The sequence below is a fragment of the Exiguobacterium sp. Leaf196 genome (assembly GCF_001423965.1).
In the GTDB taxonomy this organism is placed as follows: Bacteria; Bacillota; Bacilli; order Exiguobacteriales; family Exiguobacteriaceae; genus Exiguobacterium_A.
This window is the reverse complement of the sequence record NZ_LMPV01000001.1, coordinates 304125-418895: the sequence shown is the minus strand read 5'-3', so window position 1 is coordinate 418895 and position 114771 is coordinate 304125. Positions and strand designations below refer to the sequence as shown.

Genomic DNA, 114771 nt, shown 5'->3' with positions numbered 1-114771 from the left:
CGAATTTGAATTCCATTCGCGAGTGTCGTGACAGGATCCGTATGTCCGAAGTCCGCATCAAGAACGATTGGGAAATCATACCCCCGCGTTGCGCGCAAAATGATATCTTTGAGTGGAAAATCGGGATCAAAATCGACTTTGCGCGGGAAGCGTCCGACGACGAGCGCCGCAATCTTGTCATACGCACCCATGTGTCGCAATTGAGTAAAATAGCGGTCGATCGTTTCCGGCGTCTCACTTTCGTCATCCTCAAGCATCAAGACGACACCGTCAAATGATGGCAAGTATGGTGTCCCAGCAAGCAGCAAAAGTGTTCCCGTGTTCCCCGTCAGAATCGGACCTTCTGCGACACCGGTCTTAACGATCGTATATCCCGCGTTCACTTGATGCTCTCGTCTTCGGTCATCTGCGACGTCCCAGCGTAAAATCTCGTCCGTCCACTCCTCCGACGCTTCGATCCGACCGATCGGTTCCGTCTGCATGAACGTACGAGTGAATGACTCTTCCGTATATGGATCAAGACCATCGAATTGACCGAACTGCGTCAGCAGTGCGGGTCCGACGAACGTCGTCAATCCTGTCTGCTGATAGATGCCAGCAAACAGTGCCGTGATATCACTGTATCCGACGAAAATTTTCGGATTGTTTCGGATCAACTCATAATCGAGTTCATCGAGCAACTGGTGCGAGTTAAACCCACCGATTGTCGAGATAATCGCCTTAATCGACGGATCAGCGAACGCCATATGTAAGTCTTGCAGACGTTCGCCGATCGTTCCTGCTGTATGACTATGAACAGCTGTTGCATTCGGCATTAAGACAACCTCGAATCCCATTTGTTCAAGTGTTGCAATACCGCGTGCAAGTCGACGTGGCACGTATGCCGCAATTGCAGACGCCGGTGAGACGATGGCAATCTTATCTCCTTTTTGTAAGCGTGGTGGTTTCATGAAAATTCCCCCTTTTTCATTACAAGTATTTCCAGTATAACAAATCGCATGAGAATCGCGCACTCTCGTTTTTTCAATCTACTTTATAACGTCACGAAGAGTGAATTTCCGTTTTCCAGTAGTTCACCCTTTTCTGAAACATAATCGACCTTGACCGTCATGTGCCGAAGAATCCCTTGCTCACGTAACGACTTTGCCCACTCTTTAATCTGTGCTCTATCCTGTTCATGTCGTTTGCGAGGCACGTCCACCAAAAGCGTCGGAGCGATTTCCGCACGTAAATAAGCATTTGAATCAAAACGGACCCTACCAAGTCGCTGAATTTTATCGTTGTCATAAAGTACGGTCACGCTCAATTGATCCTTCAGTTTTTTGAGAGTCGGCGACGGAATCCGTCGCTCTAACCGATCTTCCCAAAGTGCCGCATGATACGTATCGACGAACTTTCCGGACTTCTTCTGTTGATAGACGAAAAACTCGGTATTCGTTTTTTCATCGACTGCTCGCGCTGCATACTCAAACGAAAAATTTCCCATATTGTCGTAAATACTACCGGTCACCTTTGCTTCCGGAAGATGCTTCTCTAAGTATGTCTTTGCTTTTTGTTGTATTTCAGCCTCTTTCGTTCCATCTGACTCCATGTCCTGTGTAAAAGCGGACGTCATCATCAATGCGCCGCCGCCAATAACTCCAACTAAACTGGCAATTACTATGAACCAACGTTTCATGCGATCGCTCCTCTGCGTATATCCATATTTTTACACTTTTAATTTTATCACAAAAAAAGAGTAGCGGACGAAGTCCACTACTCAGATATTGCTTATCGGATGGATTATTGAATGACAGCGTGAACGAGCGGACGTGCTTCCGGTTTCGTTTCACTAATGTGATACGCGTGATCCATTTTTTCGATTGCTTGGTCGAGCGTTTCTTTGTTTGAACGAAGCGTTGCGATGACATCGCCGACTTCGACACGATCGCCGACTTTTTTATGCAGCGTGACGCTTGCTGCGTGATCGATCTCATCTGCTTTCGTCGCGCGTCCTGCTCCGAGGATCATTGCTGCAACACCGACTTCGTCAGCGATGATTTCAGAGACATAACCGGCTTTTGAAGCAACGAATGTTTTTTCGTATTTCGTTTCAAGTGCTTTTGTCATGTCGTCAACGAGTGACGCGTCGCCGCCTTGCGCTGCGATAAACTTTTTGAAGACGTCAAGTGCTGCCCCGTTACCAAGACGTGTTTCGAGATCCGCATACGCTTCATCGAACGTCGGGTAGAACTCACCGAGGACTGCCATGTGTGATGCAATCGTCAATGCGATGACTTTCAAGTCACGGACATCTTTTCCTTGAAGGACTTCAATCGCTTCCTTGACTTCGTTTGCGTTACCGATTTCAAAGCCGAGCGGCTGATCCATGTCTGTAATGACAGCAACTGTCTTACGATTGACGCTCTTACCGATCGAAACCATCTCTGTCGCGAGTGCTTTAGCATCTTCGAACGATTTCATAAAGGCACCTGAACCTGTCTTCACGTCAAGTACGATGCTGTCTGCTCCCGCTGCGATTTTTTTCGACATGATTGAACTTGCGATCAATGGGATCGAGTTAACCGTCGCCGTGACGTCACGTAATGCGTAGAGTTTTTTGTCTGCAGGTGTCAAGTTACCTGTTTGACCGATGATAGCCATCTTGATGTCGTTGACTTGTGAGACGAATGCTTCTTCTGAAAGTTCAACGTCAAAACCAGGGAACGCTTCGAGTTTGTCGATTGTTCCACCTGTGTGACCGAGGCCGCGACCACTCATCTTCGCAACCGGGATACCGATTGACGCAACGAGTGGTGCAACAATCAGACTGATCTTGTCACCGACACCGCCAGTCGAGTGTTTGTCGACTTTTTTCCCGTGGATACGTGAAAGGTCGATCACGTCACCCGAGTTGACCATCGCCATCGTCAAATCAGCGATTTCACGATCTGACATTCCTTGATAGAAAATCGCCATCGACATCGCTGACATTTGATAATCTGGAATTTCACCATTCGTGAATCCTTCTACCATTGCTTGAATATCAGCTGTTGCGAGTTCGCCACCGTCTCGTTTTGTTGCAATCAAATCTACCATACGCATAATCTAGTTCCTCCTCAGGAGTGGTTTGTGAGTGTTAAAACTGTCGTTACATTTTTTTGATCGAACCGCGAACGAGTGATAGGAAGTGTGCCCGGACACGTTCTGTCGTTTCGATGACTTCATCATGATGTAACGGTTGATCGAGAATGCCTGCTGCCATGTTCGAGACACACGAAATCCCAAGAACACGCATATCTGAATGACGGGCAACGATGACTTCAGGGACCGTCGACATACCGACGACATCTCCTCCAAGCATCCGTGCCATCTTGACTTCTGCAGGTGTCTCATACGTTGGACCTGTGTTTCCGAAGTAGACACCTTGGCGAACACGAATCCCGAGTTCATCCGCTGTTTCTTGTGCGAGTCGAAGTAATTCCGCATCGTACGGCTTCGACATGTCCGGGAAACGCGGTCCCATCTCGTCGACGTTCTTACCGATCAACGGATTCGTACCGAAGAAGTTGATGTGATCCGTGATCAACATCAAATCACCTGGTTCGAATGCTTCGTTACATGCACCGGCTGCATTCGTAACGATTAATGTCTCAACGCCGATTGCTTTCATGACGCGGACAGGGAACGTCACCATATCCATTGAGTATCCTTCATAGAAATGGAATCGTCCTTGCATCGCAACGACTTGTTTCCCTTCAAGTGTTCCGAAGACGAGTTGCCCAGCGTGTCCTTCGACCGTTGAAACCGGGAAGTTCGGGATTTCATGGTATGGAATCGCGATCGGGTTTTCGATCTCATCTGCGAGGACACCAAGTCCTGAACCGAGAATCAATCCGATTTCCGGTTTCGCCTGCATCTTGCTTTCTAAAAACGAACGTGTTTCATTCCAGTTGACTGTCATCTGAATCGCTCCCTCGAATTATAGTTCTGTTAAAAAGCTTGTTCCGTGTGCCGGCATTTTGACACCGAAGTTTTCAGCAACCGTTGCCCCAAGATCAGCGAACGTCTCACGGATACCGAGCGGTTTTGCGACACTGTTTTTGTAATAAGCAAGCAACGGTACGTATTCCCGCGTGTGGTCTGTCCCAGCATGAACCGGGTCGTTTCCATGGTCAGCCGTGATGATCAAGAGATCATCTTCTTTCAAGCGATCAAACACTTCCGGAAGACGGGCATCGAACTCTTCGAGTGCTTGTCCGTAACCTTGCGGATCGCGACGGTGTCCGAACAACGCATCGAAATCGACGAGGTTCAAGAAGCAGAGTCCGTTGAAGTCTCGATCGAGTTGCTTCACGAGTTGATCCATGCCGTCCATGTTCGACTTCGTACGGATCGCATCGGTCACTCCTTCGCCGTCATAGATATCAGCAATCTTACCGAGTGAGATGACATCAAGTCCAGCTGTCTCAAGTTCGTTCATGACTGTCCGGTCGAATGGTTTAAGTGCATAGTCGTGACGGTTCGCTGTCCGAACCCACGCCCCTGCCTCACCAAGGAATGGACGTGCGATGATACGACCGAGCATGTACGGGTCATCCCGCGTAATATCGCGTGCATATTCACAAATCCGGTACAGTTCCTCTAATGGAACGATTTCTTCATGAGCTGCGATTTGAAGGACAGAGTCTGCCGACGTATAGACGATCAAGGCGCCTGTTTCAACATGTTCTTGTCCGAGTTCGTCTAAGATTTCCGTACCAGAAGCCGGTTTATTCCCGATGATCTTCCGCCCTGAGAACTCTTCTAAGCGATGAATCAAATCATCTGGGAATTTTTCGAAGACACGGAATGGTGTATCAATCCGCAGTCCCATGATCTCCCAGTGCCCCGTCATCGTATCTTTCCCTGCAGATACTTCCTGCATTTTCCCGTATGCCGCAAGCGGTGCTTCTGCAGCCGAGACACCTTCGACCGGCTCGATATGTGAAAGTCCGAGCTTTGCCATGTTCGGCATGTTTAATCCGCTACGTTCACGCGCGATGTGACCAAGCGTATGTGAACCAAGATCTCCGAATTGTTCAGCATCCGGTGCTTCTCCGATTCCTACGGAGTCCATGACGATCAAAAATACACGTTTAAATGATTGAGCCATTTGCTATTCCTCCTATTACGAGCTGTAGTTGTGCGATTCCCGTTACGAATTTTCCCGTAAAGGAACTAGACAAAACGCATTAATTGTCTGAAGTCAGACCTTTAAAAGATAGAACCATCATGCCCGTGGATGATGTTTCTTATACACGTCATGGAGTCGTGCTTTATTGACGTGTGTATACATTTGTGTCGTCGACAAATCAGCGTGCCCTAGCATCTCTTGCACGACGCGTAGATCAGCACCATTTTCAAGAAGATGGGTCGCGAACGAATGACGCAAGACATGCGGCGTGATTTCTTTTTCGATACCGGCTTCCTTTGCTCGTCGTTTGATCATCTTCCAAAAACCTTGTCGTGATAAACGATCACCGCGACTGTTCAAGAAGACATCGTCCGTCTGTTGACCACCGAGACTATTACGCGCGAGGTCAAGATATGTCCTGACGCTTTCAATCGATGTCGAACTCATCGGGATGATACGGGACTTGTTCCCTTTCCCGATACACGACAGATACCCTAGTTCGAGTTGCAAATCGTTCAACTTCAGTTGTAGCAGTTCGCTGACGCGCATCCCTGTTCCATAGAGAAGCTCAAGCATTGCTGCATCTCGTCGTGTAAGCGGATCGACACCGACGACCGAATCAAGTAAACGTTCGACGTCGGTTTGACTCCAGACGACGGGAAGCTTCTTCTCCGGTTTCGGTAAATCAAGATGACGGGACGGATCATGCGTCGTTAGTTTCTCTTCGACCAGATATTGATGGAACGAACGGATTGAGCTCGTCGCCCGGCGGACCGTCGATCGTGACTTGCGTGCTTCAAGCAATCGTTCAATGTGGTCGACGATATGATGTCGGTGAACCTGTTCAAACGAAGAAACTTCCGCTGTTTCGAGCGTCTGTAAGTATTGATTCAAATCATTTCGATACGCAGCTGCCGTATTCGCGGACATTTGCCGTTCAATCACTAAATAGTTGATAAATGCTTCCAGTTGTTCACGCACTGAACTCATCCTCTTCGTTTACGAAATCGCTTACTTTCCCATCATATCAAAGGTGTAAACCGTTGTGAAGAGGTCTGACCTATAAAAATCGAAAAAGAAAAACCATCCGAAATTTCCTCGGACGGTCAGACTGTTTGTGTTTGCGATTGTTCCAACGCTTCCCGAGCGTGACGCTCTTGGCAGACACGGCAGACGCCATGGAATGTCAGGCGGTGATCCTTGATTTTGAAATGGAATCGGGACACGATTTCTTTCTCTACTTCTTCAAGCATATCGTCTAAAATCTCTTCGACGGATCCACATTCGATACAGACGAGATGGTGATGCGAATGACTCGCACCTTCTTGTCGTAAATCAAACCGGGATACGCCATCTCCGAAGTTGACCTTATCGACGACTTCGAGCTCCGTCAATAATTCGAGCGTCCGGTAAACCGTCGCAAGTCCGATGTCGGAGTTCTTTTCTTTTACAAGGAGAAAGACATTTTCGGCACTGAGGTGATCCGACTCATGTTCGAGCAGGACACGCACAGTCGCTTCACGTTGGGGAGTCAGCTTATATCCTTTACCGCTTAGCTGTTTTTTGATGCGTTCTACACGACTTTCCATCATAGCGCCCCCTTTGTTCGAACTGATGCTATTATCATAGCTGAAACTCAGTCTTTTTTCAAATTAAAATGATTATCAACTGAAAATCATTTAAATGAGAATCATTTTAAAGTACGGATCTGCCAATGCTGGATCGCCATGATCGTCTTCGCGTCGACAATCGTTCCGTTTGCTATGAGTTCGAGCGCTTGTTCAAGCTTCAATGTTTTGTTCTCAAGGAACTCATCTTCATCGAGCTGACGATCACCTGCAGTAAGACCAATCGCTTCATAAATATGTACACGTTCGCTACAGAAACCAGGCGCACCGTAGAAATCAAAGACATGTCGTAACTCTTTCGCGACGTAACCTGTTTCTTCCTTTAATTCACGTCCGGCACAATCGAGTGGATCTTCACCTTTCTCGAGTTTGCCCGCTGGTATCTCGATCGATAGACTCTCGAACGCCTTCCGATATTGTTCAACGACAATCAGATCCCCTTGTTCATCAAAAGCGATGATGGCGACGGCACCATTATGATAGACCAGTTCACGAACCGAGGTATTACCGTTCGGTAACGTGACGACATGTTTCTCGACATCAAAAACTTTTCCTTCATAGATCACTTCACGTTCAATCGTTTTTTCTTCCATCGGTAGTGTTCCCCTCTTCTATCCTAGTTTACGTTCTCTGTCATGATTAGTATGCCGTTTCCGACGTATTGCCGCAAGACTTCAAGCCGTCTTTTTCATAAGATATGATACACTAGAATGCAGAAGTTCCAAACTTACAGTTCATTTAAGAAAAGAGGGAATTGAACATGTCATTAGGATTAGGTACGATGACGATCTTAAAACGCGGACAGGAAGAAGCGGCAGCAATCCTGCGGACGGCACTCGACGCGGGTATCACCCATTTCGACACAGCGGATGTCTATGCAAACGGAGCCGTCGAATCGATTATCGGTCAAACCTTCGCGCAAGAGGATCGTAGTCGATTGTTTCTTGCCTCAAAAGGTGGCAATCGAATGAATGCGACCGGAACCGGTTGGACATGGGATCCGAGTTATGACTATTTGAAGCAAGCCTGTCTTGAAAGTTTAAATCGACTCGAAACACCTTACCTCGACCTATATTACGTCCATGGTGGCACGATGGACGACGATATCGACGCATCGATTCGCGCGATGGAAGACTTAAAAGCAGAGGGGAAAATCAAGGAATATGGTCTCTCGTCATTGCGACCGAACGTCATCGAATATTGGCTTGAGCATAGTAATTTCTCTTACTTGATGACGCCTTATTCATTGCTCGATCGTCGCATCGAAGAGTTGTTACCACGCTTAAAAGAGAAAAACATCCAAGTCGTTGCCCGCGGTCCACTGGCAAAAGGACTGTTGACACACGAAAGTGCCTCACGCCTGCAGTCGGTTGATCGTTTCGAACAGTTCGATAAAGAGACGCTTGAAGCCAGTCTACAACAATTACAAAACTTCCCGCTTCCAGCGCTTGCATTGCAAGCAATCGATCAACAGGTCGATATCGTCCTTCCAGGTGCGTCAAGCGTGTCGCAACTTCAAGCAAACGTCCAAGCGATGAGAGAGCCGGTTTCGCAAGCTCAGATCGACCAGGCGCTTGCTACACTGCCAGTTCATCACTATACCGAACACCGGTAAGGTTTAACACTCCACTTCTCCGGGAATCTCCTTCTTTGTAACGTTCATACAGAGGAGGAGTTTTATTATGGCACGTATTTTAATCGTATCAACAAGCGCAGATGACATGAATGGTCACAAAACAGGATTATGGTTCGAGGAGTTCGCAGCACCCTACAACCTGTTCAAAGATGCAGGACATGACGTGACGGTCACGTCCATCAAAGGCGGAGATGTTCCGATCGATAAAGCATCGATCGTCAAAGAAATCTTACCGAAATTCCAAGATGCTCGCCGTGCGTTGCACGATACGAAAGCACTTTCTGAAGTAGATCCAGCATCATTTGACGCTGTCTACTTCCCAGGTGGTCACGGTGCGGTCGTCGACTTCCCAAATAACCCACAAGTGGCGAGTGCTATCGAAGCTGTCATCAAAAAAGACGGCGTCGTCGCATCGGTCTGTCATGGTCCTGCTGCCTTCGCGCACGTCATGATCGATGGCAAACCCTTCGTATCAGGTCGTCAAATCAACGGCTTTACAGATGAAGAGGAAAAATCAACAGGTCTCGAAGATAAAGTACCATTCTTGCTCGAGACGACACTTCGCGGTGAAGGGGCTACTTTCCTGACATCGGATGCTGGTAAAGAGTTCGCTGTCATCGACGGCAATGTCGTCACAGGACAAAACCCGGCTTCAAGTGAAGCAGTCGCAAAACTAGTCCTTGCGAAACTGGCTACACAAGCTTAATAGGAACAGTGCTTATAGAAAATGGAGCAGGCGACGGTATGTCGCCTGCTCCATTTTTTCATACGTTATAGACGGTGAAGTGAATCCAATCGTTCGAGATCAGCTTCTGTCTCACGTGTTTTTTGTTCGAGTCGCTTTAACTCGTCCTCGAGTTGTTGCTGTTGGGCTCGCAGCATTGATCGTTCTTCCTCTGTAAAGGAACGAGCTACTTCTTTTTCTTTGAAATACCACCACTTTTTAATTTTCTCAGGTGGTGGTCCGCTCTCGATCTGTTGCTCATGCTGTTTGACCTCATCCATTTGTTCAGCATGGGCCAATTGAAGCTGTTCTAATTCTGTCACATAAGCTGTTTGTCTAGCTTCAAGAATCGGTGTCAGGTACGCAAGGATATGCGCCGTCAAGTCTCGCTCGACGACCCGTCTTAATACATCTCGTCGAAGTGAGGCTTCCGAATTGCCCGAAGCATTCTTCCAGACGGTTGGATCCGCCTGTTCTAGAATCTCCTCTTCTTCCGCTTCTCCGAGCCAGCGTAATTTGAGTAATAATGGCTCGAGGAGTGCCTCCTCTACATACGCCGTAAATTGCGAATACGACGTCGCTTCTCGCGTCAACGGTTCTTCATGTAGGTGAAATAACGCTTCTGCTTCTTCTTCGATCCAGTCTTCGTAATCATTAAAGTACATGGTTTAACTCCTTACTTCATCTCATCAAAAACAAGACTGGCTCGAATCCGCCATCTACATGACAGTCGAGCCAGTTTTGTTAGACGTTCGCTCCGTTTTTTCTGATTTCCGCGATCGCCCAATCACACCAGTCCAAGTAATTCAACATCATACGCAAGCCGTATTCACTCGTCAAGGTCTCACCTAGTGTCGCACCATTCTCGAGATGATCGTGACGCCAGCTTTGCATCATCTCGACGGCAAATTGATGGTGTCGCTTCGATTCTTCTAGATAAGCGACAGCTTCCTCTAGTGGGAGAAGATGCAAGAGCGAGACCCGCATCAAGTTCTCATCCTTCATCTTCGGTTTGAATTCATTCGGTGTCCGTAACCATTCGACGAGCTCCGTCCGCCCTTTATCCGTGATCGAATAGACTTTCTTATCCGGCAGATCTTCTTGAACGATATGAACGCTCGTCACAAGTTCTGCCTCTTCCATTTTTAACAACTCTCGGTATATTTGTGTATGATGTGCGGTCCAGAAGTGGATCATCTGTTTTTTAAAAGTCGCGCTCAAATCATAACCGGTCGCTTCCCCTTGGGTCAGCAGCCCGAGTAGTGCAAATCGTAATGCCACTGGCTGCACCTTCTTTCCTTCTTTTGTATATATACTTAATTATCTCAAATATACCTGAATTCCGCTACTCTCGTGTCGAACAAATGTACGAATGAAAACGACCTACGTCGACATCACATTCGATCGTAGGTCGTTCTGTGTCATAATTCTCAAGATTAGCTTAGGTTACGTAATCTTTCGATTCCCTGTTGGACATGTTTCCAGTAAGAAGAAGGATGCGGAACGAATTGATGACGATCGAACCATTCTCCTGTTTTATCCTGAATACGCTCAATCGTCACGTCAGCGATGCGATCCAACTGCTCAATCGAAAAAGCGATTAATCGTTTCACTTCGGTTTCCTGGAGCCTATACGATTCTAACGCTTGATCACTTTGTGCGAGAAACACATGGCATCGTTCACAATCCCAAAGTGTCGCATCCCGAAACTCCTCCTCCTGAACTCCAAGAGGTATTAGTTGATCAAAGGTATAAGCTAAACCAATCTCTTCTTCGAGTTCCCGGACACCATCTTCAACCGTCTCATTTGCAAGCAGATGACCGGCTGCCGTGATATCGAGCATTCCCGGAAAGTCCTTCTTTTGTTCAGAACGTTGCTGGAGCAACACGACGTCCCGCGTTGGATCATAGACGAAACAATGAAACGTTTCATGCCATAGACCTTTTGCGTGGACTTCTGATCGCGGACGCGGTCCGAGCGGATTCCCAGCTCGGTCCACCGTCATGATCATCTCTTGTTCACTCATCGTAACACCTTCGATGCTTGATGGAATCGTTCTCCAACCGTATAGAGTTCAGCGATCAAGAAAACACTTGCGATCCAGATGATAGCACTTGGAAACAGAATCATCGCCGTCAAGAATAGGAATCCTTCCGTTCGTTCGATGAGTCCTGGTTGATATTGAAACGACTTGTAACCGTAGTTCTCACTAACTGCTCCGATCGCAAGGAACATCGTCATCCCAATGACGAATGATGCGACAAGTAACAGAATCACAACCTGCGTTTCCGGAAACCGGAGTGCGAGACCAATTAACACTGACAGTTCGACAATTCGGTCGAGAACAAGATCAAGGATCGTACCAATTGGTGTTGTCTTCTCTTTTCTTGCCATCGTGCCATCAATGACGTCGAGCATACCCGAGATCCACAATAGGACAATTGCCGTTCCCATCATGTCGTTATAGACGAAAAAGCCCGTCGCACCGCCGATGATTCCCGAAATGATCGTCACCTGCGTCGCTGATAATCCAATTTTCTTAAATAAGGTCGCCCCTTGATCAAACAGGGGTTGAACGATTTTACGCGCACGCGTATCTAACATGTCACCCCTCCTTTCTAACGATATACCCTTCTATCGAATGAATCGTCTCGTCTGAAGAAAGTACGAGCCGTTCGCCTGATGGCCGTTCCACTTCGTAGAACCGTACGCCATATTGAATGAGTTCTTTCGTAATCGTAACACGCTCATCCGTTTCCTTCGTCGGTCTTGAGACCAAGTTAACTGACGTCAACGGATACCAAGTCGCTTCGATGTAGATGCCTTCACCGAAAAACGGACTTGTCTGACTGAGCGTGATCGGTGTGCCGCGATCCACGATCCGTCCTTGTTCCAAAACATAAATGACATCCGCCATCGCCATTGCCTCTTCCCGGTCATGCGTGACAAGCAGTGTCGTGACGCCTTGTTCCTCGGTCAACTTTCGGATCAATGTCCGAAGTTCTCGTCGTCTCGGTACATCTAGACTCGAGAACGGTTCATCGAGCAACAAGAAGTCCGGTTGACTCGCCAGCGCACGAGCTAGACTCGCACGTTGCTGTTCACCCCCTGAAAGTTCGTGGATGGCACTTCGTCCTCTCCCCTCGAGTCCGACGCGATATAACCAAGAATCAAGTTCGATCGGTGTTAACTGTTTCGCACCGAGGCGAATGTTTTGTTCAACGTTCAAATGCGGAAACAATAAAGAGCGTTGAAACATCATCGTCACACCTCGTTGATTCGGAGAGAGTGTCGTGACGTCTCGTTCCCCAAATCGAATCACTCCACTCGTCACACGTTCGAGACCCGCAATCAGGCGGAGAAGCGTCGTTTTCCCGCTACCACTCGGTCCGACTAAAGCCACGCATTGTCCAGACGCGATGCTTACATCGATATCAGACAACACTTGTTTGCTTCCAAATCGTTTATTGACTTGTTGTATCGTGACTTCCATTTAAACGCCTCCGTACGATTCGTATCCAGCTAGAAAAAATAACGGCTTGTAATACATAAAAAAGAACAGGTAATCCAATCAACCAAAGTGTTGCCAGACGAGCTGCCTCCTGCGAATTACCAGAATACGCCGGGAACACTTCCAGTGCGATCATGCGGACGATTCCGCCTCCAATCAACGCAACAAGAGCATATTGACTGATCGTGATCACGGTGACGAGCAACGTCACGGACTGTAATGTCGATCGTAACATCGGTCCTGTCAAATAAAACCAACGTTTGAATCGATTTCCTTCGAGCAAGACCATCTGTTCGAGCATCCGCTCACCGAGCGTCTGAAATCCGTTCGTGTACAAACGGACTGTATATGGCAATGTCGGCAGAAGCAACACGAGCAGTACACCGAAAAAACGATCTGCCAGACCGAGCCGGATCCATGTCAAATAGAGACCGAACGACAACAATAAGACGGGAACGAATAGCGGCAAACTAATCAAGAACTCTGCTATACGAATGCGTATCCCGGTTTGAAAAGCGATCGCTTTTCCTGCCATGTATCCGAAAAGATGATTTAACAATATAACGGCACAGACCATCGCAATGGTCGTACCAAGCGTTGCTTCAAGACGCGGATTCCAATTCCATTCTCCCGGAATTAATCCGATCAATGGAACGTTGAAAAGAAGAACAACGCATACGATGACGCTAGTTTTTTTCATTCACTTCGCCCCCTACTGATCTTCGTTGCCAACGGGCGGGTTAAACCCGTCATGAGCACTAGTAAGAGGAAAAGTCCACCCGTCAAGACGACACTCATCGCAAAAGCGAGCGGTTGTTCCGATAAATCACCTTGTGTGTATAAGTCAAAGGCATAGACGCCAAGTAATTTCGGATAGGTCACGCCGAGCAATGCCGGAATTTCATACGCGAATAAAATAAAGGCAAGTAAGATAAAGCCGGCTTCAAGCATGGGAACGAGCAGGAACACACCCCGTGCATGCCAGAATCGGCGCACTGGCGATAAATCGAGCATCATACCAAGTTCTTGGTAACGTGGATCGAGACGTCGTACAACCGGTAAGAGATAAAAAAAGACGAACGGAATTTCTTTATATAGATACGTCAAGATGACACTGATGTAGTTCCCTTCATGCGGTCCGATGATCGGCACATCACTGAGGTAGAGGATTGCGAGATACGCCGCTCCTAGATGAGGAATGAATAACGGAATCGCGAGCAACACCGCTAGCCGTGTTCTGCTCAAGATTCGTGCGAGCATCACACCGATGATCAAGGCAATGCCCGTACTCACGATGGCAACGTAACTACTGGCGGTTAGACTCTCTAAAAAGACGTCATCCGTCAGTAGCTCATGATAGTCGGCGGGTGACGTCATTGAAACACTGACCCACAGCCCGTATAAGACCATCCCTGCCATCAGAATTGCAGCAGGATATACGTTACCGCGCCACACGAGACGGCCATTCCTTACGGATCATCTCGAAGACCGATGGATCTAGTTCCGTCCGGACTTTCCCTTCAAAGACACTCGGCTTCGGTGTCGACGGTGCGGCCGGTACATCAGCGAACTGCTTTTGTTCTGCCTGATCAAGTGTCGACAAATCGAGACTCGTTCCATCGCCCCAGTAAGTCGCATCATATTTTTTCAATTGTGCCTCTGGTGACAACAGCGTATTGATCGTAACGAGTGCACCTCTCGGGTTCGGTGCGTTGAATGGTACGGAAAGGAAATGGGTCGATGCGATTGAGCCATCCTTCAAAACAATCGGACGCGTTTGTTTCGGAAACGTTCCTGACTTCACTTCTTGTTCTGCCCGTCGTTCGTTGAAGCCCATCGTGAAGTCGACGTCTCCCTTCGCGTATAACTGATCGAGTTGCGCAAGCGTCTTCGGATACGTCTTCCCCTTTTTCCAGAGGTACGGTTTGATTTCGTTCAGGTAAGCCCATGTCTTCTTGAAGTCTGCTTTTGGGTCTTTTAGGGTCGCGTTCGATTCGACACCATACATGACGTGACGGACGAAGGCGTTTCCTGTAAAATCCGTCACTTCTGGATACGTGAAGCGTCCTGGATTTTCCTTGACCCAAGACTTCAACGCTTGTAAGTCCTTTGGTGGCGACTTTACATCAGCTGCGTCATAGTGCAACGTATATTGGACTTTTCCCCATGCGGCTTCGAGCCCGTCTGTTTTCGTACCGCTATCTGAACTTTGGGCGGCAGCATCAACGTATTTCATGTTTGGAAGAACTTTTGTAATTTCCCCATAAAGTAACTCATCTTTTTTAGCATTCAAGAAGTTATCGCCATTAATCCAGACGACATCGATGACGCCTTTTTCCTTACCTGCCTTTTTCTCAGCACGTAATTTTTGAATAATGTCTGCCGTCTCGATTGGGACACGTTCTAACGTAATATTGTGCTCCTTCTTCAGACGCGGTGCTACGTACTCATCGATGTAGGCATTGATGCCGTCATCGCCGCCCCACATGTACATCCGAACCGTTGATTTTTCCGCTTCTTTTTCAATTGTCTGATAAGAAGTTCCTAAGACATTCTTCGGTTCCGGTGTTGCATCCGGTGACCCACATCCTGCAAGCAGGGTACCTAAGGCAAGAAAGCTGATTACTTTTGTTTTCATTCGTTGTTCTCCTCCGTCATCACTTTTTGTCGAAACCTGATTTTCCTAACCATTCAATCAGCTGTGGCATAACGCCGTACCCTTTTGCTGAAAGCTCCATCCACCATGGCGCATTGACCTCTCGCTTTCGGCGTCGCATCGCCCGGACGACAGTCCGTGCGAGTTGTTCTTTCGATAAGACAATCGCGGCCACATTTTTTTCGTACTTCCGACTAATGTCCGCTCTTACGAAAAATTCCGTTGCGATCGGTCCGGGATTAATCGTCATGACGTGAATCCCTTTTGGACGCAACTCCAGTCGTAAGGCGTTCGAAAACTGCAGGATCGCTGCTTTCGTCATGCAATAGATCGTCGACTTCGGTGTCGGCAGCTTTCCTGCTTGACTCGCGACATTGACGATCATACCCCCTTCTCTCAGTAACGGAAGGCACGCTTTCGTTAAGCGAACAGGAGTTAAGACATTGATCCGATGCATCGACTCGATCGTTTCAATCGAAGTATCGTCTAGGAAGCTGAATTCCCCGAAACCTGCGTTATTAATCAAAATATCGATCCGTCCATAACGATTTGCGAGTGTTTTCGCAAGAATTTCGGGCGCCACTTCCAAATCGTAGACCAGGTAGTCTGCCTGGATTTCAGATGCTAACGTTTGTAATCGATCCTCGCGTCGTGCGATTAAAATCAAGTTTGCCCCTTCTTTATGCAGAGTGCGCGCCAGTGCTTCCCCGAGTCCACTTGAAGCACCGGTGATGACGATCGTCCGGTTGATGAGTTGCATTAAACTTCCTCCATTTTCGAATAGTAGAGGATACCAGATCGTTTCTCAACCGTAATCGCACCACGTGCGACGAGCGTATCAAGACGTGCCTTCATTTCACTCATGACGAGTGGGAATGATTTTTTCAATCGATTCCCATACGTCACTTGTGCTAATTCAAATAACGTATGCTCTTCTGAAAAATACTTTAACAGTTGATCGCCGCGTGCCTTGCGTTGCATCAATCGTTCTTCAACGAGTGCCGCGACATCGCGAATCGGATCACCATGACCAGTATACGCAATTCGGATCTGTTCTCCTTGTAGTTTTTCCAAGGAGTCAAGATACGCAAGAACGGGTCGTTTCACGAGCACGTCATCACCCGGTTGCGGTTGTTCAAGCAACGGGTTCGGTTCGACCCGGTCCAGCAGATGATCCGCCGCGAACAATATACCATCGTCGCTTAAAATTCCGATTTGGTCACTCGCATGACCTGGCAGTTCGATGACGCGATATCGCCCAGAAGGTGTAATTGCGTCGCCTTCCTTTAATATGAAATCAAGCTGACCTTTTCCAAGCCATTTTAAGGCAGATTGATAGCTCGGTAACATCTCTTGAATCGCTGACGGAACACCAAATGAAGTCGCCAGTCGACGTAAGAACACGTCCCCATTGTTTAGGAACGTCTCGTCCTGTTCCAAATACGGGCGCAACCGCGCATGTCCATAGACAGGAATGCCTTTCTCTGAAAATCGATGTGCCATCCCAGCATGATCCGCATGGTGATGCGTCACGATGACACGATCTAAATCCTCAACCCGCAAATCGTGTCGCGCAAGCGTCTGTTGCATCATTTGCCACGCCTCGAGTGTATCGGGTCCACAATCAATGAGGATGTTTTCCCCTTCCGTTCGTAACACATAACAGTTCACGTCCCCTACAGGAAATGGTGTGGGAATCGGAATCGGGATGATTTCGTCTGCTACAGTCATGCCTACACGCCTCTTTTCTCTCGTCCATTTTCTTTCATTATAGAGAGAATGAAGCTATAGCGCCAAACTTTGTGCGTCAACGGATGATATTTGTTGTCTAGCTTACGCTAGAGTATAAGAAATGGATGCACAAAAAACCGACCTTTCCGCAGATTGAAAGGTCGGTCAAAAACTTATTTTAAGTTGAGGACTGTTAATTTGTCGCGTGTCATCGAAGCTAAGCTACGTCCGACACCTTGAACACCAAGACCCGATGATTTAACACCGATGAATGGGAAGTGGTCAGGACCACGTTCCGTCCGTCCATTGATTTGAACAGAACCTGTTTCAAGCGCGTCCGCTACCGCAAACGCAGCATCGATGTTTTCCGTGAAGACACTTGCTTGAAGACCGTATTCTGATTCGTTCGAGTATGCGATCATTTCGTCGACCGAGTTAACACGAATAATTGGAAGAACTGGTCCGAACGGCTCTTCCCAAGCGACGCGCATGTCACGTGTCACGTTGTCAAGAAGTGTTGGTTCGATCAAGTTCGCTGTACGTCCGCCACCTGTGACGAGCGTTGCGCCCTTGTCTGTTGCGTCCGTAATCAAGCCTTCGACGAAGTCCGCTGATTTCGTATCGATGAGTGGTACGACGACACTTTCTTGTTCAGGTGAACCGACTGTCAATTTCGCAATTCGAGTCTTAAGTTCTTCAATAAGCGCATCCGCTTGGTGATCGAGAACGAAGACACGTTTGATTGCTGTACAACGTTGACCTGAGTAAGAGAATGCACCACTGATGATGTGATCTGCTGCAAGGGACAGGTTCGCATCCTCAAGAACGAGTGCAGGGTCTTTTCCACCGAGTTCAAGGACAAGTGGAATCATTGCCGATTGACGTGATAAATGTTGTCCTGTTCCTGTACCACCTGTGAATGTGATCATGTTGATTCCCGGATGAGCTGTCAAGTAATCACCGATGACTGATCCACGACCTGTGACGATGTTGACGAGTCCAGCTGGAAGGCCTGCTGCGACGAGTGCCTCGACCATCAAGATACCGCTGATTGAACCTTGTGTTGCCGGTTTAAAGACGACGGCGTTCCCTGTCATGAGTGCAGGTGCGAGTTTCGCTGCTGCCAAGTTAACTGGGTAGTTGAACGGTGAGATGGCAAGCACGACACCGAGTGGCGCTTTTTTGATGACCGCGATTTTTTTCGCGCTACCGCCTGGGAACGAATCCCCTTGCATCATCTGACCGTCGAAACGGAGACCTTCTTCCGCAGTGTAGCGAATGATTTCAGCTGTCCGTTTGACTTCTTTGACGCCATCTGCACGTCCTTTACCGACTTCGCGCATGATGACTTCACCGATTTCGTCCGCACGTTTCTCGAGTTCCGTTGCCCAAGCGTGAAGCAGTTCAGCCCGTTTGTTCGCTGGTTGTTTTGCCCACTCTGCTTGTGCCGCTTTCGCTGAAGCGATGGCACGATCGACTTCTGGTTTTGTCATCGCTTGAACACGACCGACAAGATCCTCTTTATATGGTGAAGAGATTTCAATCGTCTCTTTTGATTCACTTTCATGCCATTTTCCATCTAGTAAAAATGTGTAGGTTGTTGCTGTAGTCATTCCACTCTACCTCCATTTATTTTTATCTCTCTCATTTCAGTGTGTGGCTGCATAGCTTATTGTAATCAATTGGTCTGACAAATGCCAAACTTTTTGCTTAACATATTATGAAAGCGATTACAACACTTTTTTTGTCGATTCAGAACTAGAATTTTTAACGTAGCATGCCGATAACTAGTCAGAAGTGAAGTGAAGGTAATGGAAAGGGGCACAACCATATGTACAATCAGCACGATATTTTATTAGAAGCCGGCACGAACGAACTCGAGATCGTCATCTTCCATTGTGGTCCGTATACGTTCGGTATCAACGTCATGAAGGTTCGGGAAATCATCGTTCCGCTCCCGATGACACCACTTCCGGGTACACCGGATGCTGTCAAAGGATTGATCGAACTCCGCGGCGAGGTCATGACGGTGATCGATTTGCCTACAGTCATCGGTGTTCCCCACGACGAAGCAACCGAGGATCGACTGATCATCTGTGAATTCAATGGAGAAAAGAGTGTCCTACGCGTTGATTCCGTGACGGAAATCCGCCGTATCTCATGGGAGCAGATCGATACACCAAACGAACTCGCTCGTGGCATCGAAGGGTTAACGAATGGTGTCGTCAAAACGGGAGACAAGATGATCATCCTGCTCGACTATGAAAAAATTGCCCTTGAGCTCTCACGCAAGGATATCTTCGCCCGCGAAGAAGGACGTCGCGTCCAGTCCCGTGACCGGTCCGATAAAATCATCTGGATTGCCGAAGACTCGGAAATGCTCCGGACGTTGATCATCGAAACACTCGAGGAAGCCGGTTACCACGGACTGAAGTGGTTCATCAATGGGAAAGACGCATTCGATGCTTTCGAACAAGGAAGCAACTGTGATCTCCTGATTACGGATATTGAAATGCCCAAGATGGATGGACTTCATTTAACGAAACGACTCCGTGAAGATGATCGTTATGCAGAACTGCCGATCATTGTCTTCTCTTCCTTGATTTCCGACGATTTACGCCATAAAGGCGAATCCGTTGGTGTTAATGCACAAATCACGAAACCGGAAATCGGTCGATTGATCGAAACGGTTGATTCATACGTCTTATAAGAAAAAAAGCCGACGAGATGTCGGCTTTTTTAATCTATTCGATTCCTCAACGCAGTACGTCAAGATTTTTTCCAGTAAACACATCGAGCCAGATGACCCGGAATTCAACCATGCTGTCTTCAATCCGATCGACGATTTCTTGCGTCCCGGTCATAGAACCGGATTCTGCTTCTTTTTCAAGCAGTTCGAAATCATCGGCTAAATCATCAGCGGCAACGGAATAGGAAGCACCTTTTAGCAAGTGAGCGAGCTTTTCAGTTTGCTCAGCATCTTGCTTAGCGACGGCATCTTTTAGTTCAGGAAACTTTCGATCGAACTGCGCGATATACGTTTCTCCAATTTTTTGAAGGAACGCGTGATCTCCACCCGCGATCGATTGAAGTTCTTCGAGCTTCTTAGCATTAAAAAAAGGCATGTCTTCCCCTCCTCTGTTTTCATCTTATCACTAATCTTCGTAAAAAAAAATCGGAGAATCATTTACACGCCATCGTTTCTATTTCTATAATGAGACAGTGAAGAGCAGGAGGGATAGACAATATGTTGACGATTTATCGAAGCGATGTCACTGGGGCAGTCAACGAGATACAGGAGTTTACGAAAGGTTCCTGGATCCATCTTGTCAATCCGACCAAGGATGAAGCCGACCAAGTCATCGCTGCTACGAATATTCCAGAGGATTTCATTTATGACCCTTTGGACGTGGAAGAAAAACCACGTTTTGAAAAAGATGAAGAAGGTCTACTGATGATCGTCGACGTTCCCTACATCGAAGAAGAATCATCAGGACGCCGTTATAATACGATTCCGCTCGGTATCATCGTGACATCCCGTCATTTCATCACCGTTTGTTCGCAACAGCTCGATGTCCTGACGTTATTCTCGAGTGGTAAGTTGCGAGGATTCCGGACGAATTATCGATCGCGCTTCGTATTTCAGATTCTCTATAAAGTCAGTTCCTCGTATCTCCGTTTCCTACGCCAAATCGATCGACGGATGGATGAACTCGAGGAAGAATTACAACGTTCGATGCGAAATCAAGAAATCTTTCAACTCATGAACCTTCAGAAATCATTGGTCTATTTCATGACATCCTTGAAATCGAACGATGGTGTCCTCGACCGAATCATCAAGACACCGAGTCTTGAGAAACACGAAGACGATGAAGATTTACTCGAAGATGTCTTCGTCGAACACCGGCAAGCAATGGAAATGGCACAAATCTATAAAGACATCATCAGTTCGACGATGGATACATTTGGTTCCGTTATCTCGAACAATGTCAACTTCGTCATGAAGTTCCTCGCCTCGATTACGATCGTCATCTCGATTCCGACGATGATATCTGGGATGTTCGGAATGAACGTCCATGTCCCTTGGGAAGGAGAAGTCATCGGTTTTTGGATTGTCTTCGGCATGATGATCTTCTTCTCTGGTCTTGCCGCATTCATCTTATGGCGGAGAAGGTTCTTCTAGTTCAAGTAAGCGCAAGACTTGCATGACTCAAAAAAGACTCAGTGACGGTGTTTCTGTCGCTGAGTCTTCTTCATTTACATGTTAATTGATTTCGACTGTCACGAGACAAAGATCATCCGCTTCATCGCTCTGATCCGGTTGAATCAGCTGATGGATGTTCGGTCCTTGTTGTTCAATCAGATTTTGGATGGCGTGAATTCCTTCATCAATACCTTTACTGTACAATTCCATGAAACCATCCGTGTACAGATAGACACATCCTGGTGAGACGATGTCGATCGTCTTGCTCGAATACGTCGAGTCTTCGAACATACCAACAGGAAGTCCCGTATTCTCAAGCGGAATGATTTGATCGTTCATCCGCAACAAACCAGGTGGATGCCCCGCGTTCGCATAGCTGAGTTTCATTTCATCTAAGTCGATATAAAGGTAGACAGCCGTGAAATAGATTTCTGTCTCGTCTCCCGGAAACAGTCGACTCATCTGTTGATTCAATTCTTCAAGCACTTGAGCCGGATCACCAATCCGGTGCACGAGTTCAAACAAGATTGAACTCATCCCCATCGTAATCAATGCAGAGGAGACACCGTGTCCCATGACGTCAAATAAGATGATGCCGTATTTATTCTGAGAGATGCGATACCAGGCATACATGTCTCCCGCTAGTTTCTTAGACGGGATATAGGTCGCCATGATGCGGATCTCATCGTCTTCGATATTGGCACTAAGCACACTCTGTTGCAGTTTTTGCGCCAAATCAAAGTCTTCTTGTAGCACTTTTTCATATCGTTTTCGTGCATCGATTGCTTGCTTCAGACCGATCGCATTACGAACTCGTGCGAGCAATTCCGTTTTTCGGATCGGTTTCGTCGTATAATCGGATGCCCCTGCATTCAGTCCATCAACGATATCTTCTTCGTTTGATCGACCCGAGACGATCAGGATCGGTAGTTCATCAAGACCAAACCGTTTTCGGATCAAACGTGTCGCCTCGATTCCGCTGATCCCTGGCATCTCGACGTCGAGCAGGACGACATCTAATTGCTCAATGAACAATGGATCCTCCATCAATTCGATTGCTTCTTCTCCACTCATGGCTTTGACGACGTCATATCCTTCATTTTCTAACAATCGCTCTAAGAGCATTAAATTTGTTAACTCGTCATCTACGACCAAAATACTCATCCGCCGTCACCTCGTTCCGTTTAACATGTTTATCTGAAATCAGTTTAGCACACAACCTACAATTTCGTTTAGACGGATGCTGCTTTTTCCGTCATACTAGAAAGTGAACGAAAGGAGGAGTGGACTATGTGGCTATATGTCGTCTCCATTCTCATCATCGTATTCGTCTTGATCGCCTCGATCATCGTCATTTCAAAAGGATATGGCTATAAGGGCAACAAGGACGATATCGAAATCGATTATGATGAAATCAACCGAAAACTTCGTCACGAAAATGATGATGATTCATCCAACAAATGAACCTCTAAGACCATCATATCACGGTGGTCTTTTTAAATTCATTTCAAATACATGTTTTTTTTAGATGTTTTTGATTTGCTCACAAGGGTATATCCATATCATGGTTAAATACTATCTCAAGGGAGTGTTCATCATGGAACCAAAGCTTCAACATGATCCACACGCAACGCACGCAGAACATCCGAATCGTCAGTTTGATCAGGAGGAATCATCAGGTCGTCAAGTTAATCTTGTCACAGGGATGTTAATCGGTGCCCTTGTCGGCGGACTATTGACGCTACTTAGTTCTTCGTCCCGTCAAAACACGAAACAAAGCTTACGTGGTGCGAAGGATTCCGTCTCGACACTCGCGTCTTCCATCAAGGAAGATCCGTCGGGCAAAGCGTCACAAGTTATCAATCAGGTAAAGAGTGCTTCAAGTATCATCCAAGAAGTGGCGTCTGACGTTCAAAACGTTTATGACAAAGTGAACACAGAACTTGAAACAGTGAAGTCTGATGCTTCGACTGTGAAGGATACAGTCAACGAGACAAAAGGTGACCTGAGTTCTATCAGCAATAAAGTCGTCGAAGCGAAAGATGTCGCACTTGGCAAAGAAGAACCACCTGCTGAGCACGATGCTTCTAATCAACAAGCAAATGATTCTCAATCTTCTGAGGAAAAAAATAAAGGTGAAGGCATCTAATCGTTTGGTGTACTTCTTCATTCTCCCCGATGTGTTCAACACGTCGGGGTTTTTTAACGTAGGAATTGAACAAGAATCGCGACGCGTTCACGCATCCCGAAACGAAGGACACCTGAAAGGGGTGTCTCTGCCGGAATCGCGTCCGTCAGTAACCCCAGTTGTTTCGCCTCTTTTCGAGCGCGGTACAGATGAAAATCTGACGTGACAATTGAGATACGTCGGACATTCTTTGGTAACAAGTCTTTTGAATACTGTAGATTTTCCGTCGTCGATGTCGAACTGGACTCAAGAACCAGTCGCTCCGCTTCAATGCCAGACGCCACCATTCCGCGTCGCATCGCTTCTGCTTCCGAGATATCCTCATCCGGTCCTTGTCCACCACTCAAGATGAAGCGGACATTCGGGTGTTGTTTCCCATATGCGGCTGCCGCCTGAATCCGGTTATGTAAGATTTGCGACGGTTTCTCCCCTTTGACACCTGCGCCAAGAACGATGACATATGGCGACGACCCATCCGCGAGTGGTCGTTCTCCTCTGTTGACGAAAATCCCGACACTGTACCAGAAGGCGACACAAGCGACGAGTCCTCCACCAACCATCCATTTGATGTTTCGTTTGTTGAACGTGCGTTTAATCATACCGTACGACCTTTCTGCTAAAAAATGGTTTACGGTATGCTGTACGAATGATGCTTGCAAAAAGTTTCAACCTGACGGGCTTTACCTCCAAAAAAATGCGATCTTCTCTGAATCGAGAACATCGCATTTTCCTATTGATTGACTCGTCATCAATTTCCCCAAATTGATGTCACGTATTCCGGATGATCAATGAATGGATTCCGGTTTTTTTGCCACTTCTCGAAGATGACGTCGTTACGACGCATTTCGAAGCTATCGACTGGATCAAGCTTATTCCATGCTTTCAGCGTCGATAATTTTCCATGTAATGGGTTCGTTCCATTGTTGACGTTTTCTGAGGCTTCGAGATCGATTTCTCCGCCACCTTCGTAACGAACTGCCATGTAGAAGATCATCCGCGCGATGTCACCTTTGACTCGGTTCGGTGGTTCCCACGAATCGCCATCACGGTAGCAATCGCATCCACTATATTTCGTACCGCCATTGTCGAAATCAAGATTCCCACGTGCGCTGTTGACGACGACATCTTCCGGACGCAAATGATGCAAGTCTGTTCCCGGTCCGTTCGTCGTACCAAAATCACCGTGCGACTTTGCCCAGACGTGTTCCCGGTTCCATTGACCGACATTTCCACCATTGCTACTTTTCGCAATCGATTTCCCCGTGTATAACTCGATAACGTTGTTCGCATTGTTTGGATCTTGATCCGTTTCTTTCAGTGCTGTCCATACTGTGTCGTATGACACTTGTGTATGGTTGTCGATGATATCGTGCAGCGATGCCTTCAACGCTGCCCCTGTCTTTCCTGCTGCCGGTAGATAGTACGCATCGATCGTCGATTGAGATGTAACCATCTGCGGACCTGCCGCTACTTGTTTTGGATCGACTGTTTTTGCAGTGACCGGTGTAAAGACGATTGACCCGAGCGCAAGTGTTGCGGCAAGTGCAACTGTGACCTTTGACTTCCAGTTCATGCGTGTTCCCCCTCGATTGGTATGTATGAAAACGGATGTTACACGCTCATTTTCACATCGAATCCATTCATGGTGGAAGATGGACGATAGACCTGCTTTTTTGAAGATGAGTCGTCGTTCAGATTCTTTATCGAAAGACAACGGTTAGATGGTCCTGATTTTTTTCGTCCAAGACATCAATTGCATCAAAATAATTCTTCGAAAGAAATATTCTAGGGTCAAAAGTCACGAACGAAAGACACTGACAAATAAGAATCCGGGACGATATTCCTTTCCTCTAAGGCTTCACTATAATGAATCATGCAAGCGTTTTCATAAATCATAAGGAGGTCTTTCCGTGAAACAAAAAGGATGGATTTTAGCAACCGTCGCTTCAGCTGCATTTTTAGCGCCACTTGCGCAACCGATTGCAGTCGGTGCAACAGCTGACAATGGTACGATGATGCAGTATTTCGAATGGTATGTGCCGAATGACGGTAACCACTGGAACCGTCTCGGGAGTGACGCAACAAAGCTTGATCAGCTCGGAATCACATCGGTCTGGATTCCCCCTGCTTACAAAGGTACCTCGCAAAATGATGTCGGATACGGCGCCTACGATCTATACGATTTAGGTGAGTTCAATCAAAAAGGAACGGTTCGTACGAAATACGGCACAAAGGCGCAATTAAAAACGGCGATCGGACAATTGCATACCGCTGGAATCGATGTGTACGGGGATGTCGTCATGAACCATAAAGGTGGTGCTGATTTTACCGAAGCCGTTACGGCAGTCGAAGTCAATCCGAGCAACCGCAATCAGGAAGTCTCGGGCGATTATCAAATCCAGGCGTGGACGGGCTTCAATTTTGCAACACGAAATAACCTCTACTCGAACTTCAAGTGGAAATGGTATCATTTCGACGGCACGGATTGGGATCAATCGCGTTCAAAGAGCGCCATCTATAAGTTCCGTGGTACCGGTAAAGCTTGGGATACGGATGTTTCAACTGAAAATGGCAACTACGATTACTTGATGTACGCAGATCTCGATTTTGATCACCCGGAAGTTCAACAAGAAATGAAGAACTGGGGAAAATGGTACGTCAATGAGCTTGGTCTTGATGGGTTCCGTCTCGATGCCGTCAAACATATCAAACATGGTTACTTAGCGGACTGGCTCGCGAACGTTCGTCAGACGACGGGCAAACCGCTATTCACAGTCGCCGAGTACTGGCAGAACGATCTTGGAACGTTACAAAACTACTTAAGCCGGACGAATTACCAACAATCCGTCTTCGATGCCCCGCTTCATTATAAATTCGAGCAAGCAAGTAAAGGTGGCGGATACTACGACATGCGGACGATCTTTGACGGGACACTCGTCAAGAGTAATCCAGTCCAAGCCGTGACACTCGTCGAAAACCATGACTCGCAACCTGGACAATCGCTTGAATCAACAGTTCAATCGTGGTTCAAACCACTCGCCTACGCGATGATCCTGACCCGTGAACAAGGGTATCCGTCTGTCTTCTACGGCGATTACTATGGCACAAAAGGCACGTCGACCCGCGAAATTCCAGCACTTGCTTCGAAGATTGATCCGTTGCTCAAAGCACGGAAGGACTTCGCGTTCGGAAAACAAAACGATTATCTCGATAACCAAGACATCATCGGTTGGACACGTGAAGGTGTCTCGGATCGGGCAAAATCCGGTCTTGCAACAATCCTGTCAGACGGCCCTGGCGGTAGCAAATGGATGTATGTCGGGCTTCAGAATAAAGGAGAAGTCTGGACGGATATCACTGGAAACAACACGGCATCGGTCACGATCAATCAAGATGGCTACGGTCAATTCTTCGTTAATGGTGGTTCGGTTTCCGTCTATCGTCAACAATAATCACGTAAAAAGGTCTCTTCCATATGACGGGAGAGACCTTTCTTCTTCATTCAGCGAGACCGACACTCGACTTGATGTGATCTTCTGTCTCGATCGCCTGTAAGAGGAAATGCGCCACATCTGCACGATTGATTTGTTTCGCATCTTCCGGTACACCTGTATCCGCTTGGCGATAGAGTCCGGTTAACGGACCGTTCAGTAATCGGAGTGGTCGTGCTACCGTATAGTCAAGATCCGCCTGTTGCAGGAGCGCGATTGCTTGGCGGTGATCCTTCAGTGGATTCTTCAGAATCCGCTGAGCGAGCATCCCTTGCACACCAGGTAATTCATCATCGACACCGGCAGACGCGACATAACCGATCCGCTCTATCCCCTGTTTTTTCATCGCTGTCACGATCCGGACGAGACTTCGTTCTAAAAAGCCACTGTACGCAAGACTCTCCGTACCGAGTGCTGTCAGGACAGCATCTTGTCCGGCAACAGCAGCTGTTACCGCTTCTTGATCGAGCACGTCGCCCTTTACGACTTGTAACCGTTCGTCATGTAGTGTCAGTTTTTCTGGACTGCGGACAAATGCTGTGACCTGATGCCCGTGATCAATCGCCTGTTTGACCAGTTCTTGTCCAGTTTGACCAGTCGCTCCAAAAATAATCAATTTCATACGAAACATCCTTTCTTTTTCAAGATCCACTGATTCAATCATACCCTTACCACTTGAAAGTGAATCGTCTCACCTTGTCTTTATTTTCAGAAAATTGTTTTTATTTGTTAACACTGTATGCTAAAATCTTCCTAAGTACATATGGATATTTTTTCCTTAAACAACTGAATCATTGTTCTCAAAAAATCACCCTATCTTTATACATCAGATGTGTCTTCACATGTCCACGATCTCGTGATCCGCTTTGAACAACAATTAGCACACTACTCAACCATTTAACTTTGGAGGGATTTCCTGTGAAACTACAACAATTAAAAGACCAACTCAACTCCATCTATCTCGGTAAACCAGACGTCATCGATCTCTGTCTGACGGCACTTATCGCAGAAGGACATATTCTATTAGAAGATGTACCAGGAACAGGGAAAACGATGCTCGCCAAAGCGCTCGCCCAAAGCTTTGAGAGTGCCTTCTCTCGGATTCAATTTACGGCGGATCTTCTCCCATCAGACGTCATCGGTTCGGACTTCTTCAACTTAAAAACGCAGGAGTTCGAGAATAAACGTGGTCCATTGTTTGCGAACGTCGTCTTGATTGATGAGATTAACCGCGCCGTTCCGCGTACACAATCCGCATTGCTCGAAGCGATGGAGGAACGTCAAGTCTCGATCGGTGGAACGACCTATCAGATGCCAGTCCCGTTCTTCGTCATTGCGACACAAAACCCGATCGAGTCAGCAGGAACGTTCCCGCTACCGGACGCCCAACTCGACCGGTTCATGGTCGCAATCGAAGTCGGTTATCCGGATTTCGAGAACGAACGCCGTTTATTGTCTGAGATTCTGACGAATGTCCGTCGGTCAGCTGTCGGCATCGCGTCAGGTGGCGACTTGATTTCCTGGCAGGAAGAGGCACGCCGCGTCCATGCATCACAAGACGTGCTTGATTACTTGCTCCATATCGTCCAAGCGACACGGAATCATGAACTCGTTGAAGTCGGTGTCAGTCCACGTGGAGCGATTGCCTTGCTCCGTGCTTCCCAAAGCTATGCGTTCTTGAATCAACGTGATTTCATCATCCCAGAAGACATTAAACATCTTGCGAAACACGTCCTCTCCCACCGCCTGACACTGACACTCGAAGGCGGAATCAAGACGACGAAAGCCGCTGTGTTAACACATATTCTCGATGACGTTCCAGTCCCGGTCGAAATGGGGTGATACGTCATGCAGATTGAACGTTCCGTTCCATTTTGGCTAGAGCGTCGGTTATTTCCCCTTTACGTTACGTTGACGTTTATCTTCTTATTCATTCCGAGTCTTTCCGTCCTCGGTTTTTTGTTCGCAGCCTTGGCGACGATTCATTTCGTCGTCGGGCGAACAGAAAAGCAACTCCGACGTGACGTGGCAATCGAATGGAAACATTATGAATCATTGATGTTCAATCAAGAACAGACGTCGCTCCACTTGCAAGTCTTCGGGGTCGAATCCTTGAGTCAGCTCGGACTAGAAGCGACACTTCGTTTGCACACAGATGGTGGAGTCATCTTCCCGGAGATGGACCCGCTACACCCGGCAACATTTCATGCGGTGATTGACTCAGAAGACGCAGTAACGATTCCGATTCAGACGGTTCGCCGTGGACCGGCCGAGTTCGATGAGATCATCTTGACGATTCGCCTGCCGTGGAAGATGGGTGTCTATCTTTTTACATTCGAGACATATCCATCGTTTACGGTCTTACCGTCCTTGACTGCGCAGGCGACACCCTTGCTTTTACAGCGTTTACGTATCGGCGACCGACCAGATCGGTACTCGCCACTCAAGAACAAGCTCGTTCAGCTTGGTGCAAAACCCTATACGGCAGAACCGTCAAAAGAGATCGATTGGTATGCGACAGCGAAGACTGGTCGATTGCAGGCAAAAGTGTTCGAAACGAGTAATCAGGATACGTTTACGATTGCCTTGAATTTATCGGCACCAAGCGGTTACGGGCTCCATCAACAATTCGAGACATTCATCGAACAAGCCGCGTTCCTGATCAGTGAATTAATCAAGGAAGGCTGCAAGATCGAACTATTTCTCAATCGTCTCGACGGAGCGAACCGAATGACACATCTTTCGCTACAAGAAGGCCAACCACAATTAAAGCATGTCTTAATGACCCTCTCGACGGTCTCGACGCGTGATTCGTTCATCGCGACGCAACAGTTCGAACGCTACGTGCTTCGCCGTAAGCATATGAATAGTCAGTTGATCCAGATTGGGAATGACCGGATCCTCGCCATCGGTTGAGGACTTTAAAGAAAGGAGTTTCTCACTTCATGGCTTTTATCGCCCGAAAATCGATGCAGCTCATCGTGGCTTTTTTTGTCTTGATTGCGATCAGCGCCCTTCCGGCGCTCGTCGCGCAAATGAAATTCAATCCAGCAAGCTACATAGAAGGTCTGAAACAGCAATTCGCTCAACTAGCAAAGCTTGATGAGATCACTTATTTTAATGTGTCTGCTCAAAAAGAAGTCTTATTACTCCCTTCTTTACAGCCCTATATTCAAGAGACGTTGATCATCTTTACAATAGCAATGATCGTTTCCGCGATCAGTGCGATTCTTTACGCCTATCTGTTTTATCGAAGTGGTCGACGAACACGGACACTATTGAAACAGGCGACACGCACACTTGAGATGGTTCCAGACTTATTTTGGATCATTTTTTCGCAATTCCTCGTCATCTATTTATTCAAAATGACAGGATATAGCAAAATCGAGATTGCAGGAACATATGCTGACTCGATTCGTTTCTTACCGATTACCACCTTAACGCTGACAACATTATTTTTCTTTATCAAATGGCTGACGACACAAGTACTCGAACAAGAAGCTGCACCGTTCCTTGAACTCGCACGGGCAAAAGGTATTCAGCCAACCGCTCTTTTCTGGAAACATTTACTTCCGACGATGGTCTATCGGTTTTATTTATTTTTCAGAGCCAATATTATTACAATTCTATCAAGTTTGTTAATCATTGAGTACACTTTCCAGGTCCAAGGCCTGTTTCGTTTCGTTCTTCAATTTGGGCAAATGCCGATTTTAATGGTCGTCTTGTTCTTAATCTATCTACCGATCTTCATCATGGATTTACTTGCAGAATGGTTGATCCCGAATGCCTGGAAAGGAGGGATTTGATGCGTCGCACCTTGATGCGAGATCCTGTATTCTGGCTATGCCTATTTTTGCTCACCGTTTTACTGATCCTAAGTTTCGGAAATACGATCTTACGTGATGGTCAAGTTGATCAAATCTCGAATCGTTACGCTGAAGATGGCACATTTCTTGCTACGTCTCCCTTAAAACCGTCAAGCGATCAATGGCTAGGTACGGACCGTTCCGGCAACGACCTCTTTCAATTGATGATTGAAGGATTCAAGTGGACGGTCGGTATTTGTATCCTCGTTGCTCTTAGTCGGATGTTTCTTTCACTGGTCATCGCGATTCCGCTAGCTTTTCGAACTGCTCGTGTCAATCGATACTTGAAACTTATCCTTGATGGGTTTTTAGTTTTACCACTGTCTCTCGTTTCTTTACTGCTTTTATTTTCATCTCTTGTTTTCATGGATTCGACGGTGGTCCCATCATTATTCGATCGTGTCTCGTTTGAATTGATCATCCTGATTTTACTCGGTCTACCTTCGTTATCACTCTACCTGATTGCTGAGACTCGTCAGTTGCTTAGTCAAGAGTTCATGATCGTCGCCCAGACGCTGGGTGGTAGTCCATGGCATCGTTTCAGACGCCATATTTTGCCACACCTCATTCCGACGTTGACGATCGTCTTCATGCAACAATTCATCCAAACGCTAATGTTGCTGATCCATTTATCGCTCTTAGGTATTTTCTTTGCCGGAACAGTCAATTTATATGAGGGTGTCATGCCAACAATCTTTGAGTGGTCCTCGATGTTTGGCTATTACTTCAACCAGTTTTCGGCGACGTCTTGGCTCAACCATATGTTCCTCGTTCCGCTCATTGGACTAGCATTGATTGTCTTCTTCAGCAATCTATTCATGAGTCGACTCGAACGGGCTTTCCGCTTCCGCCAGCAACTAAAACCAATCAAGGGGTCGGCATCTCGTGTTCAAGACGAAGCAGCCGCGACGTCGATGGTTGATCCCTTTACACCCGTTGTACTGAAATCCCATCACGATTCTGATTGACAATCCATTTTTTTCCTCTTACACTAGAAAAAAACATGAAATGAGGGCGTCCAATGTAAATCATTCTGAATTCTCACTCCTAACTAAATACGTACGATATGGAGGTCATTCAGAATGAACCGGTTTACGCTTTTATTGGTCAGTCAATGGATTGCGAATGCGGGAGATGCGCTCTATATCGTCTCTCTGATCGCGATGATTTATCAAACGACAGGGCAAGCGAGTCTCGCTGCCCTATTTCCCGTTCTCGTCACAGCAGGCATGACAGGAAGCGGCTTTTTATTCGCCCAAGTCGCTCAACGTGTTCCCCATGCCTCCTTGTTGTTTGGTAGTCAACTCCTCAAAACAATCTTGTTAGGCATTATTTGGGGATTTGATTTACCACTGCCACTTATCCTCGCACTCGTTGGATGTATCGCTTTCTTCGACGGATTTGCTCGACCGATCGAAAGTGCCTTCATCCCTCGACTGTGTCAGGATGTCCAGAAATCTAACAGTCTCGTACAAGGTTCGAATCAAGTGATTCAGCTTATCATGTGGCCGCTCGGTGCCATTCTGGTCAGCCTGTTATCGCCTCTTTCCGTCTTGTCCGTCTCAACTGCTCTGTTTTTAGGTGCGAGTCTCATCAGCTATCTGTTCTACCGAAGCGTCCGCTCACTACCCGATCCCGCAATGGATGGTGAAGATGTCTCCTTCCGGTCGAGTATTCGCTACACGCAATCGCATCCTTTCGCGAAAGCCAACACGTTTCTCGTTGGAATCGATGCGTTCGTCAGTACGGCTTGGATTTCTGCTCTGTTCCTCGTCTACATCGACACTCATTTTCAGCTATCGGAACGCTGGTGGGGTATCTTGAACGCCTTCTATCTGCTGAGCATGATTGCCGGTAGTTACATGATGTTACGTCGTCATGGTACGCGTTCGTTGCTTTATCGCAGTATCGGCTTATCGATCGCTGCGACCTTCTTGTTCGCTTTTGCTCCCGTCGTCACACTTGCTGTGATCGCTTGTCTAGTTCAAGGCTTCGCCAGTCAACTCCGGGCGATTGAGCTAAATACGTTGTTGCAAACGACGACACCACTCGAACGGTTACCATATGTCTACAGCGTGCAACAAACCGTGTATGCACTCTGCTTCTGTCTCGGTAGTCTGCTGTTCGGATGGCTTGCCGATGTGTTTGCGATCGAGATTGTTTATGCGCTCGCAGGAGTCCTCTCCTTATTGATGTGGCGACCGGCTCGCCAGGTATTGGCACGTTCCTCTATAGAAAAACGACACGTGTCGTAATGAATGGAATCATGTCAAAAGGACAAAGGTCAATGCACCTTTGTCCTTTTTTGATTCAGTTTTGACGCGTTCGCGTCACGCCATACAATAGAAATAGGATAAGTGAGACGAGACCGAGCGCGGCATAGGTCATCTGAAGCGAGAAAGTACGTTCGATCAGGACGAACAACATTCCGGTCCCAAGAACTGCCACACGTTCGACGACCGAAATCAGCGATGTAAACGTCGCGCGTCCGTTTTCAGGTGCTACTTCTTGAATGATTGTCGTCACATACGGCTCTGCCCAGCCGTAACACAAGTACAGTGTACCGAGTAACCCGATACTGACGAGCGGAGAGGCAACCGACAATCCGACAAAACACACGATATAGATCATCGCCCATCCGACCGGTGACCGTAAGCGAGATAAGGATGCACCGATCGCTTGCATGACTTGGAAGAACACGAAGACGAGTCCCATATAGATCATCGGTATCGACTGGTCTCGTAAATACAGTTGCCAAAACTCATCAACGAAATCAATCGTCGCCCCGTATAACAAGACAAGACAAAGAATTCGGACGTAGACGCGTCGAAACGAAAAACTGTTTAGTAATGTCTTCAACGAACTCGTCTCTACGTCTTGTTCACGCGGTGCTTCTTTTAAGAAAAATGTCAGCAGTACTGTTCCGAGCAAAACCCACCAGGACACGTGATAGTGCCAGATCAAGTCTTCCGATCGCACGGCGTAACTTCCGACGAGTGCTGCGAGTCCTGATGTCAACAAACCACCGATTGAAATCATACGCCAGACCTTCTCGTATCGTGTCTTTAACTTGTGTCCATGTAACGTTTCATAGACGTGGGCTTCAAGCGCTCCACTAAGTGCTGCACCACCGATGCCAGCAAGCACCATCGCCAAGAGGAAGGCAGACAGTGAATAGGCTTCGAGCAACAACGTAAACGATAACCACTCGCATACGAAGCCAGCCAGAATGAACGGCTTTCTGCCCCACCGGTCGGATAATAGACCAAACGGGACCTCACCAATCAATAGGACCCAAGCAAAGATGATCTCTGCGATGACGACGTCGGCAATACTCATCCCGCGGTCTTCCCAGTAAAAGCGTTCAATCACATAAGCTGGAATAAACGAACTACTGGCTTCGATCAGGATCCAAAGAATGAGTGATCGTCGGACTTAACATGGCCATCTGCTTCGTCGCATCTCCTCACTTCCTTTCTGTTTGATAGTAGTTAATTCCCGTTTTGCAGATGAAACCAACAAAAAAACGTTCTTTGATTTTTCAACCAAAGAACGTTTTTGACATTAACAGTCCTCTACCGATTCCGTGACCGGTACGACCGACTGGACGATCGGTAGTTCGACGATGAACGCGGACCCGACGCCTTCCGTTGATTCGACATGAATCATTCCTTCGTGCGAGCGAACGATTTCCTGACAAATCGCAAGACCGAGACCCGTACCGCCGATTTTTCGACTATCCGAATTATCGACTCGATAAAACTTACTGAACAGTTGGGGTAGCGCGTGACGCGGAATACCAATCCCTTCGTCTTCGATCTTTAACTGAACACGATCATCGACTTGACGCATCGTAATCGTGATCTGACCACCATCCGGTGAATACTTAATTGCATTGTTGATCAGATTCGTGAACAGCTGACGCATCTTTTGTTCATCAGCATGAATCCTTCCCGTCGTCGTTTCTTCAAAATCGAGCACAAGCTCGTGATTTTTTGCCGAAGCCGTATGGAACTCGACCGTTTCCTGAATGACTTTCGTCAAATCAAGCGGTTTAAAGTCATATTGTTGCTGACTCGACTCCATCCGCTGTACGTCCAAGAAGTCGTTGACGAGGTTCGTCAACCGTTCAGTTTCCGCGTGAATCGTCTCGAGATACCGTTGACGTTTTGATTCTTGGACGTCGCGTGCAAGCATCAATTCCGTATAGCCGTAAATCGAGGCAAGCGGCGTCCGTAACTCATGCGATACGGTCGAGACGAATTCCGATTTCATTCGGTCGATTGCTGTCTCTGCTGTCACGTCACGTAAGACGAGCATCGTGCCACGGAAACAGCCACCATAATGAATTTCCTCTGCATATAACGTGACGAATCGCTCTTCCTTATTTAAGGACAACGCCAAGCTCTCCGTCGGAATTTCCTGGTTGCAGACATGATCCATGTACGTTAAAAACGCCTCGTGTTGATCAACTTGCACTGCCAACTCTTCGATTTTGACATCGAGCGTCATCAATCCGTCTTCCGCCACCTGATCGTGTGCCGGATGATGGAACAAAGCAAGTAACGGTTTATTAGCAAAGATCGTCTCCCCTTCGATATAGATGACCGCTTCCCGAATCGAGTGGAGAAGTTTTGACGTCTTTTCCCGTTCTCGTTCAACTTCTTCAAAGACACGCATCCGAAGTAAGGAAAGTGCCAACTGACGGGAGAACGACCAGATTTCGTTCGTCTGGTCTTCTGTAAAAGCATCCCGGTAACGAACGAGATAAATGCTTGCAATCATCGTATTCGACGCTGGATCCATCACTGGTACGACGATCTCGTACATCGTGTACGGATACGGGAGCGGATGATGACTCGCGACTTGTTTCGTCGATCGAACGGCACGTTTGTTAAGACGTGCGCGTTCAAGCAATGACGTCGAAGCATGCAATAACTGGTGCTCTTGCGTTGTCGTCATCCCGTACGAGACGAGATCCGTATAACGGTCTTGCTCTAAGAAGACGATCGCTCCGAGCTCCGCATCAGTGATCGTGATTAATTTTTCGATGATTGCTGGATATGCCGTCAACGTTTCGCGAGAAGCAAGTGTCTCAGTCAACTCATTGCGATAACGCAAATGGGTCTCGTTGCGTAACGTGATGTCAAGTGCCTCTTCGAGTTCTTCCTGTTGTGATTGAAGTTCTTCTTGCTGGGCAATTAATTCTTCCTGTTGACTTTGTAGTTCATCGTTGCTTGCGACAAGTTGATGTTTTTGCCCCGAAATGGCGGCTGCCATCTGATTGAACGTCGTCGTCAACTCACCGATCTCATCTTGATGATTCGTGATGACGATCGGCGTCGCATCCTCACCTTTAGCGAGTCGTCCACTTTCCCGGTTCAACTGACGCAACTGACGCGTCAAGCGGCGGACGAATGGTCGGACAAAAACGAGAGTGATCAATAAGAGGATTGCGATATTGACAGCTCCGAGAATTTGCGACGAGTTCACTTGTTTACCGAGTCGCTCTTGCGCTGCCATCTCTTGATCGTTTAAAGAATTACGATATTTCGTGAAGACAGTCTCCATATCAACGATACTTGAACTCATATCAGCTGCACTCTTCGTCTTGATGTTGAACTTCCGTTGCGGATCGAGTGATTTTGATTTCGTCACCTTTCCGAGCGTCGGCATCTTCAAGAACGGCTCCGTCACTTTGCCGTCTTTTTTAGCCGCAACATAATTGATGAGGCTCGGCATGACGCGTTGTGTATATGCCGTGTAGAGTTCCCGTGCATCTGTTGCATACTGTCGTTCTTCTTTAAAGCGTGCATTGCGCTCGAACCAAGTCGTTTGTCGATTGATGCCATTTTTCTTTGCTTCGATTTCCTTCAGCATCTCTTCATCACCAAGCAGGACGAAGCCACGCACCTCGTACTGCATGCTTTGCCACGACTCATATAAATCCGTCGCCCGTGTCCGGTGCTCGTTTAGCATTTTCAACTCTTGACGTGATTCATCCACCTGTTGTTTTGTATATAGATAGACACCACCAGTCGTTAACAGTAGTGTCAGAAAAATCACATAAAACGCAGACATGATTTGCCGTCCAATCGTTCGATTCAGCCATGTTTTCATTGGAGGAATTCAACTCCTTTCCCTTTATCCTTCTCTAGCAACAAAGGTATTCCCGTCCATTCATTGTAAACTTTTTTCAATCGATACACAGTATTCTGCTCAAAAAGATTTCAATTTCATACAACTTTAATCTAAATCGTTGTATATGACAATTAGATGTCACGATTCAATCGTTTCCAACAAAAAAAGAGCCCTGCAGGACTCTTTTCAATGATGATGGTGGTGACTATGGCTCCGAACTGGCTGTTCATCCGCTAAATGATCCGCATCCAAAATGCCAAGTCGTAAATACTGGGCTAATACTTGTTTTTCAGTCGTTTCGGAAATCTGATCTGCTCCTTGAATGAGCCTTAAAATACCCGTCGCAATCCGTAACGGTTCAAGGTTCGTCTTTTCAACCGGAAAACTTGTTAGCGTTTCTAAGTAAGCGACGTAGTTCAGTGCATCTGATTCCACTGGACTGACAAGACGCGCTGCATGCTCGCGCAGTTGTTGCGTCAATGAATTTGTTGAGATTCCTTTTGAGGCTGAAGAGATGACTCCGAACAGAATGAAACCGATGATGAGAACGAAAAATCCGACCATGAAGATCGGCATACCTGAAAAGAAGCCGTCGCCTCCCAGTTCGCTTTCCATGAATGCTACTGTGAACATGATGAGCCCTCCAAATGAATAGAATAATAACGATCACTTATCCTACGTTATCCTGTTCAAGAAAGTTTCACCTAGTTAGGTAGTTTTTGTAATTCGGCTTGGAACCAGTCTTCAACGAAGAAACGTTCCGTCTTCGTCTCGATTTGATACGAATACAACACCTCAAAGTCACCCTCTGTCAACATCGGTAACGTCAATTCGCGTACGAGTTGACGTAACTCCTCCGTCAGTTCAGCTTCATAGCGGATGAATCCATCTTCCCGGTGCTCGACTTCCGTCAAGTATGGGAGGAGGATATGCTTGCCGAATGATTGTGGATCATCGATGACTTCTGCTGTCACACCGAATAGTTCTTCTGCTTCTTCGACGAGTCCTTCTGCCGACTGCACCTCAATATGATCCGGAAACCAGACCGTTAAGCGGTGCCCTTCCTGTAAAAGTCGTTCAAAGACAGGACGAAACGTTTGATTTTGAATCAGTTCGTATTGCATCAGTCTTCCCCTTTCGTGAATTCAAATTTTAATTGATCGCGTTCGAGATAAAGCATCGCCTTGAACTGGCGGGCATTCTTCTTCATCTCGAGTGGCTTCGTTTTTTGTCCGGCGAGTACCTTTTTGACTTCCGTTTGTGTCAATCGAGCACCAAGGATTGTTTTCGGTAACGTAAAGCCGCAGTTGTTTTTTTGATACCCACTACAACCATAGAACTTCCCACGATCAAGAACCGCTGATTGGCACAGCGGGCATGGCCCGACCGGACGATTCGTCGCTCCCCGCGGAGACTTGCTTTTGACTTGCGTCGGATCAACGGCGAGTTGTTCGATTCGTTGTTTAGCATCTATGACAAGATGCTCTGACAATTTTTTCGCCTGTTCGATGAACTGGGCGGCCGACGCTTCCCCTTTCCCGATTTGCTCTAATCGGCTCTCCCACTTCGCTGTCATCTCTGGCGAAGCAAGAATACTTCCTGTCACAGCATCGATCAATATTCGACCTTTCGGCGTCGGATGAATTTCCTTTTTGACAAGTTTGATGTATTCCCGCCGTTTCAGTCCGTCGATGATTCCCGCACGAGTTGCTTCCGTCCCGAGTCCCTCGACTTCCTTCATGATCGCTTGCAGCTCATCTTCAAGCAACTTACCGGCTGTTTTCATACCGAGGATGAGTGTCCCTTCTGTATAACGTTTCGGTGGCTCCGTTTGTTTCTCAAGCAGACGGCAGCCTTTGATTGGCATCTCTTGTCCTTGTTCGACGGCTGGCAATTCGACTTCCTTTGATTCGATTTGTAAGACTTGTTTAAAGCCCGGATCAATCGTCCGACTGCCGCGTGTCAAAAAGCGGTCCATCTCACGCGTCGTCACGATTTCCGTCTTCTCCGAGACAGCGTCCGGTGCAAATGCGGCAAGAAAACGGCGAACGATCAAATCATAGACTTGCGCATCTCGTTCGGAAAGCTTCGCGACGGCACCCGCTTCTTCTGTGGGAATGATCGCATAGTGGTCGCTGACCTTCGCCGGATTGACGTAGCGTTTATCGTTTGCCGGATTGTTCGTCAAGACATCCTTGATCGGGCTATATTCCGCTTGTTTTAATAACCGATCAAGAATGACCGGGAACTGTCCCGCTTCCTCTTTGGTCACGAATGACGAGTCTGTTCGCGGATAACTGATCCAACCACGAATATACAGTTTTTGCGCAATATCGAGTGTTTCTTTCGCACCGAGACCAAACCGTCGGCTCGCTTCGGTTTGTAAGAGCGATAAACTGAACCAAAATGGCGGTCGTTCCGTCTGCCTTTTTTTCTCGATCGAGGTGACGATTCCGATTCCTTTCGTCCGATCAACGATTGCTTGTGCCTGTTCCCGATCACTCAGCTTCGTCTGTTTCTGCGCATTGATATATTTTCCTTTGTATCGCGTAAAATCCGCCTCGACTTCATAATATGTCTCCGGTCGGAAATCCTCGATCTGTTTTTCCCGTTCGACGATCAGTGCAAGCGTCGGTGTCTGGACTCGTCCGAGGGAAAAGACGTCGGCGATGCCCTTCTTCTTCAGTAACGTCGTATACGCACGGGACGCATTCATCCCGATCAGCCAATCGGCGCAAGCGCGACTCATCGCCTCATGGAAGATGTTCTCTGTTTCCTTTCCATCAAGCAGATTCGCAAACCCATGGTCAACGGCTTGAGGCGTCAAACTCGAAATCCAGAGTCGTTGCAGTGGTTTTGCGTTGTTCGCGAGACGTAAGATCAATCGGACGATTGCCTCTCCCTCTCGCTCGGCATCCGATGCTATAATGATGGAAGTCGTCGTCCGCTCATTCAATAATTTTTTGATGACTTGGTACGGTTTACTTTTACCTTTTGCCAGTCGGTAATCAAATCGTTCCGGGATAATTGGCAAATGGTCATAGTTCCATCGTTTCCACTTGGCGTCATAATGCGCCGGCTCCTGCAGTTCGCATAAATGTCCAACCGCGTAAGCGAGTTTTGCCCCTTGCGGAAATCGGTCACACGGTTTGATTTCGATGTAGCCGTCCCGCTTCACAGACGGATACGGAGCTGCCAGTTTTTCAGCTTGTTTTGGTTTTTCAGCAATGATCAATTGCACACGCTTCACCCTCATTTCCTTACTTCAGACATGTGGAGGTACCCATGCCCTATTTTACGTTATTCATGGCTTTATTCTTTATTTCAACATCGGCAATCTTCGTCAAATGGGCGGAGACCCCGATCGAGGCTGTCGCCTTTTACCGCATGCTGTTCTCGACCTTATTGTTGCTCCCACTCATTCGCTTGAAGGAACTTTTGCAACTCAGTTCGTCGACGATTCGGCATATGCTATTAAGTGGCATTTTGCTCGCCGGGCATTTTTGGCTGTGGTTTCTCTCTCTTGATTATACGACAGTTGCGAGCTCAACGCTCTTCGTGACCGCAAGTCCGATTTTTGTCCTTGCCGGTAACGCGTTATTTTTCAAACAACACCCGTCGCGCAAGGCACTCCTGTTCGTCGCTGTCGCCTTATTTGGTGGCGGTCTCGTCGCTTACGGAGATATCGCTGTCGGCATGCGCGCCTTGATCGGAGATGGTCTTGCCTTACTCGCAACGATTTTAGTCGCCGGTTACTGGTTGCTTGGTCAACATGTCCGAACAAGCGTCTCGACGAACCTCTATTCGTTCGGCGTCTATGCCGTGGCGTCGATCGTTCTGCTTTTATTATCGTTGATTCAATCAACGAATCTCGTCGCTGCGTTTCAACAGGATTGGTGGCTGTATATTCTTCTTGCCGTCTTCCCAACGCTACTCGGTCACAATTTATTCAACTGGGCGCTCGCTCGTGTCAGCGCTAGCATCGTCAGCATCACGATCCTTGGCGAAGCGGTTTGGGGCATGATCTTTGGGTATTATCTGTTTAATGAGAAGTTAACATGGATTCAAATCACCGGTGCTGCTTTACTCTTGATTGGAATTGGATTGTTCCTCCGACGCAATGAACGTGATATTCGTGAACAGCTCGCCCAGCGTGAAAGTGCCACTAGTCAATCTTCCTCATGACAAAAGCGAACCAGGATGATCATCATCCTGGTTCGCTTTTTCATTACGATCGTGGATCGTCAGGTCGAACTTTCGGTAAACGCCATGTCATCGCGAACGCAAGAATCGCACAAAGAACGCCACCGATGAAGACGTAACGTAATCCATGTGATAACGCGAGTTCTGCCGCATACTGCACATCCTGTCCGAACGTTTTTGCCGTACTCGATTGGAAAAATGGATCAATCGCGTACCCTGAAAGCGTGTCCGACGCTGCAAACGAACGAAGGATGGATAGGTTGAAGATCGTACCGAAGATCGCAACACCGAGCGTCTGTCCCGTCGTACTCAAGAACGAGTTGACGGCCGTCGCTGAGCCACGAAGTGACCAATCGACAGAAGTCTGCAGGACGACCATGAAGACGGGTTGTGAGAGACCAAAACCAATTCCGATCAGCGAAACGGCAAGATAGATGAAAACATCACTTGATTCGCGCGTGATCAACGATAAAATTACTGTACCGACGATCAGCAGTCCCATTCCTGTCATCGTCCGATACCGGGGTGAGGCGACACCAATCGTCCGTCCACCGATAATGGCGGTCAGCGTCCAAAAAAGCGACAGTGGCATCAACATGAAACCAGCTTCGGTCGGACTCTTGCCGAGTACCCCTTGGGCAAAAATCGGAATATACGCTGACATCGAGACGAGTACCCAGGCGGAAAAGAAGACCGCTAAGTTGATCACGAGAATGACCGGATGGCGAATGACTGCTGGTGGCAAGAGTGGATCGCTCGCCTTTTTCTCGACCCGATAGAACGTGAACAATAATACGAAACTAATGAAAAAGCTCGCTAGAATGATCGGCCGCAAGAACGTCTCCGACTCACTGCCCGATAATAAGCCGTAAAGAAACGCACTCATCCCGAGCGCAAACAATAACGCACCCCGGTAATCGATTTTCCGCTCTGTTTCACGGACCGTCTCTTTGTAGTAAACGACGATCATGAAGAACGACAATAACGCAAACGGTACGTTTAGTAAGAAAATATACCGCCACGAAAGCGATTCGACGAGGAATCCACCGACGAGTGGTCCAGCGACACCTGAGATTCCCCAGACAGCGCTGAGCACTCCTTGGATTTTCCCCCGCTCCTCATATGTATACAAATCACCGATGATCGTCATCGCGATCGGCAATACAGCTCCTGCCCCGATTCCTTGAACGGCGCGGAAAACGATCAACATCTCCATCGATTGAGCGATTCCACAGGCTAACGAAGCGACGGTGAAGACGCCGATCCCGAATAACAGAACCCGTTTTCGACCATATAAATCTGCCATCTTGCCGTAAATCGGTGTTGATACCGCCATGAACAACAAGAACCCAGCAAAGATCCAACTGACTAATTTCGCCCCGTTCAATTCACTCGCCATGACAGGTGTTGCTGTTGCAACGATCGTCCCCTCAATCGCGGCTAAAAACGTCGCGAGCAACAAGGCGACGGTTACTTTTTTCCTCATTTGTTCCACTTCCCCTCTACTGTTCTATCATACTGGTTGAACCAGTGATAAGAAAAGTAAATGCTTATGAAACAGGATTCGCGGGAACGGTATGGAATGGTATACACTAGACTCAGATTCACGATTTCGAATGGAGGAATGTCCTATGTTACGAAAAACGGCACTGATTACCGGTGCATCGGGTGGAATCGGACTGGATCTCGCTGTTCTCGCGGCGCGAGATGGCTTCGATTGTGTACTCGTTGCCCGCAATGAGAAAAAATTGAAGGAGCTTCAACAGGTCCTTGAAAAACGCTATCAGATCAAAGTCTATGTATTCGCTGCTGATTTATCACTAAGCGACAGCGTTGATCGTCTCGTGCAATACTTAGAGGAACAAGAATTGACGGTCGATCTATTGTTCAATAATGCCGGCTTCGCCACGTCGGGACGCTTTGCGGAAATCGATCCAACAGAAGACATTAACTCGATCCAGGTCAACGTCGTCGCCTTGACGGATTTGACGAAACGTCTCTTACCGGGAATGGTCGAACGTGGCTTCGGACGCATCTTGAATGTCGCATCCGTTGCTGCCTTCATGCCAGGACCATACATGAGTGTCTACTATGCAACGAAAGCCTATGTCCTGTCGTTCTCGGAAGCACTTGCGACAGAAGTCGACGGCTCGGGTGTCAGTGTGACTTGTCTCTGCCCAGGACCGACCGATACGAACTTCTTCGACCGGGCGAACATCACGCTACCGTTCAAGAGTATGCCGTCACACCTCGTCGCATTCGCTGGGTACCGTGGCATGCTCAAAGGACGCCGCGTCGTCGTTCCAGGTGTAAGCAACCGGGCCATGGTTTCCTTGTCTCGTCTCCTGCCGCGTCGTCTCCTAACGGAAGTAACAGGACGAATCCAAAATCCTGCACGTCAGCAAGAATCCTCGACAGAAGAAGATCTCCTGTACGCGAATTCATGAAAAAACGGAAGAGCCAGATAGCTGGTTCTTCCGTTTTTGTATTTACGCTTCGCGATGACGAAAGCGTCGCGTCACATAACGTTTGACGCGATCAAATGTCATCGTATAATGATACAGATAACGAACGACGAGCGCACCCGTGATTGAGACGAGGTACCCCGTCGATAAGACGAGTAACCAGGAAACAATCGCGAGGAACCATGAACTCTCGAATCGTAAATATTGCCATTGTAATCCTTCTGATGAGGTAATCAACATGGCGCCCGGGAAAACGGAGGCAGCGAGTAAGTAACAAGCGGCGTAGCGTCCTCTAATGGTACCTTTCATCAACAAAATACTACCAAACACTAAGCCGACGCTCGAGACGATGAGTAACATGACGACATAAGCAAGCGAAATCGATGATCCCAGCATATGCCTTCCCTCCTGTTCGGTATGTTACTATTCTGTACCCCTCTTTTCATCGAATGAATGCAAAATTCGTAAAAAAATCGGAAACAATATCCAGATGAATACCGCGTTACTGAATCCATGAAGTAAGTCAAACGTTCCCCCGGTCACAAGTAATGTCAAAAAGGCTTGCCACGAGAATCCCGTCAATACCAAGAACCCGAGATTGCTCACCCATCCATATAAGAAACCAGCGAGAAATCCATACCCAGTCAATACGATCCGGGATCGAAGAAACGGAATGAATCCTAGACTGGCAATCGTTGCATACGCCAGTGCCTGAAATAGGACGAATGGACCGCTTCCTAAAAATAAACTCGTCAATACGACGACGAGCATCCCAGAGATAGCACCGGCGATTGGATGAACGAAGACGGCTACTAATAAGACGATGGCCGTTGCTGGCTGAATGTTCGGCAAACTGGAAAACAACAAACGTCCAACGATTGCCGCTGCCGTCATGATAGCGATGAACCGTAATCGTTGATCTGTCACCTGAAGTCTCTCAAACATGATCAAGAACAAAGAAACGATCAGAACCGTTACGACGATCATACGAACAACCGACTTTCTTGTAAAAAGTGCTTCGTCGGTCCATCGAAAGCCACTTCTCCGTGCACGAGATAGATGATCCGCTGCGCTGCCCGAATTAGAACTGGATCATGTGTCGCCATAACGATAAGATTCGTTGGATTTTTCTTCCACGATGCGACAAAATCCATTCGCGCTCTATCATCAAGTCCAGCCGTCGGTTCATCAAAATAATAACTGTCTTTACTCCAATTGATGTCGTCCAAAAGACGCTTCTTTTGCACTGCAAAACCACCGCTTCGGTCGTCTAGTGGTGCGAGCATTGGATGCGCTGGTACATAATGCATCTCTCCCGCCCGCCGAACTTTTCCGTAAAGCGGGCGTTCGACACCGAGTGCGAGACGTAGTAGCGTCGACTTTCCACTCCCATTCGCACCGACGATCGCAATCCGTTCGCCTTGATGAAATGACAATTTTCCTGTCACCAGTGCATAGCGTGTCTGCAACGGATAACGATGTTGAACGTTTTCGATTTGGTTCAGGAAACGTCCAGTTGTTTCAGCCGATTCACTCGTCAGCGAGAGGTCGGATTGGATCGTCATCGAACAATGGATCTGACAACCAAACCGTCGTTCGATTTCTTCAAGCAATCCCATTAATCGCTTGCGTCTGACATGATCAAGAAAGAGAAACGGTTCCGACAAAAAAAGTGTCTTCGGTGACGAAGACAAGGCATGACCGAGTCCGACGAGCTGTTGTTCCCCAGCCGAAAGTTCACTCGACTCCGCTTCAAAAAAGGCTTCTAAGCCAAGTAAGGTCGCGAGTTCTCCGGCTCGAAATAAGGAGACGGTCGCAAGCAAGTCCCGGACACGTCCATGTAGGAGGCGCTCTGGTGTCAAGACCGATTGATCATGCTCGATTGCCTGATGTCGCAGTCGCTCTTCTCGATCGTTGTCGGTATACATGATAGGCATCCCGCATTCCTCCCTTTGTAACTAATAATGATATTGGTAGCAACAGAGCCGAAGCGATTGCCCATGATGTGAAACAAAGCAGGACTCCCATTGTTAGCAGGACTCCGGTCTGAACATCTCGTCGCGCGAACGGTCGTAAACGAGACGGTGCCGCTTCGATCGGGATGATATGATAGGCCGCCATCCGTTCCAGACGAATGCCAAGCGACGCATCAGGATGACTCATCTTAACCTCCGGCCAAGTCCGTAAAAACGAGGGAATTAGTGCCAGGACCATACCCGTCAATCGTGTTAGTCGGGGTAGGAGACGAAACAACGGTCCCATCTGATCAAGTCGAACTAACGTGAAGATCCATTGACTTGAGGTGACGAATAATGTCACCTGGATCGTCGTTTCATATATGGCAAACGAATCGATGCTTGCTCCATATAGGAGTGGTACACACATCATGACGGCATAGAGAGCAGGAAGTAAGAGATATCGAAAAATAGTCCGCTCTTGAACGAATAAGAACAAGAGTAGATGATAGACCACGATGATCGTTTGATCATGTGTGAGGACGAACGGGATCGTAATCATCCCGATGAAAAAGAGAGCGACGTTCACTGGGTGAAGTCGCTCCCGTTCTGGTTTACTCAAAATAAGCCATTGCATCTTTTTCAAACCGCCATTCGAGACGGTCTCCTTTTTTCAGTTCATAACTCCCGGCACCGACTTCCCCGGGTTTTCCGTTGACACCGAAGACCCAGCCACTCCCTGCTCCAGCTGACTTTTCACGAATCCCATCGACTGCCGTTACATATGCCATCTCACCTTTACCTGTTTTAACGACATCAAGCGTTGTATCTTCAAGCGCATCCAGTGCTGTATCTTTTTTATTTAAACACACGTCTTTATCGAATAATGTCTTATCCTTGACGTGATCCACGACCGACACCTTGACTTCGGTCTCACAAGACGCTGTTTGTTGTTCCTCTTTTGCTTCTGCGCAACCGGCAAGTAACACGATACTTGCAGCAAATAACCATTTTTTCATCGTACGACTCCTTTTCGCCTTGAGGTCTCAAAGCTGTAATTGTATAACAGAATGGTTTTGTCTCGTAATGATTGACCGTCAGACCGCAGATAGGTCAGGCGAATCGCATTCGCTAAGACATCGTCCCCTGTATTAACATACGGAATAAGTTTTCCTTTGTCATCAATCAAAAATACTGTCGCATCCTGCAGACTAAACGTTTCGTAGAGCCCATCGAGATCCATCTCGACATAGGGGGTTTTGGAATCATGTAAAATCTCATGCATCGAGAGTTTTCGTAACGTCTCAAACGATTGGTTCGCATCAATCAGTTTTTGATAATACGATATCAATGATTTCGTTGCCAACTCTTCACGTGGTCGATAGGAAATCGTTCCGGTCAACTCTTGATAACTGACATCATAACGAATGAACCGTTTCGGAGTTTGGACGAGCATCTCAAACGAAGCATTCCGTAGATTCCCGCCTCGATCGAACATTAGCTGGCTTTGTTCCAACCGTAATCCGTCTTCTCCGACACGGCGTTCGACTTGTGCGAGAAAGCGATCGAACGAATCATCCGTGATGGTCACGCGACCAATCTGTTGAGTTTCTTCCCGCAACGTTCCGGCATCAAACGGTCCGAGGAACAGTTGAAACAGGAAGAACAAGAACCCGAATAATGCCATGTATCGTTTATAACGTGAATTCTTTTTCGGATGCAACACGATCAAAAAGATGATGATGCCGAGCGGTAATTGAATATCATAGACTGGAAACGACACGGCGCCGAGACACGCATAAAAAATGAACTTCATATACAAGTAGGTTTCTTTTTCCGTTCGCCGTTCAAGTAAAAACGCTAAGCCACTAGCAGCCAGTAAAAAGAGTGCCCATAAAATGAGAAAGTCCATCTTTTACCCTTTGACCGGGACGACCCGGTGATCAAACATGAGATGGCTGTTTGCAAATACTTCTCGTGCCTCTTGTTCCAGTACTTCTTCTTGATCGACATAACGCGCAGATACGTGCGTCAAGAGGAGCTTTTTTACCTGCGCCGTATCCGCGATGACAGCTGCCTGTCGAGCAGTCGAGTGACCGAAGCGTCCCGCATGTTCGACTTCTCGATCGGCAAACGTCGCTTCATGGACTAATACATCGACATCTCGCGCGAGCTCTATCGACGCCGCGCACGGCATCGTATCGCCAAGAACCGCTAGCTTGACACCTGGTTTGGGAGATTCTAAAAAGTCAGACGATGCGTAGACCGTGCCATCGAATTCAAAGGTTTCTTCCAGTGTGATTCGGCGATAGAGTGGACCGGAAGGAACTCCAAGTGCCTTCAGTGCATCGACACGCAATGCCCCACGCTCTTCTGGTCCTTCTAGGCGGTACCCGAACGCCGGAAAACGGTGCTCAAGTGACCGCACCGTCACGCGGAAACCATCTTGTTCGTATGTTTGACCATCTTCGACTTCAACGATCTGGAGTGGATAACGTAAATAGGTTCCTGTAATCCTTAATGTCGCGTCCATCCATTCCTTAATCCCTGTCGGTCCATAGATCGTTAGCGGTGTCGTTCCTTCTAAGGCAGCTCGCGTACTGATAAATCCTGGTAATCCAAAAATATGATCCCCATGTAAATGGGTGATGAAGATCGCGTTGACTTTTCGTGGTTTAATCGGACTGTGTAAGATTTGATGTTGCGTCGCCTCTCCACAATCGAACAACCAGGTCATTTTGGGGTGTAACAAGGCAATCGAAGTAACGTTCCGTTGTTTTGACGGCATACCGGCTCCTGTCCCTAAAAAATAAAATTCCATCTTTTTCCCCTTTTCGTAAAATTAGCATTTTTTATACACAAAATACACCTTTCGTCTGTTGAAGCATGGTAAACTGTACCTATTCAGATTTGGAAGGTGGTTTTTCCATGACTAAGATTGAACGGACATATGCCTGGATCGTCCGGGAAGCCCGTAAACTAAACGAGAGTTATCGGCAAAAATACGGAAAGTCGATTCAAATCGATGAAATCGCTTCGACCTTATTATGTACAGAAGAACTCGTTTTAGAGTCTATGGAATATGTGGATCGTCCTCAAGTAGTTTAATCGTACAATGATAAAGAGTGTATCGCAATGTCGCGATACACTCTTTTTGTGTTCCATCAGCTTATTTGTTCGTGATGTAATCGACTAACGTCACACAAAGTTCCGCTGTTTTGACGAGTTCTTCGATTGGCATCTTCTCATTCGTCGTATGGATATCTTCATATCCGACCGCCAAGTTGACCGTTGGGATACCGAAACCAGCGATGACATTGGCATCTGATCCGCCACCAGAATGCAAGAGTCGTGGTGTACGTCCAAGTTGTGTGATGGCTGCTTTTGCGACTTCGACAACTTGATCTCCATCTTCGAACTTGAAGCCTGGGTACATGACTTTGACTTCCACTTCGGCACGACCACCGAGTTCTGCCGCTGCTTCTTCAAACGCCGCTTTCATCTTCTCAGTCTGCGCTTCCATCTTCGGAGCAACGAGTGAACGTGCTTCCGCGAAAATTTCTACATAATCACAAACGATGTTCGTTGATGGACCACCACCGCTGAACCGTCCGATGTTAGCTGTCGTCTCTTCATCAATCCGACCGAGTGGCATCTTCGCGATGGCTTTTGAAGCAATCGTAATCGCCGAGACCCCTTTTTCTGGTGCAACACCAGCGTGAGCTGTTTTTCCAAAAATCTTCGCATTGACTTTTGCTTGCGTCGGAGCAGCGGTGATGATGTCCCCTACTTTTCCGTCTGAATCGAGTGCGAAACCGTAATCCGCATCAATTTTCGATGAATCGAGGACCATCGCCCCAACAAGTCCAGATTCTTCACCGACTGTAATGACGAACTGGATTTTTCCGTGTGGTTGTTTTGTCTCATTGAGTACATGAACGAGTTCAATTAGTGAAGCGAGTCCCGTTTTATCATCTGCTCCAAGAATCGTCGTGCCGTCCGTCTTGACATAACCGTCCTCGATGATTGGTTTGATGCCTTGACCCGGGAATACTGTATCCATATGGGAAGTGAAATAAATTTTATCGACCCCGTCTTTTGTTGCCGGAAGCGTGACGATCAAGTTATTTCCTTTGTGTTCCGTCTTAGACGAAGCGTCATCCTCAAAAACGTCACATCCGAGATCCTCAAACGTTTTTTTCAAGTGAGCACAAATCCGTGCTTCCTCTTTTGATTCCGAATCGATCTGGACAAGCTCTAAAAACGTATCCAATACGCGTTGTTCATTGACCATGAAAAAAACCTCCTCTAATATACTTCAATCCAATAGCGCTTTATTAGTATACCATCCTGACAGCCATTTGCACTTCTGAAAGGTTGTTTGTACAATGGCAGTAATCAGTCGATATGAGAGAGGAGGACATGACGATATGGCAAGACCATCGAAACAACAACGGATCATTAAATGGACGACGATCGGAATCTTAGCGATTTTCCTACTCGGAACATTCGCTTCAACGATGTTCTATTTCTTTTGATTGACGTAGCGTTGTTTGAGACGCAAATATTGCTCTGCTTCCTGCAGCATATGCAACAAGGCAGATCGAACCTCGAACTCCTCCCGCGTGACGGGTAAGGCAGAGGCACGAAAACGCGTCAATAGCGCTTCTAGTTCTAAAATGTATACCATTGCGTCGGCTTCAGGTCGGACATTGTCGCCAATCGTCCGAAAGAAGGCGGCGACTTTTTTTCCTTCTTCGACGACGAGAACAAGTTCCTCCGCATGATGGACGATGCCACGTAGGAGCTCGAATTGTTGTTCGCGCATCCGGAAATAGGCATAGTCCTCATCGTCATTACGTCGACCGATCGCATTCCCCATCCGTTTTAAGGCAGCATCTTTTCCCTCATGTAACAGACGTTCCGTCTCGTCAAGCGTCAACGCATGATGATTGACTCGCCCTGTCTCGATCGCGGCCGCGACTTCATAGAATAAGGACGCGATCCGTTGATCAATCTTTTCCCGTCGGTCATCGATCAACAAATCAAGACTTGGCATGTACATGTTGACAAGCATTCCGACACCAACACCAATTCCGAGCAATAAGGATTCATTCAACAGGATGTGTGCGTTGAGCTGACGTTCCGTATACAAATGTGTCAGTATGACGACACTCGTGATGAAACCGTCCTGAAGTCGGAGGCGTTGAACGGATGGAAGGAATAAAATGAAATAGATCAATAACGTAACCGGACGATAGCCGATGACTTCGAACAGAATGAATCCAAGTACGATGGCAAGTAATGACGCCATGATCCGTTCGTAAGACGACCGAAATGTCTTCTTTCGTGTCGATTGGATACTCAAGATCGCAATGATCGCAGCGAAAACGTAATAATCGAGCTTGAGTCGCTCCGCGATCCACATCGCGAGCGCGGCAGCGACTGCGGTCTTCAGCGTTCGATAACCGATTTGCATCAGATTCACCTCCCCATTTGTTTTTCTTTGTTAGACTACCTACGTTGGACACGAATGTCCATTGCTTTTTAAAGGACGTGATTTTCTTTGACGACACGCACTATCCGTCCTGGTCGCCCCGTGCGCCGGACTAGCTCACTAAAAGGGTTACTCTTCTTTTTCCTCATCGGCATTCTCTTGTTCTTTTGGCTTCGTGAGGAACCGAAGACAGTTTTATCCCCACCGGCTCCTTATACAGCTGAGCGCTATGAGAAAGGTACAATCAACGAACAAGACTTCCAAACGTTCGCCGAGGCAAAGGAGTATGCGGGTCAGCGTGGTGCGGTAAAACGCGCTTCCGATGACCGCTACGTCTATCTCGGTGGACAAGGTACCGGGATCGTCGATGATCGCGGTATTCTGTCGATTCATCGTGACGTCGATTTAAAGAAACGGCTTACCTACGTCGCTTCCGGCACACGCGTCCAGTTGCTTCAGTTCGGTGAACAGACGAGTCGCGTCAGCGTCGCAGGCGCAACTGGTTATGTTCCAACGGATCGCTTACGTCCGTTCCCGGCAGAACGTGTCTCGAATCCGTCGTACTATCAGACGAAGGGAAATCGACTCCTTCACTACATCGTTGCTGACGGTGGACTTGGTGGATTGATTGTCGCTGGTGAAGCGACGAACGCGACGTCTCGGACGAGCAAATACGTCGAATCGAAGACACTGACACGTGATTTGACGAAACCGACGCGCCTGAGTGCCAAACAACTCGATGCGTTCATCAAGGAGCAAGCGCCGGACAGCCCCTTGGTCGGGAAAGGAAAAGTCTTTAAATCCGTTGAAAAGAAATACCGGGTCAACGCGGCCTACCTGCTTGCACACGCCATCCACGAATCCGACTATGGACGGTCTGAGATTGCCCGCGAAAAAAATAATCTATTCGGCGTCAATGCGACGGATTCTGCCCCGGGAGAAGATGCGACTGCTTATAAATCCTTGACGGATTCAATCGAGCAGACCGGCCGATTCATCGCAAAGGACTATCTTGATCGGGATGGACGTTATTTCCGCGGGGCGTACCTCGGGAACAAACAAAAAGGAATGAATGTCTTTTACGCATCAGACCCCTTCTGGAGCGAAAAAATCGCTGGTATCCTAGTGAAAATGAACGCCTTCTAAATCCGAGATATGATACACTATAGGGCGAGACAACAATCATTGAGGAGTGAACACGTCATGGAAAAAGTTTTAGTATTTGGTCATAAAAATCCTGATACCGATACGATCACATCGGCAATCGCTTATGCAGAATTAAAGAAAGCGCTCGGTGTCAATGCCGAAGCAATCCGTCTTGGTGAGATGAATGATGAAACGTTATTCGCGCTCGATACGTTCAAAGTTTCAGCACCACGTCTAGTGACAGAGGTCGCGACAGAAGCGTCACACGTCATCTTAGTCGACCACAACGAACGTCAGCAAAGTGCGAACGATATCGACGCTGTTACCGTAACAGAAGTCATCGACCATCACCGAATCGCAAACTTCGAGACATCGGATCCTGTCTATTACCGGGCAGAACCAGTCGGTTGTACAGCAACGATCCTTAACAAGCTCTACAAAGAGCATGGTGTTGCAATCAAACCAGAAATCGCTGGTCTGATGCTATCAGCGATCATTTCTGACTCGCTTCTGTTCAAATCACCGACTTGCACAGAGCAAGATATCATCGCAGCTCGTGAACTCGCAGAAATCGCCGGTGTCGATGCGAACGTCTACGGTCTTGAGATGCTCAAAGCTGGAGCTGATCTCTCGAAGAAAACCGTTCCTGAATTGATCTCGCTTGACGCAAAAGAATTCACGATGGGAACACTCAAAGTCGAAATCGCTCAAGTCAACACGGTCGATACAGCTGAAGTTTTGCTTCGCCAAGAAGAACTCGAAACAGCGATCAACGAAGTCATCCTTGCAAAAGGTCTTGATTTGTTCGTCTTCATCGTCACGGATATCTTGACGAACAACTCAGTCGGACTCGTCCTCGGGAAAGAAGCGAATCTCGTCGAACGTGCTTATGGTCTTGAAGCGACGAACAACCTCGTCTACCTCGAAGGTGTCGTTTCACGTAAGAAACAAGTCGTTCCTGTTTTAACAGATACAGCTCTTGCAACACAATAAGTAAAAAAAGAAGGAGTTCGCTCCTTCTTTTTTGAATAAAGAATATGAATGGTCGTTCATTCATTACATAAAGGAGGAATCAATATGACACAAACAATCATGGTGACGGGTGGAACAAACGGTATGGGAAAAGCGATGGCAATCGCTTTAAAGGAAGCTGGCTGGAATGTCGTCGTCACAGGACGTGACGCAGAACGCTTGCGCCTGATGGATGAAGCATTGGAACAGATTCAAGGCGAGCATCTGACGATTCAGATGGATGTCCGTGACGCGGACGCTTGTCTTGCTGCTGTCAAGCAAGCACGCGAACGGTTCGGTCGTCTCGAGGCATTAATCAACAATGCTGCCGGGAACTTCATCTGTCCAACCGACGAATTATCGCCGAATGGATGGAAGACGGTCATCGATATCGTCCTTAACGGGACATTTAACTGCTGTCACGCTCTTGTCAAAGGTTGGCAGGAAGATCAAGTCGCTGGCGGTCAAATCGTCAATATCGTCGCTTCTTATGCATGGCAGGCAGGTGCCGGTGTCGCTCCGAGTGCTGCTGCAAAAGCCGGCGTGCTGAACTTGACGCGGACGCTTGCCGTCGAATGGGGCTATAAATATCAAGCCCGTGTCAACGCGATCAGTCCGGGGCCGATCGAACGGACGGGTGGTGCTGATAAACTTGCTTTATCACCAGAACACGCGGAACGAATTCGCCGCAACGTCCCACTCGGTCGATTCGGAACACCGGAAGAGATCGCGACGCTTGCAACCTGGATGGTATCAGACCAAGCCCGCTACTTGAACGGAGAATGCATCGCTCTTGACGGTGGTCATTGGTTAAATAAACAACCATTCTGATGATTGAGATTTAATTACTTAAGAAGTCATTCTCCACAAAGATAAGAATGACGCGTTTCACGCCACTCCTACAGGAAAAAGCGCATTTTTGCGCTGTCAGAGACGAACAAGATCTGCTTTCCTGCTTGAATGAAGCAGGAAAACTAGCTTGTGTCTCGCCTGAGGAAAGAGCGTGAAAAGACGCGGCATTCTTTTTTTTGAGTCAGCCCCTTACATTCGTCTCGAACTATTTTTCTTTCTTTTCGCTATGTTTATGAATTATCTAGAACAGGTAGAAAGTACAAGAAGGAGGCGTTCATATGTGGGGTGCGTTCGGTTGGGGTGCGTTAGCAGGTGGCGCCGTTGTCATTGGCGCCTTGTTTGGACTGTACTTACCCTTAAAACAACGACTGATCGGTTACATCATGTCGTTTGGAACAGGAATTTTGATTGGAGCAGCGACATTTGAGTTGCTCGATGAGGCATTAAAGAAATCAACAACGTTCGTCGTTGCGATTTCCTTTATCGTCGGGGCACTTGTCTTTACGGGCTTTGATTTGTTCGTCTCGTCACGCGGCGCGAGTAAACGGAAACGCTCATCTGGTGGGAATGAAGGCACGGGGACGGCGATTTTCTTTGGGACGATTCTTGATGCCATCCCGGAATCGATCATGATCGGTGCCAGTCTGTTATCTGGAAATGTCAGCGCGGCACTCGTCGCGGCAATTTTCGTCAGTAACATCCCGGAAGGTTTATCGAGTACGACGGGGTTACGAAAAGATGGCTTTTCGAAGAAAAAAGTCTTGTTGATGTGGGGAGTCGTCTGGTTGATCTCTGCCCTCGCCTCACTCGCCGGCTACACGGTTCTCGCAGAACTACCGGACATGCATTTCGCCATGATCGGTGGCTTCGCAAGCGGTGGGATCATCGCGATGCTCGCTTCGACGATGATGCCGGAAGCTCACGAGGAAGGCGGTGCGATCGTTGGTCTGTTCGCAGCACTTGGATTAATTACTGCCATCATCCTCAGTTAATACATAAGGCGCGTTGTCTGGGAAACGAACCGGACAACGCGCCTTATGTGTTAAACAATTTAAAATTCACCTGTTCCTCCCGTAACCCCCTCCCATTCCTCCTTAAAACGAGCCACGAACTCTTCCATGTAGCGATGCCGTTCCTCCGCTAAATGATGGGCTGTCTTCGTATTCATTAAATCTTTTAGTCGGAATAACTTTTCTTCAAAATGATTCAGGGCACTTGTCTCGCCTGTTCGATCACCCGGCTTTCGTGGTGTTAGTCCTGGCACATGCATTGGCTCCCCGAACCGACCAGCAAACTGAAACGTTCGCGCAATCCCGATTGCGCCGATCGCATCGAGACGGTCGGCGTCTTGGACGACTTGTCCTTCGATCGTTCGCATTGGTGGACGTGTGCCATCTTTATAGGACAAGCTCGTGATAATGTTTAAAATCTGTTCCTGTTCCTCCTCTGCCACCTTTCCTTGCAAAAAGGTGGCGACCGTCTCTGCCGTTCCCCCGAGTTTGCTATCTGCTACGTCATGAAGTAAGGCTGCTAATTCGATGATCCGGGTATTCCCGCCTTCCTGTTTTGCAATATGTAACGCTAAACGGCGAACTCGTTCAATGTGAGCATAATCATGACCTGAAAAGTCCGTCGCATGAAACGACCGGACGAACGCTTCCGTTTCTTGAATCATTGTCGACCCCTCCATTCCGGTTCAAGTAATCCATACAGTATCATGTCATGCCGCTCTCCGTCTCGTCGTAAAAAAGCACGGTATCTTCCTTCCTGCACGAACCCAAGTCGCTCGTACAGCTGAACCGCACGTGTATTATACTCAAAGACCGTCAATTGAATCCGGTACAAATTCAGCTCTAAGAAGGCATATTTGAGGATCGTCTGTAGCGCATCCGTCGCATACCCTTGCCCTTCACAATCCGGATCGATGCCGATCATCAACCACGCCGTTCCGTGTGCTGGTAAGATATCTTCTAATGCAACGACTCCAATCATCCGTTCATCTTCAAAGTTCCGGATCGCAAATCGAAACGTCTCCGGTGCATCCGTCGCCATCATCTTTTCAATCTTATCCATGGATAAATGACGATATGGCGTTGCACTAAAATGACGGGCGAATGTCGCATCGTCAAGCAATCGTTGCATCACTTCGGTATCTTCTGGTTGAAAACGTGTCAGACGAGTAAGATGACCTTCCAGCAGTTTTTTCATTCTTATCCCCCTCTATATTAAAAATCGAAAAACGCTAACCCCTTTTCAGAGTTAGCGTACGGTGATCATAAAACTTTTTCGAGGAATTTTTTCGCTCGGTCCGTCTTCGGATTGTCGAAGAGTTCGACTGGTGAACCTTCTTCCATTAAAATTCCTTCATCGAGGAACAAGACACGATCGGCGACTTCTTTTGCGAAGCCCATCTCATGCGTCACGATGACCATCGTCATTCCACTCTCAGCAAGCTGCTTCATGACGTCTAGCACTTCGTTGACCATCTCTGGGTCAAGGGCTGATGTCGGTTCATCGAACAGCATGACGTTCGGTTCCATCGCAAGTGCGCGGGCGATCGCGACCCGTTGTTTTTGTCCACCTGACAACTGATTCGGGTAATTATCGCGTTTTTCCGCTAAACCGACACGTTCCAGTAACGTCTCCGCTCGTTTAATCGCCTCGTCCTTTGAAATTCCGAGGACGTTGATTGGTGCGTACGTCAGATTATCAAGGACAGACTTATGCGGGAACAAGTTGAACTGTTGGAAAACCATGCCGATGTTCTGACGTGCTTTCGAGATGTTCGCCTTTGGTTTTGTCAGTTCAAAACCATCGACGATGATCGTCCCACTCGTTGGTTGTTCAAGTAAATTGATACATCGTAGAAATGTTGATTTACCAGATCCCGACGGTCCGATGACAGCGACGACTTCACCGCGTGTAACCGTCGTCGAGATACCTTTTAATACTTCTAATTTTCCGAACTGCTTATGCAAATCGGTGACTTGGATCATAGGTTCCATCTGATTACCCACTCTTTCTCATAGCTTTTTCGACTTGTTGGCCTATCAAGCTCAATCCCATGACAAGAACAAAATATACGAATCCGGCAAACAATAACGGTTCGAAATAGATTGCCTTTTCTCCTCCGACGATTTGCGCCCGGCGCATGACATCAAGCACGCCGACCGTCGAGACAAGCGCCGACTCCTTCGTCAACGTGATCAATTCGTTCATGATCGCTGGGAGGATATTTTTAAAGGCTTGCGGCAAAATGATCGAACGCAGTTGTTTGAAATACGAAATACCGAGCGCGTCTGCTGCTTCCCATTGTCCACGATCAACAGCCTGAATCCCTGCCCGAATGATTTCCGAAATATACGCTCCGGAGTTCAAAGAGAAGGCGATGATTGCTGATTGGTATCCTGTCGTGACATATCCAGTTAGTTGCGGTAATCCGAAGTGAACGATTGCCAGTTGCAAAATCAGTGGTGTACCCCGGAAAATCGCTGTGTAGGCATGTCCGATAAAACGGAGGATTCGACTTTTTGTGATTTTTAGTGCCGCGACGACGATTCCGATCAGCATCCCGGCAATGGCTGCTACGATGACGACTTGGAAGAGGACCGGAATGCCCTCGAGAATATATGGAATTGAATCTTGAATCTTTGTAAAGTCTATCATAATCAATCTCCTAACGTCGCACAAAAGGGATGAGGTTACCCCCACCCCCATGCACTTGACTTATTTTGCTTCTTTTTGGAACCACTCTTCTGCTAATTTATCGATTTCACCACTGTCAATCATTTTCTTCAGCTCTTTGTTGAAATCGTCACGCATCTTATCCCCTTTTTTGAAGGCGATTGCTGAACCAGCTGGACCATCTTCTTTAATCTGGTACGTTTTCAGGGAGGCATCTTGATCCATGTATTTGACGGCGACTGCATCCTCGATAATGAGGGCATCGATCCGACCTGTATTCAATTCTTGAATGATTTCTGGAATTTTGTTCAATGGAACCGTTTCGCTGTCTTTAAAGCGGTCTTTCGCGAGTCCCTCTTGAATCGAACCAAGCTGGACACCGATTTTTTTACCTTTGAGTTCATCTTCTGAACTGATCGCTTTATCCTTCGTCATGACTAAGTTTTTCGATTCGAAGTAAATGTCCGTGAAGTCAGCATTTTTCTTCCGTTCTTCCGTTGGTGTCATGCCCGCCATGACGAAATCCACACGACCTGAGCTAAGCGCACCAAGTAGACTACCGAATTCCATATCTTCGATTTTTAATTTATATCCAAGATTTTTCGTAACTTCTTTGGCGATCGCAACGTCGAAGCCGACGATGTCTTCTCCTTTTTTCGTATCGATGTATTCAAATGGGAAGTAATCCGCTGATGTTCCCATCGTCAATACTTTATCATCCTTACTTGATCCACCTGTTGATTCTTCCGACGCGCCACATGCTGCCATTGTGACTGCCAGAATGCCTGCCATTGCCGTTGCTAATAATTTTTTCATTCGAGTTTTCCCCTTCCAACGCTCAATTGTCAGAACTTTAACAATAGTATGACTTATGTGTATGTCCAATTCAATACCGAAAAGCCTGACCTGTTCTATTGCTTTTAGGATATACGAATATTTATTCACTGTAAAGCATAAATATATAAATTTTTTTGACTTTCTATTCATAAATCATGCATAAATGACTGTTTATACAATTTTGCAAACGTTTTCAAATTTAAAATTTATTATTTTAGTCTTATGAATACACAAAAAAAGACTCCTTTTTCAGGAGTCTTCTTCGCTTAGGCGTAGATTTCAATTAATGATTCAAGTTTCTCGACGACTTCTTCCGCCGTGAACGATTCGATGTCGAAGCGCTCGACCATCGAGAGGATGTTTCCATCTTGCATTAACGCAAAGGATGGAGATGAAGGTGGATAACCTTCGAAATATTCACGCGCACGGTCTGTCGCTTCGCGATCTTGTCCAGCGAATACCGTGACGAAATGATCGGGCTTGATGCCCTCTTTCCGATTGACGTACGCTGCTGCAGGACGGGCGATCCCGCCAGCACATCCACAAACAGAATTGACAAGGACAAGTGTCAGACCTTCCCGTTTCATTGCTTCATCCACGCTCTCTGGCGTCGTTAATTCTTCAAATCCAGCAGCTTGCGCTTCTTTGCGGGCTGTTTGGACGACATCTTCAAAATACATTTGGAAATCCATCGTATTGCCTCCTTTGATTCGTTCTCCTTCTTATTGTACGAGTTTCGGTGAAATCTGTCCAAGTCTGCCGCTTAATTCATTTTCTAAAAATGGTCGTGCCTGCAACAGATCACGGAATGCGATGTACCGGTCGATTTTTTCTTCCGTTGGTCGCTTGTTTTGTTTGTACGCACGGATCAAGATGTTCTTCGGTGTGTGCTCAAGATCGATGAATTCAAGCAATTGCGCTTCATATCCTACAAGCGTCAATAACTCGGCACGAATCGAGTCCGTCGCAAGTGATGCGAATTTTTCTTTGATCAGTCCGTGCTGGAGCATGACATCAAGCGGAGCGCAGTCCAATTGACGGTTCAGTTCCTTTTGACAACACGGTACACTCAGGATGACTGATGCATTCCAGTCGACAGCTCGCGCGAGTGCGACGTCCGTCGCGACATCACAAGCGTGAAGCGTCACCATCAGGTCGACTTCCGTCTCCCCTGTATAATCATGAACGTCTCCGACGCGGAATGTCAGATCGGTATAATCCAGATCACGTGCAATTTGCGTACATTCTTCGATAACTTCTTTCTTTAAATCAAGACCTGTCACTTCAAGGTCGAATCCTTTGACGACTTTTAAATAATGGTAGAGAGCGAACGTCAAATACGATTTCCCGCAACCAAAGTCTAAAATCCGCAGTTTTTTTCCTGTTGGTAAGGCGGCGATGCTATCCTCGACGAATTCAAGGAAGCGATTGATTTGCTTGAACTTATCGTACTTCTGTTTTTTGACTTGCCCTGCTTCCGTCATCACACCTAGACGAATCAGAAACGGAACCGGTACACCGTCTTCTAATAAATAGGTTTTTTTTCGGTCATGCGATAAGAGTGCTTTCATCGGTTCCTTTTGGGATGTCTTGATCGCGACTTTCATCTTTTTCGAGAGCTGGAACTGCCATTCTTCTTCTTCAAAACGGAAGAGGAATTGCCGGAATTCCGTGAACCAGTCATCGAGTCGACCGATGAAATCCTCCACTAAAATATTTTCATGCTTCATGACGCGTTCAAATTGAAACTCAACCTGCATCATCACCGTATCTCTTAATAGAATCGGTTTTACCTTGATTCGTCGGAGATCATTGGATTTTTGACGTGGATTGCTCATCGTTGCATGGATCAGTACTCCTTGCGTGATTTTCGAAGCAAGGCTCGCTTTTAATTCATGTAGTTCCACTAGTCGTCCCGTCCTTTTCTAATGTTCTTTCGAAACTGTAGCAAATTCGTACCTGTTCGACAAGTTTACACGCTTCATCATTCGTACGTAATCAAAAGGAGGAATGCATCATGTTCAAAAAAATTCTCTCACAAATCGGAATCGGTGCTGCAACGGTCGACACACGGTTGACGGATGATCGCTGTGAACCAGGCGGTCAAATCCACGGTGTCGTCCATATCAAAGGTGGAAACGTCGATCAAGAAATTGACCGGATTTATCTTGAATTCAACACGCAGTACAAACAAGAAATCAATGATAGTACGACGTTTACGACCTTTACGCTCGACCGGTTTGCCTTAAATGAAGCGAAGTTCACGATCGAAGCGGGTGTCGAGCGGGAAATTCCATTCACATTACGTGTGCCACTAAATACGCCACTCTCCGTCAGCCAATCGAAATCATGGATCGAGACCGGACTTGACATCGCACAATCCGTTGATCCGTCGGACCGTGACGCTGTCATCGTCGAAGCAAACCGTTACCAAACGACGGTCTTAGATGCCATGGAGTCACTTGGCTTCCGGTTAAAGAAAGCCGATACAGAAAAATTACCTGGACGATTCCGTAAAGATTTACCGATTGCTCAGGAACTTGAATACTCAGCACGCAATACACACTACGCTCATAAACTGGATGAGATCGAAATCATCATGCTCCAAGACAGCTCAGGGATTGATTTAATCGTCCAAGTCGATCGTCGTGCGCATAGTCTCGGATCATTGTTCAGTGAAATGGCTGGAGCGGATGAGTCGATGATCAAACTACGCCTATCCAATAGTGAACTGCAGGATCAGTCATTTGTCGAACGCCAGCTGACAAACATCGTGGAGCGCTATAGCTAATCGATCGAATGACTAAAAAGTGATTCCTCTTCAAGGGGAGTCATTTTTTTGTTCAAATTAGAATGCACAAAAACATTATTAAAACTTATTTGCTAATGTAATCGTTTTCAAATAAAATATTGTTTTAAAACAAGCACCTTGCTATACTGTCCGTATTGAAAAGAATTCCAGTCGTGGTTTGACTAGAGGAGGATGTACATCATGAAAAGGATCGGGCAATTCACGTTAACAGCAGGACTCGCAGCAGTACTCGTTTCAAGTAGTTTGCCTGTCATGGCAGAGGCAGGATCTTCAGTAGATCGGATCAGTCAAAAAATCGACACGATGACACTCGAACAAAAAATCGGACAGATGATCATGCCGGACTTCCGGCAGTGGAATGGCAGTAACCATACGTCGCTTGCTCCGGAAGTTGCGAACATCATCGACCGCTATGATTTAGGTGGCGTCATTTTGTTTGCTGAGAACGTCAGTGAAACCGAACAGACGACAAAACTCGTTCATGATCTGCAAGAAGTCGTCAAACAAGATGACAGCAACGATATTCCGCTCTTTGTCACGATCGACCAAGAAGGTGGCATCGTCACTCGGCTCGGAACAGGAACGAACTTACCCGGCAATATGGCGTTAGGTGCGACCCGTAGTAGCGCGTATGCCAATGATGCCGGTCATATCATCGGTTCCGAACTGCATGCGCTTGGCATCAATGTCAACTTCGGTCCGGTTCTTGACGTCAACAGTAACCCTGGAAATCCCGTCATCGGTGTTCGCTCGTTCTCAAGTGACCCGGAGCTCGTCGGAACGCTCGGTTCCGCTTTGATGAAGGGTATTCAAACTGAAGGCGTCGCAGCGACCGCGAAACACTTCCCAGGTCACGGCGATACCGCGACCGATTCCCATTATGGCTTGCCAGTTGTCGACCGGTCCCTGGAGGAGCTGGAACAAGTCGAGCTCGTCCCGTTCAAGCGAGCCATCGCCGAAGACATTGATATGATCATGACAGGACACATCGGAATGCCGCAAATCGAGTCTGAAGTCGTCACGTCAAAAAACGGCACTTTCCCTTTACCTGCGACATTGTCGGATGACGTCATCACGGGCGTACTGCGCGAAAAGCTCGGCTACGATGGCATCGTCATCACGGATGCATTGAATATGCAGGCGATCGCCGACAATTTTACGGAATCAGAAGCCGTTCTGAAAACATTTGACGCCGGTGTCGACATCGCGCTCATGCCGACGATTCTTCGTTCCGAGCAGGATGTCACAAAACTCGACCAGATTTTCAAGGACGTGATTGCGGCAGTCAAAGACGGACGTCTGTCAGAGGAACGGATTGATCAATCGGTCGAACGGATCCTGACGCTGAAGGCAGAACGCGGAATATGGAATGGCACGACGGATACGACATCCTTAGCTGATAAACTCGCGCAAGCGAACCAAATCGTCGGTAGTCCCGAACATAAAGCAAAAGAACGCGCGATGACGGAAGCCGCGGTCACACTCGTGAAAAATGATCAACGGACGTTACCCTTCAAGCCGAAAAAGAATGCAAACGTTCTTGTGATTGCCCCTGCGACGGATCAAACGGACAGCATGAAAAAGACGATTGCTTCCCTACCTAAGAACCGGAACTGGCACGTAACGACAGCAAATTACTCGGCTACTACGCTACCGCTCGACCAAAACCCGACACTACGGGCACAACTCGATGCAGCAGATTACATCATCGTCGGTTCAAACGTCAATACGAGTGCCAAACTACTGCCTACTGCACCAGAGCAAGCGATTCCGGCTTCAATCTTCCGGTATGCGAAACAAACAGATATACCATCCGTCTTGCTTAGCCTCCGCAATCCATACGATGTCGCCGTTCAACCGGACGCACCGGCACACGTCCTCGTCTATGGTTTTAAAGGGGATCCGAACGGACCGGACTCCGAAGCAGGCAATCTGAAATCAGCGGGACCAAATCTTCCTGCCGGTATTCGAGCCATCTTCGGAACGTTCAAACCGCAAGGCACCTTACCAGTTGATGTGCCGGTCTTTCAGAACGGTATCTTTACCGATCAACTGCATCTCGAATTCGGTGACGGCTTTAAAAATTGGAAAAAATGAGAACATGATACACAAAAGACCGAGACTCCTTTAAAGGATGCCTCGGTCTTTTAACGATTGATACGGATATTCAGCTTCTGCTTTAGCTCGACAGTAGACGCGGTAAAGTGAGTAGATCAGCAGTCCATAAATGACAATCATTATGACAGTCGAAATGAAGCTACCGACGCTAAATTCAAACTTGAACGTCACCTTCAAATTCCAGATGGTAGCATATGTGCCATACACCGTCACTAAAAGGGGGATGATATATCCAGCAAATCTAACGTTCGCTTTTCCAAGCATACGTTGTACAACGTAGGCAACGATAATGATCAGCAAAATGATGAAGATTTCCATTTTGATCCCTACTCTCACTATGATATATACCTAATTCTACCATCTATTCGTTTAAGAAGATACCGTCCGTGCTGAAATCGTCTCGTAAATCGACGTAAACGTTTCTTCCGTCCATCCCATATGCCAAAACAGCAACTCATAATAACAGCTCGTCACGAAATGCCGTTTCATCCGCTCTCGTTCAGTCGGGCTTGCTTGTTCCGCCAACGCATCAAGCCGTGCAATCTGTTTAAAGACGACCTTTTCGAACCATTCCGAACTATATGTGTCGATCCATTGCTGATAGATTTTTTCATCCGGTGTACACGTCAACAATTGTTGCCCAACTTCATAATACAACCAGTAACATGGCAAGATGGCAGCAATCGTCTCACCAAGCGTCCCTTCACTCGCATGATGCATGTGTGAGACGTAAGCATATGCCGTTGGTGCCGGTTCAAATGCTTCAAGGTCTGTTTCCATGATACCAAGCGGCTCGAAAAATGATTGATGCAAGCTCAATTCTGCCCCATATGTCGAAGTCGCGTGCTCGGCAAGTGTCGCGATCGTCGCAAAGTCATCTGCTTTTGACGCTGCCTTCGCTTGAATCTTCGCAAAGTGTTTTAAGTAATACGCATCCTGCATGACATAATGTCGAAATTTCGAGAGCGGTAACGTTCCCTCGCCGATTCCTTGAACGAATGGGTGCGTAAAACTACTGTCCCAATACGCTTGTGCTGCTTGTTTGATTTCTTGTGTGAATATCATGATCTCATCCTCCTCGTTTTTATGAAACGAAAAAACACCACCCCGAAACACACGGGCATGGCGCAAGAAGAACAAGACTTGACGCCACTTCCCTCCGTAAGTACGAACTTAATCAGGTTCAAAGGGTCCGAACGTCTTCGTTCGTCTCAGTCGGTCAACCGACTCCCCTAGTGGTCATTATTCGATTCAAATCCACTATAGCATGCTGAAAATGGAAGTCAAGTTGTCCTCTTTTCGCTATACTATGGAGTGTCAGAAGGCGGATATCGTCTCCATCTACAGACCGATTCCGAACTTCTTTCGTTCTCGTACACTAATTTTAGTACCTGATACTATAATTCATTCTGTTACTTACAATTGGAGGATTTCATTATGCATACACCAACAAAAATCATGGCGTCAGCCGTTATCGCTTCTGCTTTATTAATTCCGACAGCCGCATCCGCCGAGCAGGTCGTCGATAAGACGATCGTCACTCTCGGTGAGTCACTCGGCGCAAAAGATAAGGCTTGGGTGCTTTCACGTCTCAATGCACCGGAAGGTATCACACCGATCATCGCAACCTCTGCAGACGAAGAAAAATACCTCGGGAAAAACATCCCCCAGTCACAAAAGGGCGGCAACATGTATTCATCCGCTAAGATCGAATTGACGGAAAAAGGTGACGGACTTTCCGTTGCGACGGAAAACATCACGTGGGTGACGAAGGATATGTATTTGAACGCTCTCGTCACGGCAGGTGTCAAAGATGCCGACATCACGATCACTTCTCCTTATAAAGTGACTGGAACATCGGCACTGACAGGAATCATGAAAGCCTATGATCAAACTTCGGCTGAGACCGGAATCAAGCTGAGTGACGAACGGAAAGATTTAGCACAGCAAGAATTATCGGTAACATCAGACGTCGGGAAGACAGTCGGGACAGATAAAGTCGCTGATTTGATGAATGAGATCAAGGCCGAAATCGCGAATCAAAAACCGGAAACAAAAGTCGAGATCGAAAACCTGATCGTCCAAGTCATTCAAAACAACAACATCCAACTGTCTGATGCACAGATGGATCGGTTGACGAATCTATTCAATCAAATGGAGCAAGCGAACATCAACTGGGGGCAAATCGAGAGTGGACTGAAAAATGCTGGTCAAGACATCCATGCGTTTGCAACGTCCGAGGAGACGAAAGGATTCTTCGCTAAATTATTTGATGGTCTGAGTGACTTCTTCAGCTCGATTGCTGGTGTGTTCAAATAATTCAGACTTCCGCAATTAACAAGATAATGGTAAACTGTTTGTATCTGAAACGAAAGGTGGTGTGAAATGATGGACTTTGCTGCGTGCAAACATTGGTTAATGGAACAATTGTATCTGTTGCGCGCGATTTTTCATGGAATGGCGTTCTAAGGCACCCGTCTGCCCTTTTTAGAACTTCATGATTGAAAAATACAGCAAAGCGCATCTTTCACACACTAGGGAGAGTGCTATTTGCGCTCTCCTTTTTTTAATGCGCGCGAAAGGATCAACTCATTATGATGATTTGCGACATTCAACATCTGACAAAACAATTCGGAGGCGAAACGATCTTAACGGACGTTTCCCTCTTCTTAAACGAAAACGATCGTGTCGGTCTGATTGGACGAAACGGGAGTGGTAAAACGACATTACTCCGCTTACTTGCTCGCCTTGACCAACCGGACGGTGGCGTCATCTATCAAAAGAACGGTTTGACGATTGGCTACTTGGAACAACTTCCCACTTATGCCGAGACAATGACCGGACTCGACGTCCTTTGGACGGCGTTTGAAGAGATCCTCGCAATCCGTTCTCGGATGCAACAGTTGGAGCTTTTGATGGCGACAGCGCCAGATGATCTGGATTCACTACTCGTTCGATATGCGGAAGCGACAAATGCATTCGAACAAAAAGATGGCTATCTACTCGACTCGAAGATCGAGCGCATGGTGAACGGATTACATTTACGTCCGTTACTCACTCGCCCTTTCCATCAGTTGAGCGGCGGTGAGCAAACGAAGATTTGCCTCGGTCGCATGTTGCTGATGGAACCACACCTCCTAATCCTTGATGAGCCGACGAACCATCTTGATTTAGCTGCCGTTGAATGGTTAGAACAATTCTTACGGGACTACACTGGAACTATCCTGCTCGTCTCTCACGACCGGGTCTTCTTAGACGCCGTCGTCACCTCGATCGTCGAGCTTGAAGATGGTGAACTGACCTCCTACCTAGGGAACTACAGTGCGTTCGTCGTCGAACGAGAACGTCGCTTGATGGAACAGTTCCACGCCTATCAGGAACAACAGAAAAAAATCAAGAAGATGAAGGAAGCGATTCGTCGACTACGGCAGTGGGCAAACGAAGCATCTCCTCCGAGTGAGAAATTATTCCGTAAAGCAAAATCGATGGAGCGGGCACTCGAGCGAATCGAACGGATCAAACGACCGCAACTCGAAGCCAAAACCGCTGATGTCTCTTTTTCTTCTACCGATCATACGAGTCAAGTCGTCTTTCGCGCTGAAGAGCTCTCTTTCGCTTACGATTCCCGTCGCATTTTCGATGTTGTCTCGTTCGAAATCATGGCTCAAGATCGGGTTGCAATCGTCGGAACGAATGGGAGCGGGAAATCGACGTTGCTCGCACTGTTGCTTGATGAATTGTCACCAGACGCAGGCACGCTCACGCGTGGACCATCGAACCGGATCGGTTACTTGTCCCAGCATGCCCATTTCGAGGAGGATGCTCGCTTAATCGACTGGTTTAGAGACCGCATTGCCGTTCCAGAAGCGGAAGCCCGCCATATTCTTGCCCGGTTCCTGTTTTTTGGACCGACTGTCTTTCGGTCTATTTTGTCACTAAGCGGAGGAGAACGTGTTCGATTGCAGCTTGCCGTACTCGTTCATTCGTCGATCAACGTTTTGATTCTCGATGAGCCGACGAATCATCTAGATATTGAATCAAGAGAGACGCTTGAAGAAGCACTCGAGAATTTTTCTGGTACATTGATCGCCGTCTCACACGACCGCTATTTCTTGAATCGTCTTTTTTCAAAAATCATTTGGCTTGACCATCAAATTACTTCGTATACTGGAAACTATGCTTACGCAGTGGAGAAACGACAAGCCAGTCATGACACACCACCTCAGATAAATCATGAGAAGAAATCGAAAATTTCAAAGCGTTCGAAAGCACCTGCGAAAGAACAGTCCATTGAACAGCAAATAGAAGAGCTGGAACTTCAAGTCGTACATCTTGATGCCGTTCTTTCTCATGTATCCGCGGAAGAAGAATGGATGACGGTCGAGATGGAAAAAGAAGCATTGTTACGAAAAATTGAAGGTTTGTATGAACGTTTAATTTTAGAAACTTGAACTAAAATGATTAGTCCTTCTTTGACTCGGGAAAATAGGAACAGATACGTCAAAGGAGGAATTCATCTTGTCTCAAGCTATGTTGATCATCAACCCGTCTTCTGGTAAAGAACTCGGAAAAAAACACGCGACGCTCGCTGAAGAGACGCTTGCTACTCGCTTTCAAACCGTCGACGTTCGATTCACGGAAAAAGAACACGATGCAACGGAATTCGCACGTCATGCCGCCCAGTCTAATTACGACGCCGTCATCGCCATGGGTGGTGATGGAACGGTCAATGAAGTCATTACTGGAATTGCCGAGCAACCACATCGTCCAACACTTGGGATCGTACCGCTTGGGACGGTCAATGATTTATCACGCGCGTTACACATCCCGACGGACCCCGAAGAGGCGATTCAGATATTAGCTGATGCCCCTGCCCGCCCGCTTGATATCGGTAAATATGATGATCATTACTTCATGAACGTCATTGCGGTTGGTCTGATTGCGGAAGCCGTCGAAGAAGTGAGCATCGAACAGAAAACGTCACTTGGATCGGTCGCTTATTTCATTGAAGGTCTGAAAGCCTTTAAGGATCATAGTCCTTATCCAATCGAAATCAACTCTGCCGAAAAACAATTTGATGGAGAAGCCCACTTGTTAATCATCGCCTTGACGAATTCCGTTGGTGGATTCGAATCGTTTGCGGAAGAAGCAAAAGTCGACGATGGATTACTGCATGGATTCATCATTACGAAGCTCGGATTCTTTGATGCGCTTCAAGCATTACCTAAACTCATCACGGGTGGGTTATCAAAAGCGGATCAAATCGAACACTTCACGACGACACGTGTCGAGATTCGTTCGAAAGAAGAGTTACCAATCAATGCCGATGGTGATACGGCAGGTCATGTTCCTGTGACTGTCGAGGTACTCCCTCAACATCTCACTGTATATTCACCATTCTCTGCTGACTAACGTTATACGAGTAAAAAAAGAAATCGACGATTTGTCGGTTTCTTTTTTTACTTTAAAATCCATTACAATATATGTTAACAAAGCGTAATTTTGAAACATATTTGAAATATTTTTGTGTTATTGACGATGCTATAATCATCTCAGGCGAAAAATCATTCTTTAAAATAAATAAATATACATAAAATCTTACAATTTTGTAATGATCAGTTCTGGCGCTTCAGATTTTTAAGGAGGAAATACACTTAATGAAACGTTTGCTTACAACAATGACAATGACAGCTTTGGTAGTTTCAGGTTTTGCTACAACGAGTGCTTCGAAAGTTGAGGCCGCAACGACATATAAAGTAAAAGTCATGGCAGACGGACTACGCGTCCGGACAGGTCCATCAACGGCTTATAAAATCGTCGGTAGCGTCAATACAGGACAGACATTCAATTATCTCGGTGTTTCTGGTTCATGGACAAAAATTTCATACGACGGCGCATCACGCTACGTTTCTTCTACATATGTTAAAAAGTACAGTACGACGACTTCAACAAAAGCAACGACTGGTTTTTCGCGTCCAGCAAGCGGTCCGATCACACAAGGATACGGTGCGGCAAGCGGTGTTTATGGTTACACGTTCCACAATGGTATTGATATCGGTGCTCCGACGGGTACACCCATCTATGCTTCAGCTGCTGGAAAGGTCATCACGTCTCGTTACTACGGTGCATACGGTAATCATGTCATGATGACGCATACGGTTAACGGCATCCAGTACACGACAGTTTACGCACATATGAACAGCCGTGCTGTTTCTGTTGGACAAACGATTGCTAAAGGAACAAAAATCGGGACAGTCGGCGCGACAGGAAATGCCTTTGGTGCTCACTTGCATTTTGAAATGCACCGCGGCTCTTACGTCTACAGTGGAACGTCTGCAGCAAACAGCGTTAATCCACTCAATTACTTCAACTGAATCAGATTCGCCGGACTTCTCATCTTGAGAAGTCCGGTTTTTTGTTTCAGATGAAATCTTCTGACAGGAGTGGTACGGTATATTCATGGCTCTCATGCATATAGGAGGCGAATCATATGAAACGAACCATTCCCTTGATTCTATCGGCATCTTTCGGCGTGACTCTGCTTGCCGGTTGCCAAGATCAACCGACACCTGAAGAACGTCTTGATGCCTATATTAAACTTTGGGAGAAACAAGACTACGATAAAATGTATACGTACGCGAGTACAGCTACTAAAAAAGAATACGGTAAAAAAGAATTCATCGAGCGAACGAAACAATTGTCGAAATCACTTGATATTCAAAAGTTATCCGTCGAACGAAAGAAAGCGGAGGAAGCAACGGATGACGAAAAAGCGTCCCTTCCCGTGCAGATTTCCTTTGATACGGTTGCAGGAACCGTTGCCTACGATAAACAAGTTCCACTGACATTTGAGAAACAAGGTAAGACCGAAAACTGGTTCATTGACTGGGACTATTCGTTCGTTCTAAAGGATTTTAAAAAGGATGACAAAGTCCAGCTACAAACCGTTGAAGGCAAACGTGGTGATTTACTCGATTCGAATGAGAAACCGCTCGCAACCTCTGGAAAAGGATTTGCTGTCGGCGCGACAGCCGGACAATTAAAAGACGTCGAGAAAGTTGCCGAATTGCTCGACCGCCCGACCTCTTCAGTCGAAGATTCCTTAAAGGCAAGTTGGGTCAAAGATGGACAGTTCGTTCCGCTCAAAACGATGACCGACGAAGCAACGGTTGAAAAATTGCGTGACATTCCTGGAATCAGTGTCCAAGAAACGGAAGTCCGAACGTATCCACTTGGTAAAGCAGCCTCTCATTTGATTGGATATATCGGTTCAGCGACAGCAGACGAGATTAAACAATCAAAAAATCAAATCCAAGCTGGCGAGCAAGTCGGGAAACGTGGACTTGAACAAGTACTCGATGAGCGCTTACGTGGTAAAGCCGGTGCGACAATCACTTTACAGAAAAAAGACGGCTCAAACGTTACTGTTGCCGAAACGAAACCGACGGATGGCGAAGATATTGCGTTGACAATTGATGCCACTCTTCAAAAAAAGACTTATGAAACGATGCAGGATGATCCCGGAACAGCATCAGCGATTGATCCGCGGACCGGCGAGACCCGTGTCTTACTCAGCTCTCCTGGCTTTGATCCTTCTGAATTCATGTCAGGAATCTCACAAGCACGACTCGATGAACTGACGCAGGACCCGGACCAGCCATTATTGAACCGATTCACAAGTGCCTTCGCACCCGGTTCGACTCAAAAACCATTGACGGCTGCTGTCGGATTAAAGAGCGAAACGCTCGACCCGGAAAAAGCCTACACAATCAATGGGCTAAAAAATAAGATCGATGGTTTTAACGTCACCCGCATTCATGAGACACCGGCCCCGGTCAATCTGCATAATGCGCTCGTCTATTCCGACAACATCTATTTCGCCCGTTCGACACTCGAACAAGTCGGAACGAAAGCATTTACGTCTGGTCTTGAAGCGCTCGGATACGGTGAAAAGCTACCGTTCACGTATCCATTACGTGCCTCACAGATCTCAAACGACGGCACGATTTCTTCTGATGGACAGCTGATGGACACGTCTTACGGACAAGGTCAGATGTTGACGAATATTCTACACTTAGCATCGATGTATGAAATTTTCCTGACGGATGGAACAATCTATCGTCCGACACTCTTACAAGAGGAAAAAACGAAGCAAGTCTTTAAGAAGGATTTACTCGACGCAGACGACGCGAAGATGATCCGCGATGATTTGTATGATGTCGTTCATAACGGTTATACGCTTCCGGCTGATATCAAAGAAGTCGATGTTGCCGGTAAGACAGGTACGGCAGAATTGAAAAAGGCAGGCGAAACCGACGGCAAAGAGAATGGCTTCTTCGTTGGATACGACAACGACAAAAAAGATCTTCTCGTTGCCATCATGATCGAGTCAGTCGAAAAAGAAAATCGTGGCAGTCCGTACGTGTCGGGACTTGTCGCCGAAGTACTCAAACAAAATCGATGATCGGAGTGATCGCTTCTTGATGATCCGCACTAGCTGTACTTCAGACCTCCCTGCCCTGCTTACACTGACGGCTGAGACTTTCGCGCATCACAAGCGGTTGTCGCCTCACTTTCACCCAGATGTAACGACACCATACACGCTAGAGTCTTTAAGTCAGATGATAGAAGCAGAACAACACCTCTGTCTGACAGTGCTCGATGGAGAAACACTCATTGGTTACTTGTTTGGCAAGTGGACGGCACCGGCACCCGACCGGTTTACGCCTGTCCGAATCTTGAACATCACTGACGTCGGTGTCACCTTTTCCCATCGTTCATCAGGAATCGGTCGCCAGTTGATGCAGGTGGCAGAAGAACTCGCACTCGAGCAAAAGGTGGATGCTGTTCGCTTAAACGTTTGGACGGTCAACGACCGGGCCGCAACGTTTTATGAAGAACTCGGATTCGAACCGCTGTATACGAACTTGCAGAAGTCACTCGTTCAAAAGTGACATCTATACGAAAAAGAGCGGATGATCGTGTGATCATCTGCTCTTTTTCATTAATGTGACGGCGTTGCCGCAAGCCGTGCTGCCATCAACTGTTGAATCGTTTCTCGATTGTTTTGATGGAGTAAGTCAACGATCTTACTGCCGACGATGACACCCGCGACTGGTCGACTCAATTGTTTGACGTGTTCTGGTGTACTGATTCCGAACCCGGCAAGTACCGGTACCGGGCTATGGGCTGCGACATTTGCTAAATGTTCTTCAAGCGCCGTATCAAACGTCGTCTGGCCGCCAGTCGTCCCGTTAACCGTAACGGCATAAAGGAATCCTTCGCTTTTATCGGCAATCTTTTGAATCCGTTCCATTGGACTCGTCAAGGAGACGAGTTGAACGAGCGCGATATCCGACTTGTCCTCTCGTTCGAAGAACTGTTCACTCTGTTCAAGTGGTAAATCAGGAATGATCAATCCGTCAACCCCGACTTCGCGACATGTCGCTAAAAACGCTGTTAATCCATAACGGAAAATCGGGTTTAAGTACGTCATCAAGACGATTGGAACATCGACGGTCTGACGGGCAACGCGAACCGCCTCAAGAACATCCTTCAGTCCGACGTTCGCTCCTAGCGCCCGGAGTCCCGCTTCTTGAATGACTGGACCGTCAGCGACCGGATCCGAAAACGGAACGCCGACTTCAATCGCTGTCGCTCCGGATTCAGCGAGAAACGCTAAGATTTCCGGAAGGCGATCAATCCCTCCATCTCCCCCCATGACGTACGGGATGAAGGCTTTTTCGCCCTTACTTGTAACGTTACGAATCGCTGTTTCTAATCGCATCATGCTTCCCCCTTTAGTGCGTTTCTGACAGTGACGACGTCTTTATCGCCACGCCCTGATAAGCAGATAACGAGAATCTCTTCCTTGTCCATCTCTGCAGCGAGTTGTGTCGCATAGGCAATCGCGTGTGCTGATTCAAGTGCCGGGATGATTCCTTCCTTGCGGCTTAACAGCTGTAGTGCTTCGAGTGCTTGTTCGTCGGTCACCGCTTCATACTGAACACGACCGATATCTTTGAGCAAACTATGCTCGGGTCCGACGCCCGGATAGTCAAGTCCTGCTGAGATCGAGTGCGCTTCTTGTACTTGACCGTGTGCATCCTGTAAGAGATACATCATCGATCCGTGCAAGACACCAACCTCTCCTTTTGTCATCGTCGCTGCGTGTTGATCCGTCTCAACACCACTTCCCGCTGCTTCAATGCCGTACAATTTTACGTCCATATCATCGATGAACGGATGGAACATGCCGATCGCATTACTGCCGCCGCCAACACAAGCGACGATCGCTTCCGGCAGACGCCCTTCTTTTTCGATGATTTGGCGTCGTGTCTCTTTTCCGATGACCGCTTGGAAATCACGGACGAGTTGCGGGAATGGGTGTGGTCCGAGAACAGAACCCATCAAGTAGTGCGTATCGTCAACGTGTTTGACCCAGTAACGGAGTGCTTCATTGACGGCATCTTTGAGTGTTCGACTCCCTTGTGTGACCGGGATGACAGTTGCTCCAAGTAACTCCATCCGAAAGACGTTCAACTCTTGACGACGGACGTCCTCTTCTCCCATGAAGATGACACATTCGAGGTCGAGCAAGGCACAAACCGTTGCTGTGGCGACACCGTGTTGCCCTGCCCCTGTCTCAGCAACGATTTTTCGTTTCCCCATCCGTTCAGCCAGTAACGCTTGACCGATCGTATTGTTGATTTTATGGGCACCGGTATGGTTCAAGTCTTCTCGTTTCAAGTAGATCTTTGCGCCACCGATCGTTTGCGTCAAATGTTCAGCAAAATAAAGTGGTGTCTCACGTCCGACGTATTCTTTTAGCAATTCGTCCATCCGCGCTTGAAATGTTGGATCTCCTTTTACTATTGCATAAGCTTCTTCGAGTTCAATCACCGCGTGCATCAATGTTTCCGGGATGTAGCGTCCTCCGTATTTACCATATTGCCCTAATGTATCCGGTTGTGCGTAACTCATGCTTCTCTCTCCTTTACGGCATCTGCGAATGCCTGCATTTTTATGGAATCTTTCTGTCCATCCGTTTCGATGCCACTTGAGACATCGACGGCGAACGGGTGATATCGTTTGATTGCTTCTCCTACATTTTCAGCTGTCAAGCCACCGGCAATGAACAGTGGACGTTCAGCTTGAATGTCTCGTGACCAGTCGAATGTCTCGCCACTTCCAGCAACTGGTGCGTCAACGAGCACATACTCCGTCTGTTGCTCTACTTCCGTGATGTCCGTCACGGGAATCGCTTGAATGACGGGAACCGGTAGCTTGCCGTCCGGGATGGTCCCATGAATTTGGACGAGATCCAGTTCGACCTGTTCGACCGCATCAATCACCTGTTGATAGGTCGGGGAGACGAAGACACCGACGACCTGGATTGCACTCGGAATGTCGCGTCTAAGACGTGCTGCCTCTTCGAGCGTGATCTGTCGTTTACTTTTAGCAAAGACAAAGCCGATGTAGTCCGCTAAGCGAACTGCTGCTTCGACATGTTCGCTTTCTCGGAGACCACAGAACTTAATCCGTGTCATACGCGAACGCCACTCACTTCTCGAATGAAGACTTGCGGATCGTCTGCCCGCATCAATGTCTCGCCGACGAGGATCCCGTCTGCACCGGCAGCATGTAATCGCTGTGCTTCCTCGACCGTCTTGATGCCACTCTCACTAATGTAACGGACGTCCGGTTGTTGCTGTTCTAGTAATCCGATCGATGTTTGTAAATCGACTTCGAACTTCTTCAAGTTCCGGTTATTGATGCCGATGATTTGTGCACCGATCGCCTCTGCCCGGCGTAATTCCTCTTCGTCATGGACTTCGACTAAGACCTCAAGTCCTTCTGCGTAAGCATACGTATACAAGTCAGCAAGCGTCTCCTGCTCGAGGGCCGCAACGATCAAGAGAATCAACCGTGCGCCATGTGATTTTGCCCGGTCAATCTGAATCCGGTCAATCATGAAATCCTTACAGAGGACAGGGATGTTGACTGCTGCAGCGACTGCCGCTAAATCGGTCATCGATCCTTTAAAATATGTCTCATCCGTCAAGACAGAGATGACAGTCGCCCCACTCGCTTCATATTGTTTTGCCTGAGCGACGACGTCGACATCGAGTGCGATTGCACCTTTTGATGGCGATGCTCGTTTGATTTCCGCGATGACGGATAAATCTGTTCCCGATAGTCGTTGCTTGATCGACGGCTTCAATGCTTCATGACTGATCCGTTCGACGCCAGTTAATTTTAATTGCAGGACTTCCGTCCGTTTTGTTTCGATGATGCGATCTAAGATATTCATCCGATTGCTTCCTCTCGTGTCATTTGTCGTAATTGGTTCAATCGTTCCATCGCTCGTCCTGAGTCGATGCTCTCTGTTGCTAAGGCGATTCCTTCTTCGATCGTCTTAGCCCGATTTGCTGCAAAGAGAGCAATCCCGGCATTGAGTAGGACGGTGTCGCGATAAGCGCCATGCTCACCACTCAGGACTTGCAGTAAAATCGCCGCATTCTCTTGTGCACTTCCACCACGGATCGCTTCAAGCGGTGCGGTCTTTAGTCCGACTTCTTCCGGATGAAGACTGAAGCGGATCAGTTCGCCTTCGTCGAGTAAGACGAGTTGGTTCGTTCCGGCAAGGGACGCTTCATCCATTCCGTTCGCACCGTGTAAGACGATCGCCCGCTTTCGTCCGAGTCGGTGCAGTGTCAACGCCATCGTCTCGAGCATATCCTCCCGGTAAATTCCTAATAGTTGTGTCTTGAGCGGGACCGGATTCGTCAACGGACCAATCAAGTTAAAGATCGTCGGAATCCGTAAATCACGTCGGACCTTCATGATTTGCTTGACGCGCGGATGCATCCGTTGTGCAAACAAGAAGGCGATTCCGTTCGTCTCGAGTTGCTCTACTAAGTGTTCCGGTGTTGCATCGAGTGACACTCCGAGCGCTTCAAGTACATCAGCGCTCCCCGTCTTACTTGAGACACTCCGGTTCCCGTGCTTCGCGACTTTCATGCCGGCACCGGCTAGAACGAAAGCGGCTGTCGTACTGATGTTGAACGATTGCGAGCCATCGCCTCCTGTACCGCAATTATCCATGAAATCACCGGTGACTGGAATGTCGAGCGCGACTTCGCGCATGATCGAAGCGAGACCGGCTAGTTCTTCTGCTGTCTCTCCTTTTGCTTTCAGAGCAACGAGAAAGGCGGCAATTTCGCTATCGGTCACGTCTTCGGCAAACAGTTCGCGTGCTGCCTGTTGCATCTCTTCATATCGTAAATGTTTCGCTTCTGCTAATTTCAATAACGTCTCTTTCATCGTTCGTCACTCCTTCGTCAATTCAATGAATCGTTTAATCATCTGCTGCCCTTGAGGCGTTCCGACGGATTCCGGATGAAACTGGATGCCGAATGTCGGATGTGTCTTGTGCTCGAGCGCCATGATCGTCCGGTCCTCCGTTTCTGCCGTGATGACGAGTTCCGTCGGTAAGTCGTTTCGCGCAACGATCAGCGAATGATAGCGCATGACCTCTAACATTTCTGTCATTTCGTCGAAGAGTTGTCCCGATTGTCGAATCATTGATGTCTTCCCGTGCATGATGACCGGCGCTTCAACGATGCGTCCTCCGAATGCTTCGCCGATTGCCTGATGTCCGAGGCAGACACCGAGAATCGGTACTTGCCCCGATAATTGACAAATCAGATCGATGCAGATGCCAGCGTCAGCCGGGCGACCGGGACCGGGTGAGAGGATGATACCGTCCGGTTTCATCTCGCGGAGCTCTTCGATGCTAACCGCATCGTTTCGAATGACGTGGACGGCCGTATAAACCGATGCGTATTGATATAGGTTATAGGTAAAGGAATCATAGTTATCAATCAGGACGATCATTTCCAAACCTCCAGTAGTGATTTCGCTTTGTGTAACGTCTCCTGGTACTCAAGTCGTGGAATCGAGTCGTAGACGATACCAGCCCCTGCTTGAACAGAAGCGACACCATCCTTGATGACCATCGTCCGGATAGCGAGAGCAAAATCCATATTCCCCCGAATGTCGAAATAGCCAACAGCTCCAGCGTATACTTCTCGTTTGACCTGTTCGTACTGGTCAATCAACTGCATCGCTCGAATTTTCGGAGCTCCTGTGACCGTCCCAGCCGGTAGACAAGAGACAAGTGCGTCTGCTCCAGTCTTCCCGTCTGCTAACGTCCCTTCAACGACGGAGACGAGGTGCATGACGTTCTTGAATCGTTCGATTTGCATGAAGCTTGTCACTTCGACGGTACCAATCTGACAAATCCGTCCTAAGTCGTTGCGTCCAAGATCGACGAGCATCCGGTGCTCGGCCCGTTCCTTTTCATCGTGAAGCAACTCTTCTGCTAGCCGTTCATCTTCCTCTGTCGTCTTCCCCCGGCGACGTGTGCCGGCAATCGGATTCGTCGTCACTCGATTCCCTTTGACTTGGACCAAACTTTCCGGGGAGGCCCCAAGTACGATTGCTTCGCCTAAGTCGATATAAAAGAGATAGGGACTCGGATTATCCTTACGGAGTTTTCGGTAAAATTGGAACGGGTCACCCGTAAACGTCGCATCGAGTCGTTGCGAAAGAACCAGTTGGAAGACGTCGCCTTGCCGAATATGTCTCTTCGCTTGTTCGACGAGTCCTTCAAACGTCTCTTGATCCATCAACGGTTCATAAACGACATCCCGGAGTGGACGCTCGATGTCTGTTCGCTCTCGCGATTGTTCGAGTTGCGCTTTCCGATCTACTAGACGTTGACGTAATTCATCACGATCGGTGATGCCACCAAGTGACGTTTGAATTAAATGAACACGATGTTCGAGATGATCAAACAGGATGATTTGGTCGTAGACGGCGAGTAGCGCGTCCGGTAGTTGGCGCGTTCGTTCCGGAATCGCTCCGAGTGTCTCATACGCCCGCATCATATCGTAACCGACATATCCGATCCCGCCTGCTAAAAACGGAAGATCTTCTTCTACGCCCTCCCGGAGAATCAACTGTTGCATCAGTCGTACTGGATCACCTGTTTCTTGTGTCAATCGACCTGTCTTCAACTGTTCCCGTGTCACGGTTCGTCCTTCTGCGCGGATCATTTCCACCGGATCGACACCGATGATCGAATACCGTCCATGATCCGTATGGGCGGAGCTTTCAAGTAAACATTTCTGTGTTCCACTCAGTTGTTGGAAAATCATGATCGGCGTCATCTCGTCGCCGTTTAGTTCAAGTTGTTCAATGATAAGTGTGTCTGTCTGAACCATCTCTGTTCGCCTCCTGGAATAAAAAAAGTCCTCCACACAGCATATGCTGCATGGAGGACGATGATCTCGCGGTGCCACCTCTCGATTGGAACGGTTCGATCGTTCCCACTCTGTCTGATGCGTCTAAATAAGAGACATCATAGCCTACGATAACGGGGGCATCCGTCGTGACCTACTTCTTCGTTCAGCCACGCTCTCATGAGACCATTCACGAAACCTCGCCGTACGGAAGTCGCACCATTCTTCCGCTCTCTGAAACGCCGATGTTGCCTCGCTACTTAACTCACTCTACGATTTATTCGATTCAATTGTATACGAAAAGGGTCTTCTCGCCCATTCATGTAGAACATGAAGGACGGGAAGACCCGCGGTACCACCTTCGTTGACGATGCTGACATCGTCCCCTTTGAAACGAACCGGACCATTGTCCTGATTCGTCGACCCCAATAACGGGAGGAACCCGTCAGAGCCTACTACCCACTTAAAGGATTCGGTCTGAAGCTCGGAAGGCCATTCGCTTGTTACCCGATACTGATTCACACCACCCATCAGCTCTCTTAAATCGTTTCACAAGTTACTTCTCTTCGTCTTTGCTATCGTGTGTTGAATTGTTTCTTATATTACGATGCTTCTACTTCCCTGTCAACTGGAAAATCTCAGTATAAGGAAAGTTGGTTTGGATCGATGGATTCGAGCGCTTGTTTGACAGTTTGTAGGAACTGTCCGGCTACGAGTCCGTCGAGCACCCGGTGATCGATCGACATACAGAGGTTGACCATGTCGCGTGCTGCGAACATGCCGTTCACCCAAACTGGACGTTTGACGATTGATTCAACGGATAGAATCGCTGCTTGCGGGAAGTTAAGGATCGGTGCTGATTGGATTGAACCGAATGAGCCCGTATTGTTGACCGTAAACGTCCCGCCCTGCATCTCTGCAGACGACAACGTGCCGGCTTGTGCCCGTTTCCCGAAGTCATCAATCGCGCGTGCGATCCCCTTGATGCTTAGTTCATCTGCATTCTTGACGACTGGTACGAACAGAGCGTCCTGCGTTGCAACAGCAAGTGATAGATTGATCGCTTTCTTTTGAATGATCTTATCTCCCGCCCATGTCGAGTTCATGATTGGATGTTTCTTCAATCCTTCGACCGTCGCCTTCATGAAGAATGGTAAGAACGTCAATTTGACCCCTTCTTGTTTGAAGAACGCATCTTTATGACGATTACGTGCTTCGACCAAGTTCGTGACATCGACTTCGATCATCAACCAGGCATGTGGCGCTTCGTGTTTCGCGCGTACCATGTTCGAAGCGATTGCTTGACGCACACCGGCAGTCGGAATCTCGATGTCGCCCGTTTCAGTCGCTTGTGGTGCGCTGACCGGACGTTTTGGTGCGGATGGTGCTTCTGTTGGAGGCGCTACCGGAGCCGTTTTCGCTTCCGGTTTTGGTTCAGTTGTTTGTGGTGTAGGAATAGCACCGGACTCAATCAGTTTCAACAAATCTTTCCGAGTAATCCGCCCGCCGGCTCCTGTACCCGTCACTTGTTCGAGATCGATGCCATGCTCACCCGATAGTTTCAAGACTGCTGGTGAATAGCGCTTTTTCATCGAAGTATCAGCCGTCGTTGTCTCTTCGACAGCCGGTACTTCTTGTTCAGTCGCAGCGACTTCCGTTGATCCCCCGTTGACTTGCATCGTGACGATTGCGTCACCGACTTGCAACGTATCGCCTTCTTCTGCAAGAAGTTTTTCGATCACACCATCAAACGAAGATGGGACTTCTGCCGTTACTTTATCAGTAATGACTTCTGCAATCGGATCATATTTTTTGACAGTGTCACCTGGTTTGACCAGCCACATCGAAATCGTTCCTTCAGTAACGCTTTCCCCGAGTTGTGGCATCGTAAGTGTTTCAGTCTTCATCGGTCAGTTCCCCCTTAGTATGCGTGTAACGTCCGGATTTTATCTTCAATTTTCTCACTTGAGATGTTGAAGAACTTCTCCATCGTCGGAGCGTATGGCATCGCTGGTACGTCTGGACCACAGAGTCGTTCTATTGGTGCATCAAGATCGAACAAGGCTTCTTCTGCAATGATCGCCGATACTTCACTCATGACGCTACCTTCTTTATTATCTTCCGTGACGAGCAAGACTTTCCCCGTCTTTTTCGCTGCTTCGACGACTGCTTCGCGGTCGATTGGATAAACAGTCCGCAAGTCAAGGATGTGAACATCGATTCCGTCTTTTTCAAGGCGTGTTGCTGCCTCAAGTGCCATATGAACACATAGCCCATAAGTGATGATCGTCACGTCTTCGCCCACACGCTTGACGTCTGCTTTACCGATTTCGACCGTATAGTCGCCTTCAGGAACATCCCCTTTTAACAGACGATAGCCTCGTTTATGCTCAAAGAACAAGACCGGATCATTCGAACGAATCGCTGCCTTTAGCAATCCTTTTGCGTCATATGGATTCGATGGGATGACGATTTTCAGACCAGGCGTCGAGTTGAACATCGCTTCGACCGACTGAGAATGATAGAGCGCCCCGTGAATACCGCCGCCGAACGGTGCGCGGATGACGATCGGACACGTCCAGTCATTGTTCGAACGGTACCGAATCTTCGCTGCTTCACTGACGATTTGGTTGACCGCTGGCATGATGAAGTCAGCGAATTGCATTTCAGCAATCGGACGCATGCCGTACATCGCAGCTCCAATTCCGACACCGGCAATCGCACTTTCAGCGAGCGGTGCATCGATGACACGTTCTTCTCCGAATTGTTCAAGCAACCCTTGTGTCGCCCGGAAAACACCACCACGGACACCGACATCTTCGCCGAGGATGAAGACGGACTCGTCGCGCTCCATCTCTTCTTTGATTGCACTATTGATCGCTTCGATTAAACTTAACGTCGTCATTTCGTTTCCTCCTCGTCGTACACGTAACGTAATGCATTTTCTGGCGCATCGTAAGCCGCTGCTTCAGCATACGCCGTTGCTTCATCGACTTCTTTCTCCATCGCTTGTTCGATTTCAGTCGCTGTTTCTTCCGTCAAGACACCCATTTCAATCAGACGCGCACGGAAGAGTTTGATTCCGTCACGTGCTTTTAAGGCATCGAGTTCTTCAGCAGAACGGTATGATTTATCGTCATCATCGGATGAGTGTGGCACGAGACGTTCGACTTCAACTTCGATTAAGGTTGGACCTTCTCCCCGTAATCCACGTTCGCGTGCTTCTTTGACGACTTTGAAGACAGCAAGTGGATCAATACCGTCCACTGTATATCCTGGCATACCATAGCCAATCGCCCGGTCAGCAACGTGTTTAGCTGACAGCTGTTTCGAAAGTGGTGTCGAAATCGCGTATTTATTGTTTTCACAGAACAAGATGACAGGAAGCTTATGAATTCCGGCAAAGTTTGCTCCTTCATGGAAATCACCTTGGTTTGAAGAACCTTCACCGAACGAGACGTAAGCAACGAGTGGCTCCTTACGCATCTTCGCAGCCAGTGCAATTCCAACAGCATGTGGTACTTGCGTCGTAACCGGACTTGAACCTGTCACGATGTTCAAGGCACGTGAACCGTAGTGTCCTGGCATTTGGCGACCACCTGAGTTCGGATCTTCTGCTTTGGCGAATGCCGATAGCATGATATCGCGTGACGTTTGACCGAAGTGCAAGACGACACCTAAATCACGGTAATACGGCAAAATGTAATCTGTTCCTTTTTCGAGTGCGAACGCTGCACCGACTTGAGCCGCTTCTTGTCCTTGACACGAGACGAGGAAGGGAATTTTACCTGCTCGGTTCAACTTCCACATCCGTTCATCGATTTTCCGCGCACGGACCATCGTTTCGAACATGTGAATCGCGTCTTGTTCCGTTAATCCGAGTTCTACCAATTCTTTGAATTCTATCTTTTCCATCCGTAATTCCTCCTTAGGCGTGAACCGCAAGTCCGTCGACTGCAAGTGCTGCTTCTCCAAATGCTTCTGATAAGGCCGGGTGCGGATGCACGAGCTGTCCAACTTCCCATGCCGTTGCATTGAGTACGAGCGCTAACCCACCTTCACTAATCAGTTCCGTTGCTTTTGGTCCGACGATGTGAACGCCGACGAGATCATCTGTCTTCGCATCCGAGACGAGCTTGATGAAGCCTGCTGCTTCTCCTTCAATCCGCGCTTTTCCTAACCCATTGAACGAGAAGCTCCCGACCTTAACGTCCATTCCGGCACGTTTCGCTTCGTCTTCCGTTAAACCGACCGATGCCGCTTCCGGTACGCTGTAGATACAACGTGGTACGAACGCATATTCAAGTGGTGTCGTCGTTCCGTTTACGATCGCCTCGACTGCTTTGACGCCTTCTGCTGACGCGACGTGCGCGAGTTGCAAGCGACCGATGACATCGCCGATTGCATAGATATGTTGATCCTTCGTCCGGAAATGGTCATCCACTTGGATGAAGCCATTTTCGACGACAATATTTGTGTTTTCGATTCCGATACCTTCGACATTCGCCATCCGACCGATGGCGACGAGCAACTTATCCGCTTCAAGCGTCGTCTGTTCTCCGTTACGGTCGATCGCGATCGATACGCCGTCTTCTGACATACGGAACGTATCACTTTGTGCAGCTGCGCCCGTATGAATCTTGACGCCCCGCTTTTTTAGTTGGCGGGCGACTTCACGACTGACTGCCGCATCTTCTGTCGGTAAAATCCGGTCGCTGAATTCAACGACCGTTACTGCGACGTCAAAATCCGTCAACATCGATGCCCATTCGACACCGATGACGCCGCCGCCGATGATGACGATTGATTTTGGCAAATCTGCCATATCGAGCGCATCATCCGAACTGAGGACATACTCTGAATCAAAAGCAAGACCGTTCAGTGGACGTGGACGTGATCCTGTCGCGACGATCAATTGGCGTGGAAGAATCAACTCGCCTTCGCCTTCTTCCGGCTCGACACTGATTGTTCCGGGCATCGGTGAAAAGATACTTGGTCCAAGAATCGAACCCCGACCATGAAAGACTTCAATCTTTCCTTTTTTCATCAGGTGCTGAATGCCTGCCTCTAATCCATCTACGATCTCTTGTTTGCGTTGTTTGACCTGTTCGAATCGTAAAAACGATTCCGGTACGTCCACGCCATATGTAGTAGCGTGTTTGACCGTCTGATAGACTGCTGCTGATTTCAAAAAGGCTTTAGAGGGAATACAGCCACGATGTAAGCATGTCCCGCCTAATTTTCCTTGTTCTACGATTGCTACCGACTTCCCGGCTTGTGCTGCACGGATCGCGGCGACATATCCACCGGGTCCTCCACCTAGGACAACGACGTCGAATTCTCTAGCCATGTTGGTTCGCCTCCATATTCCTTAACTTCCTCTTCCCCACGTAAGACACGCAACACTCCTTCTGCGAGCGCCTGCAACTCATCTTCACCAGGACTACGCACGACTTGACCAAGGTGGGCGACGCGTTCTTCGATCACACGCGTCAACCGATCACTATAAGCAAGTCCGCCTGTTAGAATGATCGCGTCGATCTGACCGAACAAGACAGCACTTTGACCAGCGATTTCTTTCGCGATCCGGTACGCCATCGCTTCATATAACAATGCCGCTTTTTCATCGCCTTCTTCAATCCGGCGCTCGATCTCAACCGCGTCAAACGTACCTAAGTGCGCAACAAGTCCGCCTGACCCAACGACCAGACGCTTCATCTCTTCAAGTTTATACTTGGTACTATAACATAGTTCTACTAGTTGACCAACAGGTAGCGACCCGCTTCGTTCTGGCGAAAACGGTCCTTCTCCATCGAGTCCATTGTTGACATCGATAACACGCCCCTCATGGTGTACGCCGACTGTAATGCCGCCACCCATGTGTGCAATGATCAGGCGCAGTTCCTCGTATGGACGTCCGATTTCCTTCGCGTACCGTTTCGCAACAGCTTTCTGATTCAAGGCATGGAAAATACTTTTTCGTTCAAGTTCAGGTAAGCCTGTAATACGCACAATCGGTTCTAGTTCGTCAACGACGACCGGATCAACGATGAATGATGGGATGTCGAGTGTCCGAGCAACCTCATCCGCAAGGAGTCCACCGAGGTTCGATGCATGAACGCCAAAAATACCGCTGAGTAAGTCTTCTCGCATTTCTCTGTTGACTGCATACGTACCGCTGACAAGCGGTCGGAGTAACCCACCACGCCCAACGACTGCAGTAAGCGCTTTCAAATCAATCTGCTCTTCAGCTAACACTTCGAGTACTACATGACGACGCATCTCCAGCTGCGCTGGAAGCGGTCCTCTGACCGCTTCCGCTGGATGGCGTAACGTCTTCGTGAACACCGGGTTTGATCCTTCGAAGATACCGATCTTCGTCGAAGTCGAACCGGGATTGATCGTCAAAATACGTTCGCTCATGGATATCCTCCTCTGATCAGCCGCGTGATCCTAGAATGTTTTTATCACGACGTAAGAATTGGCTGCGGGCACTACGCATTGTTGCGATACGCTCTTCTGCCATTTTCTCAGCAGCACGATATGTCGGTAAATGATCGCGTTTTGCGATCTCGAATACTTTTGTGACCGCGTCGTAGACGAGTTCGACTTTTTTCATGGCACGATCACGGTTGTATCCGTCGAGTTCATCAGCAACGTTGATGACACCACCCGCATTGATGACGAAGTCTGGTACGTATAAGATATCGCGTTCTTCGAGCATGTCACCGTGACGGTCTTCTTTAAGTTGGTTATTTGCCGCACCAGCGATGATTTTGACTTTCAATTGTGGAATCGTCTCGTCGTTTAATGTCGCACCGAGGGCACATGGCGCAAAGATGTCCGCTTCGACGCTATAAATGTCTTCTGGTGCGACGATCAAGGCACCGAATGCTTCTTCTGCACGTTGAAGTGCTTCTTGGTTGATGTCCGTGACGATCAGTTTCGCCCCTTCTTCATGCAAATGACGGCATAGATTGAAGGCAACGTTACCAACTCCTTGGATCGCAATCGTTTTGCCACCAAGTGAATCTGTTCCGTACACTTCTTTTGCCGCTGCTTTCATACCACGGTAGACTCCGTATGCCGTAACTGGTGATGGGTTACCACTTGATCCGAATGCTGGGCTGACACCAGTGACGAAATCTGTCTCCATATGGATATAATCCATGTCTGCAACCGTCGTATTGACATCTTCTGCTGTAATATAACGACCGTTCAGTGACTGGACGTAACGTCCGAATGCCCGGAAGAGTGCTTCTGATTTTTGTGTCTTCGCATCGCCGATGATGACAGCTTTGCCACCACCAAGGTTCAAACCAGCGGCTGCATTCTTATACGTCATCCCTTTTGATAAACGGAGCGCATCAATCAATGCCTCTTCATCAGATGCATAATTCCACATACGAAGTCCACCGAGTGCCGGTCCGAGTGTCGTGTCATGAATCGCGATGATTGCTTTTAATCCAGATACTTTATCGTGGCAAAAAACAACTTGTTCGTAATCTTCCATCTCCATTGTTTCAAAGATACTGAAGCGTGATTCTACATTTGTTTCGACCATTTTAAGTTCCTCCTCAGATTGTTTGTTTTACTTTTTTCGTCTGTTGAGCATTTAATAGCGCAAAGGCTAGTGAGTACATTTTTGCTTCTGCTGTATCGGCGCGGCTTGTCAATACAACTGGAGCCCGCGCTCCGACGAGAATCGCCGCCACCGAGGCATGTGCGAAATACATGAGCGATTTGTAGATAACGTTCCCAACTTCGATTTGCGGAACGACGAGTAAATCCGCCTGCCCTGCTACGTCTCCCGTCAAGCCTTTTTGCTGGGCAGCGACGAGATTCACGGCATTGTCGAGCGCAAGTGGTCCGTCTACAAGGCAATCCTTGATTTGACCACGTCGGTTCATTTGCGTCAGTAGGGCAGCATCTATCGTTGCCTGCATCGTCGGATTGACGACTTCGACGGCTGCTAAGACTGCGACTTTCGGTAATCCGTATCCAAGCGCTCGTAAGGCGGAGACACCGTTTTCGATAATTTTTACCTTATCTTCGAGTGACGGTTGGATATGAATCGCTGCATCGGTCAATCCGATCGCTGATTCACGCCCTGGCACTTCGAACAACGCGACATGCGACAGGACATTTCCAGAACGCAGACCCGTTTCTTTGTTCAAGACAGCTTTCATGAACATCGCTGTCGGAACAAGACCTTTCATCAAGACACTCGCATCCCCTTTGCGAACGGCATGAGCGGCACGCTCTGCCGCTTCTTGCGATGTAGAGGTGTGGGTGATCACGAACTGCGACTCTCGTAATGTCCGTTTTTGAATCATCTGCTGAATCCGTGTCGCATCCCCGAACAAATGAAAACGCGCTAAATCGTTTTCAATTGCTAATGCGACAGCATCCATCACTTCTTCGTCATCCGCAGCTGCAATCGCAACGACGGAATCTTCGAGTCGAGCTGCCTGCTCGACCATTTCACTGAATCTCACTGTATTCCCCCCTTACCTGTCATACATAAATAGTAATAGCAATTTTCGTGCCAATTCAAAAGAGACGGTAGGATAAGCAAGAACGTCTTTAATTTTGCACGCTTTTGCATTTTTTGCAATATATTGCACGCAAAAATTTGCGCTTCATGAATAAATGTTAAATCGTTCCACTTTGTAATAAAGTGCCCGGAGAGAAATCCCAAGTTGTTTTGCGGCTTCTGTTTTGTTGCCATTAAAAGCAGTAAGCGCTTCCCGGATCAATCGTTCTTCGACGTGAGACATCTCGTCGGATAAATGTTTGATTTCCTTTTTCTGTCTCGTCGTGACTTTTGTTGTTTGTGGCACGACAAGTTGAAGATGTCCTTTTCGTAAAACCGTTTCTGTTTTATCCGTAAAAATCAATGCGCGACCGATGACATTCTCAAGCTCGCGGACGTTTCCTTTCCACGGTTGCTTCTTCATTGCTTCGAGTACATCATCCGAGATCCGTCCGACCGATCGTCCATAACTTTGATTCAATTTGCGGAGTAGGTGTAAGGTTAACGGTGCGATATCATCCGGACGCTCACGTAGTGCCGGTATGTGAATCGGTAAACGATTAATCCGGTAGTAAAGATCTTCTCGGAACTCATTCATGATGATTTTTTGTTCGAGATTGGCATTCGTCGCCGCGATGATGCGGACATCGACTGGAATCGCCTTCGTGCCACCGACACGGACGACTTCATTTTCCTGTAACACCCGTAACAGTTTGGCTTGGACGTCGAGTGGCAATTCGCCGATCTCATCTAAGAATAGCGAACCTCCGTGTGCTTCTTCGAAATATCCCCGTTTCCCGCCGCGCCGCGCTCCTGAGAACGCGCCTTCCTCGTACCCGAATAGTTCACTTTCGAGTAACGTCGGTGCAATCGCCGCACAGTTGACGCGGACGAATTGTTCATATTTGCGTTCGCTCGCTGCATGTATCGCATGTGCGAACAGTTCTTTACCGGTTCCGGATTCACCGCGAATCAAGACGTTGACTGGCATCGTTGCCGCAAGCTTCGCTTGATCGACGACGAAGCGCATTGCTTCACTCTCGGCGATGATATCATCGAATGTATATTTAGCTTCGAGTGTCCGGATTTTTTGTCGCGCTGCCTTTAATTCTTTTGCTAGAGCCTTCATTTCCGAAATATCTCGAATGACCCCAACGGAACCGCGGACTTGTCCATCGACGATGACAGGTGCTGCGTTGACGATGATATCGCGTTGATCTTGTCCGATCTTCATACGAACATCTCGCACGTTCTCGCCTGTGTTCAAGACTTTCAAATGAACGGATTCCTGCATCCCGATATCGGCGCTAGCCGGTTTTCCGACGACATCTCGTTCTGTGAAACCGGTCATTCGCGTATACGCCGGATTAATCAGCATCGTCTGTCCGTCTTGATCGGCGACGGAAATCGCTTCGCTCGTACAATGAATGATTGCTTCGAGCATTTTCTCTTTTTCAGTCAGACGCTCAAGTAACACTCTGACGAATTCACCCGGTAAGACCGCCGCTCCCGGAAAATCATGGATTAATTGTTCGAGTACGCCACTTTCTCCCGTAGCGTCAATGATGAAATCGACGTCTGCTCCTTCGAATGCTGACCAGTTCGTTTCGATCCGAATGTCCGCGCGCCGTGCAAGCGCTACCCCAGGCGCCTCCATGTTTGGATCAACAAGACCGATGACCGTTAATAGTGGTGAACGTTGAAATGCGTGCAAGACCTCTGTTCCCCCTTGACCTGCTCCGACGACGAGTAGATGATGCATATAAATTCCCCCTTTGAAACTGCTTACATTTCTATCCTACTCGGAATAAAAAAGGGAAGCAAACCCGATTCGCAGAACGATCGATTTTTTGATACAATACGCTTGGAAAGGAGTGGCGTCCTATGCGTATCATTGGTTTGCTCTCATTATTAATCCCCGGCATCATCGGCGCGATTGGTATTAAGCTCATGCGCGACAGTGTCTTTCTAATTGCGCAAGTGCCGTTTAAATACTTAGGCGATGCGGCTTACGTATATGTATTGCAAGGTCTCGTTGGGTTGATTCTTGCGATGGGTGGTATTGGATTTGTCGCAGGATATGTCTTTTATCGCGATCGAAAACGTGGAAAAGTCTCCGACCGCTATCAAAAAAAATAAACACAGAAAAAGGTCCCCATCTCTTGAACTCATTTCAAGCGCGGGACCTTTTACTCGTATAAAATTGGTTTCACTTACGGATGAACTCCTCTCATAGTTAGAACTATTCGTGTACTCCAAAACCTTAGGTGTTCCTCTTAATGAAGAGGTGGAAAGAAATCAGATCTGGCTATCGAGCTAACGATAGAATGGTATTTCAGTTCCATCATCTGACTGTACTCGGGACCTAGGTGGAGCGTAATGTCATCCGCTTGAAGCAGTCAAACATTCGGTTGCTAACAATCACTGCTAGACAACACTCCTTTTCACGAACTGTACTTTTCATTTTAGACGATCCGTTACCTTCCACTTTTCCCTAGCTTCGAAATCATGGAAGCTCCCATTCATTCGAGATTTCCCATCTAGAATGAACAAGATACCTTGGTACGACTTCTACCAAGAGAATGTCGTCCGGCATTCTTGAGCCATTTACAGTTGGCGTTCTGAGATGATATTCATCAACGGGATTTCCGGAGTCCTCGCCGACTCGACGTTCATCTGACGTCTTGCCAAATCATTTGGTACCTTTATTATAACAAACATTTCAGTTTATGCAATATTTATTTGCAAACGCTTTTATTTTTTTTGATTTCTACCGTATGCTGTAGAAAGAGTGCATTCGAAAGGAGATCTTGTATGCGAAAAGTCATCGTATTCGAACATCTATCTTTAGATGGTGTCGTTCAAGCACCGAGTGGAAAGGAGGAGGATGTAAGCAACGATTTCGAACATGGTGGCTGGACCGTTCCTTTTCAACATCCTGAAATCGGTAAAGTCATTCGCGGATGGATGCATGAGGACTGCTCTCTGTTGCTCGGTCGTGCGACTTACGAACAATGGGCAAGTTATTGGCCACTCCACTCAGATGTCTGGCCGATTGCCGATCATGCCATGAAGTATGTCGCCACGCGTCATGCACTACCTGTCCTTTGGCAGCCGACAACTTGTTTGAAGCATCCGACTTCTGAACTAAAGCTTTTGAAACAACAGGATGGCCCACCGTTCCATATCTGGGGCAGTAGTGAACTCGTTCATACACTTTATCAAGCGGATTTGATCGATGAGCTTCGCTTGATCCATTATCCTGTCATCATCGGTTCCGGTAAGCGTCTCTTTCCCGATCAAAGAATGGTTCCCCTCACTTGGAACGTCATGGAACAACACACGTTTGATAACGGAGTGTCAATCATTCGCTATGAACGAAATAAGAATCAAATATAAACCGTTATCGTTTAGATTCTGCCTTTTACCAGAAAGAAAGAGGAAAGAAGCGTAGCGATTCGAGATGGACAAAAAAAGTGCAATCTTTCTCGTCAAGAGAAAAACTGCACTTTATCTTCAGTCTGGCGCCTTTTATGAATTAGACGGTATATGGCTTCAACCGGATTGTTCTTGATTCATATGACTCGATACATACGAGATGAATTCCGAGTTCTTTGGACTCTTCTCTTGTTCGATCCGACCGTTAAACAACTCGTGTTGCTGCATTCCTTCGTTCCAGGCGGACTTGATGGCATGACGCATCGCTCGTTCGACGCGAGAAGCTGTTGTTTGATGTTTTTTCGCAATCGTCGGATAGAGTTCCTTTGTGATCAATCCGAGTAGATCTTCCCGTTCAAGCACCATTAAGACAGCGTCTTTTAAATACGTAAACCCTTTGATATGCGGAGCGATTCCCACTTCTCGAAGCGTCGAGCCGACTTTTAGATCAATCGTTTCGATCGCCGGAGCTTGTCCTTGATTCGTCACGAGACGAATTTTTTGAACGAGCTGATCCATGCTGAACGGTTTAAGTAAGAAGTATGATGCTCCAAGGGTGACCGCCTGTTGTGAGACCTCGTCCTTACCGAAAGCACTCAACATGATGACAGCAGGATTCTTCTTTTTCTTCATCAATTCTTCGAGCACACCAAGCCCATCTAAATGAGGCATGATGATGTCGAGGAGCAATACATCCACCTCATGTTCTTTCATGCGTTCGAGACAACTCTCGCCATTGTAGGCGACGCAAACGACTTCCATGTCTTCTTGCGCAGAGATATGCTGGCGAATCAGTTCGACCATTTCGCGATTATCATCTGCTATCCCGACTTTAATCAATCCTTACACCCCATTTTTAAGCGATTCTTTCATCGTCTTCGCCTGATCCATCAATTCCTCGGCATGCCGTAATGTCAAATCCGTCATATGGGCACCGGAAATCATCCGTCCAAGTTCGTTCCCTCGATCTGCTTGAGACAAGACGTTGACTTGGGTCGTCGTACGATCCGTCTCCTCAATCTTTCGAATATAGAGATGTTGATCCGCCATCGAAGCGACTTGTGGTAAGTGCGTAATACAAAGCACTTGTCCGTCTACCGACAAACGATAGATTTTTTCTGCCATCGCTTGTGCAACACGACCCGAAACACCCGTATCGACTTCATCGAATATGATTGAGGCGACTCCGACCGAGCGCGAGAAGATCGACTTCAGTCCAAGCATGATACGAGATAATTCCCCGCCCGATGCAACTTTTCCGAGCGACTTGAATGGCTCTCCCGCATTCGTCATGATGAAGAATTCCACATGGTCGATCCCGTTCTTGCGTAGCATCGGTGTCTTTCCGTCTTGAAGAAAACGAATTTCAAACCGCGCCTTCTCCATGTAAAGCTCACGCAACTCCAAATGAATCGCTTCACTTAATTGAACTGCCGCTTTGCGACGCTGTTGTGAGAGTCGACCACCAATTTCAAACAATTCGCTTTCGAGCTGTTCGACTTCGGTTTTTAAGCGTTCAATTCGTTCATCTCGATTTGTCATCGTATCAAGTTCAATCCGAATTTTTTCACCGTAAGCGATGACTTCCTCAATCGTCGCTCCGTATTTTCGTTTCAGCTGTTGGAAGACGGACAAACGTTGTTCGATCTCATCGAGTCGATTGGAATCGAACTCAAGTGTTTCGAGTTGATCTCGAATGGCATAACCGACTTCTTCTAGTCCATAAAAGGCGCTTGCGATCGCGTCACTTTGCTGAGAAAACTGTTCGTCGATGCTTGATGCTTGTTGTAGTTCACGCATCGCGTCTCCAACGGAATCGATGCCGCGCATCTCATCGTGTAAGGCGTCATAGGCTGTCTTCAACGACGCATATAACTTCTCGAAGTTCGCAAGACGATTCCGCTCGACGAGTAACTCATCTTCCTCATGTGCTCGAAGTTTTGCGCCCTCGATCTCTTCGGTCTGAAACGATAACAAGTCGATCCGTTGGGCGAGTTCTTGCTCGCTTTGTGCGAGCGATTGTAGCGCCGTCCGTTTTTCTTCATACGTTTGATAACCGGACTGATAGGCTTGAAGGAGTGGCGCGATCGCCTCTTGCGCGAAGTCATCGAGAATCGCTTGATGGTACGTACTGTCCATTAAATGCTGATGTTCATGTTGCCCGTGCATATCGACGAGGACACGTCCGAACTCACGTAAAATCGTCAGTGTGACCAGCTTATTGTTGACGCGACAGACACTTTTTCCTGTCGCGAACAGATCACGTCGCAAGATGATCAATCCGTCTTCGATATCGATGCCATACTCTTCTGCAAGATCATAGACGAGATGGTCGTCTTCAATCAGAAACAATCCTTCTAGTTCCGCCCGATCTTCCCCGTATCGAACGAATTCCGCGGATCCACGTCCACCAATTAATAATCCGATCGCATCGAGAACGATCGATTTACCGGCACCTGTTTCCCCAGTCAAGACGGTCATTCCTTTTTTAAAGTCGATCTGTAGCTCGTCAATGATCGCAAATTGTTTGATCGATAATTCAGCTAGCATCCTGTCAACTCCTTACAGCATTTCTAAAATTCGTTCCGTCACTTCTTTCGCTTGTCCCTCACTTCGTGCAATCAATAGGATCGTATCGTCCCCACACACCGTTCCAAGCAGTTCGCTCCAGCTCAAATGGTCTAGTAAGACAGCGACTGCATTCGCATTTCCCGGCAGGACATGCATGACAATCAGATTTTGAGCAGAATCAATCGAGATGAAGCTATCTCCGAGCAGACGCCGCAATTTCCCGAGTGGGTTGAAGCGTTGGTCGGCGGGTAAGCTATATTTATAACGTCCATCATTCAACGGGACCTTCACGAGATGGAGTTCCTTGATATCTCGTGATACCGTTGCCTGTGTCACCTTATATCCTGCATTCCGTAATTCCTCTACCAATTCATCCTGGGTTTCTACTTCTGATTGGGTGATGATCTCCCGAATCTTAATCAACCGTTGCCCCTTTGTCATTCCTGCACCTCACAGTATTCTTCGATGTTACTATTGTAATCCAATAAATCATCAAAAGTCCACGTTTCCCATTTTATTATCCGGTTTTCATCGTGCCACACAACAAGGAAGACGGACCCATGAACCGGATCCGTCTTCGTTATCATCTGTTCGTTTAAAGACTAGCATGCGCTAGCTTGACCGTCTCCGTCGCATGAACGGACGGATCAAGCCCTGGTTGACCAAGGCGTGCATGCAACAAGAACTCAATGTTGCCCTCTCCACCGGTAATCGGAGAATAGTCGAGCTGCTTGACATAGAACCCTTGTTGAATGAAGAATTCGATCATCTCATCGAGAACTCGGACATGAATCCGCTCATCACGCACGATGCCTTTTTTACCGATATCCTCACGACCTGCTTCGAATTGCGGTTTGACGAGCGCCATGACGTCTCCTCCTTCAACGAGGATCATCTTCAATGGCGGAAGCATCAAACGTAATGAAATGAACGAGACATCGATCGTCGCAAACTGCGGCGCGACAGGGAACATGTCTGGTGTCGCATGCCGGAAGTTCGTTTTTTCCATCACCGTCACGCGGTCATCCGAGCGAAGCTTCCAGTCCAGCTGATTGGAACCGACATCAAGTGCATACATATGTGCTGCTCCATTTTGTAAGGAGCAGTCGGTAAAACCACCTGTCGACGATCCGATATCGAGACCTGTTTTACCCGTGACATCAAAATCGAATACTTGAAGTGCCTTTTCCATCTTAAAGCCACCACGCCCCACGTAAGGCATCAACTGACCTTTAACATGCAAATCGATATCGGACTTGACCTTTTCACCGGCCTTCTCCAATCGTTCCGTACCACTAAAGACGAGTCCAGCCATGATCGACCGTTTCGCTTTTTCACGCGTTTCAAACAAACCGCGCTCGACGAGAAGAACGTCGAGGCGGATTTTCTTTACATTTTCCATGAATCGTCACACACTCTGTTTCTTTCCTTGATTGACGAAAGCGCGTACTTCTTCTGCGATTTGTCCAGGTAATAGTCCAATTTCTTCCAGCAACTCATTCACACCGCCGTGCTCGATATACCAATCCGGAATACCGAAGCGTTTGACGCGTGGGAATGCTTCCTGCTCGTTCGCATGCTCAAGGACAGCTGATCCGAATCCACCTTTTAGGACGGCTTCTTCCAGTGTCACAAGTGGAATTCCCTCTGCGTAAAGAGCGTTCAGCATCTTCTCATCAAGCGGTTTGATCGTCCGGGCATTGATGACACGAACTGATAATTCGCCTGCTAAGAGATCCGCGATTTTGAGCGCGTCTTGCACTTGTGGTCCGAATGCAAGGATGGCGACATCTGTTCCTTCACGTTCAACTTCCCACGTATCGAGCGAAATTTCATGCAATGTCTCATCCATTGGTACACCAAGTCCTTCGCCACGCGGGAAACGAACGGCGATTGGTCCTTCGTATTTAACAGCTGAATAGAGCAAGTGCTGTAGTTCATTCTCATCCTTTGCCATGACGATTCGAATATTCGGCACGTGGCGCATGAAAGCAATATCGAAGACCCCTTGGTGTGTCTCTCCATCTGCTCCAACAAGACCTGATCGGTCAATCGTAAACGTTACGTCTAGATTTTGACGCGCCACGTCATGCACGAGTTGATCGTATGCGCGCTGGAAGAACGTCGAGTAGATTGATACAACGGGTTTCATGCCTTGCGTCGCTTGACCAGCTGCGAACGTGACAGCATGTTGTTCCGCGATCCCAACGTCAAACATCCGCTCTGGGAATTCTTTTTCAAAACAATCGAGTTTTGAGCCAACACTCATCGCTGGTGTGATCAACGTCAGCTTTTCATCGTCGCGTGCCATCTTCGTCAAGGTATCCGCTACCGTAAAGGAATAACTTGGTGCTTTTGATTTTCCTTTGATGACTTCGCCGGACTCCATCTTGTATGGTCCAAGACCGTGCCATGTACCGACCCCGTCAAACTCTGCCGGACGATAACCTTTCCCTTTTTTCGTGATGACATGAAGCAGGACAGGTCCTTCTTCTTTTTTCACGTAATTGAGCTGTTCGATCAAATCATTAAGATCGTGTCCATCGACCGGACCGTAATAGTTGAAACCAAGTTCTTCAAAGAACATCCCAGGAACGAGCGCTCCCTTGACGGCTTCTTTCAATTTCTCGCTTCCTTTTTCCAAACGTCCGCCAATGACCGGAATCTTTTTGATCAATGCTTCAAGCTCGTCTTGCGCAAAACGTACTTTTCGCGATGAACGAATCCGTCCTAGCATTTGATGCATCGCACCGACGTTTGGTGCAATCGACATCTCGTTGTCATTTAAGATGACGATGACGTTTTGTTGCTCTGCTCCGATGTGATTCAATGCTTCGAGGGCCATACCGCCTGTTAACGCCCCGTCACCGATGATCGCGACTGCGCGGTCATCCTTACCGCTCAATTCGTTTGAAACAGCAATCCCCATTGCTGCTGACAAGGACGTCGAGCTATGCCCTGTCTCCCAGACGTCATGCACGCTTTCATTGCGTTTCGGAAATCCACAAAGTCCTTTATGCTGACGGAGCGTATCAAACTGGCTCGCGCGTCCTGTGAGAATCTTGTGCACATAGGCTTGGTGTCCGACGTCCCAGACGAACTTGTCATTTGGACTGTCGAATTCACGATGCAGTGCAAGCGTTAACTCGACGACTCCAAGATTCGGTGCCAAGTGCCCACCTGTCGTCGCTAATTCTTCAATCAAAAAGCGTCGAATATCGCCTGCGAAAACTTCGAGTTCGGAGACCGACATACGCTTTAAAAATGACGGATCCTGTATTTCTGTCAATTTCATACCTTACCGCCTCTTTTCCTTACAATCTTATAGGGTTTGTACCCTACATTGTACTAGAACAATCTATCGAGCGCCATTGTCAGCATAGAAAAAGACGACGCACGATGCGTCGTCCTGCTTAATGGTCACGCTTGACCACGAAGTCTAGCAGTTCCTTAAGTGTCGTCGCTTCGACCGATAGTGCTTCAATCGCCTGTTCTGCTGCTTCTACCTGAGCTGTCAGTGCACGTTTCGCACCTTCAAGACCGAGGAGTTTCGGATACGTCGCTTTTTCATTTTCTTCATCACTACCAACCGGCTTGCCGATTTTTTCAGCATCTCCTGTCACGTCTAAGATGTCATCTTGAATTTGAAAAGCAATGCCGAGATGGCGACCATATTGATGCAGGTGCTCAAGATCTGTCGGACTAACTGCGGCGAGCAACCCGCCTGCTTCGACCGCAAAGACGAGAAGTGCTCCTGTTTTTCGACGATGAATCGATTCTAGCTCCGCTACATCATTTATGCCACCACGCTCACCGAGCATATCATCGAGTTGTCCGCCGACCATACCAGAAGCTCCTGCCGCCGCCGCTAATCGTTCGACGAGCGCAAGCTTCACTTCTGGCGAAGCTGGTGTCTCGAGGAGGCAGCTGAATGCGTTCGTGAGCAATGCGTCCCCTGCTAAAATCGCTGTCGCTTCATCAAAAGCAATATGATTCGTCGGACGACCTCTACGGAGATCATCATCGTCCATTGCCGGAAGGTCATCATGAATCAGCGAATATGTATGAATCATCTCAAGTGCCGCAGCAGTAGCATCTCCTTTTGAGCGGTCGATTGAGAAGGCATCGAGTACTGCATAAATCAAGGCCGGACGAATCCGTTTCCCACCGGCATCAAGTGAATACCGCATTGAGTCACGTAAACGGTCGGGTGCATCGAGTCGCTCCATGAACTCTGCCATTTTGTTTTCGACTTGTGTCTTCCATTCATGCAAGGCAATCATTGTGCTCCTCCTTTTTCCCGCAGCGTACCATCTTGCTCCAGGATCTGATCGAGTTTTTTCTCAGCAACGGATAACTTTCCTTGGCAAAGAGCTGTCAATTTGACGCCCTCTTCATAAAGAGCCATCGCTTGTTCTAGCGGAGCTTCGCCCTCTTCGAGTAACGTGACGATCTCTTCTAGTCGTTCTAGTGCTTCTTCAAAAGATTGTTCCGTCTCCATCCTTACTCCCCATCCTCTCGTTTGGCACGAATCGTTCCATCATGGAATCGGATATCGAACGAAGACGCTGTTAATGCCTTCGCGGAACGAACAATTTGTCCATCCTGTTCGACATACGTATAGCCGCGCATCAGGACATGCGTCGGACTGACGGAGTCGAGTCGCGCGAGCACATGACGCACTTGTTGTTGTTTCGATTGCAAAAGCCGACGCACGATTTCGAGTCGACGACGCGACTGTTCAATCGTTGCTCGTTGTTGTACGAATCGATCACGTACTGGTATTCGCATTAAACGTGTGTGAAGACGCTCCACCTGCTGTCGGTTTTGAGTCACGATATACTGCATCTCTTTTTGGAGCAACATTTCCGTCCGGTCCAGTTGTTCCTGCTTTAGTCCGAGTAAAACACGTGGCGATTTAAGACCGTAACTCGCGGCTAGACGTGTCACTTGCTCCTGTTTACTCTTAAGGAGTTGTGTATACGTTCGTTCCAAACGTCGCTCTACATCCTGGACACGACGGACGAGTGCCTCTGCTTCCGGAGTGACAAGTTCTGCCGCCGCTGTTGGTGTAGCAGCACGAACGTCGGCGACGAAATCACTGATCGTAAAATCAGTCTCATGTCCGACAGCAGAGACGATTGGGATACGGGATTCAAACACGGCTGTCACGACAGACATTTCATTGAATGCCCACAACTCTTCGATCGAACCGCCACCACGACCAATGATCAACACATCACAGGCAGCATGCTCGTTCATCAGTTGAATAGCACGACTGATTTGTGGTGCCGCGTCTGCTCCTTGTACAAGAACCGGCGCGAAGACGATGGCTGCTTGCGGATAACGACGCCGGAGTGTCGTTGCAATGTCATGAAGCGCCGCTCCTTTTGGCGATGTGATGATCCCGATCCGATCCGGAAAAGCAGGCAACGGTTGTTTGATCGCAGGATCAAACCAACCACGTTCTTCAAGATCCATTTTCAGGCGAGAAAACGCCTCGTATAACGCGCCCACACCATCTTCCGTCATCCGTTCGACATAGAGTTGCATTTCTCCAGAAGAGACGTAGACAGATAAGCGTGCCGTGACGACGACACGCATGCCGTCGCGTATGTCTGTCTTGACCCGACTCGCATCCCGAGCAAACATGACGGCTTTCATCCGTGACTGTTCGTCCTTCAACGTAAAATAAAGGTGACCGGAAGAGTGTCGTTTAAAGTTCGACACTTCTCCCACCACCTGGACTTGTTGTAGAAGGGCGTCACCTTCTAATTCACGTTTGACATAGTGGACTAAATCGGAAACGTGAAGAGGTTCACTCATTGTGCGGCCTCGATCGTGTTATGCAGTAACATCGTGATCGTCATTGGACCAACGCCACCCGGAACAGGTGTAATCATCGATGCAACGTCTTGTACCGTATCAAAATCAACATCACCGACGAGTTTACCATCGACACGGTTGACACCGACGTCAATGACGACAGCATCCGGTTTCACCATATCTGCAGTAATCAGCTTCGGTACACCGACTGCGACGATCAAGATATCCGCTTGGCGTGTCATCGCACCGAGGTCTGCAGTTTTTGAATGACAGTATGAAACGGTAGCCGATTCATTCAAGAACAACATACCGACGGGTTTTCCGACGATTTGACTCCGTCCGACGACAACGACGTGCTGACCCGCGATCGGTACATTCATCTCTTTCACGAGATGGAGAATACCGTTTGGTGTACATGGTAAAAATGTCGGTTCACCAATCATCATCTTCCCGACAGAGACAGGATGGAAGCCATCGACGTCCTTTTCAGGAGAAATCGCAAAAATGACCTTGCTCTCATCAATATGGTCTGGCAACGGCAATTGAACGAGAATCCCGTGGACACTCGCATCTACGTTCAGGCGTTCAATCAAATGAAGGAGTTCTGATTCCGTTGTTTCTGCCGGAAGTCGGATCAACTCTGAATCCATTCCGATTTCCTTCGCTGCCTTCTCTTTTCCGCGTACATAAGATTGACTAGCTGGATCTTCACCAATCAAGATGACAGTCAATTGCGGTTGAATCCGCTGTTCTTTCAGACGTGCGACTTCTTCTTTCAGCTTCATACGATATGAATGGGCTACCTGTTTTCCATCGATTACTACTGCCATGATTTGTCCACTCCCCCAAAAAGTTCGATTCACTCTTCTGTCTGTTTGTCTCTATTCGGTTTTAAATCGGTTTATGAATTTTCTTTGACGACGCCTTGTGCCACTTTACCAAGAACACCGTTCACAATTTTCGTTGCTTCTTCATCTGCGAACGCCTTCGTCAATTCGATGGCTTCGTTAATCGTTACTCGAACCGGAATGTTCGTTTCGAACAACAATTCGTAGACGGCCAAGCGAAGAATCGTCCGCTCGATGTTTCCAAGTCGCTCGAACGACCAGTTGACGAGTGCTTCTCGAATATGCTGATCAATTGTTTCTTTGTTCGTTTCGACACCGTTCACCAATTGCTCGACGAATGTATCGTATTCCTTACCTTCTACCGCGAATTCAATGGCCTCTTGTGCAGTCAGATCCGAAAGTTCCATTTGGAACAAAGATTGGACTGCGAGTTCGCGTGCCATGTGTCGTTTCATCATGATTTTGCGTGCTCCTTTTTTTGTCGTTCTCAATCAGTTAGTTTAGCACATTCCTCTTTTAAAAAACATAGAGAACGCCAAAAAAAGACGGGAGTTCGTCGCACAAACTCCCGTCCTGATTCAGTTTACGATCGTACCTTTTAACTCACGCTCTGCGAATTTCGTCGTAAATGTACCACGACGGAATACCGGGTGACTGAGAACACGTTCGTGGAACGGGATCGTCGTTTTAACACCTTCGATCCAAAATTCAGCTAGCGCACGTTCCATTTTCGCGCATGCTTCTTCCCGTGTTTCTGCATGAACGATCAACTTTGCAACCATCGAGTCATAGTATGGTGGAATCATATACCCTGGATAGACCGCGCTATCGATGCGCACGCCCATTCCGCCCGGTGTCACATATTGTGTGACACGTCCAGCAGACGGACGGAAATCATGGTCTGGATCTTCGGCATTGATCCGGCACTCAATCGAATGACCATGGAACTTGATATCCTTTTGTTTAACGGCAAGTGGATGATCGAGCGCGACTTGGAGTTGTGCTTGAACGAGATCGAACCCTGTGATCATCTCCGTTACTGGATGTTCCACTTGAATGCGCGTGTTCATCTCCATGAAGAAGAATTCTTCCGTCTCTTCGACGAAGATGAATTCGATCGTTCCAGCTCCCGTATACTGAATCGCTTTTGCTGCTTTTACAGCAGCCTCGCCCATCTTCAACCGTGTCGCTTCACTGACCGCAGGAGATGGTGCTTCCTCAATCAGTTTCTGCATCCGGCGCTGAACGGTACAATCTCGTTCACCGAGATGAATGACATTGCCATGCCGGTCAGCAAGTACCTGTACTTCAACATGGCGGAATTCTTCGATGAAGCGCTCTAAGTATACGTCTCCGTTTCCGAAGGCTTGTTTCGCTTCACGGCGCGTCTCACTTAGACCATTGATCAACTCTTCTTCCGAACGAGCGACCCGAATCCCTTTACCACCGCCACCTGCTGTCGCTTTGATGATGACCGGATAACCGATTTCTTGCGCCAGTGCGACCGCTTCTTCGTCTGTGACCGTTCCATCTGAACCAGGCACGACGGGTACTCCGCATTCGATCATCGTCTTTTTCGCGACATCCTTGATCCCCATCTGACGAATCGCATCCGACGTCGGACCAACGAACTTAATCCCACACGCTTCACACATCTCGGCAAAATCGACGTTCTCAGCTAAGAAACCATAACCCGGGTGGATCATCGTGACTTGACGATTTGTTGCGATCGCAAGGATGTTCGTAACGTTTAAGTAGGATGAAGCAGAACTTGCTTCACCGATGCAATATGCCTCATCTGCTAAGCGAACGTGTAACGCTTCCTTATCCGCCGTCGAGTAGACAGCAACGGTTTGTATTCCAAGTTCCTTTGCCGCTCGAATGATGCGGACGGCAATTTCTCCACGGTTGGCAATCAATAATTTTTCCATGCTGTTCACCCCCGCTTACGGACGGATCCGGAAGAGTGGTTGACCAAATTCAACGAGATCTCCATCGGCGACAAGAATCTCGACGACCGTTCCAGATACTTCCGAGTTTAAGTTATTGAAGAGTTTCATTGCTTCAAGGACACAGACGACTTGACCGACTTCGATCTGATCCCCGACTTTGACGTATGCCGGTTTATCCGGATTTGGACGAGAATAGAACGTCCCGACCATTAATGCATTGATTGTGATCGTATCGTCAGCGACTGCTTCTTCTTCAACAGGTGCTGCTGTTTGTTTCACAGGAGCAGGTGTTGCTACCGGTGCAGCGGGTGCTTGGTGTGAGACCGTTACCGTCTCTCCTTGTTTCTTTAACTCCAATTTATACGTATCCGTCTCAAGTGTGAGTTCGTTTACACTCGACTGATCGAGCATTTCGAGTACTTGTTTCAACTGATCGATTTTCATCTGTCATTCTTCCCCCATCTATGCTGTATTCACAATTATTATACCAGGTGCTAATGCCTACTCAAATACTTATATTAACTGGTCATACCATTGGATGCAAGTCACGCTGGATGAAAAAAGACGCCTCTCGACCTAACAAAAGGTGAAAGACGTCTTGTCGTTTCGTTCTTATCCGTTGTAACGACCTGTGAAATCACCTGTACGTGTATCAACCGTTACTTTTTCGCCCGCTTCGATGAAGAGTGGCACTTGAATGATGTGTCCCGTCTCTACTGTCGCGTTTTTCTTGACGTTCGAAGCTGTATCGCCTTTAACGCCCGGCTCCGCTTCAACGATCGTCATGACGACCGTGTTAGGTAATTCAAGACCGAGGATTTCGCCGTTATAAACAGCGATTTGAACTTCCATGTTTTCAAGCAAGTATGGAAGAGCTGCTTCGACTTGTGCCGTCGTCAATTCCAACTGCTCGTAAGATTCTGTATCCATGAAGACATATGTCTCACCCATTGGGTAGAGGTATTGCATCTTGTTACGCTCGATGTGCGCACGCTCGACACGCTCACCGCCGCGGAATGTCATCTCTTGGATGTTCCCGTTACGGATATTACGCATTTTCGTCCGAACGAACGCTGCCCCTTTACCTGGTTTAACATGTTGGAATTCAAGTACTTGCCAAATCATACCGTCTGAAGTTTTGATCGTTAATCCTGTTTTTAAATCGTTTACTGATACCATGAATGGTTCCTCCTAAAATGTCCCGTCACTCTGAATTAGAGAGTGATCAGTTCTTTTGGTGAAGACGAAAGAATTTCTCGACCTGTTTCCGTGATCAAGACGTCATCTTCAATTCGGCATCCGCCGACTTGCGGCACGTAGATACCTGGTTCGACCGTGACGATCATGCCCGGTTCAAGTTTCGTCTCAGAGCGGAAAGATAGACCAGGTCCTTCATGTACTTCTAGACCAATGCCGTGTCCCGTCGAGTGACCGAAGTACTCGCCGTATCCTGCTTCTTTGATGATATCACGCGTCAATGCGTCCGCTTCGATCCCTGTAATACCTGGTTTTAAACCATCAACACCCGCTAGTTGCGCTTGTAAGACTGTATCGTAGATTTTCTGCAATTCAGCATTGATCGGACCGACTGCTACAGTCCGTGTGATATCTGAAACATAACCGTTCAGAAGCGCCCCAAAATCAAGCGTGACAAGTTCGCCTGTCGCAATGACCTTCGAACTGGCAACACCGTGCGGCAAGGCAGAACGATAGCCCGATGCAACGATCGTATCGAAAGAAGAAGACGTCGCTCCATGCTTACGCATGAAGAATTCTAGTTCATTTGATACTTCAAGTTCCGTCCGTCCTGGTTGAATGTACGTCAAGATATGCTGGAAGGTCGCATCTGCGAGCTCCACCGCTTCCTTAATCATCTTAATCTCTGATGAATCCTTAATCAAGCGTAGGTTTTCGATGATTCCCGTCGTCGGAACGAGTTCGATCGAAGAAGCTTGATCATACGCTTCAAAAGCACCGAGTGTCATCGCATCTTTTTCGACGCCGACCGCGCGAACACGTGCCCCTGCCATCAATTCACCCATTGTCTCTGGAATCGAACGTTCAATTTGGACGATTTCCATTCCTTTGACTTGGTCTGCCGCTTGCTCCGTGTAACGGAAATCCGTCACGAAGTACGCTTGCTCTTCTGTTACGAGACATGCACCGCTTGAACCTGTGAAGCCGGAAATATAACGAATGTTCTCTGCTTTCGTGACGAGTAATCCTGGAAGGTCCCGTTCCTTTAAAGCTGCTTGTAACGCCTCGATCCGTTGTTTCATGATTGATTTCCCCCTTATTCCGATTGTTGTAAAGCTTGGAGTGCTTCTGTTGCCAGACGATATCCCGTCATGCCAAGTCCAGCGATGACCCCCTTGCAGACTGGTGCGATCATCGAATGATGCCGGAAGGATTCACGTGAATGGACATTCGATAGATGGACCTCTATGACGGGTGCTTCGATTGCAGCAATCGCGTCACGTAACGCGATACTCGTATGCGTGTAGGCAGCCGCATTGAAGACGATGCCGTCCGCCCCTCGTTCCTCGTGAAGAACATCAATCAGTCGTCCTTCATGGTTCGATTGCTCGAACCGAAACTGAATGTTCGGAAAATAAGCGCGAAGCTCGTGTTCTAAATCAGCTAACGTTGCCGTTCCGTATGTATCCGGTTCGCGTGTTCCAAGTAAATTCAAGTTTGGTCCGTTTAAAATCAAGACACGCAAAAAAACACCTCCTCGAATTCTTTTTCATTGTATCATAACCCGATTTCCGACTCCTAAAGATTACCTCGTTTTGACGAGTCGAACATAGTTTTTTTGTCGTAAATCAAGTACACTGACGATACACCTAATTTTAATGAAGACGGGATGCGTTCTATTATGAAAACGACTAATCCGCCGGTCGGTGGTCAAGCCATCGTCGAGGGCGTCATGTTCCAAAATGCGACCCATGCGGTCTCTGCGATTCGTCGAAATGATTCGTCGATTGAGACGTTTGCACAACAAAAACCGATTCGACCACGAATCGCCAAAGGAAAACGAATTCCACTCCTGCGCGGTCTCTTTGCATTAATGGAGTCTTCAGCGAATGGCGCAAGTCACATGAATTTCGCAAGTGATCGCTACGGCGTTAAACCCGGTGAAGAACAACCGGAAGAGTCAACGGCTAGTCCATTGACGAAATGGCTCGGAGTGGCTGTCGTCGGAATTCTTTCCTTTTTCTTTGGGAAATTACTCTTTACGCTATTACCTGCTTTCCTTGCGTCTTTGTTTGATGTGTTTCCGCTCTTATCGGGACATGTCGTTCAAAACATCATCGAAGCAGTGATTAAATTAACGTTACTATTTAGTTATCTCTACGTGATTTCTTTGACTCCACTCGTAAAACGACTCTTTCAGTACCATGGCGCTGAGCATAAAGTCATTAACTGTGTCGAGTCCGGACGTCCACTCACCGTCGAAAACGTTCGTGTTAGCAGTCGACTCCATTACCGGTGTGGCTCGAGTTTCTTGATTTTCACCGTCATCGTCGGTTTTTTCGTCTACTTGATCGTCCCAACAGATCCGCTTTGGTTGCGTCTCGTCTGCCGGATTGCTTTATTACCGGTCGTCATCGGTCTCTCATTTGAAGTCTTACAGCTAACGAATAAAGCACAACATATCAAAGGACTTCGTGTTATCGCCTTGCCTGGTCTATGGTTACAGTACTTGACGACGAAAGAACCGGATGATGCTCAAATTGAGGTTGCGATTTATGCGTTTGAAGCCTTAGAAAAACAGGAACATAACCTACATGAGAATGCACTGGGTTAATCGATAACAGGGGTGATATTATGATCAGACAACGCATTGGTTCTACATTCGCACTCGTCGTGTTACTGTTCGCTTTTGTCGGCTTTGGATATAAACTCGTCAATAATCCAAGTAGTCTGTTTTCACAATTGCTGTTCTTCGGCATTACTGCCGGGATTATCTTCTTACTCTTTAAGTTCCTGACTCGTAATCGAAGCGTCGGAAACGGTACGAACGCACAGTACCGTAAATCGGTCGCTCAATCCAAAAAAATGCATGGTCCTTCGAATTCTGTTCGCCGGACAGACTTCAAGAAAAAACCAGTCAAGTCTTCGAAAGCACCTGCATCGAATAAAGTCAGACCGTTACGTGATCGTTCGAAAGCGCCTCATCTGACGGTCATTGAAGGAAAAAAAGGCAAAAAGAAAAAACGTGCTTTTTAATGTTGAAAGCATATTAATTAAGGAGGTTCGTCGCCTATGACGAACCTCCTTATTTTTCACTCCGTTTCGACCCAACCGATGTAAGGAAGATTGCGGTATTCTTCAGCACAATCAATCCCGTACCCGACAACAAAGTAATCCGGAATCTCGAACCCGACATAGTCCGCATCGAGTTCTACTTCACGACGTGCCGGTTTATCAAGTAACGTACACACCTTCAGGACGCCTGGCTGATGCAATTTCATATGATCACATAGGAAATGAAGCGTCCGTCCTGTATCAATGATATCTTCGATGACGACGACATATTTTCCTTGAACATCGAGATCGAGGTCCTTCTTCAATTGAACACGACCTGAAGAAACGGTCTTTGTACCATAAGAAGAGCACGCAACCGTATCAATTTGGACGCTTCCTTTGATTTCGCGCATCAAATCCGCAGCAAAAACCATCGATCCTTTCAATACGACGACGAGAACGATTTGACGTCCTGCCGCATCTGCTTCGATCTGCTGTGCTAACTCACGAACTTTTTCTTTCAGTTGTGATTCCGACACTAACTTTTCTTTAATCGTGATTTCCATGACAAGGTGCGAACACCCGTCACCCCCTTCGTCCATTTTCAGGATCAGTATAGCATATCTACCTCATAATGCGTACTTTACCATTAAATTATAATGGATTGTTCGTGTTTAAGTGTATCTAATAAGAAATTATATAAAAAAACAAGCCTCAATCCTCTGGATGGGCTTGTTGATAGCGATGTAACTCTTCTTTCAGACCAGGACGTTCCGCAAAGAACTGAATCATCCCATTGATTTTATCCAATGCTTCGATGCTAATATGGTGTTCGATTCCTTCGACATCCTTGTAAATCAATTCCTCATCCACACCAACAAGACGAAGAAAATCTTCAAGCAATGCATGTCGTTCTACAAGACGTTTCCCAATCTTACGTCCTTTAGGCGTCAACATGAGCCCCCGATATTTTTCATAAACGAGATAGGTCTCGCGGTCGAGCTTTTGTACCATCTTCGTCACAGACGAAGGATGTACACCTAATGACTCCGCAATATCCGATACACGGGCATATCCCTTATCTTCAATCAACTTATAAATTTGTTCCAAATAATCTTCCATACTCGGAGTTGGCACGACATCACCTTCCCATTTCATTCATTAGCGTTTCCAGTTCCACTCATCACTACGGTATTTCTCGGCAAGACGCTCAATCTCCTGCCACTGCTCACTAGTGAATGTCAACGGAACGAATGACAAATCAAGTGCTTCTTCAAACCCTTTCGTGAACGCTCCTCTTACTTCGTCAAATGCTACAGCGCGACCTGCTAACTCGTTCAGAGCGACAGCCTTTCCTGAAAAACGAGCCTTCATCCGCTCGCGCGTCGACTCATCATCGTACAAGAAGCAATCAAACAGTTCGCCTTCATCAACAGAGAGTGGAACAGAACCATGCTGTAAGACGACGCCTTGATGACGGACTTGTGCACTTCCGGCGACTTTTCGTTTACCGACAGCGAGTTCATAATACGATGCTGCATCAAAACAGACAGCCGATTTTGGCTTCCGTAATTCTTCTTTTTCCTCTTCCGTCAATGGAACTGAAAATTCGACTGGAATGCCGAGGTGATGGTATCCCTTGCGAATCCCTTCCGTCAACATTCGGTAACTTTCGATGACCGTGCGTGGTAACCCTTCCGTATCTTCAGGGATGACGATACTGTATGTCAACTCGTCTGCATGCAAGACAGCTCGCCCTCCTGTCATCCGACGCACGATCGGAATGCCGAGCTCCGCGATCCGCTTTCGATCGATATCACGGGTTGCTCGTTGGAAATGACCAATACTTAATCCACGTGGTTCCCATGAGTAAAAACGAAGCGTCGGTGCGATCTCCCCCCGCCCGACGAACTGAATTAATGCTTCATCGATTGCCATGTTCATTGCCGGCTCCATTGCCGGCGTCGTCAATACTTGCCACTCTCTGTTCACTTCAGCACCCCCAAAACGTTTCCGTATTAGTGTATCAAACCCTTTCTCGGTCGCGCAATCACGAGTCGATTGCCGAAATCGATTTCGTTGACTATAATGAAACAGAGGTTAAACGAACGAAGGGGTTGGAAGTCGAATATGGAAACTGGAACTATCGTTACGATCGTATTATGGGTCGCGCTGATCGCCTACATCGCTTGGCGTTTCATGCCGGTCAAAGGTATCACGAAATTGTCACAGGAAGAATTCCGTGCGAACTATCGCAAAGCACAAATCGTCGATGTCCGCGAGACACAGGAATTCAAAGGTGGACACATCGTTGGTGCTCGTAATATCCCGGTCAGCCAAATGAAGATGCGCTCGAAGGAATTACGGAAAGATATGCCGATTTACTTGTACTGCCAAGGTAGCATGCGTTCTTCACAGGCTGCAAAAGTTTTGAAAAAAGCAGGCTATACGAATCTGTATCAATTAAAAGGCGGATTCAAGCAGTGGTCAGGAAAAATCAAACGGAGCTGATGTTTCGTTCATCGCAAAAAAAGGATCCCTCCGGAAGGAGAGATCCTTTTTTTATGGTTCTTGCTTATACATGTACTTCTTGTTTTGGTTCATAGCGTAAGACGGGCTTGCGAGCAGCAAGTGTCTCATCCATCCGTTTAACGATCGTCGTGTGTGGGGCGTTCAAGACGACATCCGGTGTCTCTTCGACCTCTTTTGCAATCTGGAGCATCGCATCACAGAAGGCGTCGAGTGTTTCTTTCGATTCCGTTTCCGTCGGTTCGATCATGATACACTCCTCGACGTTCAACGGGAAGTAGATCGTTGGTGGATGGTATCCAAAGTCAAGCAGACGTTTAGCGATATCAAGCGTCCGGACACCTAATGCTTTTTGACGTTTACCCGACAAGACGAATTCGTGCTTGCAATAGACGTCGTATGGCGCGTCATACGCACCTTTGAGACGAGCCAACATATAGTTCGCATTCAAGACCGCTTCTTTCGAGACGCGAGCGAGACCTGCCCCACCCATCGTCCGAATATAGCTATAGGCACGAACGTTGATGCCGAAGTTACCGTAGAATGGTTTGACGCGACCGATCGCTTCCGGGCGATCGTAGTCGAGGACATAACGCTCTTCTTCTTTGCGGACGATTGGTTTCGGTAAATACGGAATCAAATCTTGTTTGACCCCTACTGGACCCGATCCTGGTCCGCCGCCACCGTGCGGTCCTGTGAACGTCTTATGCAAGTTCAAGTGGACGACATCAAAGCCCATGTCCCCTGGACGAGCAATGCCCATGATCGCATTCGAGTTCGCACCATCATAGTACAGTTTTCCGCCTGCTTCATGAACCGCTTGTGCGATTTCGACGATATCCGACTCAAACAAACCGAGCGTGTTGGGATTCGTCAACATGAGTGCCGCTGTATCGTCACCGACTTTTTTCTTTAAGTCTGCTAGATCAACGAGACCACGTTCATCCGATAAGACCGTCACGGTATCAAATCCAGCGACTGATGCCGATGCCGGGTTCGTTCCGTGTGCCGAGTCCGGTACGAGGACTTTCGTCCGTTTAAAGTCACCACGTGCATGGTGGTAGGCCTTAATCAACATCAAGCCTGTCCACTCACCGTGTGCTCCCGCCGCCGGCTGGAGCGTCACTTCATCCATTCCTGTGATGACCGCGAGTTTTTCTTGCAGATCATACATCAAACCGAGTGCCCCTTGAACACTTTCGACTGGTTGAAGCGGGTGAATGTGTGCAAACCCAGGGAGGCGTGCCATATCTTCATTGATTTTCGGATTGTATTTCATTGTACATGACCCGAGTGGATAGAATCCAGAATCCACACCATGGTTACGGTTCGAGAGTGCCGTGTAGTGACGGACGAGATCCAGTTCAGATACTTCCGGTAGCGCCACGTCTTCCTTCCGTAACATCGAGGTCGGTAACAATTCTTCTACTGCCACCTCATCGACAGTCGGTAACGGTAAGCTATAGGCGATACGACCCGGTTTAGAAATTTCAAAGATCAATGTTTGCTCATTCATGTGTGAGTCCCCCTAACGCTGTCACGAATTGATCCAACTCTTCATTCGTCCGTAATTCCGTTGCACAAACAAGCATTTCATTTTGACGCGCTGCGTCATACGATCCTAACGGTAAACCGCCGATGATTCCGTGATCGAGCAATTGTTGACTCGCACGTGTCGCGTCGATTGGTAGCGTAACGACGAATTCATTGAAGCTCGGTCCATCGTCAACGATCGTAAAGCCAGCCTGTTTCAGCTTTTGTTTTAATGCATGTGCCGTTTGCAAGTTACGTGTCGCGAGTTCCCGGATACCCCGTTTTCCGAGTGCACTCATCGCGATCGAAGCAGCGAGTGCATTCAACGCTTGGTTCGAACAGATGTTAGATGTCGCCTTGTCACGGCGAATGTGTTGTTCACGTGCTTGTAACGTCAGAACGAAACCGCGTTTCCCATTCTCATCGACGGTCTGTCCAACGAGACGTCCCGGAATCTTACGCATCAACGCTTTTGTCGTCGTGAAATAACCACATGTCGGTCCACCAAAGCTTTGTGGAATTCCGAACGGTTGGCAATCTCCGATCGTAATGTCAGCGCCAAGTTTACCTGGCGCTTCTAAGATACCGAGTGCCAGTGGATTCGCAGAGACGATGAACAGCGCACCACGAGCATGAGTCGCATCGGCCAATGCTTGTAGTTCTTCGACACGACCGTAGAAGTTCGGATACTGCACGATGACACAGGCGACGTCTTCGATGGCATCGAGTTGATCGATCCGTGTGACACCTTGCTCAAGCGCCAACGTCTCGACGTTTAGTCCTGGACCGTTCGCATACGTCCGAACGACATCGTGCGCTTCCGGGTGAACGCCATCTGAAAGAACGATCGTCTTTTTCTTCGTATGGGCACAAGCAAGCATGGCCGCTTCCGCTAACGCCGTGATACCGTCATACATCGACGAGTTCGCGACATCCATCCCTGTCAATTCACAAATCATCGATTGGAATTCAAAAATCGCTTGCAGCTCACCTTGCGAAATCTCTGGCTGATATGGTGTATAGGCAGTGTAAAACTCTGAGCGTAATAACATATGATTGACGACAGCAGGTGCATAATGATCATAGATGCCTGCGCCAAGGAACGATGGATATTGTTTCGTATTCATGTTTTGGTCGGCAAGCTTCGATAGCGTCCGAATCAAATCTGTTTCCGGAAGTGGCACACCGACTTCTTCCAATGTACCGTTATCACGGACGGATGCCGGGATATCAGCAAGTAAATCTTCGATCGATGCTGCACCGATCGTCTGTAACATCGCCTGCTCATCTTCTGCTGTCATTGGTAAATAACGAAAATCCATAGAAATATCCCCCTTATTTCGTGCGACGATAAAACGGTGTCGCTGTTCGTTTCGCTGCTAAACGTTTTCCGCGTACTTCTACTTCAAATTGTTCTTGTTCCGCTACTTCTGCAGGAACGAGTGCCCAAGCAATCGCTTTTCCGACTGTCGGCGGCAACGTACCTGTCGTCACCACACCAACGACTTCCCCGTCATGCCAAACCGGTGCATCTTGACGCGCAATCCCTTTATCGAGTAATTCAAGACCGATCAAGCGCCGCGGTGCTCCTTGTTCTTTCTGTTGTAACAAGACTTCCGAACCGACGAACGGTTTGACTTGTGGTTTGACCGCAAAGCCCATTCCCGCTTCGATGGGTGAAATCGTTGCTGATAATTCATGTCCATACAGCGGAAGACATGCCTCAAAACGTAATGTGTCACGTGCCCCGAGCCCGCATGGTACGACACCTTGCTCAAGCAGTGCTTGCCAGACAGCAGATGCGTCACTAGCTGCCATGTAAAGTTCGAATCCATCTTCCCCTGTGTACCCACTGCGTGAAACGATCATTTCAACTCCCGCAACCGTTCCCCTTTGGAACTTAAAAAACCCAATCTCTGATAAGACAAGTGGTGTCATGCCGGAAAGAACTGCTTCCGCCTGTGGTCCTTGGACAGCAATTTGACCATATTGTTCCGATTGATTCTCAAGCGTGACGTCCCCTGTTAGATAGTGACGTAAATGTTGTTCGTCTTTTTCAATGTTCGAAGCATTGACAACGAGAAGATAATCCGTTTCTGCTAAACGATAGACGAGTAAATCATCCACTGTTCCACCGTCTTCTTGGCATAAGACGTTATATTGCGCTTGCCCCACCGCAATCTTTGAAATATCATTTGATAACGTGGCTTGTAAAAATGTCAGAGCATCCGGTCCGCTGACGAACAGTTCACCCATGTGCGAGACATCGAACATGCCGACGTTCTCTCTTACTGCAACGTGTTCTTCTTTAATCGAGGAAAACAAAACTGGCATTTCAAATCCCGCAAAATCCACCATCTTACCGGTTTTCGAAACCGTTTCGAATAATGGTGTTCTTTTCAATGTCGTCTGACTCATACAAATCCCCCTATTAACGAACGTTTTCACTCTCTCTTCTCATTAATGTTCCATTTTCAAATTTATCTTACCAATTTAAATCATAATTATCTAGTATTATTCGGAAAAAGGAACACATGAAAAAGAGAGAAAGGACCCTGTCCCTTCTCTCCTATTGTTTCATATTCTTCCCATGAAAGCCATTTCAAAATTGATTGATTCCGGCAGTTCGCTTGATTTCTTCTTGAAGTCGTCGCCCTTCCGTCACCAATTGGCTTGTTCCCTGCTTCACACGATTTCCTTCTTCGGTGATCCGGTTGATGTTCCCTTTGATTTGATCGATTCGGTGCGTTGTATGATCGATGTTCGTCTGCAAGGTTTTCTGACGAATCGTAAAGCGCTCCATCAATTGCTTTAATTGTTGAATATCCTGAGATAGCTTCTTTTTGTAAAGAATGAATCCGAACAACACAAGTCCTACGATGGACAATAAAATAATACCTAACGTAATCCAAATCATGACTTTTCCTCCAATACAGTTTCAATCGCATGAACCAACCCTTCGATTGATGTCGTTCCTTCAATGCGAACAGTGGCAACTCCAGCATACAAAGAATAGCGACGATCGAATAAATGCTTCACCTGTTCCCGTTCTGTCACGAGTGGACGATTCGAGTCAGAAGCAATCCGTTTCCAGATGACATCAAAAGGCGTATCAATCCAAATGACTGTCCCTGCCTTTTTCATGAACAGTCGGTTCTCTTCTCGTTCGACGATTCCACCACCCGTGACGACTACTTCCGCGTTGCTGTTCCTTAACAATTCGCTCTCGTGTGTACGAAACCCTGCTTCGCCATGCTCAGCAAAAAAAGAAGGAATCGTTTGTCCATGTTTCTGTTCGAAGTGTTCATCCAATTCGTCGACCGTGTATCGTCCACGTAATCGATGTCCGACGGCTGATTTACCAGTTCCCATAAAGCCAATCAAATAAACCTTACTCATGTGTAACGACCGCCTCGATTCTTTGACCATTATCTAATCTCGCTTCCATTTTAAAGCCTTTATCGGTCACTGTACAGCTGACTTGTCCGATTGGATAGCGGAGGGTCTCATCCTTCGTACAATCTGCTTTTGCCGCGCGGATGAGAGATTCGAGTTGTAGTGCTTCTTGTTCCAACTGATGATGGCGCATTTCTTCGTCAATTTGCTGACAAGCGATTAAGAGCACGACTCCCATTCCCAGAAGTAACAGTAAGGTCTGAATCAAGATGAATCCGTCTTGACGCATCGGAAGGAACGTTTGCTGTCGTTCAACTGAATTGAGAGGATCTCGGCAGTGCTTGTCACAGTGTATTGTTTGACATCGCGAGCGTATGTCAGTTCACCTCCTTGTTCTTTCTTGAGGCGTAGTTGATCCTGCACACGGACGAGACGCCATTTCTCAGCCGTCTCTCCCGGATTAACGTCCATTCCGCGAATCTCATCTCCAACGCGTTCACACATCGTACTCCGCCACATGAGCCGTTCTACGGTATGAAAGAACAGTTCCTCATTCATTCGATTGACTTCCGGTGGGCGAACGAGTGGTGTCAGCGTCAAAATCGCCAACAGGAGCAACGGACTGATCCACAGGACGAACGATAATTCGAGGAGGGTCATTCCGGATTCTGCTCGCAAGACATGTCGTTTCATTGCACCACGCTCCTTGCTTCAGAACATAGGACACTGTTCGGTTTTCAACTTGATCCGTCGCCATCTGCTCAAGCTGTTTCGTCTCTTGTTCCCATTTGATTTGTTTCGTTCGTAAATCGAGATAAGGATCGATCGCTAGCATCATGAAGACACCCATCGCAACGATAGAGAGAATCACTTCGAGCAAAGAGAAACCCGCTTGTCGTTTGTCCTGCATACTTCTCACCTCACTTTACGGATTGCCATTTGATAGTTCCCAAGTAAGAATTTAATTTCATACTCGGCTGTTGCCGAACGGCAAGACCACGTCGCTGCATAAATCGAGTGATAGCTCTTAAAGTAGATGATGCGGTTTGACGGGGGAACGGCACATGTATG

The 114771-nt window shown here is 47.7% G+C and carries 121 protein-coding genes, 1 riboswitch and 2 other annotated features (2 of these 124 running past the window's edge); of the genes, 32 read left to right on the top strand and 89 right to left on the bottom strand.

Features of this window, described 5'->3' with window-relative positions:
- The 8 genes from ASG02_RS02180 to ASG02_RS02145 all read right to left on the bottom strand — a co-directional run.
- Positions 1–950, bottom strand: the 5' portion of a protein-coding gene (locus ASG02_RS02180) for a S66 peptidase family protein (RefSeq protein ID WP_056060407.1). It extends 55 nt beyond the left edge of the window; only the first 950 of its 1005 coding nucleotides appear in the window; its start codon is at positions 948–950; the stop codon falls past the left edge of the window.
- Between the two features lie 83 nt (positions 951–1033).
- On the bottom strand, positions 1034–1678 hold the full coding sequence (locus tag ASG02_RS02175) for a hypothetical protein (RefSeq protein ID WP_056060404.1): 645 nt from the start codon (positions 1676–1678) through the stop codon (positions 1034–1036).
- 104 nt (positions 1679–1782) lie between these two features.
- On the bottom strand, positions 1783–3084 hold the full coding sequence (locus ASG02_RS02170) for a pyrimidine-nucleoside phosphorylase (protein WP_029341182.1): 1302 nt from the start codon (positions 3082–3084) through the stop codon (positions 1783–1785).
- Between the two features lie 46 nt (positions 3085–3130).
- On the bottom strand, positions 3131–3943 hold the full coding sequence (locus tag ASG02_RS02165) for a purine-nucleoside phosphorylase (RefSeq protein ID WP_029341181.1): 813 nt from the start codon (positions 3941–3943) through the stop codon (positions 3131–3133).
- Positions 3944–3961: 18 nt separating this feature from the next.
- Positions 3962–5134, bottom strand: coding sequence for a phosphopentomutase (gene deoB / locus ASG02_RS02160; protein ID WP_056060400.1), 1173 nt, complete (start codon positions 5132–5134; stop codon positions 3962–3964).
- Between the two features lie 117 nt (positions 5135–5251).
- Positions 5252–6136, bottom strand: a complete 885-nt coding sequence (gene xerD, locus ASG02_RS02155; protein WP_056060398.1) for a site-specific tyrosine recombinase XerD — start codon at positions 6134–6136, stop codon at positions 5252–5254.
- 125 nt (positions 6137–6261) lie between these two features.
- A complete protein-coding gene (locus ASG02_RS02150; RefSeq protein WP_023467675.1) occupies positions 6262–6744 on the bottom strand; it encodes a Fur family transcriptional regulator in 483 nt (160 codons plus the stop codon).
- 101 nt (positions 6745–6845) lie between these two features.
- Positions 6846–7376, bottom strand: a complete 531-nt coding sequence (locus tag ASG02_RS02145; protein WP_056060395.1) for an NUDIX domain-containing protein — start codon at positions 7374–7376, stop codon at positions 6846–6848.
- Positions 7377–7543: 167 nt separating this feature from the next.
- Between ASG02_RS02145 and ASG02_RS02140 the strand changes: the two genes are divergently transcribed.
- Together ASG02_RS02140 and ASG02_RS02135 are read left to right on the top strand one after the other, a co-directional pair.
- Entirely contained in the window at positions 7544–8398 is an 855-nt protein-coding gene (locus tag ASG02_RS02140) for an aldo/keto reductase (RefSeq protein WP_035408912.1), read from the top strand.
- Positions 8399–8465: 67 nt separating this feature from the next.
- Complete coding sequence (locus tag ASG02_RS02135; protein ID WP_035408915.1) at positions 8466–9125, top strand: type 1 glutamine amidotransferase domain-containing protein; 660 nt, start codon at positions 8466–8468, stop codon at positions 9123–9125.
- 65 nt (positions 9126–9190) lie between these two features.
- Here the strand turns inward: ASG02_RS02135 and ASG02_RS02130 are convergent, their stop codons facing one another.
- The 11 genes from ASG02_RS02130 to ASG02_RS02080 form a co-directional block, all read right to left on the bottom strand.
- Complete coding sequence (locus ASG02_RS02130; RefSeq protein WP_056060392.1) at positions 9191–9808, bottom strand: DUF5320 domain-containing protein; 618 nt, start codon at positions 9806–9808, stop codon at positions 9191–9193.
- A 79-nt stretch (positions 9809–9887) separates the two neighbouring features.
- Positions 9888–10424, bottom strand: coding sequence for a PadR family transcriptional regulator (locus ASG02_RS02125; RefSeq protein WP_056060389.1), 537 nt, complete (start codon positions 10422–10424; stop codon positions 9888–9890).
- Between the two features lie 155 nt (positions 10425–10579).
- Complete coding sequence (locus tag ASG02_RS02120; protein ID WP_056060386.1) at positions 10580–11170, bottom strand: NUDIX domain-containing protein; 591 nt, start codon at positions 11168–11170, stop codon at positions 10580–10582.
- Positions 11167–11748, bottom strand: coding sequence for a CDP-alcohol phosphatidyltransferase family protein (locus tag ASG02_RS02115; RefSeq protein ID WP_035408929.1), 582 nt, complete (start codon positions 11746–11748; stop codon positions 11167–11169). The genes ASG02_RS02120 and ASG02_RS02115 overlap by 4 nt, the downstream gene beginning before the upstream one ends.
- A gap of 1 nt (position 11749) precedes the next feature.
- Positions 11750–12637, bottom strand: coding sequence for an ABC transporter ATP-binding protein (locus tag ASG02_RS02110; RefSeq protein ID WP_035408932.1), 888 nt, complete (start codon positions 12635–12637; stop codon positions 11750–11752).
- Positions 12609–13355 carry a hypothetical protein gene (locus ASG02_RS02105; protein WP_056060383.1) on the bottom strand — a complete coding sequence of 249 codons (747 nt, stop codon included), beginning with the start codon at positions 13353–13355 and terminating at the stop codon, positions 12609–12611. The genes ASG02_RS02110 and ASG02_RS02105 overlap by 29 nt, the downstream gene beginning before the upstream one ends.
- Positions 13352–14110, bottom strand: a complete 759-nt coding sequence (locus ASG02_RS02100) for a hypothetical protein (protein ID WP_056060380.1) — start codon at positions 14108–14110, stop codon at positions 13352–13354. Before ASG02_RS02100 ends, ASG02_RS02105 begins: the two co-directional genes overlap by 4 nt.
- Complete coding sequence (locus tag ASG02_RS02095) at positions 14097–15293, bottom strand: ABC transporter substrate-binding protein (protein WP_056060376.1); 1197 nt, start codon at positions 15291–15293, stop codon at positions 14097–14099. Before ASG02_RS02095 ends, ASG02_RS02100 begins: the two co-directional genes overlap by 14 nt.
- Positions 15294–15312: 19 nt before the next feature.
- Positions 15313–16071: an SDR family oxidoreductase gene (locus ASG02_RS02090; RefSeq protein WP_056060375.1), complete on the bottom strand. Its 759-nt coding sequence runs from the start codon at positions 16069–16071 to the stop codon at positions 15313–15315.
- Positions 16071–17042 (bottom strand): MBL fold metallo-hydrolase, encoded by a 972-nt coding sequence (locus ASG02_RS02085; protein ID WP_056060372.1) that lies wholly within the window; start codon positions 17040–17042, stop codon positions 16071–16073. The genes ASG02_RS02090 and ASG02_RS02085 overlap by 1 nt, the downstream gene beginning before the upstream one ends.
- 173 nt (positions 17043–17215) lie before the next feature.
- Entirely contained in the window at positions 17216–18655 is a 1440-nt protein-coding gene (locus ASG02_RS02080; protein ID WP_035408951.1) for an NADP-dependent glyceraldehyde-3-phosphate dehydrogenase, read from the bottom strand.
- A 218-nt stretch (positions 18656–18873) separates the two neighbouring features.
- Here ASG02_RS02080 and ASG02_RS02075 point away from each other — a divergent pair, with 218 nt between their 5' ends.
- Positions 18874–19752 carry a chemotaxis protein CheV gene (locus ASG02_RS02075; protein ID WP_056060368.1) on the top strand — a complete coding sequence of 293 codons (879 nt, stop codon included), beginning with the start codon at positions 18874–18876 and terminating at the stop codon, positions 19750–19752.
- A gap of 46 nt (positions 19753–19798) precedes the next feature.
- Here ASG02_RS02075 and ASG02_RS02070 read toward each other — a convergent pair whose 3' ends face one another.
- Positions 19799–20167 (bottom strand): Hpt domain-containing protein, encoded by a 369-nt coding sequence (locus ASG02_RS02070; protein ID WP_035408957.1) that lies wholly within the window; start codon positions 20165–20167, stop codon positions 19799–19801.
- 122 nt (positions 20168–20289) lie between these two features.
- Between ASG02_RS02070 and ASG02_RS02065 the strand changes: the two genes are divergently transcribed.
- A complete protein-coding gene (locus ASG02_RS02065) occupies positions 20290–21225 on the top strand; it encodes a magnesium transporter CorA family protein (protein WP_023467658.1) in 936 nt (311 codons plus the stop codon).
- An 81-nt stretch (positions 21226–21306) separates the two neighbouring features.
- On the opposite strand, the gene ASG02_RS02060 is transcribed toward ASG02_RS02065, so the two are convergent.
- Positions 21307–22410 (bottom strand): PP2C family protein-serine/threonine phosphatase, encoded by a 1104-nt coding sequence (locus ASG02_RS02060; RefSeq protein ID WP_035408959.1) that lies wholly within the window; start codon positions 22408–22410, stop codon positions 21307–21309.
- A gap of 126 nt (positions 22411–22536) precedes the next feature.
- On the opposite strand from ASG02_RS02060, the gene ytzI reads away from it, so the two are divergent.
- Entirely contained in the window at positions 22537–22710 is a 174-nt protein-coding gene (gene ytzI, locus ASG02_RS15550) for a YtzI protein (RefSeq protein ID WP_156358974.1), read from the top strand.
- 133 nt (positions 22711–22843) lie between these two features.
- A complete protein-coding gene (locus tag ASG02_RS02055; RefSeq protein WP_056060364.1) occupies positions 22844–23395 on the top strand; it encodes a hypothetical protein in 552 nt (183 codons plus the stop codon).
- 53 nt (positions 23396–23448) lie between these two features.
- Here ASG02_RS02055 and ASG02_RS02050 read toward each other — a convergent pair whose 3' ends face one another.
- Together ASG02_RS02050 and ASG02_RS02045 are read right to left on the bottom strand one after the other, a co-directional pair.
- Positions 23449–24033 carry a YdcF family protein gene (locus ASG02_RS02050; protein WP_156358973.1) on the bottom strand — a complete coding sequence of 195 codons (585 nt, stop codon included), beginning with the start codon at positions 24031–24033 and terminating at the stop codon, positions 23449–23451.
- 149 nt (positions 24034–24182) lie between these two features.
- Complete coding sequence (locus ASG02_RS02045) at positions 24183–25007, bottom strand: endonuclease I family protein (protein WP_056060363.1); 825 nt, start codon at positions 25005–25007, stop codon at positions 24183–24185.
- Positions 25008–25362: 355 nt separating this feature from the next.
- Here ASG02_RS02045 and amyS point away from each other — a divergent pair, with 355 nt between their 5' ends.
- A complete protein-coding gene (gene amyS / locus ASG02_RS02040) occupies positions 25363–26886 on the top strand; it encodes an alpha-amylase (RefSeq protein ID WP_369814197.1) in 1524 nt (507 codons plus the stop codon).
- A gap of 46 nt (positions 26887–26932) precedes the next feature.
- Here amyS and ASG02_RS02035 read toward each other — a convergent pair whose 3' ends face one another.
- On the bottom strand, positions 26933–27547 hold the full coding sequence (locus ASG02_RS02035; RefSeq protein ID WP_056061902.1) for an NAD(P)-dependent oxidoreductase: 615 nt from the start codon (positions 27545–27547) through the stop codon (positions 26933–26935).
- 296 nt (positions 27548–27843) lie between these two features.
- On the opposite strand from ASG02_RS02035, the gene ASG02_RS02030 reads away from it, so the two are divergent.
- The 5 genes from ASG02_RS02030 to ASG02_RS02010 all read left to right on the top strand — a co-directional run bounded on the left by ASG02_RS02030 (position 27844) and on the right by ASG02_RS02010 (position 33046).
- Positions 27844–28767, top strand: coding sequence for a MoxR family ATPase (locus ASG02_RS02030; protein WP_056060355.1), 924 nt, complete (start codon positions 27844–27846; stop codon positions 28765–28767).
- Positions 28768–28773: 6 nt separating this feature from the next.
- Positions 28774–29841: a DUF58 domain-containing protein gene (locus tag ASG02_RS02025; protein ID WP_056060352.1), complete on the top strand. Its 1068-nt coding sequence runs from the start codon at positions 28774–28776 to the stop codon at positions 29839–29841.
- 29 nt (positions 29842–29870) lie between these two features.
- Positions 29871–30731: an ABC transporter permease subunit gene (locus ASG02_RS02020; protein ID WP_056060349.1), complete on the top strand. Its 861-nt coding sequence runs from the start codon at positions 29871–29873 to the stop codon at positions 30729–30731.
- Positions 30731–31759 carry an ABC transporter permease subunit gene (locus tag ASG02_RS02015; RefSeq protein WP_056060346.1) on the top strand — a complete coding sequence of 343 codons (1029 nt, stop codon included), beginning with the start codon at positions 30731–30733 and terminating at the stop codon, positions 31757–31759. The genes ASG02_RS02020 and ASG02_RS02015 overlap by 1 nt, the downstream gene beginning before the upstream one ends.
- A gap of 114 nt (positions 31760–31873) precedes the next feature.
- Entirely contained in the window at positions 31874–33046 is a 1173-nt protein-coding gene (locus ASG02_RS02010; protein WP_056060344.1) for an MFS transporter, read from the top strand.
- A gap of 55 nt (positions 33047–33101) precedes the next feature.
- Here the strand turns inward: ASG02_RS02010 and ASG02_RS02005 are convergent, their stop codons facing one another.
- From ASG02_RS02005 to ASG02_RS01985, 5 genes are all read right to left on the bottom strand, one after another.
- Positions 33102–34175, bottom strand: a complete 1074-nt coding sequence (locus ASG02_RS02005; protein ID WP_369814196.1) for an MFS transporter — start codon at positions 34173–34175, stop codon at positions 33102–33104.
- Between the two features lie 180 nt (positions 34176–34355).
- The gene (locus ASG02_RS02000; RefSeq protein ID WP_056060337.1) at positions 34356–36911 is read right to left on the bottom strand and encodes a sensor histidine kinase; all 2556 of its coding nucleotides are present in this window, start codon (positions 36909–36911) and stop codon (positions 34356–34358) included.
- A gap of 207 nt (positions 36912–37118) precedes the next feature.
- On the bottom strand, positions 37119–37565 hold the full coding sequence (locus ASG02_RS01995) for a hypothetical protein (protein ID WP_035408992.1): 447 nt from the start codon (positions 37563–37565) through the stop codon (positions 37119–37121).
- A 71-nt stretch (positions 37566–37636) separates the two neighbouring features.
- Positions 37637–38056: a hypothetical protein gene (locus ASG02_RS01990; RefSeq protein WP_056060333.1), complete on the bottom strand. Its 420-nt coding sequence runs from the start codon at positions 38054–38056 to the stop codon at positions 37637–37639.
- Positions 38056–40173, bottom strand: coding sequence for a DNA topoisomerase III (locus tag ASG02_RS01985; protein WP_056060329.1), 2118 nt, complete (start codon positions 40171–40173; stop codon positions 38056–38058). Before ASG02_RS01985 ends, ASG02_RS01990 begins: the two co-directional genes overlap by 1 nt.
- 44 nt (positions 40174–40217) lie before the next feature.
- On the opposite strand from ASG02_RS01985, the gene ASG02_RS01980 reads away from it, so the two are divergent.
- Positions 40218–41117, top strand: coding sequence for a DMT family transporter (locus ASG02_RS01980; protein WP_056060326.1), 900 nt, complete (start codon positions 40218–40220; stop codon positions 41115–41117).
- A gap of 43 nt (positions 41118–41160) precedes the next feature.
- Here ASG02_RS01980 and ASG02_RS01975 read toward each other — a convergent pair whose 3' ends face one another.
- Positions 41161–42621, bottom strand: coding sequence for an MDR family MFS transporter (locus ASG02_RS01975; protein ID WP_056060323.1), 1461 nt, complete (start codon positions 42619–42621; stop codon positions 41161–41163).
- A gap of 145 nt (positions 42622–42766) precedes the next feature.
- Between ASG02_RS01975 and ASG02_RS01970 the strand changes: the two genes are divergently transcribed.
- Complete coding sequence (locus tag ASG02_RS01970; protein WP_056060320.1) at positions 42767–43582, top strand: SDR family oxidoreductase; 816 nt, start codon at positions 42767–42769, stop codon at positions 43580–43582.
- A 42-nt stretch (positions 43583–43624) separates the two neighbouring features.
- Here the strand turns inward: ASG02_RS01970 and ASG02_RS01965 are convergent, their stop codons facing one another.
- The 7 genes from ASG02_RS01965 to rnz are packed head-to-tail and all read right to left on the bottom strand — an operon-like array spanning position 43625 to position 48376.
- Entirely contained in the window at positions 43625–43996 is a 372-nt protein-coding gene (locus ASG02_RS01965) for a hypothetical protein (protein ID WP_056060317.1), read from the bottom strand.
- A 27-nt stretch (positions 43997–44023) separates the two neighbouring features.
- On the bottom strand, positions 44024–44587 hold the full coding sequence (locus ASG02_RS01960; protein ID WP_056060314.1) for a hypothetical protein: 564 nt from the start codon (positions 44585–44587) through the stop codon (positions 44024–44026).
- Complete coding sequence (locus tag ASG02_RS01955; RefSeq protein ID WP_056060311.1) at positions 44584–45537, bottom strand: ATP-binding cassette domain-containing protein; 954 nt, start codon at positions 45535–45537, stop codon at positions 44584–44586. The genes ASG02_RS01960 and ASG02_RS01955 overlap by 4 nt, the downstream gene beginning before the upstream one ends.
- On the bottom strand, positions 45473–46192 hold the full coding sequence (locus ASG02_RS01950; RefSeq protein WP_056060308.1) for a hypothetical protein: 720 nt from the start codon (positions 46190–46192) through the stop codon (positions 45473–45475). Before ASG02_RS01950 ends, ASG02_RS01955 begins: the two co-directional genes overlap by 65 nt.
- Complete coding sequence (locus tag ASG02_RS01945; protein WP_035409014.1) at positions 46170–46574, bottom strand: DUF4430 domain-containing protein; 405 nt, start codon at positions 46572–46574, stop codon at positions 46170–46172. Before ASG02_RS01945 ends, ASG02_RS01950 begins: the two co-directional genes overlap by 23 nt.
- Positions 46571–47467 carry a hypothetical protein gene (locus ASG02_RS01940; RefSeq protein WP_035409016.1) on the bottom strand — a complete coding sequence of 299 codons (897 nt, stop codon included), beginning with the start codon at positions 47465–47467 and terminating at the stop codon, positions 46571–46573. Before ASG02_RS01940 ends, ASG02_RS01945 begins: the two co-directional genes overlap by 4 nt.
- A 3-nt stretch (positions 47468–47470) precedes the next feature.
- Entirely contained in the window at positions 47471–48376 is a 906-nt protein-coding gene (rnz, locus tag ASG02_RS01935; protein ID WP_035409018.1) for a ribonuclease Z, read from the bottom strand.
- 107 nt (positions 48377–48483) lie between these two features.
- On the opposite strand from rnz, the gene ASG02_RS01930 reads away from it, so the two are divergent.
- Entirely contained in the window at positions 48484–48663 is a 180-nt protein-coding gene (locus ASG02_RS01930) for a hypothetical protein (protein ID WP_056060306.1), read from the top strand.
- 61 nt (positions 48664–48724) lie between these two features.
- Here ASG02_RS01930 and ASG02_RS01925 read toward each other — a convergent pair whose 3' ends face one another.
- The gene (locus ASG02_RS01925; protein ID WP_056060303.1) at positions 48725–49849 is read right to left on the bottom strand and encodes a M20/M25/M40 family metallo-hydrolase; all 1125 of its coding nucleotides are present in this window, start codon (positions 49847–49849) and stop codon (positions 48725–48727) included.
- A gap of 231 nt (positions 49850–50080) precedes the next feature.
- The gene (locus ASG02_RS01920) at positions 50081–51034 is read right to left on the bottom strand and encodes an aromatic acid exporter family protein (RefSeq protein ID WP_035409021.1); all 954 of its coding nucleotides are present in this window, start codon (positions 51032–51034) and stop codon (positions 50081–50083) included.
- A gap of 87 nt (positions 51035–51121) precedes the next feature.
- Here ASG02_RS01920 and ASG02_RS01915 point away from each other — a divergent pair, with 87 nt between their 5' ends.
- From ASG02_RS01915 to ASG02_RS01900, 4 genes are all read left to right on the top strand, one after another.
- A complete protein-coding gene (locus ASG02_RS01915) occupies positions 51122–52198 on the top strand; it encodes an N-acetylglucosaminidase (RefSeq protein WP_056060300.1) in 1077 nt (358 codons plus the stop codon).
- A 57-nt stretch (positions 52199–52255) separates the two neighbouring features.
- A complete protein-coding gene (locus ASG02_RS01910; RefSeq protein ID WP_035409025.1) occupies positions 52256–53191 on the top strand; it encodes a manganese-dependent inorganic pyrophosphatase in 936 nt (311 codons plus the stop codon).
- 84 nt (positions 53192–53275) lie between these two features.
- Positions 53276–54040: a 2,4-dienoyl-CoA reductase gene (gene fadH, locus ASG02_RS01905; RefSeq protein WP_056060297.1), complete on the top strand. Its 765-nt coding sequence runs from the start codon at positions 53276–53278 to the stop codon at positions 54038–54040.
- 299 nt (positions 54041–54339) lie between these two features.
- Complete coding sequence (locus ASG02_RS01900) at positions 54340–55053, top strand: ZIP family metal transporter (protein ID WP_056060293.1); 714 nt, start codon at positions 54340–54342, stop codon at positions 55051–55053.
- A 59-nt stretch (positions 55054–55112) separates the two neighbouring features.
- Here ASG02_RS01900 and ASG02_RS01895 read toward each other — a convergent pair whose 3' ends face one another.
- The 7 genes from ASG02_RS01895 to ASG02_RS01865 all read right to left on the bottom strand — a co-directional run bounded on the left by ASG02_RS01895 (position 55113) and on the right by ASG02_RS01865 (position 60489).
- On the bottom strand, positions 55113–55751 hold the full coding sequence (locus tag ASG02_RS01895) for an HD domain-containing protein (RefSeq protein WP_056060291.1): 639 nt from the start codon (positions 55749–55751) through the stop codon (positions 55113–55115).
- Complete coding sequence (locus ASG02_RS01890) at positions 55733–56269, bottom strand: GNAT family N-acetyltransferase (RefSeq protein WP_056060289.1); 537 nt, start codon at positions 56267–56269, stop codon at positions 55733–55735. Before ASG02_RS01890 ends, ASG02_RS01895 begins: the two co-directional genes overlap by 19 nt.
- Before the next feature lie 65 nt (positions 56270–56334).
- A complete protein-coding gene (locus ASG02_RS01885) occupies positions 56335–57057 on the bottom strand; it encodes an amino acid ABC transporter ATP-binding protein (protein ID WP_035409728.1) in 723 nt (240 codons plus the stop codon).
- Positions 57058–57070: 13 nt separating this feature from the next.
- On the bottom strand, positions 57071–57730 hold the full coding sequence (locus ASG02_RS01880; protein WP_035409731.1) for an amino acid ABC transporter permease: 660 nt from the start codon (positions 57728–57730) through the stop codon (positions 57071–57073).
- Between the two features lie 57 nt (positions 57731–57787).
- A complete protein-coding gene (locus ASG02_RS01875) occupies positions 57788–58561 on the bottom strand; it encodes a transporter substrate-binding domain-containing protein (RefSeq protein ID WP_035409033.1) in 774 nt (257 codons plus the stop codon).
- Positions 58562–58848: 287 nt separating this feature from the next.
- Positions 58849–59274 (bottom strand): BrxA/BrxB family bacilliredoxin, encoded by a 426-nt coding sequence (locus ASG02_RS01870; RefSeq protein ID WP_023467616.1) that lies wholly within the window; start codon positions 59272–59274, stop codon positions 58849–58851.
- Positions 59275–59304: 30 nt separating this feature from the next.
- Positions 59305–60489: an SAM-dependent methyltransferase gene (locus tag ASG02_RS01865; RefSeq protein WP_056060286.1), complete on the bottom strand. Its 1185-nt coding sequence runs from the start codon at positions 60487–60489 to the stop codon at positions 59305–59307.
- A 110-nt stretch (positions 60490–60599) separates the two neighbouring features.
- Between ASG02_RS01865 and ASG02_RS01860 the strand changes: the two genes are divergently transcribed.
- On the top strand, positions 60600–61373 hold the full coding sequence (locus tag ASG02_RS01860; RefSeq protein ID WP_056060283.1) for a sporulation protein: 774 nt from the start codon (positions 60600–60602) through the stop codon (positions 61371–61373).
- A gap of 201 nt (positions 61374–61574) precedes the next feature.
- Complete coding sequence (locus ASG02_RS01855) at positions 61575–63491, top strand: glycoside hydrolase family 3 protein (RefSeq protein ID WP_056060280.1); 1917 nt, start codon at positions 61575–61577, stop codon at positions 63489–63491.
- A gap of 30 nt (positions 63492–63521) precedes the next feature.
- Here the strand turns inward: ASG02_RS01855 and ASG02_RS01850 are convergent, their stop codons facing one another.
- Together ASG02_RS01850 and tenA are read right to left on the bottom strand one after the other, a co-directional pair.
- Positions 63522–63830 (bottom strand): hypothetical protein, encoded by a 309-nt coding sequence (locus ASG02_RS01850; RefSeq protein ID WP_056060278.1) that lies wholly within the window; start codon positions 63828–63830, stop codon positions 63522–63524.
- Positions 63831–63881: 51 nt separating this feature from the next.
- Positions 63882–64577, bottom strand: a complete 696-nt coding sequence (tenA, locus tag ASG02_RS01845) for a thiaminase II (protein WP_056060274.1) — start codon at positions 64575–64577, stop codon at positions 63882–63884.
- Positions 64578–64649: 72 nt separating this feature from the next.
- Positions 64650–64756: riboswitch (TPP riboswitch) on the bottom strand.
- 193 nt (positions 64757–64949) lie between these two features.
- Between tenA and ASG02_RS01840 the strand changes: the two genes are divergently transcribed.
- The 6 genes from ASG02_RS01840 to ASG02_RS01815 all read left to right on the top strand — a co-directional run bounded on the left by ASG02_RS01840 (position 64950) and on the right by ASG02_RS01815 (position 72466).
- A complete protein-coding gene (locus tag ASG02_RS01840; protein WP_056060271.1) occupies positions 64950–65831 on the top strand; it encodes a DUF1002 domain-containing protein in 882 nt (293 codons plus the stop codon).
- 275 nt (positions 65832–66106) lie between these two features.
- Positions 66107–67963 carry a ribosomal protection-like ABC-F family protein gene (abc-f, locus tag ASG02_RS01835; protein WP_056060268.1) on the top strand — a complete coding sequence of 619 codons (1857 nt, stop codon included), beginning with the start codon at positions 66107–66109 and terminating at the stop codon, positions 67961–67963.
- A gap of 67 nt (positions 67964–68030) precedes the next feature.
- Positions 68031–68924 (top strand): diacylglycerol kinase family protein, encoded by an 894-nt coding sequence (locus ASG02_RS01830; protein ID WP_035409044.1) that lies wholly within the window; start codon positions 68031–68033, stop codon positions 68922–68924.
- 245 nt (positions 68925–69169) lie between these two features.
- Positions 69170–69886 carry a peptidoglycan DD-metalloendopeptidase family protein gene (locus ASG02_RS01825; protein ID WP_056060266.1) on the top strand — a complete coding sequence of 239 codons (717 nt, stop codon included), beginning with the start codon at positions 69170–69172 and terminating at the stop codon, positions 69884–69886.
- A gap of 116 nt (positions 69887–70002) precedes the next feature.
- Positions 70003–71976: a penicillin-binding transpeptidase domain-containing protein gene (locus ASG02_RS01820; RefSeq protein WP_056060264.1), complete on the top strand. Its 1974-nt coding sequence runs from the start codon at positions 70003–70005 to the stop codon at positions 71974–71976.
- Between the two features lie 19 nt (positions 71977–71995).
- Positions 71996–72466 carry a GNAT family N-acetyltransferase gene (locus ASG02_RS01815; RefSeq protein WP_081780390.1) on the top strand — a complete coding sequence of 157 codons (471 nt, stop codon included), beginning with the start codon at positions 71996–71998 and terminating at the stop codon, positions 72464–72466.
- Between the two features lie 50 nt (positions 72467–72516).
- Here the strand turns inward: ASG02_RS01815 and trpA are convergent, their stop codons facing one another.
- The 15 genes from trpA to ASG02_RS01735 form a co-directional block, all read right to left on the bottom strand.
- A complete protein-coding gene (gene trpA, locus ASG02_RS01810) occupies positions 72517–73299 on the bottom strand; it encodes a tryptophan synthase subunit alpha (protein ID WP_056060261.1) in 783 nt (260 codons plus the stop codon).
- Positions 73299–74495 (bottom strand): tryptophan synthase subunit beta, encoded by a 1197-nt coding sequence (gene trpB / locus ASG02_RS01805; protein ID WP_056060258.1) that lies wholly within the window; start codon positions 74493–74495, stop codon positions 73299–73301. The genes trpA and trpB overlap by 1 nt, the downstream gene beginning before the upstream one ends.
- Positions 74492–75061 (bottom strand): phosphoribosylanthranilate isomerase, encoded by a 570-nt coding sequence (locus ASG02_RS15650; protein ID WP_056060254.1) that lies wholly within the window; start codon positions 75059–75061, stop codon positions 74492–74494. Before ASG02_RS15650 ends, trpB begins: the two co-directional genes overlap by 4 nt.
- Positions 75058–75825 carry an indole-3-glycerol phosphate synthase TrpC gene (gene trpC / locus ASG02_RS15645; RefSeq protein ID WP_056060252.1) on the bottom strand — a complete coding sequence of 256 codons (768 nt, stop codon included), beginning with the start codon at positions 75823–75825 and terminating at the stop codon, positions 75058–75060. The genes ASG02_RS15650 and trpC overlap by 4 nt, the downstream gene beginning before the upstream one ends.
- On the bottom strand, positions 75822–76838 hold the full coding sequence (trpD, locus tag ASG02_RS01790; protein WP_056060248.1) for an anthranilate phosphoribosyltransferase: 1017 nt from the start codon (positions 76836–76838) through the stop codon (positions 75822–75824). Before trpD ends, trpC begins: the two co-directional genes overlap by 4 nt.
- A gap of 6 nt (positions 76839–76844) precedes the next feature.
- Positions 76845–77411, bottom strand: a complete 567-nt coding sequence (locus tag ASG02_RS01785) for an aminodeoxychorismate/anthranilate synthase component II (RefSeq protein WP_056060244.1) — start codon at positions 77409–77411, stop codon at positions 76845–76847.
- Positions 77408–78802, bottom strand: a complete 1395-nt coding sequence (gene trpE, locus ASG02_RS01780; protein WP_056060241.1) for an anthranilate synthase component I — start codon at positions 78800–78802, stop codon at positions 77408–77410. The genes ASG02_RS01785 and trpE overlap by 4 nt, the downstream gene beginning before the upstream one ends.
- A gap of 50 nt (positions 78803–78852) precedes the next feature.
- Positions 78853–79102, bottom strand: a binding site (T-box leader).
- Positions 79103–79150: 48 nt separating this feature from the next.
- Positions 79151–79402: a binding site (T-box leader), on the bottom strand.
- Positions 79403–79458: 56 nt separating this feature from the next.
- On the bottom strand, positions 79459–80727 hold the full coding sequence (locus ASG02_RS01770) for a dihydrolipoamide acetyltransferase family protein (RefSeq protein ID WP_035409065.1): 1269 nt from the start codon (positions 80725–80727) through the stop codon (positions 79459–79461).
- Between the two features lie 14 nt (positions 80728–80741).
- Positions 80742–81725, bottom strand: a complete 984-nt coding sequence (locus ASG02_RS01765) for an alpha-ketoacid dehydrogenase subunit beta (protein ID WP_056060238.1) — start codon at positions 81723–81725, stop codon at positions 80742–80744.
- Positions 81722–82735 carry a thiamine pyrophosphate-dependent dehydrogenase E1 component subunit alpha gene (locus ASG02_RS01760; RefSeq protein ID WP_056060235.1) on the bottom strand — a complete coding sequence of 338 codons (1014 nt, stop codon included), beginning with the start codon at positions 82733–82735 and terminating at the stop codon, positions 81722–81724. The genes ASG02_RS01765 and ASG02_RS01760 overlap by 4 nt, the downstream gene beginning before the upstream one ends.
- A gap of 13 nt (positions 82736–82748) precedes the next feature.
- On the bottom strand, positions 82749–84170 hold the full coding sequence (gene lpdA / locus ASG02_RS01755; RefSeq protein ID WP_035409071.1) for a dihydrolipoyl dehydrogenase: 1422 nt from the start codon (positions 84168–84170) through the stop codon (positions 82749–82751).
- Entirely contained in the window at positions 84140–85243 is a 1104-nt protein-coding gene (buk, locus tag ASG02_RS01750; protein ID WP_056061899.1) for a butyrate kinase, read from the bottom strand. The genes lpdA and buk overlap by 31 nt, the downstream gene beginning before the upstream one ends.
- Positions 85244–85259: 16 nt before the next feature.
- A complete protein-coding gene (locus tag ASG02_RS01745) occupies positions 85260–86384 on the bottom strand; it encodes a Glu/Leu/Phe/Val dehydrogenase (RefSeq protein ID WP_023467593.1) in 1125 nt (374 codons plus the stop codon).
- Between the two features lie 13 nt (positions 86385–86397).
- Positions 86398–87318, bottom strand: a complete 921-nt coding sequence (gene yqiS, locus ASG02_RS01740) for a phosphate butyryltransferase (RefSeq protein WP_056060232.1) — start codon at positions 87316–87318, stop codon at positions 86398–86400.
- Positions 87319–87462: 144 nt separating this feature from the next.
- Positions 87463–89118, bottom strand: coding sequence for a sigma-54-dependent Fis family transcriptional regulator (locus ASG02_RS01735; protein ID WP_035409079.1), 1656 nt, complete (start codon positions 89116–89118; stop codon positions 87463–87465).
- Positions 89119–89240: 122 nt separating this feature from the next.
- Here ASG02_RS01735 and ASG02_RS01730 point away from each other — a divergent pair, with 122 nt between their 5' ends.
- Positions 89241–89495, top strand: a complete 255-nt coding sequence (locus ASG02_RS01730) for a DUF2627 family protein (RefSeq protein ID WP_023467590.1) — start codon at positions 89241–89243, stop codon at positions 89493–89495.
- 675 nt (positions 89496–90170) lie between these two features.
- Positions 90171–90755 carry a dihydrofolate reductase family protein gene (locus ASG02_RS01725; protein ID WP_056060228.1) on the top strand — a complete coding sequence of 195 codons (585 nt, stop codon included), beginning with the start codon at positions 90171–90173 and terminating at the stop codon, positions 90753–90755.
- A 156-nt stretch (positions 90756–90911) separates the two neighbouring features.
- Here the strand turns inward: ASG02_RS01725 and spo0A are convergent, their stop codons facing one another.
- From spo0A to aroQ, 15 genes are all read right to left on the bottom strand, one after another.
- Positions 90912–91634, bottom strand: a complete 723-nt coding sequence (gene spo0A, locus ASG02_RS01720) for a sporulation transcription factor Spo0A (protein ID WP_035409083.1) — start codon at positions 91632–91634, stop codon at positions 90912–90914.
- Between the two features lie 3 nt (positions 91635–91637).
- Positions 91638–93344 carry a DNA repair protein RecN gene (gene recN / locus ASG02_RS01715; RefSeq protein ID WP_035409085.1) on the bottom strand — a complete coding sequence of 569 codons (1707 nt, stop codon included), beginning with the start codon at positions 93342–93344 and terminating at the stop codon, positions 91638–91640.
- Positions 93345–93356: 12 nt separating this feature from the next.
- The gene (gene ahrC / locus ASG02_RS01710; RefSeq protein ID WP_035409088.1) at positions 93357–93806 is read right to left on the bottom strand and encodes a transcriptional regulator AhrC/ArgR; all 450 of its coding nucleotides are present in this window, start codon (positions 93804–93806) and stop codon (positions 93357–93359) included.
- Positions 93807–93960: 154 nt separating this feature from the next.
- Positions 93961–94767, bottom strand: a complete 807-nt coding sequence (locus tag ASG02_RS01705) for a TlyA family RNA methyltransferase (protein WP_035409090.1) — start codon at positions 94765–94767, stop codon at positions 93961–93963.
- A 6-nt stretch (positions 94768–94773) separates the two neighbouring features.
- A complete protein-coding gene (gene dxs / locus ASG02_RS01700) occupies positions 94774–96660 on the bottom strand; it encodes a 1-deoxy-D-xylulose-5-phosphate synthase (protein WP_056060225.1) in 1887 nt (628 codons plus the stop codon).
- Between the two features lie 118 nt (positions 96661–96778).
- Positions 96779–97648 (bottom strand): polyprenyl synthetase family protein, encoded by an 870-nt coding sequence (locus tag ASG02_RS01695; RefSeq protein ID WP_056060223.1) that lies wholly within the window; start codon positions 97646–97648, stop codon positions 96779–96781.
- The gene (xseB, locus tag ASG02_RS01690; protein ID WP_023467583.1) at positions 97645–97866 is read right to left on the bottom strand and encodes an exodeoxyribonuclease VII small subunit; all 222 of its coding nucleotides are present in this window, start codon (positions 97864–97866) and stop codon (positions 97645–97647) included. The genes ASG02_RS01695 and xseB overlap by 4 nt, the downstream gene beginning before the upstream one ends.
- A 2-nt stretch (positions 97867–97868) precedes the next feature.
- A complete protein-coding gene (gene xseA, locus ASG02_RS01685) occupies positions 97869–99191 on the bottom strand; it encodes an exodeoxyribonuclease VII large subunit (protein ID WP_035409097.1) in 1323 nt (440 codons plus the stop codon).
- Positions 99188–100021, bottom strand: coding sequence for a bifunctional methylenetetrahydrofolate dehydrogenase/methenyltetrahydrofolate cyclohydrolase FolD (gene folD, locus ASG02_RS01680; RefSeq protein ID WP_081780391.1), 834 nt, complete (start codon positions 100019–100021; stop codon positions 99188–99190). The genes xseA and folD overlap by 4 nt, the downstream gene beginning before the upstream one ends.
- 71 nt (positions 100022–100092) lie before the next feature.
- Positions 100093–100494: a transcription antitermination factor NusB gene (nusB, locus tag ASG02_RS01675; RefSeq protein ID WP_035409747.1), complete on the bottom strand. Its 402-nt coding sequence runs from the start codon at positions 100492–100494 to the stop codon at positions 100093–100095.
- A gap of 123 nt (positions 100495–100617) precedes the next feature.
- On the bottom strand, positions 100618–101970 hold the full coding sequence (accC, locus tag ASG02_RS01670; RefSeq protein ID WP_035409099.1) for an acetyl-CoA carboxylase biotin carboxylase subunit: 1353 nt from the start codon (positions 101968–101970) through the stop codon (positions 100618–100620).
- Positions 101971–101985: 15 nt separating this feature from the next.
- The gene (accB, locus tag ASG02_RS01665) at positions 101986–102435 is read right to left on the bottom strand and encodes an acetyl-CoA carboxylase biotin carboxyl carrier protein (protein ID WP_035409101.1); all 450 of its coding nucleotides are present in this window, start codon (positions 102433–102435) and stop codon (positions 101986–101988) included.
- Between the two features lie 168 nt (positions 102436–102603).
- Complete coding sequence (gene efp, locus ASG02_RS01660; protein WP_023467577.1) at positions 102604–103170, bottom strand: elongation factor P; 567 nt, start codon at positions 103168–103170, stop codon at positions 102604–102606.
- A 35-nt stretch (positions 103171–103205) separates the two neighbouring features.
- Positions 103206–104270, bottom strand: a complete 1065-nt coding sequence (locus tag ASG02_RS01655) for a Xaa-Pro peptidase family protein (protein ID WP_035409103.1) — start codon at positions 104268–104270, stop codon at positions 103206–103208.
- 14 nt (positions 104271–104284) lie between these two features.
- Positions 104285–104713: a type II 3-dehydroquinate dehydratase gene (gene aroQ, locus ASG02_RS01650; protein ID WP_035409105.1), complete on the bottom strand. Its 429-nt coding sequence runs from the start codon at positions 104711–104713 to the stop codon at positions 104285–104287.
- Between the two features lie 156 nt (positions 104714–104869).
- Here aroQ and ASG02_RS01645 point away from each other — a divergent pair, with 156 nt between their 5' ends.
- Both ASG02_RS01645 and ASG02_RS01640 read left to right on the top strand, forming a co-directional pair.
- Positions 104870–105802: a DUF1385 domain-containing protein gene (locus tag ASG02_RS01645; protein WP_056060219.1), complete on the top strand. Its 933-nt coding sequence runs from the start codon at positions 104870–104872 to the stop codon at positions 105800–105802.
- 20 nt (positions 105803–105822) lie between these two features.
- Entirely contained in the window at positions 105823–106224 is a 402-nt protein-coding gene (locus tag ASG02_RS01640) for an SA1362 family protein (RefSeq protein ID WP_035409109.1), read from the top strand.
- Between the two features lie 56 nt (positions 106225–106280).
- On the opposite strand, the gene hpt is transcribed toward ASG02_RS01640, so the two are convergent.
- The 3 genes from hpt to ASG02_RS01625 form a co-directional block, all read right to left on the bottom strand.
- Positions 106281–106808 (bottom strand): hypoxanthine phosphoribosyltransferase, encoded by a 528-nt coding sequence (gene hpt / locus ASG02_RS01635; protein ID WP_035409112.1) that lies wholly within the window; start codon positions 106806–106808, stop codon positions 106281–106283.
- 148 nt (positions 106809–106956) lie between these two features.
- On the bottom strand, positions 106957–107379 hold the full coding sequence (gene mntR, locus ASG02_RS01630) for a transcriptional regulator MntR (protein ID WP_035398709.1): 423 nt from the start codon (positions 107377–107379) through the stop codon (positions 106957–106959).
- Between the two features lie 24 nt (positions 107380–107403).
- Positions 107404–108234: a lipoate--protein ligase family protein gene (locus tag ASG02_RS01625; protein ID WP_035409114.1), complete on the bottom strand. Its 831-nt coding sequence runs from the start codon at positions 108232–108234 to the stop codon at positions 107404–107406.
- Positions 108235–108372: 138 nt separating this feature from the next.
- Between ASG02_RS01625 and ASG02_RS01620 the strand changes: the two genes are divergently transcribed.
- Entirely contained in the window at positions 108373–108753 is a 381-nt protein-coding gene (locus ASG02_RS01620) for a rhodanese-like domain-containing protein (protein WP_035409116.1), read from the top strand.
- Positions 108754–108817: 64 nt separating this feature from the next.
- Here ASG02_RS01620 and gcvPB read toward each other — a convergent pair whose 3' ends face one another.
- From gcvPB to ASG02_RS01580, 8 genes are all read right to left on the bottom strand, one after another.
- Positions 108818–110287, bottom strand: a complete 1470-nt coding sequence (gene gcvPB, locus ASG02_RS01615; RefSeq protein WP_056060216.1) for an aminomethyl-transferring glycine dehydrogenase subunit GcvPB — start codon at positions 110285–110287, stop codon at positions 108818–108820.
- Complete coding sequence (gene gcvPA, locus ASG02_RS01610) at positions 110280–111626, bottom strand: aminomethyl-transferring glycine dehydrogenase subunit GcvPA (protein WP_056060214.1); 1347 nt, start codon at positions 111624–111626, stop codon at positions 110280–110282. Before gcvPA ends, gcvPB begins: the two co-directional genes overlap by 8 nt.
- Before the next feature lie 13 nt (positions 111627–111639).
- On the bottom strand, positions 111640–112722 hold the full coding sequence (gene gcvT, locus ASG02_RS01605) for a glycine cleavage system aminomethyltransferase GcvT (protein ID WP_056060209.1): 1083 nt from the start codon (positions 112720–112722) through the stop codon (positions 111640–111642).
- Positions 112723–112906: 184 nt separating this feature from the next.
- A complete protein-coding gene (locus ASG02_RS01600) occupies positions 112907–113221 on the bottom strand; it encodes a hypothetical protein (protein ID WP_056060206.1) in 315 nt (104 codons plus the stop codon).
- On the bottom strand, positions 113218–113703 hold the full coding sequence (locus ASG02_RS01595) for a shikimate kinase (RefSeq protein WP_056060203.1): 486 nt from the start codon (positions 113701–113703) through the stop codon (positions 113218–113220). Before ASG02_RS01595 ends, ASG02_RS01600 begins: the two co-directional genes overlap by 4 nt.
- Entirely contained in the window at positions 113696–113968 is a 273-nt protein-coding gene (locus tag ASG02_RS01590) for a hypothetical protein (RefSeq protein WP_231496877.1), read from the bottom strand. Before ASG02_RS01590 ends, ASG02_RS01595 begins: the two co-directional genes overlap by 8 nt.
- Before the next feature lie 282 nt (positions 113969–114250).
- Entirely contained in the window at positions 114251–114610 is a 360-nt protein-coding gene (locus ASG02_RS15460; RefSeq protein WP_082478638.1) for a type II secretion system protein, read from the bottom strand.
- A gap of 5 nt (positions 114611–114615) precedes the next feature.
- Positions 114616–114771, bottom strand: partial view of a prepilin-type N-terminal cleavage/methylation domain-containing protein gene (locus tag ASG02_RS01580; protein ID WP_035409128.1) — the end only. The gene runs 306 nt beyond the window's last position; 156 of the gene's 462 nt are visible here — the last part of the coding sequence; the start codon falls outside the window, past its right edge; the stop codon is at positions 114616–114618.

What these genes read in the sequence shown, in the direction of transcription:
- ASG02_RS02175 (WP_056060404.1), bottom strand. Translation starts at nt 1,678, where the DNA reads ATGAAACGTTGGTTCATAGTAATTGCCAGTTTAGTTGGAGTTATTGGC.
- ASG02_RS02170 (WP_029341182.1), bottom strand. Translation starts at nt 3,084, where the DNA reads ATGCGTATGGTAGATTTGATTGCAACAAAACGAGACGGTGGCGAACTC.
- ASG02_RS02165 (WP_029341181.1), bottom strand. Translation starts at nt 3,943, where the DNA reads ATGACAGTCAACTGGAATGAAACACGTTCGTTTTTAGAAAGCAAGATG.
- deoB (WP_056060400.1), bottom strand. Translation starts at nt 5,134, where the DNA reads ATGGCTCAATCATTTAAACGTGTATTTTTGATCGTCATGGACTCCGTA.
- ASG02_RS02150 (WP_023467675.1), bottom strand. Translation starts at nt 6,744, where the DNA reads ATGGAAAGTCGTGTAGAACGCATCAAAAAACAGCTAAGCGGTAAAGGA.
- ASG02_RS02145 (WP_056060395.1), bottom strand. Translation starts at nt 7,376, where the DNA reads ATGGAAGAAAAAACGATTGAACGTGAAGTGATCTATGAAGGAAAAGTT.
- ASG02_RS02140 (WP_035408912.1), top strand. Translation starts at nt 7,544, where the DNA reads ATGTCATTAGGATTAGGTACGATGACGATCTTAAAACGCGGACAGGAA.
- ASG02_RS02135 (WP_035408915.1), top strand. Translation starts at nt 8,466, where the DNA reads ATGGCACGTATTTTAATCGTATCAACAAGCGCAGATGACATGAATGGT.
- ASG02_RS02130 (WP_056060392.1), bottom strand. Translation starts at nt 9,808, where the DNA reads ATGTACTTTAATGATTACGAAGACTGGATCGAAGAAGAAGCAGAAGCG.
- ASG02_RS02120 (WP_056060386.1), bottom strand. Translation starts at nt 11,170, where the DNA reads ATGAGTGAACAAGAGATGATCATGACGGTGGACCGAGCTGGGAATCCG.
- ASG02_RS02115 (WP_035408929.1), bottom strand. Translation starts at nt 11,748, where the DNA reads ATGTTAGATACGCGTGCGCGTAAAATCGTTCAACCCCTGTTTGATCAA.
- ASG02_RS02110 (WP_035408932.1), bottom strand. Translation starts at nt 12,637, where the DNA reads ATGGAAGTCACGATACAACAAGTCAATAAACGATTTGGAAGCAAACAA.
- ASG02_RS02105 (WP_056060383.1), bottom strand. Translation starts at nt 13,355, where the DNA reads ATGAAAAAAACTAGCGTCATCGTATGCGTTGTTCTTCTTTTCAACGTT.
- ASG02_RS02095 (WP_056060376.1), bottom strand. Translation starts at nt 15,293, where the DNA reads ATGAAAACAAAAGTAATCAGCTTTCTTGCCTTAGGTACCCTGCTTGCA.
- ASG02_RS02090 (WP_056060375.1), bottom strand. Translation starts at nt 16,071, where the DNA reads ATGCAACTCATCAACCGGACGATCGTCATCACCGGTGCTTCAAGTGGA.
- ASG02_RS02085 (WP_056060372.1), bottom strand. Translation starts at nt 17,042, where the DNA reads ATGACTGTAGCAGACGAAATCATCCCGATTCCGATTCCCACACCATTT.
- ASG02_RS02080 (WP_035408951.1), bottom strand. Translation starts at nt 18,655, where the DNA reads ATGACTACAGCAACAACCTACACATTTTTACTAGATGGAAAATGGCAT.
- ASG02_RS02075 (WP_056060368.1), top strand. Translation starts at nt 18,874, where the DNA reads ATGTACAATCAGCACGATATTTTATTAGAAGCCGGCACGAACGAACTC.
- ASG02_RS02070 (WP_035408957.1), bottom strand. Translation starts at nt 20,167, where the DNA reads ATGCCTTTTTTTAATGCTAAGAAGCTCGAAGAACTTCAATCGATCGCG.
- ASG02_RS02065 (WP_023467658.1), top strand. Translation starts at nt 20,290, where the DNA reads ATGTTGACGATTTATCGAAGCGATGTCACTGGGGCAGTCAACGAGATA.
- ASG02_RS02060 (WP_035408959.1), bottom strand. Translation starts at nt 22,410, where the DNA reads ATGAGTATTTTGGTCGTAGATGACGAGTTAACAAATTTAATGCTCTTA.
- ytzI (WP_156358974.1), top strand. Translation starts at nt 22,537, where the DNA reads ATGTGGCTATATGTCGTCTCCATTCTCATCATCGTATTCGTCTTGATC.
- ASG02_RS02055 (WP_056060364.1), top strand. Translation starts at nt 22,844, where the DNA reads ATGGAACCAAAGCTTCAACATGATCCACACGCAACGCACGCAGAACAT.
- ASG02_RS02050 (WP_156358973.1), bottom strand. Translation starts at nt 24,033, where the DNA reads ATGATTAAACGCACGTTCAACAAACGAAACATCAAATGGATGGTTGGT.
- ASG02_RS02045 (WP_056060363.1), bottom strand. Translation starts at nt 25,007, where the DNA reads ATGAACTGGAAGTCAAAGGTCACAGTTGCACTTGCCGCAACACTTGCG.
- ASG02_RS02035 (WP_056061902.1), bottom strand. Translation starts at nt 27,547, where the DNA reads ATGAAATTGATTATTTTTGGAGCGACTGGTCAAACTGGACAAGAACTG.
- ASG02_RS02025 (WP_056060352.1), top strand. Translation starts at nt 28,774, where the DNA reads ATGCAGATTGAACGTTCCGTTCCATTTTGGCTAGAGCGTCGGTTATTT.
- ASG02_RS02020 (WP_056060349.1), top strand. Translation starts at nt 29,871, where the DNA reads ATGGCTTTTATCGCCCGAAAATCGATGCAGCTCATCGTGGCTTTTTTT.
- ASG02_RS02015 (WP_056060346.1), top strand. Translation starts at nt 30,731, where the DNA reads ATGCGTCGCACCTTGATGCGAGATCCTGTATTCTGGCTATGCCTATTT.
- ASG02_RS02010 (WP_056060344.1), top strand. Translation starts at nt 31,874, where the DNA reads ATGAACCGGTTTACGCTTTTATTGGTCAGTCAATGGATTGCGAATGCG.
- ASG02_RS02000 (WP_056060337.1), bottom strand. Translation starts at nt 36,911, where the DNA reads ATGAAAACATGGCTGAATCGAACGATTGGACGGCAAATCATGTCTGCG.
- ASG02_RS01995 (WP_035408992.1), bottom strand. Translation starts at nt 37,565, where the DNA reads ATGTTCACAGTAGCATTCATGGAAAGCGAACTGGGAGGCGACGGCTTC.
- ASG02_RS01990 (WP_056060333.1), bottom strand. Translation starts at nt 38,056, where the DNA reads ATGCAATACGAACTGATTCAAAATCAAACGTTTCGTCCTGTCTTTGAA.
- ASG02_RS01980 (WP_056060326.1), top strand. Translation starts at nt 40,218, where the DNA reads ATGCCCTATTTTACGTTATTCATGGCTTTATTCTTTATTTCAACATCG.
- ASG02_RS01975 (WP_056060323.1), bottom strand. Translation starts at nt 42,621, where the DNA reads ATGAGGAAAAAAGTAACCGTCGCCTTGTTGCTCGCGACGTTTTTAGCC.
- ASG02_RS01970 (WP_056060320.1), top strand. Translation starts at nt 42,767, where the DNA reads ATGTTACGAAAAACGGCACTGATTACCGGTGCATCGGGTGGAATCGGA.
- ASG02_RS01965 (WP_056060317.1), bottom strand. Translation starts at nt 43,996, where the DNA reads ATGCTGGGATCATCGATTTCGCTTGCTTATGTCGTCATGTTACTCATC.
- ASG02_RS01960 (WP_056060314.1), bottom strand. Translation starts at nt 44,587, where the DNA reads ATGATCGTCGTAACGGTTCTGATCGTTTCTTTGTTCTTGATCATGTTT.
- ASG02_RS01955 (WP_056060311.1), bottom strand. Translation starts at nt 45,537, where the DNA reads ATGCCTATCATGTATACCGACAACGATCGAGAAGAGCGACTGCGACAT.
- ASG02_RS01950 (WP_056060308.1), bottom strand. Translation starts at nt 46,192, where the DNA reads ATGCAATGGCTTATTTTGAGTAAACCAGAACGGGAGCGACTTCACCCA.
- ASG02_RS01945 (WP_035409014.1), bottom strand. Translation starts at nt 46,574, where the DNA reads ATGAAAAAATGGTTATTTGCTGCAAGTATCGTGTTACTTGCCGGTTGC.
- ASG02_RS01940 (WP_035409016.1), bottom strand. Translation starts at nt 47,467, where the DNA reads ATGGACTTTCTCATTTTATGGGCACTCTTTTTACTGGCTGCTAGTGGC.
- rnz (WP_035409018.1), bottom strand. Translation starts at nt 48,376, where the DNA reads ATGGAATTTTATTTTTTAGGGACAGGAGCCGGTATGCCGTCAAAACAA.
- ASG02_RS01930 (WP_056060306.1), top strand. Translation starts at nt 48,484, where the DNA reads ATGACTAAGATTGAACGGACATATGCCTGGATCGTCCGGGAAGCCCGT.
- ASG02_RS01925 (WP_056060303.1), bottom strand. Translation starts at nt 49,849, where the DNA reads ATGGTCAATGAACAACGCGTATTGGATACGTTTTTAGAGCTTGTCCAG.
- ASG02_RS01920 (WP_035409021.1), bottom strand. Translation starts at nt 51,034, where the DNA reads ATGCAAATCGGTTATCGAACGCTGAAGACCGCAGTCGCTGCCGCGCTC.
- ASG02_RS01910 (WP_035409025.1), top strand. Translation starts at nt 52,256, where the DNA reads ATGGAAAAAGTTTTAGTATTTGGTCATAAAAATCCTGATACCGATACG.
- fadH (WP_056060297.1), top strand. Translation starts at nt 53,276, where the DNA reads ATGACACAAACAATCATGGTGACGGGTGGAACAAACGGTATGGGAAAA.
- ASG02_RS01900 (WP_056060293.1), top strand. Translation starts at nt 54,340, where the DNA reads ATGTGGGGTGCGTTCGGTTGGGGTGCGTTAGCAGGTGGCGCCGTTGTC.
- ASG02_RS01895 (WP_056060291.1), bottom strand. Translation starts at nt 55,751, where the DNA reads ATGGAGGGGTCGACAATGATTCAAGAAACGGAAGCGTTCGTCCGGTCG.
- ASG02_RS01890 (WP_056060289.1), bottom strand. Translation starts at nt 56,269, where the DNA reads ATGAAAAAACTGCTGGAAGGTCATCTTACTCGTCTGACACGTTTTCAA.
- ASG02_RS01885 (WP_035409728.1), bottom strand. Translation starts at nt 57,057, where the DNA reads ATGATCCAAGTCACCGATTTGCATAAGCAGTTCGGAAAATTAGAAGTA.
- ASG02_RS01875 (WP_035409033.1), bottom strand. Translation starts at nt 58,561, where the DNA reads ATGAAAAAATTATTAGCAACGGCAATGGCAGGCATTCTGGCAGTCACA.
- ASG02_RS01870 (WP_023467616.1), bottom strand. Translation starts at nt 59,274, where the DNA reads ATGGATTTCCAAATGTATTTTGAAGATGTCGTCCAAACAGCCCGCAAA.
- ASG02_RS01860 (WP_056060283.1), top strand. Translation starts at nt 60,600, where the DNA reads ATGTTCAAAAAAATTCTCTCACAAATCGGAATCGGTGCTGCAACGGTC.
- ASG02_RS01855 (WP_056060280.1), top strand. Translation starts at nt 61,575, where the DNA reads ATGAAAAGGATCGGGCAATTCACGTTAACAGCAGGACTCGCAGCAGTA.
- ASG02_RS01850 (WP_056060278.1), bottom strand. Translation starts at nt 63,830, where the DNA reads ATGGAAATCTTCATCATTTTGCTGATCATTATCGTTGCCTACGTTGTA.
- tenA (WP_056060274.1), bottom strand. Translation starts at nt 64,577, where the DNA reads ATGATATTCACACAAGAAATCAAACAAGCAGCACAAGCGTATTGGGAC.
- ASG02_RS01840 (WP_056060271.1), top strand. Translation starts at nt 64,950, where the DNA reads ATGCATACACCAACAAAAATCATGGCGTCAGCCGTTATCGCTTCTGCT.
- abc-f (WP_056060268.1), top strand. Translation starts at nt 66,107, where the DNA reads ATGATGATTTGCGACATTCAACATCTGACAAAACAATTCGGAGGCGAA.
- ASG02_RS01825 (WP_056060266.1), top strand. Translation starts at nt 69,170, where the DNA reads ATGAAACGTTTGCTTACAACAATGACAATGACAGCTTTGGTAGTTTCA.
- ASG02_RS01820 (WP_056060264.1), top strand. Translation starts at nt 70,003, where the DNA reads ATGAAACGAACCATTCCCTTGATTCTATCGGCATCTTTCGGCGTGACT.
- ASG02_RS01815 (WP_081780390.1), top strand. Translation starts at nt 71,996, where the DNA reads ATGATCCGCACTAGCTGTACTTCAGACCTCCCTGCCCTGCTTACACTG.
- trpA (WP_056060261.1), bottom strand. Translation starts at nt 73,299, where the DNA reads ATGCGATTAGAAACAGCGATTCGTAACGTTACAAGTAAGGGCGAAAAA.
- trpB (WP_056060258.1), bottom strand. Translation starts at nt 74,495, where the DNA reads ATGAGTTACGCACAACCGGATACATTAGGGCAATATGGTAAATACGGA.
- ASG02_RS15650 (WP_056060254.1), bottom strand. Translation starts at nt 75,061, where the DNA reads ATGACACGGATTAAGTTCTGTGGTCTCCGAGAAAGCGAACATGTCGAA.
- trpC (WP_056060252.1), bottom strand. Translation starts at nt 75,825, where the DNA reads ATGAATATCTTAGATCGCATCATCGAAACAAAACGGACGGAAGTCCTG.
- trpD (WP_056060248.1), bottom strand. Translation starts at nt 76,838, where the DNA reads ATGAAAGAGACGTTATTGAAATTAGCAGAAGCGAAACATTTACGATAT.
- ASG02_RS01785 (WP_056060244.1), bottom strand. Translation starts at nt 77,411, where the DNA reads ATGATCGTCCTGATTGATAACTATGATTCCTTTACCTATAACCTATAT.
- trpE (WP_056060241.1), bottom strand. Translation starts at nt 78,802, where the DNA reads ATGGTTCAGACAGACACACTTATCATTGAACAACTTGAACTAAACGGC.
- ASG02_RS01770 (WP_035409065.1), bottom strand. Translation starts at nt 80,727, where the DNA reads ATGAAGACTGAAACACTTACGATGCCACAACTCGGGGAAAGCGTTACT.
- ASG02_RS01765 (WP_056060238.1), bottom strand. Translation starts at nt 81,725, where the DNA reads ATGACGACGTTAAGTTTAATCGAAGCGATCAATAGTGCAATCAAAGAA.
- ASG02_RS01760 (WP_056060235.1), bottom strand. Translation starts at nt 82,735, where the DNA reads ATGGAAAAGATAGAATTCAAAGAATTGGTAGAACTCGGATTAACGGAA.
- lpdA (WP_035409071.1), bottom strand. Translation starts at nt 84,170, where the DNA reads ATGGCTAGAGAATTCGACGTCGTTGTCCTAGGTGGAGGACCCGGTGGA.
- buk (WP_056061899.1), bottom strand. Translation starts at nt 85,243, where the DNA reads ATGAGCGAACGTATTTTGACGATCAATCCCGGTTCGACTTCGACGAAG.
- ASG02_RS01745 (WP_023467593.1), bottom strand. Translation starts at nt 86,384, where the DNA reads ATGGTCGAAACAAATGTAGAATCACGCTTCAGTATCTTTGAAACAATG.
- ASG02_RS01735 (WP_035409079.1), bottom strand. Translation starts at nt 89,118, where the DNA reads ATGCATCATCTACTCGTCGTCGGAGCAGGTCAAGGGGGAACAGAGGTC.
- ASG02_RS01730 (WP_023467590.1), top strand. Translation starts at nt 89,241, where the DNA reads ATGCGTATCATTGGTTTGCTCTCATTATTAATCCCCGGCATCATCGGC.
- ASG02_RS01725 (WP_056060228.1), top strand. Translation starts at nt 90,171, where the DNA reads ATGCGAAAAGTCATCGTATTCGAACATCTATCTTTAGATGGTGTCGTT.
- recN (WP_035409085.1), bottom strand. Translation starts at nt 93,344, where the DNA reads ATGCTAGCTGAATTATCGATCAAACAATTTGCGATCATTGACGAGCTA.
- ahrC (WP_035409088.1), bottom strand. Translation starts at nt 93,806, where the DNA reads ATGACAAAGGGGCAACGGTTGATTAAGATTCGGGAGATCATCACCCAA.
- ASG02_RS01705 (WP_035409090.1), bottom strand. Translation starts at nt 94,767, where the DNA reads ATGGAAAATGTAAAGAAAATCCGCCTCGACGTTCTTCTCGTCGAGCGC.
- dxs (WP_056060225.1), bottom strand. Translation starts at nt 96,660, where the DNA reads ATGAAATTGACAGAAATACAGGATCCGTCATTTTTAAAGCGTATGTCG.
- ASG02_RS01695 (WP_056060223.1), bottom strand. Translation starts at nt 97,648, where the DNA reads ATGATTGCCTTGCATGAATGGAAGACACAAGTCGAAAACAAAATGGCA.
- xseB (WP_023467583.1), bottom strand. Translation starts at nt 97,866, where the DNA reads ATGGAGACGGAACAATCTTTTGAAGAAGCACTAGAACGACTAGAAGAG.
- xseA (WP_035409097.1), bottom strand. Translation starts at nt 99,191, where the DNA reads ATGAGTGAACCTCTTCACGTTTCCGATTTAGTCCACTATGTCAAACGT.
- folD (WP_081780391.1), bottom strand. Translation starts at nt 100,021, where the DNA reads ATGGCAGTAGTAATCGATGGAAAACAGGTAGCCCATTCATATCGTATG.
- nusB (WP_035409747.1), bottom strand. Translation starts at nt 100,494, where the DNA reads ATGAAACGACACATGGCACGCGAACTCGCAGTCCAATCTTTGTTCCAA.
- accC (WP_035409099.1), bottom strand. Translation starts at nt 101,970, where the DNA reads ATGGAAAAATTATTGATTGCCAACCGTGGAGAAATTGCCGTCCGCATC.
- accB (WP_035409101.1), bottom strand. Translation starts at nt 102,435, where the DNA reads ATGAAAATCGATCAGTTGAAACAAGTACTCGAAATGCTCGATCAGTCG.
- efp (WP_023467577.1), bottom strand. Translation starts at nt 103,170, where the DNA reads ATGGTATCAGTAAACGATTTAAAAACAGGATTAACGATCAAAACTTCA.
- ASG02_RS01655 (WP_035409103.1), bottom strand. Translation starts at nt 104,270, where the DNA reads ATGAAACAACGGATCGAGGCGTTACAAGCAGCTTTAAAGGAACGGGAC.
- ASG02_RS01645 (WP_056060219.1), top strand. Translation starts at nt 104,870, where the DNA reads ATGAAAACGACTAATCCGCCGGTCGGTGGTCAAGCCATCGTCGAGGGC.
- ASG02_RS01640 (WP_035409109.1), top strand. Translation starts at nt 105,823, where the DNA reads ATGATCAGACAACGCATTGGTTCTACATTCGCACTCGTCGTGTTACTG.
- hpt (WP_035409112.1), bottom strand. Translation starts at nt 106,808, where the DNA reads ATGGAAATCACGATTAAAGAAAAGTTAGTGTCGGAATCACAACTGAAA.
- ASG02_RS01620 (WP_035409116.1), top strand. Translation starts at nt 108,373, where the DNA reads ATGGAAACTGGAACTATCGTTACGATCGTATTATGGGTCGCGCTGATC.
- gcvPB (WP_056060216.1), bottom strand. Translation starts at nt 110,287, where the DNA reads ATGAATGAGCAAACATTGATCTTTGAAATTTCTAAACCGGGTCGTATC.
- gcvPA (WP_056060214.1), bottom strand. Translation starts at nt 111,626, where the DNA reads ATGGATTTTCGTTATTTACCAATGACAGCAGAAGATGAGCAGGCGATG.
- gcvT (WP_056060209.1), bottom strand. Translation starts at nt 112,722, where the DNA reads ATGAGTCAGACGACATTGAAAAGAACACCATTATTCGAAACGGTTTCG.
- ASG02_RS01600 (WP_056060206.1), bottom strand. Translation starts at nt 113,221, where the DNA reads ATGATTTGGATTACGTTAGGTATTATTTTATTGTCCATCGTAGGACTT.
- ASG02_RS01595 (WP_056060203.1), bottom strand. Translation starts at nt 113,703, where the DNA reads ATGAGTAAGGTTTATTTGATTGGCTTTATGGGAACTGGTAAATCAGCC.
- ASG02_RS15460 (WP_082478638.1), bottom strand. Translation starts at nt 114,610, where the DNA reads ATGCAGGACAAACGACAAGCGGGTTTCTCTTTGCTCGAAGTGATTCTC.